109 protein-coding genes, 3 pseudogenes and 1 riboswitch (2 of these 113 running past the window's edge) are annotated in these 115,343 nt (G+C 38.9%); of the genes and pseudogenes, 67 read left to right on the top strand and 45 right to left on the bottom strand.

Going from position 1 to position 115,343, the window contains the following annotated elements; all coding sequences use genetic code 11:
• A protein-coding gene (pobR, locus tag F3J02_RS02655; RefSeq protein ID WP_167247397.1) for an IclR family transcriptional regulator PobR crosses the window boundary here: on the bottom strand, positions 1-98 show its start. It extends 718 nt beyond the left edge of the window; 98 of the gene's 816 nt are visible here — the first part of the coding sequence; it begins with the start codon at positions 96-98; the stop codon falls past the left edge of the window.
• A 139-nt stretch (positions 99-237) separates the two neighbouring features.
• Here pobR and pobA point away from each other — a divergent pair, with 139 nt between their 5' ends.
• Positions 238-1,449 (top strand): 4-hydroxybenzoate 3-monooxygenase, encoded by a 1,212-nt coding sequence (gene pobA, locus F3J02_RS02650; protein ID WP_167247854.1) that lies wholly within the window; start codon positions 238-240, stop codon positions 1,447-1,449.
• 71 nt (positions 1,450-1,520) lie between these two features.
• Here pobA and F3J02_RS02645 read toward each other — a convergent pair whose 3' ends face one another.
• Together F3J02_RS02645 and F3J02_RS02640 are read right to left on the bottom strand one after the other, a co-directional pair.
• On the bottom strand, positions 1,521-2,897 hold the full coding sequence (locus F3J02_RS02645; RefSeq protein WP_167247395.1) for an ABC1 kinase family protein: 1,377 nt from the start codon (positions 2,895-2,897) through the stop codon (positions 1,521-1,523).
• Positions 2,898-3,081: 184 nt separating this feature from the next.
• Positions 3,082-3,387, bottom strand: a complete 306-nt coding sequence (locus tag F3J02_RS02640) for a hypothetical protein (RefSeq protein ID WP_167247393.1) — start codon at positions 3,385-3,387, stop codon at positions 3,082-3,084.
• A gap of 164 nt (positions 3,388-3,551) precedes the next feature.
• Here F3J02_RS02640 and ybaK point away from each other — a divergent pair, with 164 nt between their 5' ends.
• From ybaK to F3J02_RS02555, 17 genes are all read left to right on the top strand, one after another.
• Complete coding sequence (ybaK, locus tag F3J02_RS02635; protein ID WP_167247391.1) at positions 3,552-4,016, top strand: Cys-tRNA(Pro) deacylase; 465 nt, start codon at positions 3,552-3,554, stop codon at positions 4,014-4,016.
• 337 nt (positions 4,017-4,353) lie between these two features.
• Positions 4,354-6,138, top strand: coding sequence for an IucA/IucC family protein (locus F3J02_RS02630; RefSeq protein ID WP_167247389.1), 1,785 nt, complete (start codon positions 4,354-4,356; stop codon positions 6,136-6,138).
• The gene (locus F3J02_RS02625) at positions 6,131-7,612 is read left to right on the top strand and encodes a lysine N(6)-hydroxylase/L-ornithine N(5)-oxygenase family protein (RefSeq protein WP_167247387.1); all 1,482 of its coding nucleotides are present in this window, start codon (positions 6,131-6,133) and stop codon (positions 7,610-7,612) included. The genes F3J02_RS02630 and F3J02_RS02625 overlap by 8 nt, the downstream gene beginning before the upstream one ends.
• On the top strand, positions 7,609-9,426 hold the full coding sequence (locus tag F3J02_RS02620; protein ID WP_167247385.1) for an IucA/IucC family protein: 1,818 nt from the start codon (positions 7,609-7,611) through the stop codon (positions 9,424-9,426). The genes F3J02_RS02625 and F3J02_RS02620 overlap by 4 nt, the downstream gene beginning before the upstream one ends.
• A 29-nt stretch (positions 9,427-9,455) precedes the next feature.
• A complete protein-coding gene (gene acbD / locus F3J02_RS02615) occupies positions 9,456-10,094 on the top strand; it encodes an acinetoferrin biosynthesis acetyltransferase AcbD (RefSeq protein ID WP_167247383.1) in 639 nt (212 codons plus the stop codon).
• Positions 10,091-10,462 carry a hypothetical protein gene (locus F3J02_RS02610; protein WP_167247382.1) on the top strand — a complete coding sequence of 124 codons (372 nt, stop codon included), beginning with the start codon at positions 10,091-10,093 and terminating at the stop codon, positions 10,460-10,462. The genes acbD and F3J02_RS02610 overlap by 4 nt, the downstream gene beginning before the upstream one ends.
• A complete protein-coding gene (locus F3J02_RS02605) occupies positions 10,459-11,709 on the top strand; it encodes an MFS transporter (protein WP_167247380.1) in 1,251 nt (416 codons plus the stop codon). The genes F3J02_RS02610 and F3J02_RS02605 overlap by 4 nt, the downstream gene beginning before the upstream one ends.
• A gap of 9 nt (positions 11,710-11,718) precedes the next feature.
• A complete protein-coding gene (locus F3J02_RS02600) occupies positions 11,719-14,115 on the top strand; it encodes a TonB-dependent receptor (RefSeq protein WP_167247378.1) in 2,397 nt (798 codons plus the stop codon).
• A gap of 25 nt (positions 14,116-14,140) precedes the next feature.
• Entirely contained in the window at positions 14,141-15,391 is a 1,251-nt protein-coding gene (locus tag F3J02_RS02595) for an MFS transporter (protein ID WP_167247376.1), read from the top strand.
• A gap of 280 nt (positions 15,392-15,671) precedes the next feature.
• Entirely contained in the window at positions 15,672-17,960 is a 2,289-nt protein-coding gene (locus F3J02_RS02590) for a TonB-dependent receptor (RefSeq protein ID WP_167247374.1), read from the top strand.
• Between the two features lie 391 nt (positions 17,961-18,351).
• Positions 18,352-20,475: a bifunctional mannitol-1-phosphate dehydrogenase/phosphatase gene (mtlD, locus tag F3J02_RS02585; RefSeq protein ID WP_167247373.1), complete on the top strand. Its 2,124-nt coding sequence runs from the start codon at positions 18,352-18,354 to the stop codon at positions 20,473-20,475.
• 84 nt (positions 20,476-20,559) lie between these two features.
• On the top strand, positions 20,560-21,183 hold the full coding sequence (locus F3J02_RS02580; protein ID WP_167247371.1) for a 2'-5' RNA ligase family protein: 624 nt from the start codon (positions 20,560-20,562) through the stop codon (positions 21,181-21,183).
• Between the two features lie 2 nt (positions 21,184-21,185).
• Complete coding sequence (cobU, locus tag F3J02_RS02575; RefSeq protein ID WP_167247369.1) at positions 21,186-21,704, top strand: bifunctional adenosylcobinamide kinase/adenosylcobinamide-phosphate guanylyltransferase; 519 nt, start codon at positions 21,186-21,188, stop codon at positions 21,702-21,704.
• Position 21,705: 1 nt separating this feature from the next.
• Entirely contained in the window at positions 21,706-22,776 is a 1,071-nt protein-coding gene (gene cobT / locus F3J02_RS02570) for a nicotinate-nucleotide--dimethylbenzimidazole phosphoribosyltransferase (RefSeq protein WP_167247367.1), read from the top strand.
• Entirely contained in the window at positions 22,766-23,371 is a 606-nt protein-coding gene (locus tag F3J02_RS02565) for a histidine phosphatase family protein (RefSeq protein ID WP_167247853.1), read from the top strand. Before cobT ends, F3J02_RS02565 begins: the two co-directional genes overlap by 11 nt.
• 110 nt (positions 23,372-23,481) lie before the next feature.
• Positions 23,482-25,065 carry a histidine-type phosphatase gene (locus F3J02_RS02560; protein ID WP_167247365.1) on the top strand — a complete coding sequence of 528 codons (1,584 nt, stop codon included), beginning with the start codon at positions 23,482-23,484 and terminating at the stop codon, positions 25,063-25,065.
• Positions 25,066-25,165: 100 nt separating this feature from the next.
• Positions 25,166-25,909 carry an adenosylcobinamide-GDP ribazoletransferase gene (locus tag F3J02_RS02555; RefSeq protein ID WP_167247363.1) on the top strand — a complete coding sequence of 248 codons (744 nt, stop codon included), beginning with the start codon at positions 25,166-25,168 and terminating at the stop codon, positions 25,907-25,909.
• 63 nt (positions 25,910-25,972) lie between these two features.
• On the opposite strand, the gene F3J02_RS02550 is transcribed toward F3J02_RS02555, so the two are convergent.
• From F3J02_RS02550 to F3J02_RS02540, 3 genes are all read right to left on the bottom strand, one after another.
• Entirely contained in the window at positions 25,973-27,436 is a 1,464-nt protein-coding gene (locus tag F3J02_RS02550) for a PepSY domain-containing protein (RefSeq protein ID WP_167247361.1), read from the bottom strand.
• Positions 27,437-27,439: 3 nt separating this feature from the next.
• Positions 27,440-29,551 (bottom strand): TonB-dependent receptor, encoded by a 2,112-nt coding sequence (locus tag F3J02_RS02545; RefSeq protein WP_167247359.1) that lies wholly within the window; start codon positions 29,549-29,551, stop codon positions 27,440-27,442.
• A 73-nt stretch (positions 29,552-29,624) separates the two neighbouring features.
• Positions 29,625-30,128 carry a hypothetical protein gene (locus F3J02_RS02540; RefSeq protein WP_167247357.1) on the bottom strand — a complete coding sequence of 168 codons (504 nt, stop codon included), beginning with the start codon at positions 30,126-30,128 and terminating at the stop codon, positions 29,625-29,627.
• Positions 30,129-30,327: 199 nt separating this feature from the next.
• A riboswitch (Fluoride riboswitch) is annotated at positions 30,328-30,396 on the top strand.
• A gap of 62 nt (positions 30,397-30,458) precedes the next feature.
• Here F3J02_RS02540 and F3J02_RS02535 point away from each other — a divergent pair.
• On the top strand, positions 30,459-30,791 hold the full coding sequence (locus F3J02_RS02535; protein WP_167247355.1) for a DUF190 domain-containing protein: 333 nt from the start codon (positions 30,459-30,461) through the stop codon (positions 30,789-30,791).
• On the top strand, positions 30,784-31,305 hold the full coding sequence (gene ppa / locus F3J02_RS02530) for an inorganic diphosphatase (protein WP_167247353.1): 522 nt from the start codon (positions 30,784-30,786) through the stop codon (positions 31,303-31,305). The genes F3J02_RS02535 and ppa overlap by 8 nt, the downstream gene beginning before the upstream one ends.
• Positions 31,306-31,360: 55 nt before the next feature.
• Here the strand turns inward: ppa and F3J02_RS02525 are convergent, their stop codons facing one another.
• Entirely contained in the window at positions 31,361-32,452 is a 1,092-nt protein-coding gene (locus tag F3J02_RS02525; protein ID WP_004653380.1) for a 3-deoxy-7-phosphoheptulonate synthase, read from the bottom strand.
• A gap of 118 nt (positions 32,453-32,570) precedes the next feature.
• A complete protein-coding gene (locus tag F3J02_RS02520) occupies positions 32,571-33,458 on the bottom strand; it encodes a sulfite exporter TauE/SafE family protein (RefSeq protein WP_167247351.1) in 888 nt (295 codons plus the stop codon).
• 217 nt (positions 33,459-33,675) lie between these two features.
• Between F3J02_RS02520 and F3J02_RS02515 the strand changes: the two genes are divergently transcribed.
• Together F3J02_RS02515 and F3J02_RS02510 are read left to right on the top strand one after the other, a co-directional pair.
• A complete protein-coding gene (locus F3J02_RS02515) occupies positions 33,676-34,050 on the top strand; it encodes a hypothetical protein (RefSeq protein ID WP_167247349.1) in 375 nt (124 codons plus the stop codon).
• Positions 34,051-34,086: 36 nt separating this feature from the next.
• The gene (locus F3J02_RS02510) at positions 34,087-34,278 is read left to right on the top strand and encodes a hypothetical protein (RefSeq protein WP_167247347.1); all 192 of its coding nucleotides are present in this window, start codon (positions 34,087-34,089) and stop codon (positions 34,276-34,278) included.
• A gap of 56 nt (positions 34,279-34,334) precedes the next feature.
• Here the strand turns inward: F3J02_RS02510 and F3J02_RS18545 are convergent, their stop codons facing one another.
• From F3J02_RS18545 to F3J02_RS02495, 3 genes are read right to left on the bottom strand one after another with little or no spacing between them, the layout of a single operon-like run.
• Positions 34,335-34,613: a DUF1634 domain-containing protein gene (locus tag F3J02_RS18545; RefSeq protein WP_167247345.1), complete on the bottom strand. Its 279-nt coding sequence runs from the start codon at positions 34,611-34,613 to the stop codon at positions 34,335-34,337.
• Positions 34,610-36,163 carry a PepSY-associated TM helix domain-containing protein gene (locus F3J02_RS02500; RefSeq protein WP_167247343.1) on the bottom strand — a complete coding sequence of 518 codons (1,554 nt, stop codon included), beginning with the start codon at positions 36,161-36,163 and terminating at the stop codon, positions 34,610-34,612. The genes F3J02_RS18545 and F3J02_RS02500 overlap by 4 nt, the downstream gene beginning before the upstream one ends.
• A 2-nt stretch (positions 36,164-36,165) precedes the next feature.
• Complete coding sequence (locus tag F3J02_RS02495) at positions 36,166-36,459, bottom strand: hypothetical protein (protein ID WP_167247341.1); 294 nt, start codon at positions 36,457-36,459, stop codon at positions 36,166-36,168.
• 248 nt (positions 36,460-36,707) lie between these two features.
• Here F3J02_RS02495 and lpxB point away from each other — a divergent pair, with 248 nt between their 5' ends.
• Entirely contained in the window at positions 36,708-37,886 is a 1,179-nt protein-coding gene (lpxB, locus tag F3J02_RS02490) for a lipid-A-disaccharide synthase (protein ID WP_167247340.1), read from the top strand.
• 41 nt (positions 37,887-37,927) lie between these two features.
• Here lpxB and F3J02_RS02485 read toward each other — a convergent pair whose 3' ends face one another.
• Positions 37,928-38,797, bottom strand: coding sequence for a DUF2797 domain-containing protein (locus F3J02_RS02485; protein ID WP_167247338.1), 870 nt, complete (start codon positions 38,795-38,797; stop codon positions 37,928-37,930).
• Positions 38,798-38,834: 37 nt separating this feature from the next.
• Here F3J02_RS02485 and F3J02_RS02480 point away from each other — a divergent pair, with 37 nt between their 5' ends.
• A complete protein-coding gene (locus F3J02_RS02480) occupies positions 38,835-39,296 on the top strand; it encodes a DUF6231 family protein (protein WP_016540206.1) in 462 nt (153 codons plus the stop codon).
• 146 nt (positions 39,297-39,442) lie between these two features.
• Entirely contained in the window at positions 39,443-40,057 is a 615-nt protein-coding gene (locus F3J02_RS02475) for a YidB family protein (RefSeq protein ID WP_167247336.1), read from the top strand.
• 64 nt (positions 40,058-40,121) lie between these two features.
• On the opposite strand, the gene F3J02_RS02470 is transcribed toward F3J02_RS02475, so the two are convergent.
• The 3 genes from F3J02_RS02470 to F3J02_RS02460 all read right to left on the bottom strand — a co-directional run bounded on the left by F3J02_RS02470 (position 40,122) and on the right by F3J02_RS02460 (position 42,252).
• A complete protein-coding gene (locus F3J02_RS02470; RefSeq protein ID WP_167247334.1) occupies positions 40,122-41,216 on the bottom strand; it encodes a porin in 1,095 nt (364 codons plus the stop codon).
• A 253-nt stretch (positions 41,217-41,469) separates the two neighbouring features.
• The gene (locus F3J02_RS02465) at positions 41,470-41,883 is read right to left on the bottom strand and encodes an HIT family protein (protein ID WP_167247332.1); all 414 of its coding nucleotides are present in this window, start codon (positions 41,881-41,883) and stop codon (positions 41,470-41,472) included.
• Positions 41,884-41,982: 99 nt separating this feature from the next.
• Complete coding sequence (locus F3J02_RS02460) at positions 41,983-42,252, bottom strand: YARHG domain-containing protein (RefSeq protein ID WP_167247330.1); 270 nt, start codon at positions 42,250-42,252, stop codon at positions 41,983-41,985.
• A 441-nt stretch (positions 42,253-42,693) separates the two neighbouring features.
• Here F3J02_RS02460 and F3J02_RS02455 point away from each other — a divergent pair, with 441 nt between their 5' ends.
• The 4 genes and pseudogenes from F3J02_RS02455 (at position 42,694) to F3J02_RS18790 (ending at position 45,449) form a co-directional block, all read left to right on the top strand.
• Positions 42,694-42,978, top strand: coding sequence for a hypothetical protein (locus tag F3J02_RS02455; protein WP_167247328.1), 285 nt, complete (start codon positions 42,694-42,696; stop codon positions 42,976-42,978).
• Positions 42,979-44,324: 1,346 nt separating this feature from the next.
• Complete coding sequence (locus F3J02_RS18795) at positions 44,325-44,438, top strand: hypothetical protein (protein WP_416224634.1); 114 nt, start codon at positions 44,325-44,327, stop codon at positions 44,436-44,438.
• Between the two features lie 111 nt (positions 44,439-44,549).
• Positions 44,550-45,105 (top strand): annotated as a pseudogene (locus tag F3J02_RS02450) (lysozyme).
• Between the two features lie 230 nt (positions 45,106-45,335).
• Positions 45,336-45,449 carry a hypothetical protein gene (locus F3J02_RS18790; protein ID WP_416224633.1) on the top strand — a complete coding sequence of 38 codons (114 nt, stop codon included), beginning with the start codon at positions 45,336-45,338 and terminating at the stop codon, positions 45,447-45,449.
• 124 nt (positions 45,450-45,573) lie between these two features.
• Here the strand turns inward: F3J02_RS18790 and F3J02_RS02445 are convergent, their stop codons facing one another.
• Positions 45,574-45,891, bottom strand: coding sequence for a DMT family transporter (locus F3J02_RS02445; RefSeq protein WP_167247327.1), 318 nt, complete (start codon positions 45,889-45,891; stop codon positions 45,574-45,576).
• A 201-nt stretch (positions 45,892-46,092) separates the two neighbouring features.
• Positions 46,093-46,536, bottom strand: a complete 444-nt coding sequence (locus F3J02_RS02440) for a BLUF domain-containing protein (RefSeq protein WP_167247325.1) — start codon at positions 46,534-46,536, stop codon at positions 46,093-46,095.
• 314 nt (positions 46,537-46,850) lie between these two features.
• On the opposite strand from F3J02_RS02440, the gene F3J02_RS02435 reads away from it, so the two are divergent.
• Both F3J02_RS02435 and F3J02_RS02430 read left to right on the top strand, forming a co-directional pair.
• A complete protein-coding gene (locus tag F3J02_RS02435) occupies positions 46,851-47,132 on the top strand; it encodes a hypothetical protein (RefSeq protein WP_171525986.1) in 282 nt (93 codons plus the stop codon).
• 73 nt (positions 47,133-47,205) lie between these two features.
• Entirely contained in the window at positions 47,206-47,772 is a 567-nt protein-coding gene (locus F3J02_RS02430) for an isochorismatase family protein (protein WP_167247323.1), read from the top strand.
• A gap of 110 nt (positions 47,773-47,882) precedes the next feature.
• On the opposite strand, the gene F3J02_RS02425 is transcribed toward F3J02_RS02430, so the two are convergent.
• From F3J02_RS02425 to F3J02_RS02410, 4 genes are all read right to left on the bottom strand, one after another.
• Entirely contained in the window at positions 47,883-49,583 is a 1,701-nt protein-coding gene (locus tag F3J02_RS02425) for a hypothetical protein (protein ID WP_167247321.1), read from the bottom strand.
• Positions 49,584-49,883: 300 nt separating this feature from the next.
• On the bottom strand, positions 49,884-50,951 hold the full coding sequence (locus F3J02_RS02420) for an AraC family transcriptional regulator (protein WP_167247319.1): 1,068 nt from the start codon (positions 50,949-50,951) through the stop codon (positions 49,884-49,886).
• Positions 50,952-51,173: 222 nt separating this feature from the next.
• Complete coding sequence (locus F3J02_RS02415) at positions 51,174-52,046, bottom strand: NAD(P)-dependent oxidoreductase (protein ID WP_167247317.1); 873 nt, start codon at positions 52,044-52,046, stop codon at positions 51,174-51,176.
• Between the two features lie 3 nt (positions 52,047-52,049).
• Positions 52,050-53,135 carry an alpha/beta fold hydrolase gene (locus F3J02_RS02410; RefSeq protein WP_167247315.1) on the bottom strand — a complete coding sequence of 362 codons (1,086 nt, stop codon included), beginning with the start codon at positions 53,133-53,135 and terminating at the stop codon, positions 52,050-52,052.
• A 135-nt stretch (positions 53,136-53,270) separates the two neighbouring features.
• Between F3J02_RS02410 and F3J02_RS02405 the strand changes: the two genes are divergently transcribed.
• From F3J02_RS02405 to aroC, 11 genes are all read left to right on the top strand, one after another.
• Positions 53,271-54,458 (top strand): O-succinylhomoserine sulfhydrylase, encoded by a 1,188-nt coding sequence (locus F3J02_RS02405; protein ID WP_167247313.1) that lies wholly within the window; start codon positions 53,271-53,273, stop codon positions 54,456-54,458.
• A gap of 12 nt (positions 54,459-54,470) precedes the next feature.
• Positions 54,471-54,800 carry a YbaB/EbfC family nucleoid-associated protein gene (locus F3J02_RS02400; protein ID WP_167247311.1) on the top strand — a complete coding sequence of 110 codons (330 nt, stop codon included), beginning with the start codon at positions 54,471-54,473 and terminating at the stop codon, positions 54,798-54,800.
• A gap of 83 nt (positions 54,801-54,883) precedes the next feature.
• A complete protein-coding gene (recR, locus tag F3J02_RS02395; protein ID WP_167247309.1) occupies positions 54,884-55,480 on the top strand; it encodes a recombination mediator RecR in 597 nt (198 codons plus the stop codon).
• A 287-nt stretch (positions 55,481-55,767) separates the two neighbouring features.
• Positions 55,768-56,910, top strand: coding sequence for a ribonuclease D (locus tag F3J02_RS02390; protein WP_167247307.1), 1,143 nt, complete (start codon positions 55,768-55,770; stop codon positions 56,908-56,910).
• Between the two features lie 267 nt (positions 56,911-57,177).
• Positions 57,178-57,483, top strand: a complete 306-nt coding sequence (locus F3J02_RS02385) for a YcgL domain-containing protein (protein WP_004653415.1) — start codon at positions 57,178-57,180, stop codon at positions 57,481-57,483.
• Positions 57,476-57,862 carry a hypothetical protein gene (locus tag F3J02_RS02380; protein WP_016163650.1) on the top strand — a complete coding sequence of 129 codons (387 nt, stop codon included), beginning with the start codon at positions 57,476-57,478 and terminating at the stop codon, positions 57,860-57,862. The genes F3J02_RS02385 and F3J02_RS02380 overlap by 8 nt, the downstream gene beginning before the upstream one ends.
• Positions 57,863-57,897: 35 nt before the next feature.
• Positions 57,898-58,749 carry an AAA family ATPase gene (locus F3J02_RS02375; RefSeq protein WP_005203533.1) on the top strand — a complete coding sequence of 284 codons (852 nt, stop codon included), beginning with the start codon at positions 57,898-57,900 and terminating at the stop codon, positions 58,747-58,749.
• Positions 58,750-58,761: 12 nt separating this feature from the next.
• Positions 58,762-59,949, top strand: a complete 1,188-nt coding sequence (locus F3J02_RS02370) for a vWA domain-containing protein (RefSeq protein WP_167247305.1) — start codon at positions 58,762-58,764, stop codon at positions 59,947-59,949.
• Between the two features lie 36 nt (positions 59,950-59,985).
• Positions 59,986-61,191: a tryptophan synthase subunit beta gene (gene trpB, locus F3J02_RS02365; protein ID WP_167247303.1), complete on the top strand. Its 1,206-nt coding sequence runs from the start codon at positions 59,986-59,988 to the stop codon at positions 61,189-61,191.
• A gap of 125 nt (positions 61,192-61,316) precedes the next feature.
• Positions 61,317-62,327, top strand: a complete 1,011-nt coding sequence (gene prmB / locus F3J02_RS02360; protein WP_167247301.1) for a 50S ribosomal protein L3 N(5)-glutamine methyltransferase — start codon at positions 61,317-61,319, stop codon at positions 62,325-62,327.
• Between the two features lie 11 nt (positions 62,328-62,338).
• Entirely contained in the window at positions 62,339-63,430 is a 1,092-nt protein-coding gene (gene aroC, locus F3J02_RS02355) for a chorismate synthase (protein ID WP_167247299.1), read from the top strand.
• Positions 63,431-63,539: 109 nt separating this feature from the next.
• Here the strand turns inward: aroC and F3J02_RS02350 are convergent, their stop codons facing one another.
• Complete coding sequence (locus F3J02_RS02350) at positions 63,540-64,769, bottom strand: GGDEF domain-containing protein (protein ID WP_167247297.1); 1,230 nt, start codon at positions 64,767-64,769, stop codon at positions 63,540-63,542.
• Positions 64,770-65,063: 294 nt separating this feature from the next.
• Between F3J02_RS02350 and F3J02_RS02345 the strand changes: the two genes are divergently transcribed.
• Positions 65,064-65,810 (top strand): TenA family transcriptional regulator, encoded by a 747-nt coding sequence (locus tag F3J02_RS02345; RefSeq protein WP_167247295.1) that lies wholly within the window; start codon positions 65,064-65,066, stop codon positions 65,808-65,810.
• Between the two features lie 106 nt (positions 65,811-65,916).
• Here F3J02_RS02345 and F3J02_RS02340 read toward each other — a convergent pair whose 3' ends face one another.
• Together F3J02_RS02340 and F3J02_RS02335 are read right to left on the bottom strand one after the other, a co-directional pair.
• Complete coding sequence (locus F3J02_RS02340) at positions 65,917-68,145, bottom strand: phosphocholine-specific phospholipase C (protein ID WP_167247293.1); 2,229 nt, start codon at positions 68,143-68,145, stop codon at positions 65,917-65,919.
• Between the two features lie 31 nt (positions 68,146-68,176).
• The gene (locus F3J02_RS02335; protein ID WP_167246559.1) at positions 68,177-68,401 is read right to left on the bottom strand and encodes a hypothetical protein; all 225 of its coding nucleotides are present in this window, start codon (positions 68,399-68,401) and stop codon (positions 68,177-68,179) included.
• Between the two features lie 399 nt (positions 68,402-68,800).
• On the opposite strand from F3J02_RS02335, the gene F3J02_RS02330 reads away from it, so the two are divergent.
• The 12 genes and pseudogenes from F3J02_RS02330 to F3J02_RS02270 all read left to right on the top strand — a co-directional run bounded on the left by F3J02_RS02330 (position 68,801) and on the right by F3J02_RS02270 (position 79,405).
• Positions 68,801-68,965, top strand: coding sequence for a hypothetical protein (locus F3J02_RS02330; RefSeq protein ID WP_167247291.1), 165 nt, complete (start codon positions 68,801-68,803; stop codon positions 68,963-68,965).
• A 57-nt stretch (positions 68,966-69,022) separates the two neighbouring features.
• Positions 69,023-73,624 (top strand): RHS repeat-associated core domain-containing protein, encoded by a 4,602-nt coding sequence (locus F3J02_RS02325; protein ID WP_167247289.1) that lies wholly within the window; start codon positions 69,023-69,025, stop codon positions 73,622-73,624.
• A 2-nt stretch (positions 73,625-73,626) separates the two neighbouring features.
• A complete protein-coding gene (locus tag F3J02_RS02320) occupies positions 73,627-73,920 on the top strand; it encodes a hypothetical protein (protein WP_167247287.1) in 294 nt (97 codons plus the stop codon).
• A gap of 369 nt (positions 73,921-74,289) precedes the next feature.
• Entirely contained in the window at positions 74,290-74,763 is a 474-nt protein-coding gene (locus tag F3J02_RS02315) for a hypothetical protein (protein ID WP_167247285.1), read from the top strand.
• A 183-nt stretch (positions 74,764-74,946) separates the two neighbouring features.
• Positions 74,947-75,174: pseudogene (locus F3J02_RS02310) on the top strand (RHS repeat-associated core domain-containing protein); the annotation flags it as partial.
• 109 nt (positions 75,175-75,283) lie between these two features.
• Positions 75,284-75,574 (top strand): hypothetical protein, encoded by a 291-nt coding sequence (locus F3J02_RS02305; RefSeq protein ID WP_167247281.1) that lies wholly within the window; start codon positions 75,284-75,286, stop codon positions 75,572-75,574.
• Between the two features lie 2 nt (positions 75,575-75,576).
• Positions 75,577-76,146, top strand: coding sequence for a hypothetical protein (locus tag F3J02_RS02300; RefSeq protein ID WP_167247279.1), 570 nt, complete (start codon positions 75,577-75,579; stop codon positions 76,144-76,146).
• 369 nt (positions 76,147-76,515) lie between these two features.
• Complete coding sequence (locus F3J02_RS02295) at positions 76,516-76,836, top strand: hypothetical protein (protein WP_167247277.1); 321 nt, start codon at positions 76,516-76,518, stop codon at positions 76,834-76,836.
• Positions 76,837-77,058: 222 nt separating this feature from the next.
• Positions 77,059-77,382, top strand: coding sequence for a hypothetical protein (locus tag F3J02_RS02290; RefSeq protein ID WP_167247275.1), 324 nt, complete (start codon positions 77,059-77,061; stop codon positions 77,380-77,382).
• Between the two features lie 229 nt (positions 77,383-77,611).
• Entirely contained in the window at positions 77,612-77,935 is a 324-nt protein-coding gene (locus F3J02_RS02285) for a hypothetical protein (protein WP_167247273.1), read from the top strand.
• Positions 77,936-78,016: 81 nt separating this feature from the next.
• Positions 78,017-78,368, top strand: a pseudogene (locus F3J02_RS18785) (RHS repeat-associated core domain-containing protein); the annotation flags it as partial.
• 626 nt (positions 78,369-78,994) lie between these two features.
• The gene (locus F3J02_RS02270) at positions 78,995-79,405 is read left to right on the top strand and encodes a hypothetical protein (RefSeq protein ID WP_167247271.1); all 411 of its coding nucleotides are present in this window, start codon (positions 78,995-78,997) and stop codon (positions 79,403-79,405) included.
• A 225-nt stretch (positions 79,406-79,630) separates the two neighbouring features.
• Here the strand turns inward: F3J02_RS02270 and F3J02_RS02265 are convergent, their stop codons facing one another.
• Complete coding sequence (locus F3J02_RS02265; protein ID WP_167247270.1) at positions 79,631-80,329, bottom strand: NAD(P)H-dependent oxidoreductase; 699 nt, start codon at positions 80,327-80,329, stop codon at positions 79,631-79,633.
• 130 nt (positions 80,330-80,459) lie between these two features.
• Between F3J02_RS02265 and F3J02_RS02260 the strand changes: the two genes are divergently transcribed.
• Complete coding sequence (locus tag F3J02_RS02260; RefSeq protein ID WP_167247269.1) at positions 80,460-81,485, top strand: AraC family transcriptional regulator; 1,026 nt, start codon at positions 80,460-80,462, stop codon at positions 81,483-81,485.
• 3 nt (positions 81,486-81,488) lie between these two features.
• Here F3J02_RS02260 and F3J02_RS02255 read toward each other — a convergent pair whose 3' ends face one another.
• From F3J02_RS02255 to F3J02_RS02230, 6 genes are read right to left on the bottom strand one after another with little or no spacing between them, the layout of a single operon-like run.
• On the bottom strand, positions 81,489-82,433 hold the full coding sequence (locus tag F3J02_RS02255; RefSeq protein WP_167247268.1) for a phosphatidate cytidylyltransferase: 945 nt from the start codon (positions 82,431-82,433) through the stop codon (positions 81,489-81,491).
• Entirely contained in the window at positions 82,430-83,080 is a 651-nt protein-coding gene (locus tag F3J02_RS02250) for a lysophospholipid acyltransferase family protein (RefSeq protein ID WP_167247267.1), read from the bottom strand. The genes F3J02_RS02255 and F3J02_RS02250 overlap by 4 nt, the downstream gene beginning before the upstream one ends.
• Positions 83,081-83,087: 7 nt before the next feature.
• The gene (locus F3J02_RS02245; RefSeq protein WP_167247266.1) at positions 83,088-83,510 is read right to left on the bottom strand and encodes a hypothetical protein; all 423 of its coding nucleotides are present in this window, start codon (positions 83,508-83,510) and stop codon (positions 83,088-83,090) included.
• A complete protein-coding gene (locus F3J02_RS02240; protein ID WP_167247264.1) occupies positions 83,507-84,874 on the bottom strand; it encodes a phosphatase PAP2/dual specificity phosphatase family protein in 1,368 nt (455 codons plus the stop codon). Before F3J02_RS02240 ends, F3J02_RS02245 begins: the two co-directional genes overlap by 4 nt.
• A 12-nt stretch (positions 84,875-84,886) precedes the next feature.
• A complete protein-coding gene (locus tag F3J02_RS02235) occupies positions 84,887-86,635 on the bottom strand; it encodes a bifunctional alpha/beta hydrolase/class I SAM-dependent methyltransferase (RefSeq protein WP_167247262.1) in 1,749 nt (582 codons plus the stop codon).
• A 10-nt stretch (positions 86,636-86,645) separates the two neighbouring features.
• Entirely contained in the window at positions 86,646-87,281 is a 636-nt protein-coding gene (locus tag F3J02_RS02230) for a CDP-alcohol phosphatidyltransferase family protein (RefSeq protein ID WP_167247260.1), read from the bottom strand.
• A gap of 429 nt (positions 87,282-87,710) precedes the next feature.
• On the opposite strand from F3J02_RS02230, the gene F3J02_RS02225 reads away from it, so the two are divergent.
• Positions 87,711-87,947 (top strand): VF530 family DNA-binding protein, encoded by a 237-nt coding sequence (locus tag F3J02_RS02225; protein WP_167247258.1) that lies wholly within the window; start codon positions 87,711-87,713, stop codon positions 87,945-87,947.
• 17 nt (positions 87,948-87,964) lie between these two features.
• Here the strand turns inward: F3J02_RS02225 and F3J02_RS02220 are convergent, their stop codons facing one another.
• Positions 87,965-88,306 (bottom strand): hypothetical protein, encoded by a 342-nt coding sequence (locus tag F3J02_RS02220; RefSeq protein WP_167247256.1) that lies wholly within the window; start codon positions 88,304-88,306, stop codon positions 87,965-87,967.
• A 407-nt stretch (positions 88,307-88,713) separates the two neighbouring features.
• On the opposite strand from F3J02_RS02220, the gene F3J02_RS02215 reads away from it, so the two are divergent.
• Positions 88,714-89,415, top strand: coding sequence for an SDR family oxidoreductase (locus tag F3J02_RS02215; protein WP_167247254.1), 702 nt, complete (start codon positions 88,714-88,716; stop codon positions 89,413-89,415).
• A 76-nt stretch (positions 89,416-89,491) separates the two neighbouring features.
• On the opposite strand, the gene F3J02_RS02210 is transcribed toward F3J02_RS02215, so the two are convergent.
• From F3J02_RS02210 to F3J02_RS02190, 5 genes are all read right to left on the bottom strand, one after another.
• Entirely contained in the window at positions 89,492-90,376 is an 885-nt protein-coding gene (locus tag F3J02_RS02210; protein ID WP_167247252.1) for a LysR substrate-binding domain-containing protein, read from the bottom strand.
• 143 nt (positions 90,377-90,519) lie between these two features.
• Positions 90,520-91,245, bottom strand: a complete 726-nt coding sequence (msuE, locus tag F3J02_RS02205) for an FMN reductase (RefSeq protein WP_167247250.1) — start codon at positions 91,243-91,245, stop codon at positions 90,520-90,522.
• Between the two features lie 89 nt (positions 91,246-91,334).
• Positions 91,335-92,528, bottom strand: a complete 1,194-nt coding sequence (locus tag F3J02_RS02200) for an LLM class flavin-dependent oxidoreductase (RefSeq protein WP_033133529.1) — start codon at positions 92,526-92,528, stop codon at positions 91,335-91,337.
• A gap of 19 nt (positions 92,529-92,547) precedes the next feature.
• On the bottom strand, positions 92,548-94,881 hold the full coding sequence (locus F3J02_RS02195) for a TonB-dependent receptor (protein WP_416224632.1): 2,334 nt from the start codon (positions 94,879-94,881) through the stop codon (positions 92,548-92,550).
• A 237-nt stretch (positions 94,882-95,118) separates the two neighbouring features.
• The gene (locus tag F3J02_RS02190) at positions 95,119-97,731 is read right to left on the bottom strand and encodes a TonB-dependent receptor (RefSeq protein WP_167247248.1); all 2,613 of its coding nucleotides are present in this window, start codon (positions 97,729-97,731) and stop codon (positions 95,119-95,121) included.
• 276 nt (positions 97,732-98,007) lie between these two features.
• On the opposite strand from F3J02_RS02190, the gene F3J02_RS02185 reads away from it, so the two are divergent.
• Complete coding sequence (locus F3J02_RS02185; protein WP_167247246.1) at positions 98,008-99,591, top strand: ABC transporter substrate-binding protein; 1,584 nt, start codon at positions 98,008-98,010, stop codon at positions 99,589-99,591.
• A gap of 106 nt (positions 99,592-99,697) precedes the next feature.
• Here the strand turns inward: F3J02_RS02185 and F3J02_RS02180 are convergent, their stop codons facing one another.
• From F3J02_RS02180 to F3J02_RS02165, 4 genes are all read right to left on the bottom strand, one after another.
• Positions 99,698-100,102, bottom strand: coding sequence for an ExbD/TolR family protein (locus F3J02_RS02180; protein ID WP_004655022.1), 405 nt, complete (start codon positions 100,100-100,102; stop codon positions 99,698-99,700).
• Positions 100,102-100,839, bottom strand: a complete 738-nt coding sequence (locus F3J02_RS02175; RefSeq protein WP_167247244.1) for a MotA/TolQ/ExbB proton channel family protein — start codon at positions 100,837-100,839, stop codon at positions 100,102-100,104. Before F3J02_RS02175 ends, F3J02_RS02180 begins: the two co-directional genes overlap by 1 nt.
• Before the next feature lie 31 nt (positions 100,840-100,870).
• Entirely contained in the window at positions 100,871-101,698 is an 828-nt protein-coding gene (locus F3J02_RS02170) for an energy transducer TonB (protein WP_167247242.1), read from the bottom strand.
• Between the two features lie 190 nt (positions 101,699-101,888).
• Positions 101,889-103,022 carry an LLM class flavin-dependent oxidoreductase gene (locus tag F3J02_RS02165; protein ID WP_167247240.1) on the bottom strand — a complete coding sequence of 378 codons (1,134 nt, stop codon included), beginning with the start codon at positions 103,020-103,022 and terminating at the stop codon, positions 101,889-101,891.
• 313 nt (positions 103,023-103,335) lie between these two features.
• Here F3J02_RS02165 and F3J02_RS02160 point away from each other — a divergent pair, with 313 nt between their 5' ends.
• From F3J02_RS02160 to tatC, 7 genes are all read left to right on the top strand, one after another.
• Positions 103,336-104,409 (top strand): ABC transporter substrate-binding protein, encoded by a 1,074-nt coding sequence (locus F3J02_RS02160; RefSeq protein WP_167247238.1) that lies wholly within the window; start codon positions 103,336-103,338, stop codon positions 104,407-104,409.
• 3 nt (positions 104,410-104,412) lie between these two features.
• A complete protein-coding gene (locus F3J02_RS02155) occupies positions 104,413-105,252 on the top strand; it encodes an ABC transporter permease (protein ID WP_167247236.1) in 840 nt (279 codons plus the stop codon).
• Positions 105,252-106,037, top strand: a complete 786-nt coding sequence (locus tag F3J02_RS02150) for an ABC transporter permease (RefSeq protein ID WP_167247234.1) — start codon at positions 105,252-105,254, stop codon at positions 106,035-106,037. The genes F3J02_RS02155 and F3J02_RS02150 overlap by 1 nt, the downstream gene beginning before the upstream one ends.
• 34 nt (positions 106,038-106,071) lie before the next feature.
• Positions 106,072-106,827 carry an ABC transporter ATP-binding protein gene (locus tag F3J02_RS02145; RefSeq protein WP_049175663.1) on the top strand — a complete coding sequence of 252 codons (756 nt, stop codon included), beginning with the start codon at positions 106,072-106,074 and terminating at the stop codon, positions 106,825-106,827.
• A 93-nt stretch (positions 106,828-106,920) separates the two neighbouring features.
• The gene (locus tag F3J02_RS02140) at positions 106,921-107,136 is read left to right on the top strand and encodes a Sec-independent protein translocase subunit TatA (protein ID WP_167247232.1); all 216 of its coding nucleotides are present in this window, start codon (positions 106,921-106,923) and stop codon (positions 107,134-107,136) included.
• Between the two features lie 13 nt (positions 107,137-107,149).
• Entirely contained in the window at positions 107,150-107,566 is a 417-nt protein-coding gene (gene tatB, locus F3J02_RS02135; RefSeq protein ID WP_167247230.1) for a Sec-independent protein translocase protein TatB, read from the top strand.
• Entirely contained in the window at positions 107,563-108,312 is a 750-nt protein-coding gene (tatC, locus tag F3J02_RS02130) for a twin-arginine translocase subunit TatC (protein ID WP_167247229.1), read from the top strand. The genes tatB and tatC overlap by 4 nt, the downstream gene beginning before the upstream one ends.
• 36 nt (positions 108,313-108,348) lie before the next feature.
• Here tatC and F3J02_RS02125 read toward each other — a convergent pair whose 3' ends face one another.
• A complete protein-coding gene (locus F3J02_RS02125) occupies positions 108,349-109,425 on the bottom strand; it encodes a sigma-54 interaction domain-containing protein (RefSeq protein WP_167247227.1) in 1,077 nt (358 codons plus the stop codon).
• Positions 109,426-109,737: 312 nt separating this feature from the next.
• On the opposite strand from F3J02_RS02125, the gene F3J02_RS02120 reads away from it, so the two are divergent.
• Positions 109,738-110,826: an LLM class flavin-dependent oxidoreductase gene (locus tag F3J02_RS02120; protein WP_167247225.1), complete on the top strand. Its 1,089-nt coding sequence runs from the start codon at positions 109,738-109,740 to the stop codon at positions 110,824-110,826.
• Positions 110,827-110,918: 92 nt separating this feature from the next.
• Here F3J02_RS02120 and F3J02_RS02115 read toward each other — a convergent pair whose 3' ends face one another.
• The 3 genes from F3J02_RS02115 to F3J02_RS02100 form a co-directional block, all read right to left on the bottom strand.
• Complete coding sequence (locus tag F3J02_RS02115) at positions 110,919-112,181, bottom strand: lipase family protein (RefSeq protein WP_416224631.1); 1,263 nt, start codon at positions 112,179-112,181, stop codon at positions 110,919-110,921.
• 37 nt (positions 112,182-112,218) lie between these two features.
• Positions 112,219-114,711, bottom strand: a complete 2,493-nt coding sequence (locus F3J02_RS02110) for a TonB-dependent receptor plug domain-containing protein (protein ID WP_167247223.1) — start codon at positions 114,709-114,711, stop codon at positions 112,219-112,221.
• A gap of 164 nt (positions 114,712-114,875) precedes the next feature.
• Positions 114,876-115,343 carry the 3' portion of an ABC transporter ATP-binding protein gene (locus F3J02_RS02100; RefSeq protein WP_167247220.1) on the bottom strand. The gene runs 1,365 nt beyond the window's last position, so only the last 468 of its 1,833 coding nucleotides appear in the window; its start codon lies off the right edge, out of view; the stop codon is at positions 114,876-114,878.

Below are 115,343 nucleotides of genomic sequence, written 5' to 3'. Positions count from 1 at the left end.
AGTAAAGCTAGGCCCTTTGCCAAACCCGCAATATAGTCTTCCTGACGAATCTGTTCTTGCGAATTGGGATGATCTAACACAGCTTCAACCTTAACCATGCTTCCATTCCTGTTATTGTGATGTTTTGTCCGCTATTCGGACAAATGAGATGATAAACGGTTGTTTTTAACTTGGCTATATCGTGTACAAAACTTAAAAGCAGTAAGTTAAATGACAGGAAATAACAAGGATGAAGTGATGGAAATTTTAACAACACAGGTCGCAATTATTGGTGCAGGTCCAGCTGGATTACTACTTGGGCAACTTTTATACAAAGCAGGTATTGAGCATATTATTATTGAACAACGTAGTGGAGATTATGTCGCTTCGAGGATACGAGCTGGCATCTTGGAACAAGTCTCGGTTGATTTACTTAAACAGGCTGGTGTAGATCAACATCTAAACGAGAAAGGATTGCCGCATTCAGGCATTGAGATACTTAGCAATGGTCACAAGCATCGCGTCGATTTATCTGCATTGACTGGTGGAAAGCAGGTAACGGTCTATGGTCAAACAGAAGTAACTAAAGATTTGATGATGGCACGGGAGGCCGCGCAACTTAAATCATTTTATGAAGCACGAAATGTACAGGTCAGTGATTTTTATCAAACACCTAAAGTGCAATTTGAACATCAAGGTAAAACCATCCAGATCGAATGTGATTTCATTGCAGGTTGTGACGGCTATCATGGTATTTGTCGTGCAACTATCCCAGAAGATAAGATTAAAACCTTTGAAAAAGTCTATCCATTTGGTTGGTTGGGTGTTTTAGCTGATGTACCACCTGTTGCCGATGAGTTGATTTACGTTCAGTCAGAACGCGGTTTTGCCCTATGCAGTATGCGTTCAGAAACACGTAGTCGATATTATTTACAAGTTCCTGTGACAGATCGAGTTGAAGACTGGTCTGATGAAAAGTTTTGGGAAGAGCTCAAATTGCGCTTAGACACCGAAAGCCGAGAAAAGTTGGTAACAGGTTCTTCAATCGAAAAAAGCATTGCTCCGCTACGCAGTTTTGTGACAGAACCCATGCGATTTGGAAAGCTATTCTTAGCGGGGGATGCAGCGCATATTGTTCCGCCTACAGGGGCAAAGGGTTTGAATCTTGCAGCTTCTGATATTGCATATTTATCCAGTGCATTGATTGAATATTATGTTGAAGGCTCAGATCAGGGCATTCAGGAATATTCAGAAAAATGTTTACAACGGGTCTGGAAGGCTGAACGTTTTTCTTGGTGGATGACACACTTATTGCATCGCTTTGAAACAGAAAGTGAGTTTGACCATAAAATTAAGCAGGCTGAGCTGAGTTATATTCTTGGCTCGCATGCAGGTCAGACGACCTTGGCAGAGAATTATGTAGGTTTACCTTATGAAATTAAAAACATGTCTGAAGAGGTGCATGTCTAAATTGGTTGTGTAAGGCAAATGAAAAAGGCCTGTCTAATTTCTTAGGCAAGCCTTTTTATGGTATTGCTAAGTTATTCAGTAAACTGTGGAATCATTTTCCGTACATTGGTTTTCGCTTCAATCACAGTCATAAAGGTATATGCGCCAATGAATTTACGGCTGATAAACATAAACTCTTTGGGTGGAACCGAGAAATAGCGGGAAGCCATAGATTGTCCTGCTTGTTGCATTACACGGCTATGTAATTGGCTTTTTTTCCAATCATAACGATCTTGATCATCCATAATCCCAACTGGCATATCTGGATTGTTGCTCGGACAGCTAAATGCTTCCGTCGCAATCAGGAATACATCAGCCATACCAGGTTTAATGCTTTCAGGCATACCATCAAAAAATTCATAGCCAGTCATGGCTTTAACCATTGCATTTTTGTCATGGTCATAACCTGCATGAATCAAATTACGAGCGACAGTTAGCAAATTGTTATCGAATTGGCGAATCGCACCAAAGTCGAGTAGCACAATTTTATCTTGAACATCGTCACCATTACCTAATCGAACGAGGTAATTACCAAAGTTCGGATCGGTCTGCATTTCGCCCCATTCAAACAATTCTCGCACAGCAATTTCTAAAGATGCTTCACCGAGTTGGTTTCGACGTTCTTGTGGCAGAGACAGCATCACTGGACTATTGACAGGTACGCCACGCTCAAAAGTCATGCAAAGTACTTTGTCAGCACAGAACTCATCAACAATTTGCGGTACAACATAACGAGGGTCATCTTTCAAACGTTCGGCAAAACGGCGCGTCGTCGCGGCTTCAATGCCATAATCGACTTCACGGTGCATCATTTCACGAACTTCATCAAACCACTGATCAAATTCGCGGGTTTGTGGCACCATGCGAGTTAGTTTCAGCATATTCTTGAAAAGATTCATGTCTGAATCAATTGCTTCTGCAACACCTGGATATTGGATTTTAAGTACTAACTCTAAACCATCTGATTTGCGTGTTGCACGATGTACTTGAGCAAGGGAGGCTGTTCCAATTGGCTCATGATCAATCGTGAGGTCATTTAATTTGGCACCCAGTTGCTCTTGCAAATGTATTTTGATTGCTGGCCAAGCCAATGCAACTGTTTGATTATTTAAGGTGTTTAAGGCTTGTGTGATTTCTTCAGGTAAAAAATGTTCACCGTATAAAGCCATCATTTGCCCAATCTTAACAATTGAACCTTTTAACTTACCAATTTCAGAAACTAAATAGTGTGCCTGTTCAGCCATGGCTTTTTTACGTTTTTTCTCTTTTTCTTCTTCGCTAGAGAATAGAGAAGTAGCACTTGCAGTCGCCCAACGTGTTCCAGCAAGTAAAGAAGCTTTTGCAATAGATAAGCGACGATCCACCGATGAGGTTTTTAGATTCTTAAGCTTATCGTTCTGATCTGACATGAAAGAAAAGTCCTATGCTGAAATCGGAGGGTTAAAAGCCGAGACTTGGATTGTAGCGGATATTACAGCTTTTGAACGTATTAAAATAGTTCAATCTCTTGAATTATCAGTCTAAATTTATGCAATAGGGGGGTCTTCATAAAAATAGCCTAAGTAAAATTTTAATACTTACTATACATTTGTCCTAAATTTTAAATTGAATCTTAAGCGAAGATTTCCGCATCAGTGCGGCTCGATTGCTATGTATATGTTTCATTAACATCTGTTTTACTTGGCTATGATGAAAACCAACAGCATATGCCTTAACAATAATAATACTGGGGAGTGTAAAGAAAAAATACTTGGTATCGTCTAAAGTCGCATCCTTAAAGATACCTTCTTGAACGAGCAACATCCTGAGTAATTGCTTTTCAGCCAGTACAGTTGAAGATGATTCATCATCCCAATAATTTTGGCGCATTGCCATTAAATTATTATGCTTATAACTCATAATGAAATTGAGCCTATGATCTAACCTTTAGCAAATATATGAGGTTGAGATAGCATTTATCAAGAATAGATTTATATCTAAAATAGCCTAAGTAAATTTAAACTTTTATCTAAAAATGCTACACTTATCACACGACCACCATTCAACAAAAATACTGAATTGTTATGACGCCTGCTTGTAAACTATTGGAAAAAAATAAAATACCATTCTCTATTCATGAATATGAACATGATGTTAATGCAAAAAGCTTTGGACTCGAAGCTGCAGAAAAATTGAACTTAAACGTCGAAGAGGTGTTTAAAACTTTGATGGTGACTGACGAAAAAAATTATTTCATCGCAATTTTACCTGTAAACCATCAACTTAATCTAAAAAAAGTGGCGATGGCTGTTGGATGTAAAAAACTACAAATGGCAAATCCGAAAGATGCCGAACGCTTAACTGGATATTTGGTCGGAGGAATTAGTCCATTGGGGCAGAAGAAACGTTTGAAGACAGTGATCGATTCAACGGCGACAACATTTGACAAAATTTATGTGAGTGGTGGAAAAAGGGGGTTAGATATTGGACTTAATCCACAGGAACTTGCAAAATTGCTTGGAGCGGGTTTCTTTGATGTTTTAGACTAATTAAATATATTTTAAAGACAATGTTTTTTATAAATTATTGTTATTTTTGATTTTTTAAAATCTACAAAAACAATTAGCAATTGAAAAATTATCATTTTATTTAATGAGAATTATTATTATCTTTTTGTATCTTTTTCATTCTTTTCTTCTAGTTAACATTATTTAATTCAATTGTTTAAATACTATTTTTCAAGTTCTGTAATGGAATTGAAATTATAAATGATAATAATTATCATTAATCGCATCTTAATCATAGCCTCCCTTATGCTTAAGATGTGTTTCAGGCCTAAAACATTTCGAAAAACAAATTAACTCTCTTGAAAGAGGATACCGTCAGATGCAATCACTTGCCAATCGGTTGGCGATGCAACATTTCGTCAATGCATATACGCAAGAAACTGGCAAAGGTCACTTGCTAGATAAAAGTCAGCAAAGTCCACAACAACAAGCGTTTAGCCAAGGTTTGACGCTGTTATCAATCCCTATCCATTCTATTCAAGCACAATGTAATTTTCCTTTATCTTATGTCAGTCGAGTTGGGCGACATCGTTTAGAAAATCTTCCACAAATCATTATTCAGGGTCAAATCAAGACATTCAGTCCTGTTGCAATCGTTGGGCTCTTGCTTGAAGAACTGGTTTTTGAGTCTCCTATTTCCTTAGATGCAGCTTCTTTGTTAGATAAATGGATTCAGAGTCGTGATGCACTGCAACAGTTTTTAGTACAACGTGAAGATGATTTTGATGACTTGGTCAAAGCTGGGCAAAACTTTATTGAAACAGAGCAAGCACTAATCCTCGGTCACAGTATGCATCCAGCACCGAAAAGTAGAACAGGTTTTGTACATGAAGATTGGTTAAAGTTTTCACCTGAGCATAAAGGTAAGACGCAACTTCATTATTGGTTAGTACATCAAGATTATATTTCCGAGGGCAGTGCAACAGATGAAGCTATTTCAAGTCAGCTCAAAACTGCGTTGCAATGGTATTTGTCAGAAAGCGATCTTAATTTATTAAAAACGCATGCGGAATATAAACTACTGCCTTTGCATCCATGGCAGGCACGCTATTTACAAAGCAAACCTTGGTTTGAGCGTTTAAAGCAAACAGGTCAATTGGTTGATTTAGGTTTGCGTGGCTGGCAATTTTCTCCGACGACTTCGATTCGAACACTTGCAAGTTTTAATGCACCGTGGATGGTTAAGCCGTCGCTTTCGGTGATGATTACCAATTCAATTCGTGTCAATTTAGCCAAAGAATGCCATCGTGGTGAATTAACCCATCGTTTATGGCATAGCGAATTTGGTCAGAATATTTTAAAGCAATGCCCAAGTTTAAAAGCGGTGAATGATCCAGCATGGATTGCTTTAAAAATTGATGATGAGGTGGTGAACGAAAGTATTTGTATTTTCCGAGATCAGCCATTCCATCCTCAACAACAAGTAACCTGTATTGCATCTTTATGTCAGGATCATCCGAGTAAACCACTCAATCGTTTCAATGCTTTATTCGCAAAAATTGCAAAAGCACATCACGAAAGCGATTTCTCAGAAATCGCTTTAGATTGGTTTAATCGCTTCCTTGAAGTTAGTTTGCAACCTTTGATGTATGTATATCATCGTTACGGTATGGCTTTCGAATCACATCAGCAGAATGTGTTGTTGGAACTAGAGAACCATTTCCCAAAAACCTTATGGCTACGTGACAATCAAGGTTTCTATTATATTGAAGAGTTTGCGACTGAAATTTTAAAAGCACTGCCTGAGCTGAAAGAAAAGGCATTTGCTGTAGGCCCTAAAGATTTTGTGGATGAACGTTTTAGTTATTATTTCTTTGGCAATACCTTGTTTGGCATTATCAATGCGATTGGCGCAACAGGTTATATCACTGAAGATGAATTACTGGAGCACCTAACAACTTTCTTACAAGAGCAGTTGCAGCAATATCCTGAAAGTACCTTATTACAAGGATTATTGTTTAATGCAACATTACCTTATAAAGGTAACTTGCTAACACGTTTACATGAATTAGATGAGCTCATCGCACCTGTCGAAAACCAATCTGTCTATGTAGAACTGCCAAATCCACTGCGTATTTCACAGAAGGATGTCAGTTATGCTTGATTTCATTGGTATTGGTTTAGGACCTTTTAACTTAAGTCTGGCGAGTCTTTTACAGAACAAAAGCTCACTTAACTATGCATTCTTTGAGCAAAAGGCTCAGTTTGACTGGCATGCGGGAATGCAATTACCCAATACGGTATTGCAAGTTCCATTTATGGCAGATCTGGTCTCGATGGTCGACCCAACCAGCCCATTTAGTTTCTTGAATTATCTGCGTCATCAACAACGTTTATATAAGTTTTATTTTTTAGAGCAGCCACACATTCCACGTTGCGAGTATAACCATTACTGCCAGTGGGTTGCAGAACAGCTTGATTGTATCGAATACCAATCTCGTGTCTTGAAGATTGAGCCTCAAACAGTCGGTTTCAAAGTTCTTGTGGAATCGGAGGGTGTTCAGCAAAGTTATTTATGCCGTCATCTGGTCATCGGTAGTGGGAATGTACCTTACCTGCCTGAATGTTTGAGCAAAGTTCAGCAATTGCAACCACAAAAATGTCTGCATTCAGCGCAGTATATGACACATGTCGATACAGATTTACACGGCGACGTGGTCGTACTTGGCTCAGGACAATCCGCAGCTGAAGTCTTTATTGATCTGTTTGATGAGCAGCAGGATGTGGTTAATCATCAGTTCGACCTGCACTGGTTTACGCGTTCTCAAGGGTTTTTCCCAATGGAGTATGCACCATTAGGACTGGAGCATTTTAGCCCAGACTATGCACAGCACTTTTATGATTTACCGGTCGAGAAGAAAGAACAGCAATTGCAGCAGCAGGCATTGTTGTATAAGGGAATCAGTGCAAAAACTATTCGTGAAATCTATCAGAAACTTTATCACCGTAGCATTGCAGGTCAAAGTTTGCAGACACATTTACATAGCCAATGTGATTTGAAAGATGCAGAAGTATTAGATACACAAAAAATTCGACTACATTTCCAACATCGTGCTACGACACAGGCTTTCCACTTAGATTGTGATTTCATTGTTGCCGCAACAGGTTACTTTACACCTGACTTTGGTTTTATGCAGTTACTTAAACCTTATATTGAATTTGATCATAAACAGCGCTGGCAAATCACTGAGGATTATCGAGTTGTACATCATCTGAATGGCCATATTTTTGTTCAAAATCAGGAAATGCATAGCCATGGCGTAGGCACACCAGACCTAGGGCTTGGTGCTTATCGTGCAGCCACGATTATTAACCAGTTGCTTGGCGAGTCGCTTTATGAACTTGGTCAACAAGCACAGACCTTTCAGCATTTTGGACTTACTCAAAATCCCAAAATTCAAATGGCAGATGAACAAGTACTTTCAGCAGATGGTACTTCTGAAAAAGCTGTAAGCCAAAACCACTCTATTTTAAAGAAAACAGAACAAAGCACGATTACAGCACATACAGGTAGTCGTTGTGCAAATACACGTACACAAACTGTGTCTGTACATTCAACTTATGAGAAATTGATATGAACTTTGCAACTTTAAAAATTAATCAGCAGCAATGGCGTGCCGCTGGGCAGCGTCTCATAGAGATGGCGATTGCAGAGTTTCTATATGAAGAAATTATTGAAGTTAAAGCCTTATCAGCAGGACGTTATCAGTTAGATCTAGGCAATCGTCATTATGAATTCCAAGGACACCAATATTTACTTGGTCACTGGAATATTCAGGAAGGCTCAGTACGTGATGTAAGCAATGGCCAGCAGAGTGATCAGCCTGCTTGGAATTTGCATGAGTTTATTGTTGCAATGTCTGATAGCTCCGATGTAAAGCCATTTACCAAAGCGTATTTGATTAAGGAAATGAATAATACTTGGTTGGCAGAGGCACATTTGTTTAATGAAGCACGCTTACCAAGCCGCGCAGTTTTGACTGAACCACATTATAAAGTTGAAGGTATGTTACGTGGTCATCCTTGGTTGATCATGAGTAAAGGGCGCATGGGCTTTGGTTATGATGACTATTTAAGCGCTGCACCAGAATTATCACCTGAAGTTAAAGTCTTATGGTTGGCAGTACATCGTGATTTGGCAGAGTTCCGCAGCACACAGCAGTGGGATGCATGTGGTTTATACCAACATGAGTTTGATGCAAATGAGCTGCAACAATTCATCAATATTTTGAAAGAAAAAAACCTAGATCCGCAAAATTACTTTTTGATTCCTGTACATGCTTGGCAATGGCATCAGTGGTTGGTTCCAACGTATGCCAATGAAATTGTCGATCAAAAAATTATTGAACTGAACATTAGCCAAGACAGCTATGTGCCAATGCAGTCTATTCGGACATTATGCAACACATCAAACCTACAACGTCATTACATTAAGCTGCCTGTCAGTATTTTCAATACCGCTGTTTATCGTGGACTCCCATCAAAACGTAATCTTGCAGCTCCAGCCGTAACTGGATGGTTAAAGCAAATTCATCAGCAAGATCAAGACTTACAGAATACCGGTGTGATTTTCTTAGGTGAAATTGCGACATTGACGATTCATCAACCATGTTTTGACCAAATCGAAGGCGCACCTTACCAATTTAAAGAATTGTTTGGCTGCTTATGGCGTGAAAGTGTTGATCGCTATGTTGATCAATCTCAACAAGTGCTTTCTCAGGCAGCACTTTTGCATCGAGACATTTCAGGTCAATCGATCCTAAGTGTACTGATTCAAGCATCTGGTTTAAGTCCTTTGGCTTGGTTAGCACAATTTGCACAAGTCTGTTTGAGTCCGTTATTGCTTTGTCTGTATCGCTATGGTTTAGCTTTTTCACCACATGGCGAAAACACCATGTTAGTGCATGAAAATGGTGTGCCAAAAGCATTGGTATTAAAAGACTTCATTGATGACATCAATTTGGTTGATGAGGATTTCCCAGAGTTAGCTCAATTGCCGTCTGAAGGTGATTTGTTATTACGCCATGATGCTACTGATTTAAGTCATTTCATTTTTACAGGACTGTTCATGGTGCATTACCGTTATATCTGTAATGTATTTTTACAAGACTATCCTGAATATTCAGAACTTGATTTCTGGCAGACCATTTCCAACACCATTGTTGCATTTAATCAACAACATCCAGAGCTGGCTGAACGTGCTGAAAAATTTGCCATGTTACGCCCAACGTACACCAAAATTTGTTTGAACCGTGTTCGTTTATTTACCACCAGTTATAACGATGAAGCAGAGCGTCCAGTTCCTGTTTTCCTTGATCCAATTGCAAATCCAGTCAGTCCCGAAACATTGGCGATATGGTCAGCTCAGCAAGCTGAATCTAAAGCGGGTTAAGTCTTTTACTAAATTTATAAAGGTTCGATATGAAAACAATCTCTCAGCAATTACCAGATTACTTTGAATACCACGAAGATGGCACACAATACTACTTACGCCAAGTGCAATATCCACAAGATATTCCTTTGCTACATCAGTGGATGCATGAGCCGCACGTGATTCCGCAATGGCAGCTGAATAAATCTGAGCTGGATCTGCAGGTTTATTTCGACAAGATGCTAGCAGATGACCATCAACGTCTATTGATTGTGGGGGTAGATGGTAAAGATGTGGGCTATACCGAGATCTATGAAGGTAAACGTGATCGTTTAGGTCGTTATTACGATGGTGATGACAATGATCTAGGTTGGCATTTATTGTTTGGTGATAAGTCGGTGTTTGGTAAAGGCTTTTTACGCCCAACCATTCGTTTGCTCAGCTTCTATATTTTTGAACATTCACAAGCGAAAAAAATTGTGGGTGAGCCTGACCATACTGTTAAACCTTATGCCGCTGTGGTCGCAGAACTTTGCTATGAGACTCAACGTCTCATTCCTATGCCAGAAAAAACGGCAATGTTGTATTACTGCTTTAGAGAAACTTTCTATAACAAGTTTGGTGAATATTACCAAACCTCACAACAACAGCTAGCTGATCAGCCAGCCAAAATCCTGAGTGTTACATGAGCCTATCCATCAATGAGATGCATATCTTGGACATGCGCTTTGCAGCGCATGTCTCAGTGGCAGAATTTGAGCAATGGTTAATGCATATTCAACAATATTTCGAACAAAAAAGAAATTTTGTGCTGATTATGCAAACCGAACCGAACACTGAATTTCCCGAAGAATATCGGGTCATTCAGGGGAAATGGTACAAACAATATAAACAAGATTTTTATCAATATTGTTTAGGCCTTGCCCGAATTGCCCAAGATGAGGCAGATCGTATTCGATTAGACACGCCAGCTTTGCAAAAAGCTTGGCATGTTCCTTATTTTGTCAGTGTAGAAAAAGCCGATGCCGTGCAGTGGGCGATGCAGAGGTATTCATGAATCAACAAATAATACCAGACAAGAGTTTACCTATAAAAACAGTCTCTGCACTGAGTTTATCGGTGGTGGTCGTACTGTACCTTGCACATGCATTACCGCTGTACTTTTACAATGTTGCCTTACCTGCGATTTTGCGTCATCAAGGGGTCGATCTACGCTGGATTGGCATGTTGTCGCTGCTGTATATCCCATGGGCATTTAAGTTTTTTTGGGCACCCTTAATTGATCGTTTTTATTTTAAGGCACTTGGTAAACGTAAAACTTGGCTTTTATTCACCCAAATTGCATTGGTTCTGGGTGTCGTTGCCTTAGCTTTGACACAATTCGATTATGGTTTAAGTGTATTTGTCATAGTCGGTTTGTGGATTTCAACCTTTGCCGCAACCCAAGATATTGCGATTGATGGTTATACCGTTGAAACCTTTTCTGAATCTGAATACCGATTAGGCAGTATGGCGCAAAGTATTGGCGTGGCACTGGGCAGTATGATTGGTGGTGCTGCAACTTTGTGGCTTTATCAATTGTATGGTTGGCAAACAGCGCTGATTTGTTTAGCTGCAATGACAGCACTGACCATGCTTGCAGTGTTTCAAATTAAAGAAAAAACCAATACTGAAAAAATTGCCAAGCAAGCGCCGAGTCTGATCCGAGCCTTTAAGCGTCCTGAGATGTTATGGGCTTTGGCTTTGATTGTCTGTTATCGCGTAGTTGAAGCACCCGCAATGGCCATGCTCAATCCGATGTTGATTGATCAAAAATGGTCATTGGCAGAGATTGGTGTACTGATGTCTGTGATTGGCGCGGGCATTGGTTTATTGGCGGCAGTGACAGCTGCGTTCTTACTAAAAAAAATAGCAGCAACACAATTACTGATTTGGGCTGGTTGGGCACGCAGTTTGGTGTATGCCTTACTGGGCATCGCGGTCTTACTCAGCTGGTTTAATCAGTGGCACATGTTATTGGGGCTATTTGTTGTAGTTATTTTGGCGATTCGTTATATCGCGATGACTGCTTTATATGCCCACTTCATGCATACCAGCTCTAAGGAGCAAGCTGGAACAGACTTCACTATTTTGGTCTGTTTTGAACTCCTGGTTTATTTCATTGGCGGTGCAATGTCTGGTTTCTTGGCCAAAGCATTTGGTTATGGAAATTTCTATCTCATTCTCGCAGCAGCATCTGTGTTGAGTGTCTTGCTCAGCCAAGTGTTAATCCACAAAGCAAAACAAACGGAACAACTCACCTAGGGGTAATTTATGAAAGTACGTTCACTTTCGACATCATTAACGCTGTTAAGCTTAGCAATCAGTACTCAGCTATATGCTCAAACAGTTGAAACAGATGCATCTGTTCAAACGACTGCTGCTGTAACAAGTCAGAAACCAACCCAACTTGCACCTATTGTAGTGACAGCATCGCGTTCAGCACAAAGTATTGCTGAAATTGCAGGTACGGTGTATCGCATTGAACAAGAAGATATTGCAAAACAAGCCGCTGCGGGTAAAAGTACAGCAGATATTTTAGGTTTACTCGTTCCATCGCTAACACCAAGTTCTGGTACAACCAGTAACTATGGAATGACCATGCGTGGCCGTACAGTCCAATATATGATTGATGGCGTACCACAAACGGGTTCGCGTGATAGTTCACGTCAATTAAATAGTATTAGCCCAGATATGGTTGAACGTGTTGAAGTTGTGTCTGGAGCCAGCAGTATTTATGGCTCTGGTGCAACAGGCGGGATCATCAATATCATTACTAAAAAAGGGTCGACTGAGGGTGTTCATTTTGAATCAAAACTCGGTGTAACGTCAGGCGATAACTTTAAAAATGATGCTTTGGCTTATGAAGCATATCAATCTGCTGCGTTTAAACAAGGCGATTGGAATGGTTTCTTAGGAGCAAGCTACACCAAACGCGGTGAGATTCAAGACAGCCACGGTGACCGAATTGGACCTGAAGTTGCACAAACGGATCGTCAAGATACGAAAACTATCGATGTTAATGGTCGTTTAGGTTGGCAGTTTGCTGACAAGCAAAGTATTAGCGTTGGTGCACAATATTATAATGATGAACAAGACAGCGACTATGGCGCCGATTACGGTCAAATTTCTGGTTATAATGCCGCCAATTTATTATTTCCAACGGCGGTGACACCGAGTTTAAAAGCGGTCAAAGGTTTACAATTAGACACTCAGCCTAGAACAAAACGTTATGCAATTAATACCCAATATGAAAACCAAGATATATTGGGCCAAAAGTTGAATGTTGAAGCATTTTATCGTAATGAAAAAGGGCGTTGGTTTCCAACAGTGTCTCCACTTGGACATGGCACTTTAAATGGTGGGTTAGCACAACTTTATCCAAATTATGCTAACCCACGCTCACCCGATTTCTTAAAAGCTGTCCGTTTAGGATATGCTGTTTTACAGTCAGAATCTGAAATTGATGTATGGGGTTTACGTACAGCTTTACAAAAAGATTTTGAAATTTCAAATCGTAAATTGGGCTTGGTTTATGGTGTGGATTACGAAAATGAAAAAGATAAGGCAACTGCACGTCGGTTTAACTTTGACAAGTTTTATGCAAGTAATGGTCTGAATTTTGAACCTGAAAAAACCTACCAATTTGGACCAGATACTGAAGTTAAAAAACTAGGTGCTTTCTTACAAGGGCATTATGAAGTATCAGACAAATTAAATGTTCAAGCTGGTATTCGCCATGAACGAATAGACAGTAAGGTTTCTGATTCAACGCCATATCGTGAGTCTATTCCTGCTGATATTCTAACAAACGATTTAAAATACCCATACACAGCAAAAGCATTGGCTGGTGGTAAAGTTAAACATGATGCAACCTTGTTTAATCTAGGTGCAGTTTATCATTTAAATGATGCTCAACAAGTTTTTGCTAATTTTTCACAGGGTTTTAGCATTCCCGATGTGCAGCGTATGCTTCGTGACGTTCCAGCTAATTTCGTTGTAAATAGTAATAATATTGATCCGATCAAGGTCAATAACTATGAATTAGGTTGGCGTTTACAAGGTGATAGTGGTCTTAATACAAGTGTAACTGCTTTTTATAATACTTCAGATAAAGTCGTGCGTTTTAATAGTGCCCCTGCATATAACATTGATGTTGTGGATACTGATGAACGTATTTATGGTGCTGAAGCAAATGTTAATTATCCAGTAACTGATAGTATGTCATTAGGAGGTACAGTCGCTTATACACGTGGGCAATTTAAAAATTCAGATGGAAAATGGCAAGAGTTGGATAGCACCCGTATTTCTCCTTTAAAAGGTACGCTGTATACGGATTGGCAATTTACAGATGGCTTTGGTCTCCGTGTTCAAGCACTTGCTGTAAGTGGTACTGATAAAGCCACAAAAGAAATGAAAGACTATAAAAATATAGATCCAACAGGTCGAAGAAATATCAAACTACCAAGCGAAATTAAAGGCTTTGCCGTAATGGATGTGATTGCCAATGCAAAAGCTGGCCCAGGAACGCTAGGCTTTGGTGTCTATAATGTTTGGAATACGGAATATAAAACTGTATTTAGCCAAGCTGCGGAATCTGTTTATGGGGCTATGTCGAGCTTGCCAGCACAAGGTCGTACTTATGGTTTGAGCTATACCCTCAAATACTAATCTAATCAAAAAGGCATCTGTTTAGATGCCTTTTCTTTTGATGAATTTCATGATGAACAATAATTTAAAGTTTTTAGCACTTGCTGCTTTGATCAATGGAACTTGTTTTTCCATGATTCTCCCTTTACTTGCCCCATTGACACGACAATTACATTTATCTGAATTCCAAGGTGGTGTGATTGTTTCAGCAGGGGCAATCTGTATGGCAATTGCATCGATCTGGATTGCGAAAAAGAATAATCAGCTATCTCCCAACCAACTCGTCAATTATGGTTTTTGGGGAATGACCTTTACTTGGGCTATTTTTACCTTGATTTTATATGTAGGAACACAAGCAATCTTACCAAGCCTGCTTATTTTTATTTTATTGGTTCTCAGCAGAGCATCTACGGGCATTTTTATGGCTTTGCCACAAATTGGTCTGCAAAGCTATGTAATGACACATGCGAGTGAAGCTGCTGATCGTAGCAAGCAAATGGCGATGTTTGGTGCGATGAATAGTTTTGGGATGATTGTAGGCCCGTTTGCAACCTCAGTTTTATTATTTGGTGGTTTACTTTTTCCGATGTGGATTGCAGTGGCTTTACTGGGTTTAGTGAGTATTGCACTTAGCATCCTGTTTAGTAAAATCCCAAAAATTCAAACTAATAGCTCGAAGCTGGAACAAGAAGAACAGAGTAGCATTGAACATGAGTCGATTCTCAGACAGAGTTTTATTTGGTTAGTTCTTGGTTTTGCGACATATGTTGCGATTGTGACTTTAAATATGACAGCAGGCTTTTATATTCAGGATAAGTTTTATCTTAGTAGCCAACAGAGTGCGGTTTATTTTTCTCAATGTATGTTAATTGTCGGTGTTTGTTTAGTGCTAACCCAGCTTTTAATTGTGAAAGTCTTACAGCTTAAATTAAATAGTTTGGTTATCATTGGTTTAGTCACAATGAGTTTTGGCTTATTACTTTCACTCTATGCACCTACAATTTTTGTGTTTCAGGCCAGTTATATTTTTTATGGGGTTTCAGTCGCGTGCTTATTACCAGCATTTACCACAGGCGCTGCTCAAGCTGTATCTCAGCAATCACAGGTTAAAATGGCAAGTTTTTGTACGGCGACACAGGCATTGGGCTTAATTGTTGGCCCATTACTCAGTACATTCCTATACCGTTTTAGCACTCATTTCCCATTCTATTTACTTTTATTTTTAATGCTTTCCATTGGATTGTATTTTTGCTGGTTTTTTATAAGCCAACAACAAAAGCACCTTTTAGCTGATTAAAAGAGTAAAAAATATCTATTTTCATATTGGTTGGATGAATACAGTTATTGAATGTTTTATGCATAGTTAACTGATCATTGTGATGTAAAAGGTTTGTTGTTTATCAGATCGAATGCAACCAATGAAATATATTTAGCAGGGCGGTGCCAACAACTGAATGAAATAAATATGGACAAGTTATCATTTATTAAAATAATTCTCATTATTGTTTTTATTTAGTATTATGGCCTGCATTTTGGATACTTTTTGAGTGATATTAGGGTTTTGGAGAAACGAGAAAATGAAAGTCAATAATGAGTCTAGGGCAAAACAAGTACTGTTTAAAATGACACCATGTTGTCTTGCTGTTATGACAATGCTTGCGCAACATGCGAATGCAGAAACTGCTTCTGCAAATGCTACTGTGGCAGTAGAGTCATCACAGAAAACTGTCGCACAGTTAGAAAAAATAGTTGTGACTGCAACCCGTACACCGAAGAATATTGCAGAAATTGCAGGGACGGTACAGACCATTGACCAAACACAGATTGCACAGCAAGCCATAGCTGGGCGAAAAGTTGCAGATGTCTTGGCACAACTTGTTCCATCACTTGCACCAAGTAGTGGTACGACCAGTAATTATGGTCAAACCATGCGTGGGCGCAATGTTTTGGTGATGATTGATGGTGTTTCACAAACAGGTTCAAGAGATGTTTCGCGTCAGCTAAACAGTATCAGTCCAAGTATGATTGAGCGCATTGAGATTATCTCTGGGGCAACCAGTATTTATGGCTCTGGCGCAACGGGCGGTATTATCAATATTATTACCAAACGTGCGGACACCTCAAAACCGTTGAGCTTTGAAACTAAAGTTGGGATTACTTCTTCGGATACATTCAGAGGCGATGGTTTAGCATATGAAGTGGGGCAATCAGTTTCCTTTAGCCAAGGCAATGTAGATGGCTTTTTAGGTGCAAATTTTACCAGCCGTGGTTCTCAGTTTGATGGCGATGGTAATCGAATTTCTTTAAGTCCTTGGCAAGGCAGCACCATGGACACGGATACCATCGATGTAAATGGACGTTTAAATTTCAATTTAACAGATAAACAAAGCCTAAGCTTTGGCGCACAATATTATAAAGACAAACAAGATACAGATTACGGCCCAGATTATTCATACTTACCGACAACAGGAACAAGTAATGATATGGGAACACCAAGCTATAAAGCAATTAAAGGTTTGAAGTTGAGTGATCATTTATTTACTGAACGCTATGCAATAAATTCACAGTATCAAAATCAAGATTTTTTAGGTCAAGTCCTTAATGTTGAAGCTTATTACCGTAATGAGAAAGCAAGATTTTTCCCTTATGGTTTAACAACCAAAGCTGTAACTTCGGTGAATCAGTCTCAATCGGAAATCAAGGTTGCGGGTTTACGATCAACCATGCAGTCAGACTTTAATATTGCAGATAAAGATCTAAAACTGACCTATGGTCTGGACTATGATTGGGAAAAAGACGAACAGTATATTGATATCCTTGCGACGAAATATCCTTATTTAGTTTATACACCTACAGGTGTACGTAAAGGATATGGTCCTAATACAGAAATTCAAAATATTGGTACTTTTATACAAGGTGACCTTGCCGTCAGTGATCAATTGAACATTCAAGCTGGTATTCGTTATCAGTATATTCAAGCGGAAACAGATGCCTATATTCCTAGTCGAGAGTCAGTAACAGTTCCTGCTGGTTCAACACATGACGATAAACCATTATTTAACCTAGGTGCAGTTTATAAACTCAACGATGGTCAGCAAGTGTATGCTAATTTTTCTCAGGGTTTTAGTTTCCCTGACGTGCAGCGTATGCTCCGTGATGTATCGACTTATAGCGTTTCAACCTCAAATCTTCAGCCTATTACGGTAAATAGTTATGAATTAGGCTGGCGTTTAAATCAGGATGATGGTCTCAATCTTGGTTTAACTGGTTTTTATAATACCTCTGATAAAACGGTACAATTTAATAACCGAGCAGCAAAAATTGTAGACACCGATCAACGTGTCTATGGTGCCGAAGCAACCGTCAGTTATCCATTTATGGACAGTTATAAGGTTGGTGGTACTTTAAGCTATACCCGTGGTCAATATAAAGATGCCGCAAACCAGTGGCATGAACTCAATTCATTTGCGGTTTCACCAATAAAAGGGACGCTATTTGCTGAATGGGACAATGATGAGGGCTATGGTATCCGTGTCCAAATGCAAGCCATTAAGGGAACTAACAAAGCCTATAATGACGATCGTGATTTAGTTGCGAAAGCAAATACAAGTCAGGATAAAGTTTTCCAGGCTGCTGTTAAAGCAGATGCGAATAGTGCAGCCAAAATTAAAGGCTATGCCACTATGGATGTATTAGGACATGTTCCTGCATGGAAAGGGCGTGTAGATTTTGGTGTATATAATGTTTGGGGCCTCCAATACAATACTGTATTTGCACAACAAGCGGCTGTATCGAACGGAAACCCATTATTGGCAATCCCTGCTGAAGGGCGCACGTATGGCCTAAGCTATACTTTTAACTACTAAGCAATTGATATAAGAAAAATATCCGTCATCGTTACGGATATTTTTTTGGTTAATGTTAGCCATCTCCTTTGGAGAAATGGAAATTCAAATGTTAAGAAGGCAATTAAAGTCATAGTGCCTTTATGAATTATATGACTACATATCTTGGACAGTTTTTTTTGATGCGATCTTCTCATCTGTTCCGTCAATTTTGAATATTTTGGCGATAAAACGTTCATTATTTTTCTCATAATGCAAGTATTCCGACTGTTTCAGTCACATATTGCTGTTATGAGTTGTCTTTATGTTTATTTTTTAATCAAATTTATTTCATTTATTGACGTTTTAGATTTTAAAGGGATTTTTTATGTACCCTATAAAGCGTCATAACAAAATAGATAAAGGAGTAATGATGCTTATTTTTCATGATTATCCTGTTCAAGGAGCCCTTTTTGACATGGATGGAACAATGTTTGATACTGAGCGCTTACGCTTCCAGACATTGAAACAAGCATCAAAAGAGCTGATTGGACAGGAATTTTCAGATGAATATTTGATGCAGTGTCTGGGCTTAAGTGCGAAAGCATCGGAGCAGCTAGCACAAAAGTTTTATGGTATAGACGTTCCTTATACTGCCATTCGTAAACGTGCGGATGAGGTTGAATTAGAGTCTGTGCGAAAAAATGGTGTACCGATTAAAAAAGGACTGATTCAAGTTCTGGAACGCTTAAGAAAATCAGGTTTAAAAATGGCAGTTGCGACCTCCAGTCGTCGTGCGATTGCAGAAGAATATTTAATTAATGCCAATGTTTATAAATTTTTTGATCTGTTGGTCTGTGGGGATGAAGTAGAAAAGGGTAAACCGCATCCAGAAATCTTTTTAAAAGCGGCACAGAAACTAAACCTACAACCGCAACAATGTCTAATGTTTGAAGATTCGGAAAACGGGATTTGTTCGGCCTTTGATGCTGGCGGTATCACGATTTTATTCAAAGACATTAAAGAACCCAATGATCATATGCTCTCTAAAGCAAATTTTTACTATCAGGACATGTATGACTGTCTGAATGCTTTGGATAAATATATTCCTGAAATGGGCATGCCACAATTACAAGAATTATTTCCGCAAAGTATCAATCAATTGACTGTTGGGATTCATGGTTTTGGTGCCATTGGTGGGGGCTATGTAGCACAGATCCTGTCCTATTGGGATGGTTATACACGGCCAAAACGGATTCTGGCCTCAACTCGAAATCGTCTTTATTTGGAATCCGTGAACAGTTTTGGCAGCTATAGTATTCGATATGGACAGTCTTCATATGATGAGCGTATTGATAATCTCACCGTGATTGATGCTGACAATGAACAGCAAATGTTAGAAATGTATATGCAATCCAGCCTGATTGCACTGTGTTTACCAGAACAAGCGATTGAGTCTGAGGCGAAAACGATTGCGAAGGGACTATTGACCCGTTTTATGTCAGCAGATGCAGACAATAATGAGCCCATTACCTTTTTGATTATTCTGAATAAAGTGTGCGCAAAGTATTTGGTCTTAAAACATATCCGTGAAGCCTTACTTTCCATGACGGATGAAGATATTGCAGAACATATTTTAAGTGAACATTATTTTTGCGATACCGTGGTCAATCGAATGGTGTCAAAACTGACTGATCAAGCCTTATATCGTCAGCTCAATATCAAGCACAATTTATTTAAACAATATCAAAATGATCTCAATCCAGAAACGATTGAACTTTCAGAGGAAACCGCTCTGACTGAAAAGCAAGAACAGCAGATTACCCATTGTTTAGAAGACATGCGTGGGCAGTTTCAAACAGGGCAATTCTTACAAAATATGGATTTGATCCTATTCCATAGTGAAATGGATATGCCGATTTACGTGGAAAATCGCAGTCCATTGTTGAGCAAAATGCGTCAAATGATTTTAGTTGATCAGATTTCTGAGATTCAAATTATTAAAAATCGACTATGGAATGGCTGTCATGCCATGTTGGCGTGGTATGCCAGCGCACTTGGACATGACACCATTGGTATCGCCATGGCCGATCCAAAAATCATGAAATATGCAGAACAAGTGGTCAACGAAGTTAAATTGGGTTTGGCCAATATGATTCCCAACCAAGCCAAAGAACTGGATCGTATGGCGGAAAGTTTTCTGCATTCTTGCCGAGCTGCCTATAAAGATCCATGTGAGCGTGTAGCCCGTGATCCGCTTAGAAAGCTCAATCTAAATGAGCGCGTTCTAGGCAGTTTAGAATCTCATGTGCAGCAACAACTTCCTTACCAGAAGTTAATGCAAGGTGCAATTTATGGCTATGCCTATGCTCTGAAAATGCTTGGGCTGGAAGAGATTAAGATTGTAAAACATGTCCAGACTAATATTGAGCATATGGATATTACTGAAAATCAGAAGAAAGCCCTATTAAACCAGCTCTATCAAGGGATTCAGGCTCAACTCAATGATAATACGTTCATGTCACAGTTGGAGGAGCTAAAACCTCTTTCTGCATAAGAAGCAATGATCACAGTGAAAGTGCCTTAACTTCTATCTGGGTTTATGTTTGAATAACGCAACGTTAAACAGAATGCTGAAGTTGTGTTATTACAAGCAGAGACCCAGTTGATTGCGACCGAAATGCGTGATTATCCCGAATGGCATTTGGGGCGTTCAGATTATGGGCTTTGGTATATTGAGATTGATCAACCTGAGTTGATTCACTATTTAGATGAAATCCAAGCACAATTTTCAGGTCTATTGCTTCCTGCACAGCAACGTCAATATCACATTACTTTATTTGTTTGCGGTTTCTTGCAGCCTGCTGTTAAGCAATACGATGATGATTTTCAGATTCGACAATTACAGCAGCAGATCAAGCTGATTGAAGCATTACAGCTCACATCTTTTGAGCTGGAAATCACGCAAATAGATAGTTTTAACAGTGCCTTGTTCCTGCACATTCAAGATCAGCAGGGCGTACTCACCCAAATTCGTCAGCAATTTGCCCATGTATCAGACGAGGTCGCAGCACTTGAATATTGTCCGCACATTACTTTAGGTTTGTATCGTGAAGCTTGGCCAAGTGATAGGGTATTGCAGCGGATACAACAACTTTCGTTAAAAACCATAAAGATTCAGGTCAAAAAACTGACTTTTGGCTATTATAAGGCACAGATTTTACAAGGATTACTGTATCCTTATCAGCAAATTGAACTAGGTTAGATATGTTGCAACTGATTTTAGGTGGGGCGCGCTCAGGTAAAAGTCGTTTGGCAGAACAAACCGCCAAAGATACAGGTTTATCCGTCACTTATATTGCAACGGCGCAGGCCTTAGATGCAGAAATGCAGCAGCGTATTGAGCATCATCAACAGCAACGTCCTGATCATTGGCAAGTGCTTGAAGAACCGATTTATCTGGCAGATCGACTCTTGCAATGCGATCAAACGAATCAGCTGATTTTGGTCGATTGCTTAACCTTATGGCTGACTAATTTGTTATTGGCTGAAGACCCAGCCTTGCAGCAACAACAGATGCAAAAACTATTCGAAGTCTTACCGCAACTACAGTCTCAAATTATTCTGGTCAGTAATGAAACTGGGCTTGGAGTAATACCGATGGGAGAAATCAGCCGTCGTTTTGTGGATGAAGCAGGGCGTTTGCATCAGACCTTGGGGCAACTCGCCAATAAAGTCATGTTTTGTGTAGCAGGCTTTCCAATGATTTTAAAAAATGAGAAATAACATGACTGAACAAGCACAATGGTTTTTAGCCGCCGTTCAACAACCTGATTTAGATGCAAAACAACAAGCTGAACAACGTCAACTGCAATTGACCAAACCCACAGGGGCTTTAGGGCAGTTAGAGCAGCTTGCCATTCAATTGGCGAGCTTACAGGGCACAGTACATCCTCAGATTCAACAACCTTGGATCACTATTTTTGCTGGCGATCATGGGGTGGTTGCAGAAAACATTTCAGCCTATCCGCAAGCTGTGACCCGTCAAATGCTGCAAAATTTTGCCTCAGGCGGTGCAGCTATTAGTGTGATTGCCAAACATCATCATGCACATTTACAGGTTGTTGATTGCGGCACAGTGGGTGAAGCTTATAATTATGTAGGGGTTGAGCGCCACTGCATTCGTGCAGGTACAGCCAATTTTGCTCAACAAGCTGCAATGACGGAACAAGAGTGTTTTGCAGCTTTACAACTGGGTAAAGACAGCGTTGATCGCGCCAAAGTACAAGCTGCTGATATTTTTATTGCAGGTGAAATGGGGATAGGCAATACCTGTTCAGCTTCAGCACTGGCATGTTTATTGTTGAACGAAGATGCCGCACAAATGACGGGTGTGGGTACTGGAATTAACAACCAACAGCTACAACATAAGATCTCTGTCATTGATCAAGCGGTGAAGCGACATCAAATGGATGTTGCAGACGATGCTTTAAAAATCCTGGCTGCTGTTGGCGGCTTGGAAATTGCTGCAATGACGGGTGCTTATATCCGCTGTGCGCAACTCGGTATGCCAATCGTGGTGGATGGTTTTATTAGTTCGGTTGCCGCTTTATGCGCAGTACGCATCCAACCCCAAAGTCGTGAATGGATGCTGTTTGGACATCAATCGGCTGAATATGGTCATCAGCGTGTGCTAAAAGCCTTAGAAGCTCAGCCTATTTTAAATATGAATTTGCGTCTCGGCGAAGGCAGTGGTGCAGGAGCTGCACTGTCGATGCTACAACTTGCTTGCGTGCTGCATAACCAAATGGCTACCTTTGCTGAAGCTGCTGTAACAGGTGATAAAGTTGCACCTTGATTTGCTGCGGCATGGTGAAACCACACTCAGCCATACTTTGCGTGGACATCTCGATGATGCCTTGACTGAACATGGTTGGTTGCAAATGCAATCCACCATTCAGCAACATCTCGATGCTCATGTACAGTGGGATGTGATCATCAGTTCACCCTTGCAACGCTGCCAAAACTTTGCGGCAACATTAGCCAAACAACTCGAATTGCCTTTGCTACTCAATGCTGAAATCAAGGAAATGTATTTTGGCGATTGGGAAGGTATGACGACACAAACCATTTATGAAACGGCACCTGAGCGATTGGCTAATTTCTGGCAATTTCCAACCCAATATCATGCACCGAATGGGGAGTCGTTGCATCAATTCCAGCAGCGAGTTATGCATGGTTTTACTGAAATTTATGTTCAAATGCAGCAACACAACTGGAACAAGGCATTGGTTGTGACGCATGGCGGGGTGATTAAGTTGCTGACTTGTTTGGCACGTCAGCAAAAGCTGGATGATCTATTAACCATGCCTGCAGAGTTAGGAAAGTTATATGCTTTAAATTTAACTCAAGTTGAAAATCAAATTCAATTTTCTGAAAATATCGCAACTTAGCCGAGATAAAATCTTATTCTATTTCCAAGATTTGCTTGGTTGATGTAATCGAATTGTCATTGCCACTGCCTATGATACATGGCATTTCTTGACCTATAAGCAAATCATTCATGAATATATTATTGAAAAGCAGTGTGTTATGCGCAAGTATTTTATTGGCGGCATGTAATAATGATGATCATTCAGAATCGAAAACTACACCAGAAAGTAGCATAGCATCAAAATACTATCAGACTAAAACGCCATACCAACCACAACAAGATCTCAAAAAATATGAAGCCATTCCGCAAGGATTTCAGCCTGTATTTACTGAACTGGTTGCACGTCATGGCTCTCGCGGTTTATCCAGTATTAAATATGATTTAGCGCTGTATAACCTTTGGAAACAAGCCAAAGCTGAAAATGCACTCACACCTTTAGGCGAAAAGCTGGGGGCAGATTTGGAAAGCATGATGAAGGCCAATATTCTTCTGGGTTATGGTGTGGATGGCATCCGTCAGTTTGGCTATGGCAATGAAACCATGCAAGGTATTCAGGAACATCGCGGTATTGCTGATCGTTTATTGCAACGACTTCCCAATTTATTTCAAGCCGCAGCACAGCAACCTGCATCAATTTTAGTACAGAGTTCGGGTGTAGACCGTGCGGTAGATAGTGCCAAATTTTTCACTGCTGAATTGATCCAACAGCAACCGCAATTAAAGGCACACATCACCCTAGTTTCATACACCAGTTTAGCCAGTAGCAGTGTGCCAACGATTGAAGATGGCGGGGTGGATCGTTTTAAACTTTATTTTCATAGTTTGAATAAAGAGCAAGATTTAGTACAGCCATTATCAGTACAACAACAGACGATTTACGATGCCAGTCAAGCCTATCAACATTTTGAAGAAGATGATGCAGATCTGCTCAATAAGTTAAATGAACTTACGAAAAATAGCCGTGCTGAACAGATTGCAATGAGCGTATTGAATCCACTGTTTAAAGTAGAGTTTATTAAAAAATTGGGAACCACAGGCTATGTATTTAGTAATACGGGCTCATATAGCGTTACTTCACCTAAAGGTGAAACCATCACTGAAAAAGGCAAGGGTAAAAACAGTATAGCCAGTGCTGTAGATGCTGCAGCTTATTTATATGAGTTATATTCAATTTCTGGCGGTATGAAAACTGAACTGAAAGGTGTTGATTTTGATCAATATATGCCTGTAGATGCAGCAAAATTTTATGCTGAATTTAACGATGCCAATGATTTTTATAGTAAAGGACCAAGTTTTAGCGAATCGAAGAACGTCACCAGCGCAATTGCTCAAGGTCTAAAGCAGGACTTATTTAAGCAAGTCGATGCGATTGTAGATCAGCAGCAAGCACATCGCGCGGTATTACGGTTTGCCCATGCTGAAATCATTATTCCATTGGCGACCAGTTTAGAGTTGCACAATATGATGCAGCCTTTACCATTACGTCAAACTTATAGTTACAACAGCAGCACTTGGCGAGGTGAGGTGGTATCACCAATGGCAGCGAATCTACAGTGGGATATCTATCAAGACAAGCAAGGCACAACCTTGGTGAAGATGTTCTATAACGAGAAAGAAACTTTATTTAAGTCAAGTTGTAACTATGCACGTTATCGCACTAACAGTTTTTATTATGACTATTTAAAGCTTAAACAATGTTATCAAATTCAATAATCTAAGATATTCAGCCTTTTCATTTGGGAATAACTTGCTATTCCCAATTTTATTTCTTCATAATCCATGCATGATGAACCTGATGTGATTGAGAGGTTGCATGACACCTTTTTGGATTGCCTTGCAGTTTTTGACCGTTTTACCAATTGAACTCAAAACGATGCCAAGCGCAAAGCAGAATGGTCAGGCCATGCTGTTTTATCCTTTAGTGGGCTTATTGCTTGGGTTGATTTTGTTTGCATCTGCGATGTTATTGGCAAAACTTCCGATCATCTTGAGCGCAGCACTAATCCTCGTACTCTGGATTTGGCTGACTGGTGGATTACATCTCGATGGTTTAGCGGATACAGCAGATGCATGGGTCGGTGGATTTGGTGATCCTGAACGAACCTTGAAAATCATGAAAGACCCTGCATGTGGTCCAATCGGGGTACTGAGTTTAGTCGTCGTCTGCTTGCTGAAATTGGTGGCTTTATACGTTTTGCTGGAACAACAAATGGCTGTTTTTTTAATCGTCTTGCCTATGCTTGGGCGCAGTGTGCCACTGTTTTTATTCCTTACTACGCCTTATGTACGTGCTCAAGGCTTAGGCCGTTCTATGACAGATTTTATGCCTAAAAAACAACTTTGGATGGTTTTTGTCATTACAATGGCATTGCTTTGTATGTTTAAATGGCTTGGGTTAATTGCTTTACTGGTTTTTTTAGTGATGCTTTTTTATTTGCGATCAGTATTCATTAAACGTATTGGCGGAATTACAGGTGATACTGTGGGCGCTGCAATTGAGCTGGCTGAAACTAGCGTGCTTCTCAGTGCGGTGGTTGCTTCGTTCTATATCATTTAGAAATTGATCGCTTGAGTTGGCGTGATCCTCCTGCAAACAGAAGGATCACTTTAATAATGAATGTTAACGTTTACGCAATTGAACCAAGAAACCCAGCACAGCGAGTAAGGCAACCAGTGCTGCAATTGTAGCCAGAATGATATCTCGAAGTGTTTTATCTATTGGCAACCATGTCCATTTATGCAAATAAGCAAAACTAAATCCTTCTAAGGCATCTTGTTGCGTGACCTGAGCTGCAATCACACCGCTGCTCGGTTCAATATACAGTCTGAGTTGATTCTCTAAACGAGTTTCAACCTTGATCACGGGTAAGCGTTTGTTGATAAACCCATATTCTCCTCCAAAACTTGTCACCCATGAGGCCTGTTGAACCTGTTCTGGTTGTAAAGCTAAATAGCTTGCGGCTAATTGTTTGCTTTGTTTAAGAATATCAAGCGCTTTACCATTACCAGCATCTATAAACTGAATCGTGGGAGCTATTGTTTTAGTCGTGTGATGATCATGCGCTTTGCTTGCCGCCGTCATGCTACCTTGCAAAGGGCTTTGTCCAACGGCTTGAATCATCCATGCAGCACGAGTATGTGTCTGGCTAAAGGTGGTTGGAACCAGATCCAGACGTTGAATGGGCTGCTGAGTGACCTGATCCCATGCTTCGGTACTTAGATCAGCAGTATGGAAAACAGGTTGAATGTTTTTAATATCGGGCTTTTTTTGCCAAATATGATAGAAACCACTGAGCACCCAAAGCAGAATAAAGACACTTAAACTGATGCCTAAATAGCGATGTAGAAAGCGGATCGGTTTTTGCCCTAGACGGTGATTGCGGTGATTATGAATCTTAAAGAATAAGCCAATCCCCATAAAAAGCATGCACAGTATGCCAATCAAAGCCATTTGCATGAGAATAGTTTGACCTGTCCAAGCTTGATCACCCCACGTCCAGGTATGACCTAAGCGAAAGATTTTTGCCATCCACATCTTTTGATCATTAGACAGCGTGGCCAGTCGTGCTTGTGAAGGATCCACATAGGCACGTAAACCATTTTGAAAATCAACACGCCAAACAGGCAGTAAACGATTCACGCTCGGATAATCATCACTGAATGCGGTGATGATTTGACTGGATACGATTTCCTGTTGAGAGAGACCCGTGTACCAGCGCGCTAAACGCTCAGCATCCTGTTGTTCGGCATTAATCAGCAATTGGCCTGTCTGACTATCATAGTATTCAGCAATCTTTTGTTTGGGCTGTAATATGCGATAGACAATATGCTGAGCATCTAATTCAATCACCTGTAATGCTGAAAATTGTGTTATCTGATGTAACTTTAAAACATCGGTTGCCGCTAATGCATGTGTTAGATCCAATTGTTGAGATGGAGGCATTCGTTTCACAGGCTGAGGTTGTGTTGCACTCATCATCGGATGCAACACACCTGTTAAAGACCAAAGTAAAACGAGAACGCCCAACACCATCCCAAAACTACGGTGTAAAGACAGTAGTTTTTTCAGTTGTTTGGCATTCATTGCTTATTTCCCGAAATGATAACGTAGCCCTAATAGATAGGTTCTTGGCGCAGCGGGGGTATAACTGACTTGGTTATTACTAAACGAGGTACTTTCTGCATAATGTTTATCTGTGGCATTTAGGATCTGGCCATAGATTTCATAAGCATTTTTACGGTAATTGGCACGCAGATTCAGCAAAGTATGACCATCGTACTTTTCCGTATTGGCATCATTGATCCAATAAGAACCGACATAAACCGCTTCCGCAGAAAGTAATAGCTCAGGTATTGGCTTGATCTGATATTCAAGCGTGCCAAATGTTTTAGGCGCACTTGGCATGGTGTTGCCGCTATAATCTAAAACACTCGAGGGTTGAAACTGCTTATATTCATGTTTGGCCACACTGCCTGAAAGTTTTAAGCGCTGATCATATTGATCACTGAGCTTCCAACTTCCCCCAATTTCAACTCCCTGATGTAAGGTTTTACCTGCATTGCGTGGCTCGCGTGTATTATCTGGCTTGGTATAGCTGATCACTTCATCTTCGCCTTCCAAGCGATATAAGGTGATTTCACCGTCTAAGCGATCATCGAATAATTTAAAACGCAGACCTGCATCGATGTTATTAAATGTGGCTTCTTTTAAGTCTGGTGTCACCAAATTTGCACCGTATAAACTACTTACCTCTGGCGGTACAAAGCCTTGCGACCAGTTGCTATAAAGATCAATTGCTGGCGTGATGTTCCATACAAAACCGACTTGAGGGCTGGCTTTATGAAAATCACGTTTTTCATTCGGTGCGCCTGTGGTTTTTGATGGGGTTAATTTGTTTTCATAGTCATAACGAATCCAGTCATAGCGTGCGCCACCAACGAGATTTAAAGTCGGTAACACTTGCCAATTGGCTTGTGCATAGAGGGCTTGGTTATTGACGTCTACATTAAAGTCGCGTAAGGGCTGGCGTTGTTGATAACCGGTATACACCAAGGTATTCGGGTCTCGGAACACCTGAATATCATTGGTTTTGGCTTGGTTGGGTGAATGATCAGCCATCGCCCCAACAATCAGTTTGACCTGATCAAATGCCGCTGAATGCTGAGCATTTAAGCCATAGGACTGAAAAGCGTTATAGGTAGTTTGTCCGCTATAAGTACCCGTCGGTTTGCCATTTTTAACATCAGTACGGATGTTATAACTTGGATTTTGTTCGGTAGTATTGTCACGATAATATAAGGTAACTTGGCTTTGTTGCTGATCATTCCATTGATGGCTAATTTGAGAAGAAAGCCGTGTGGCATCAACTTCACGATAGGTAAAAGTTTGGTAGCTGTATCCAGGGCGTTTGCGATAATCGTCCAGATTTAAACTACCTGTCATATCCGCTTTTAAATGGTTATAACTGACAATATTTTTGATCTGTGTGGCATCAGAAATGCGCCAGTCGTGTCTAAGCGTCACACTCTGTTTATTGCTTTCAGCATGGTCTTGCCAGCTATCACCACGATCACTGGCATAGGCTGAAAGTCTTAAACCATGCTCGCCCCATTGGCTATCAAAGCTATTCGATGCACCGACATCGACACGGCGATATCCTTCAGAACTGGCACTAATGCCAAGGTCGGCTGTGGGTGTAGCACTCGGTGCTTTGGTGAGGAAATTAATTGTTCCACCAATCGCATTGCTGCCATATAAGCTACTGGCAGGTCCACGTAAAATTTCGATGCTATCAATACCCGCCAAATTCACTTCATATAAGGCATTGTGGTTAAACACACCCACAGGACGAATCGAGATCCCATCTTCTAAATATTGATAAACGGCTGCTGTGATAATCGGTTGGCGAATCGACATCATATGCTGTTCATTACCCAAGTCATTCATTAACACGCCTGGGGTTTGATTCAGCACCTGTCCAATAAAGGTTGCATGTTTATCTTCAATGTCCTTGCTGTTAATTTTACTGATCGCAGCAGGGGTATTATTAATCGATTCACCTTCACGACTGGCAGTCACTACAATGGTGGCTAAGGTTTTGGTGGCATTAGATGGTGCGGTTTCTGCAAAAATAACACTACTATAGCCAGCAGAAAGGCACGCAGCCGCTAATACAGACAAACGGAATTGAGTATTCATTTTAAACTCTATAAAAAGCAATAAATAAGGACGCACCCCCGTTATTTACGAGGTACGAAGTAAAATTTGCGATTTATAAAGTGAGTGGTGGGGCTTGTTTGGTGGGGAAAATATAAAAGATACGGGCGATGTGCAGATCTTCTGTCCACGTATGGCACAGGCAGCGTACGCGACTGAACCAAGCCAGTAGAAATATAATGATGAATGCAATGAGTGGGACGATAGCAGCAGCATCTAGACCATGGGAACATAAAGGACAATGCTTCATGATCTGGCTCGCTAGTGCAAAAACTTGCTGTGCATATTCACTGAGCTGGGCATGTTTGGCATGCTCTAGCTGCGGTGCGTGATGCATATCGTGCATGCTATGTTGATGATGACTTGAATGTGTCTGTGACATCAACGAGACATTTTGAATTTCTGTGACTTGGCAATGGCTTGGCATTGCATAAAGTGTAGGTACGACGCCTGTATGGACCATCGTTGGTAAGAATATATGCCAGAGTAAACATAGCAAAGTAATCGCGCCGAAACTGGCACGCCACTTAAGCAATTGTTGACGAAAACTGGACTTCATATCAGCGATACGTCGTAGGAGAAATGTGGCAGCAGTATAATTAAAAAAATATTACACTTCAAAACATATTGGTTACATGTAGGCTGATATTTTTATTAACTAAATGATTTTTCACTAGGGATTCATATAAATATAGAAGTCAAATCATTGGTTCAATCCTAAATTGCAAATGCTTTAAGATCGTACTAAGATAAATAACTTAAAATAAGGAAATGGCATTCTTCCTTTAAAAAACCGCCAATCATTGGCTAATGATGCCTACGTAACCCTGAATTTATAACAATTAAATAGGGTGCGTAGGGTTACGCATTCTATTTTTTGGAGATGCGTATGAAAGGTTCTTTACGAAAGTTTTATCTTGAAGAAAATAAGCTATATAAAGGAAAGCAGCTCTATGAGTGGCTTATTGAAACAGCTAAATCGCTAGGACTCAGAGGTGTAACTGTAAATAGCGGTGTTGAAAGTTTTGATCGACAAGGCCATTTACACTCTGCTCATTTTTTTGAACTGGCTGACCGTCCGATACAGCTTGAGTTTGTCTTAGACACTGAACAAGAGATCTTATTGTTTTCATCAATTTCTCAAGAAAATATTTCACTTTTTTATACAAAAACTGCCATTGAATTTGGAAGTGTGGGAAATAAGGAGAATAATAATGTCTAATATAATTTCAGGCTTAAACATTCCTGATGATTTTTACAGCTTGATTGAAATTCCAGAAAATCATGCACCTGTCAAATACGAAATGAATAAAGAATATGATGCTTTATTTGTTGATCGTTTTTTAAGTACAGCAATGGTATATCCAGCGAATTATGGCTATATTCCGCAAACACTCAGTGAAGATGGCGATCCTTTAGATGTTTTAGTCCTTGCACCATATGCAGTGGTGGCTGGTTCAGTGATTCGGAGTCGCCCTGTTGGTGTCATGTATATGGAGGATGAACATGGTATGGACGCAAAAATTATTGCTGTCCCGCATACTAAAGTCTCTCCTCTATATGAGTCTATAAAAGATATTCAAGACATTCATCCTCTCATTCTGGAGAGGATTAAACATTTTTTTGAACACTATAAAGACTTGGAAGAGGGTAAATGGGTCAAATTTATTGGCTGGGAAAATGTGCAGAAAGCAAAAGAAGAAATTTTAAAATCTGTCCAAGCTTATCCAGTTTAAATAATAGATAAAATAAAAGCCCATGTTGTATGGGCTTTTATTTTGCAGATTAAGCTTAACGTGTTGGTAAGACGTCTTTTAATGCTTCATGCATTTCGAGTAATGCTTTTTCAGTAGTTTCCCAATCGATACAGCCATCAGTCACTGATTTACCGTATTCAAGATCACAGAGGTTTTCAGGAATATCCTGACGACCACCTTTTAAGTGACTCTCCACCATAATCCCAACAATTGATTTGTTGCCATCAAGGATTTGTTCAGTGATATTTTTCAAAACCAAAGGTTGTAAGTACGGGTCTTTGTTTGAGTTGGCATGGCTGGTATCAATCATGATCTTGTTGCTGACTTTCGCTTTTGCCAAAGCTGCTTCCGCTTCTGCAACTGAAGTCGCATCATAGTTCGGCTTGCCATTACCACCACGTAATACCACGTGTGCATAAGGGTTGCCTTTAGTATTGATAATCGCAACTTGACCATTTTCATTCAGGCCCAAGAAGCTGTGACCATGTTTAACCGATTGCATCGCATTGGTCGCAACGGTTAAACCACCATCTGTACCATTTTTAAAGCCAACAGGAGATGATAAGCCTGATGACATTTCACGATGAGTTTGGCTTTCAGTGGTACGCGCACCAATCGCAGACCATGAAATCAAATCTTGATAATATTGTGGTGAGTTTGGATCAAGTGCTTCAGTCGCACATGGCAAACCTTTTTCATTTAAATCGATCAATAATCCACGGCCGATATGCAAGCCTTTTTCAATATTGAAAGAGTCATTCATGTCAGGGTCGTTGATTAAACCTTTCCAACCAACTGTGGTACGCGGCTTTTCAAAATAAACACGCATGACTAGATATAAAGTGTCTTTTACTTTTTCACTAAGGACTTTAAGGCGATCAGCATATTCATGTGCAGCTTTAGGATCGTGAATCGAGCAAGGGCCAATCACAACAAACAAGCGTTTGTCGTTGCCATCTAAAATGTTACGTACAGTTGCACGTCCTTGTAACACAGTTTGAGAAGCAGCATCAGATAAAGGGAGGTCAGCTTTCAGTTCTGCTGGGGTAATCAAAGTTTGAATGCTTTTAATATTAACGTCGTCGATATCTGGCTGAGAAACTGGATTTGACTGTAGAGTATTCATTGCTGTCACAAATTCAATCGAAAGAAAAGGTTATTTTGTCTACGAATATAGCATGAAATGCCGATTGATTAACTAGCGAAAAGCATAATTTATGTAGAAATAATCGGCATTGTAACGCTTAAACAGTTGTTGTTACATGGTTTGTTTGCTGAACCACAACCGCTTGATGTGTTTCAACTGGCTTTGGTTTTGCCTTAATTGGGTTCACCATAAAGTTCACACCCAAAGCAAATAGGGTAATGCCTAGAATTTTACGGATCAATCGTTCTGGCATACGTGAGCTGATGAGTGTACCAACAATAATGGCTGGAATTGAACCCACCAATAACCACATCAACAGGCTAAAGTCGACATTACCTGAAGACATATGGCTTAGACCAGCAACTGCTGTCAGTAATACCGCATGTACTACGTCTGAACCAATAATACGGATCATAGGAAGGTTCGGGAACATAAGCACTAAGGCCATGATACCGAAAGCACCAGCACCCACAGAAGATAAGGTTACAAAGATACCGAGCACAACACCCATAATCACAATGTAATGACGTTTGTGTTGCAATGCATGCTGTTCACTTTCCATATCCGCTTGTTCACGGTTACGGAACTTGTCAAAGAACTTTTCTATCTGTGCACGGAAGACAATTGAGATACCAGTCAAGGTCAACATAAAGCCCAAGACCATGGTCAATACAGCTTTATAATGGGTGGATTGACTTAAATAATGTTCAAGCACCCAAGAGGTTGCGAATGAGGCAGGAATACTGCCCAAAGACAGCCAAAGTACAATTGGCCAGACAATATTCAGTTTTTTTGCATGAACGACTGAACCACAGAATTTAGAAATCGAGGCATAAAGTAGATCAGTACCAATGGCGATATGTGGTTCGATCTTAAACAGGCTAATCAGGATTGGGGTCATCAATGAACCGCCACCGACACCTGTGATACCGACACAGAAGCCAACCAATACCCCAGCCATAATAAATTCTATAGGACCAAACATCGACAATATGCCTAATTATGCAAAAATCAGCATATCTTATGCTTTTTTTAGATAACTCGTTGTGATGAATAATGATTTGCTTATGCAAAAAAAAGCTAAAGAGAGTCAAATTTACGGCTTTTAAGATCGTCTTTTATTCAGATTAGCTTGCGTTATACGCTGTGATTGGTTTATTTTGAGATTTATACATGGATTGTATGTTTGATCATTTCGCCTTATGTCTATTTTCATTCGAAGCCTCATTTCATTGCTGATAGCTATGTGTTTTATCACCAATAGCTATGCAATGGCTGTGTCTATGAATGAAGAGAGTCAATCTGCCGTAGCGCAAGTGATTTCAAATCATGCTGCAATGTCTGATTGTGGAATGCCTACGATGACGAAGCATGACTATATGGATAGTGGCAAAATGGATACATCGCATTGTCAAAAGAGTCTGTGCTGTATCGCTGCAACTTTTGAACATAGCCATCATTCCATTGAGCGAAGCATAGAATTGGTTAGAACCGAAAATTCAGCTTATGTAGATCAACTGACTTTAGGGATTTACCAGTTACCTTATCGTCCCCCAAATCATGTCCTGTTTTTATAAATTCAAATTTCTTATTTTTATTTAAAGGACATGATTATGTTTAATATTAAAACTGTATTGTTTTCAACGCTTCTATTGACCGCTACTGTACCTGCTTTTGCTGCAAGTGATTGCTGTAAGGAAAAAGAGGCCACCACAAAAAAAGAGTGCTGTGAAAAAAAGATTAAATGCTGTGATGACAAAGATAAAACGGCTTCTCAGGAAGACCATAGCCATCACGGGCATTAATTTTTAAGTAATAAAGCTATCCTTGGCAGAAGTTGAGGATAGCTGTTGTAGCAAAATCATTTTAGTTTTTTAGTTGGTTTCAGATCATTCACGGATAACACCAATAAAAAGGTCACAGGCGTAGCGAAAATCCACCAACTGATGAACCCAATGGAGCTACCATACTCTAAACAAAGCAGGCTACCAGCCAGCAACAAGCAAAGATAAGCTAAGACCCTCAGTTGTGTTTGATAGTGAATGAAAATCTGTTGTTTGGTTTTAGTGATTTGTTTGGAGCTGCATTTATACAGCAATAGCATCCCGATCAAGGTCAGTATAAGACTCAAAATAATCATGCTTGAACCTCATTTTTGGCTAATTTCGCTTTGATTTTCTGAGCAGATTTCACTTGAATCGGCTGAATATTTCTAAAAATAAACACGGCAAATAGGGCACAGACCAGTAGGAATAAATCTATCCGCAAGAATATCCAATAGCTGTGTAAATCGGTAATTAACTGATGTTGAATCAAGTACACCAAGTTATAGACAGGTAGAGCCAAAGCAATCAAGCCGAAAATACAGATCTGTGATTTCCATAAATATTGCTTTTTCGTCAATAAAGCGAGGATAAAACTCAGTCCCCATACGCAGAAAAATGTATAGATTTCATAGTTTGGGGCAGTTTCAGTCACATGGACAAATCGATTGGCAAATAGATAGCCGAGCATTGCAGTTGGAAGACCAATAAATGCAGCAACATTTAAGCGATCCACTAAATAATAGCCAAAATGAAATTGATCAGATTTGTTTTGAATCTGACGCTTTAAGCTCCAGAGCAATAGGCCAGACGCAATCATCAAACAGCCCAAAATGCCTGAGCAGAAGAAAGCGAAGCGAAGCACAGGCTGTGCGAATGTTGCCATATGTATACCATAAACACCCGAGTGTAGGGTTGCAACAGCACTATTATTACGGGTATTTCCGAGAATTTTTCCAGTACCGTCAAAGGTAATTTGTGCCTGATTTAATGTGATCGATCGATCTTCTAATTGTTTAAAGGTAATAATGGCTTGATCGGTATTGGGGTTTTTGACCTCAATTGATGCTAAGGCTTCATCTCCCCATTGTTGTTTCACTTTTTCTAATAACGTGTTGATTGGTAACATTTCAGCTTTATTAGGCGCTGTATCGGTCGTTGCTTGGTTAACTGTTCTGATTTCAGTGAAAAATTGAAAAGGATTGTCTGGATAGACTTTTTTCATTCCCCAAGGTAGATAGAGGTAAAAGAAAATCGCCAAGCCTGTAAAGGTAATGGTGAGGAAAAATGGGAGTGCCAACACAGAAGAAACATTATGAAAATCTAACCAAGACCGCTGTGATTTAAAGGTTCTAAGGGTAAAGAAATCAGTAAAGATTTTTTTATGTGTGATGATGCCTGAAACCAAGGCAACCAACATGATGAATGCTGCGAGGCAGGCAATCAATCGCCCAACCATGATGGGCACGCCATAGAGCTGGAAATGAAAATTGTAAAAGAAATCTCCACCTTGGGTTGCTGAGAGTTGAAGCTCTTGTCCTGTATTGGCATCTAAACTACGGCTTTCATAGCCACCACTGGCTTTCTCCCAATACATTTTATTGACTGGGTCTTCATGATTGGCAATATTGAGATACCATGATTTGGCATCAGTCGCATTCTTGGCTAAATAATCTGTTGCTGTACGAATAGCAATATCTTGATTAACTTGATATTGAGCCAGTTGCGGTTGCATCCAAAGATTAATCTGATGGCGATAATATGAGCTGGTACCCATTAAAAAAATGGCAAATAAAAGCCAACCAAAAATTAAGCCTGTCCAAGCATGTAACCATGCCATTGATTGGCGAACACCTTTATTTTGCATTTTTAATTTAAACCTACAGATAAGCCAAACAAAGCACCTGTCAAAATTAGGCTGATCACAGTGAGTTTGAGTAATGAGTTTGCACAAAAACTAATGATGATGAAGCCTAAATAAAAGAGTGTTGCAATAAATGCTGCCAGATAAACGGCTTCCGCTTTATCCAAGACCGCTGTTAATAACATGGTCAGGCTAATACTTAAATACATCATACAGAGATAGCCAAGCGCAAAGCTCAGCACAAAGCGATAGAAGATGCTGAGTCGATAGACAAGCGGAGTAGATGCAGATTTAGCCATAAAGGGTCTTGAAGCGAAAGAAGGGAGAAATAAATCACACATGGAAATGATTCTTGTTTATGTTAAATCTTAGCTGAATCTCAATCAATTCTTCATTTATCGTAAATCTAGATTGTATTTTAAATAATAAATGCCATCTTAGATCAGAACTGATTTTCACCAATCGTGAACAATTTGCACGGTTTAGGGTGATTCGATGTAAAATCATTCTGTTAGAATCATTTAAACATTTCTGTGGGGCTTGGGTCTTGTTAAAGCAAAAACTAAAAATTGGTATCGTGGTGGGGGAAGTTTCTGGAGATACTCTAGGGGTGAAACTCATGCGCAGTTTTCGCGAACAAGGCATCGATGCTGAATTTGAAGGGATTGGTGGCCCACAAATGATCGCAGAGGGATTTCACAGTTATTATCCGATGGAAATTCTTTCAGTGATGGGTATTGTTGAAGTCCTAAAAGACTTAAAAAAGCTGTTTGCTGTGCGTGATGGTTTAGTCGAACGCTGGACAGAGCATCCCGTTGATATCTTTATTGGTATTGATGCGCCCGATTTTAATTTACGTTTATCAAAAACGATTAAAGAAAAACAGCTACCCATAAAAACCGTGCAATATGTCAGTCCATCGGTATGGGCGTGGCGTCAGGGTCGTGTACATGGTATTAAGCGCAGTGTTGATTTAGTTTTATGCTTATTTCCTTTTGAAAAAACATTTTATGAAAATTACGAGGTTGCTGCTGCCTTCGTTGGACACCCATTGGCAAAGCAACTGCCGTTAAAAAATCCAATTATTGAAGCCAAGCATCAATTGGGCTTGTCTGCACATAAAACCCATATTGCTTTATTACCAGGAAGTCGCCGTGGAGAGATTGAACGATTGCTACCGTTGCTTACTGGTGCAGCTGAAATTCTTCATCGAAAGCATCCTGATCTGGAGTTTTTAATTCCAGCAATTAATGATGCGCGTAAGCATCAGATTGAACAGGGCATTCAAAATTTAGATTCGAGCTTGAAGTCTAAAATTCATGTACTGGAAAATAGTGATGCAGAGTCAAAAATTGGTCGTATGGTGATGAATGCCAGTGATATTGTGGCATTAGCTTCTGGTACGGCAACACTTGAAGCAATGTTATTGCATCGTCCAATGGTGACTTTCTATAAGTTAAACTGGTTGACCTATCTGATTGCGAAGTTCATGGTGAAAATTCCGTACTATTCATTGCCAAATATTATTGCGGGTAAAAAAGTAATTGAGGAACTGATTCAGGCAGATGCAACGCCGCAGCATTTAGCCACTGAAATTGAAAAATTAATGGATCATGAAACGGCGCATATCCAAATGATGCAACATTTGAGTATGCACAAACAGTTGATCTCGGGTAATACCGAAGATCCAGTACATGCAATTCTCAATTGTCTGAATGCAGGATAAATAAAAAGGTGGCAATTAAGCCACCTTTTTTCTGGAATTGATTAAGCACGAAGAATCAATTCATAACCAGTATATTTACGGATATTGATCACACCAATATCAAATAATAAGTATTGACCTTTAATTCCTTGCAACACGCCACGAATTTTAGGTGTTTTATCCAAATTCAGCGATTTAATCTTTTCAGGATAGTGCTCAACAGGATAGATAAATTCACGTGGCGTTTCATCTTCTAAGAACTCCAAGCTTTCGTTAAATTCAAGGTTCTGATTGAATTCTTCACGAATGCTTTGAATTTTCGGAGCGAATTCTTCAAGAATTTGATCACGTTGCTCAAGCAGATTTAAAGGTTCAGCTTCACCTTTGAGCAGTTTACGCCAGTCGGTTTTATCTGCGATTTGTGTACCGATTAACGTTTCCAAATGCCCAGACAAACGACGTGAACCGACTTTCATGATTGGCAATGCCTGCGTTGCGCCTTGGTCTAACCAACGTGTCGGCATATTGACGATACGGGTAATCCCGATCTTTAAGGCACTTGAGTTGGCTAAATACACAATATGTGGCTGGAAACAAACATCATGTGCGAACTGGTCTTCACGACATGTTCCCAAGTGATAATGGCAGGTTTCAGGCTTCATAATACAAAGATCACATTCAGCTTTTGTTTTAAAACATTTGAAGCAGTGACCTTGTGAATAAGACTTGGGGGTTTTTGAGCCGCAAGAGGTACAAAAAATATTGCCAGTCCATTCGATCTCAATTTCTTGACCTAAAACAAAAGGAAGGTCAGTTTCTGAACGATCTAATATAAATTTATATTCAACATTTGCCTTGCTTGTTGATTGATCAGTTACACTATGCGTTTTGAGCGCTGCATGCATTTTATGACAAATGCCTTGTAGTTCCATTAATAAACTCTCATCTTTTCAATCAAGGGTTGCAGTTATGGCTGAACAAAATGTCATCACTTCTATGCTAGACGATTTATCTCAAGAACAGCCCATTCATACTGCACTTTGTATAGGTCAGCAGATTGACCAAAATGCTTCAATTCAATGGCATTATTTTAGCGTAACTGACTTTTTAAGTCTGCCATTTACGCAGCGTTATGATTTAGGTTTTGTATTATTTGATACAGAAGAAATGCAAAACATCACTGAAACGCAGAAATCACAGCTGTTGGTGAAGTTACGTGACCTGATGGCAAAACGAATTGTGGTCGTCAGTAAATTGGGGGATGAAAAATTATTGCGTTCGCTTGGCTTTACTCAATTGATTGATAAAACCACACACGGCAGTGATTTTGCTTTATGGCAATTTAATATTTTGACTTATAAGCATGTACCTGATTGGTTTAACTCCAAGTTCTGGGCGAATCCTGAAAATTGGAATAAATTTCGATGGTAAGTCCTTAAATGTCTACACTTTAGGTAAATAAGATCAGGCGAGGGTGTGTTGCAAGTTCTTGCAAAATTTAACAATTTAACTTTGTTTTGTACTTTCAAAGCAGCGTATGCTTTTTGGATAAATAATTCCAAAGGAAAGTTTAAGTCATGACTGATTTAACCAACATTGTTGAAATTTTAGCAAAGCAAGCTTTAGGCGGTCAGCAACAATCAGGCCAAGCGGGTGGTTTAGGCGGAATTTTAGGTTCTGTTTTAGGACAACTTGGTGGGCAGCAACAAAATACACAGAGCCAGCAAGGTGGTTTGGGTGGAATCTTGGGTTCAGTATTGGGCCAATTGGGTGGTGGAAATACTTCAACCCAAAGTAATGCAGCTGGTGGTAATACCGCACAAACTTTATTGATTGCAGTTTTACCATTGGTGTTAGCTTGGATTCAAAAACAAGGTGGTTTGCAAGGTGCATTGGATAAACTGAAAAATGCAGGTTTATCTAATCAAGTGCAAAGTTGGGTAGATCCGCAACAGCAGAGTGCCGCTGATGTTCCAGAACAGAACATTCAAAGTTTATTTGATGAGCAAGATGTTGAGCAGGTTGCACAACAAACTCAAGCACCTAAGCAAGCCATTTATGGTGCAATTGCTTCTGTTTTACCACAAGTGATTGACTCTTTAACTCCACAAGGGAATAGCACCAATCCTCAAGAAGCCAATCAAGATATTCAGCAAGTGTTGAATTTGGTGAGCGGTTTCTTAAAGAAGTAAAAATAACAGCAAAAAATAAAAGGGCAAAATGCCCTTTTATTTTTTGTATGACTTGAACTTCAAATTAGAAGTTGTATTCCATACCTAAACCGATTGTAGTTTTCTTATCATCTTTTACTAACCAATCACGTTTTTGTTGACCTACAACACCGTAGAAACGCGTTTGTTTGTTGATTTGATAGTCAGCACCTACACCATAAAGATCTTGTTTACGATCTTTACGACCATTAGACTCAGTTGTTGCAGAGATATATTCTGCTTTTAACTTGATTGGTGTTGATGGAACCGTATATGCAGCTGTTACGCCATATGCATCTTCTTGTAAACCTTTATATGAAGTCACAACTGCAGGAGTGCCAGCACTTGTAGTGACAGTATCATCAGTTGGTTGAGCAGTTTGCCATAATGCACCAAACACTAAGCCATCAACACCTGCAGGAGTTAAGTCTAAAGAGCCTGTTACACGAATTGCATCTGTATAAATATCAGATAAGCTATAAGCGCTATATTTAGATGCTACACCAAAGTTACCTGCAACAGCTGCAGCTAAACCAATGTTCTTATTTTCATATGTGATAGAGGTTGATACACCATCACCGAAACCATCGCGGCTGCCTTTTTTACCTTTAGCAGCACTGTCAGCAGCTGAAGATTCTTCACCTTGTTGGAACATGATGTTAAATGCTAAGCCACCTAACAGTTTCTTATCAGTTTCAAAACCGATCACGTTCTTTAAGCGATCTTCACCAGCTAATACAGCTGTCATATCTAGCTCATTGTGATCGTTAAAAATATCTTGGTTGTTTCCTGCTGCATTTTTAAAGTAAGAATCAAACTGACCTACTTTTAAAGTACCGATACCTTCAGATTTAATACCTACATAACGGTTACGGTTGCTGAATGATTGATCGCCATCACCATCCGCATTAAATTGCCATTCAATCAAGTAAACTGCTGAAAGGTTATCAGTCAATTTTTCTTCGCCTTTTACCCCGATACGAGAAGCGTTTGAGTTTACTTTTGTTACGCTTTCGTCTTTAAAGCCATTTTTATCAATTTGGTCTAAAGTCACATTGAGCTTACCATACAATGTTGGTGCTGCTTGCGCTGCATTCATGGCTAAAGTTGCTACAGTAGCAGCAAGAAGCAATTTTTTCATTGAGATTTCTCCAAAACACTTTTTGTAAATGGCTGATGCCTTAGTTACTGTTATGAGCTTGCTTATGTACATAAAGTTACATAGCTCACTGACTTGTATGCAGTATCGGTAAACTTTGTGACAGAGAAGTGAAAGAAAAATGACAGTTTGATGACGATTCATATTTGGTAATAATTATATTTCTTATTATTTTTCATTTAATTAGAAAGCAAAAAAAGACGGAGTAAAACTCCGTCTTTTTTAAAATCAAAAACTAGAGCGCAGCTTTGATCTTTTCAGCAAGCGCAGTAATTTTTTCTTGATCACCCATTTTTGCTGCATGGCGACCAAGCTCATGCACTGAACTTGGAATCAAATGAAAGTGTACATGAGGTACAGTTTGTCCAGCAGCTGCGCCAGATAATTGCATCAAAACAATGCCTTTGGCTTCCAATGCTGTTTCCATTGCTTTAGCAATCTTTTGCACGACCTGAATGGTGTACGCTGCAGCATCAGCAGGTAAGTCCAATAAAGTAACAGCAGGAGTTTTTGGAATCACTAAAGCATGACCATCTGCTTGGGGCATGATATCCATGAACGCGAGAACTTGATCATCTTCATAGATTTTGATTGCAGGTAATTCACCACGAAGGATGCGTGCAAAAATATTTTGGTCATCGTATGCCATGATTCATCCTTTAAAGGGCGCATTTAAAATAAAAAATTGAAATTCACTCTCAGAATTTAGAGAGTGAGCTAGAGCGTTTAAAGCACTATATAGAACAGCTTATTTGCAGTTTAGCTCTTTTTGGCGAGCTTTAATTTCATCAAGACGTTGCTGCTCTTTGTCAGAGAACTTCGGCTTAGTTGTGTGGCAATTTTCATTACCGAACTTAGCTTTGGCATCAGCGTCTTTGAAACAGAATCCTTTAGATGCATAGATCAGGTTAGAGTCATCTTGTAACTTTTTACATTCTTGTTCTGGTGTCGCAGCTTGTACACTAAAACCTGTTAAGGTAACTAAACCAGCAAATACTGCAACCATCAATTTATTCATGAGGTGTTCCTCTAATCAAAAAAGTATAAATCAAAGCTGTATGGAATTTATTCATATGGCATTTGATTGCTACGTATATACCAATATAAGGTTTATTAATGAAATATCAATGAAACTGTATAGTACGAGTGTAATTTTACTCCATAATTCATCCTTATAATATAGAAAAGTTTTATATATCAATAGCTTTTCAATTTTTGTGTAAAACAACAAATTATAATAAATTGATTTTGTATTATTCTATTTGGTTGTACAGCTATATAATTTCTATGGTGCGAATATGATCGATGATTTAGCTATCAAAGCGAAAACGGTGTGTGAGAGCCTTTGGTCTTTAGGCGTTTGCTAATAACAGCCAACCGTTTTAGGGTGAATCAGAAAGCAATTCTTTAATTTTATTATTGCTCATCAATAGGTGGGTTTTTGCTCAGAATCAAAATAATGCTGAAATTTATTAAAAACAATCTACCTATTTTCACACTTATCATCATTGTGGTGGGCGGGTTCGGTTATCCATTTTTAACAGGTAAATGGATTATGGCGCCCAAATTAAGTGAAATTGATAGTCAATGTTATGGAGTAGATGTACCAAGTAATATTGAATATCAGCAAGTGCTTCACTTTTGTTCATGTATCCATACAGTTGGAATTGAAACAAAAGAAGAGAAATATAAGTATTGTATTGATAGGATGAATAAGATAACGAATAGAAATCCAATTATTTGATGCTTTAACCCTTACGACTTAAATCTGAAAGAATTATTTAGGAATTGTAAAATATAAAGATAACTTTACTTATTTGATATTGTTAAAGAAAAATTAAGATTTTCTTATAAATACAGCTGTTTTGAAACCGCAATATCCACTGAAAATAATGATACTTTTGCTTTGAATGTGCAAGAAAAGAGTACGAGCAGCAACTAAATTCATTACAGAAGGCGCGTAATAGAGATGTAATTTCAGACTGAGACTCTCGACAAAAATCCATACAGCAGAATCAAACATCTCTAGAACGGAAAGACAAAAGACAACCAGCTCAAGTTTTCAGTTCCCATTGGATAGAGACTAATGTTTCATAAAGCCATCTGAAAATGTGCTTATTTATTTATCGTGTTTACGATCAGGTAATGCGTTATTTTAATTAAATTTGTATATGAAATATTGTGCTTAGGTTCTTGTGTTTATAGCCAAATCTGTTACCACAGGAAACGCTTTGGATTGAGCTCTAATATAAATGCCAGTACATGTTTTATTGTGTAGATTAACTTTTAAATATTTATGAAATACGCATAATTTTGTTGATTTAAGTCACACTTTTATCTATATTTGCTTTGTTGTTTTATAAAAACTAAACAACAATAACCTTCATTCAGCGCAAAAAGAATTAAGGGGAAGCCCACTCTAAGAGTGGGCTTTTTAATGGTCTACGAACGTAAAATTTCTATTAACTTAATTAATGTAAAATTGTGTAACATAAAAACCATTTAAACTATAGATCTTATGCGTAAAATTCAATAATCAAACCATATTGTATAAAGTTTGTAATGTAATTATTTTATATGCACTTAAAATTATGTTTTGGGGAACATAATGAATGACAACATCGGCGTTGTTGTTTTTTATATTTTGAATTTACTTGCACTGATAGTTCTTGTACTAAGTAGTGTACTTTTAGACTTAACACTATTTTCAGTGTGTATTGGTCTTATCGCTTGTGCATTTTTAATTAAACATGAGTTTAAATTATCCGTTATTTTTTGGAAGAAAATCGAATAATTTTAGACGCTAAAAAAATTTAACAAAACCATATAGCCTAAAGGAAGCATCACTCATAGAGGAGTCTTGAGAATTTAGCAATTCTTATAAGCTTAAGCTTTAATTTTTAAAATCTAATCTTTGATGGGAGTGCTTAAAGTTCCAAGACTGGTGTGTTTCATGGTTAGCGTTAGCGTCAATATTGACTCAGATTAGACCAAGGTTTAGTCGAAATGATAATTTTTTAGCATAACTCGTCTCATAATTTATAATTGAATGTGTGATAATTAACTCGTTTTATGAAGAAACAGTGAATTATGGATATTCTAAAATTTTTGAAAAGTTTTAATACGATTGGATCCTACCTGACTATTGCGAGTCTGTTGCTAGCCACTGTTATCGTATATTTTTACTATATCAATCCGAATTAATGAATGTTGAACGAAAGTGTCAGGGTAATTTGATGCTGTGTACGTTGATCAACATTATTTCATTGGACGCCATAACTTGTAAGCGATATAGCGAGTACATAAGGATACTTGATGAAAGCGATATTTGATTGCTTGAGAAAAATAGGTATCGGCAGATTAAGCAGAGCAAAGAGACTCGCTAATAAGAAATTAAGCAATATTGCAACTGCAAGCGATGTTGTTGAAGCGGTTGGTATTGATTCTGCAATGACAATAAGTGTTGATGGTATTCGCCTAATTACAAGCCTATGATGACGGTACTGGTATATGGACCATTGGTTTTGGCACCACTGTTTATCCAAACGGTATTCGAGTTGAGAAGAGCGATTATTGTAGTTTGGATCAGGCAGAGTTCTTTTTTCAACATGACTTGAATCGATTTCAGTCTACTGTCAACCATGCAGTAACTGTTGCACTGTCTCAAAATCAATTCGATGCGCTAGTTTCTTTGACTTATAACATTGGGCAAACAGCTTTCAAAAACTCTACACTTCTGAAAAAACTAAATACAAGTGACTATGTGGGTGCAGCAGATCAATTCCATGTGTGGAATAAAGGTGGAGGGAAAATTCTAAAAGGGCTGGTTAGACGTCGTGAAGTTGAACGAAATTTATTCTTAAAGGTATAACTATTGTTTACATGATTGATTATTTTATAAAAATCATTATGAATGAAGAGATTTATAAAAGCGTATTATTGAAGTGGTAGTATTTACAAAGGGGGTAAAAAATCACCTGATACGTATTAAATTTTTGGCAAAGAATAAAACAAGTGGGTGGTTGTTTTTTGTTCGGTTGAAATTTGAATTAGCGTGAAATTATGTGATAATTCTCTTAACTTATCAATATTTTGCGAAATATGACTATTTTGAAATTCTTGAAAAGCTTCAATACTGCAGGTTTTTATTTAACAGTTGCTAGCATTCTGCTAGCTACTCTGATTGTATATTTCTATTTTATTAATCCAAATTAAGCGACTAATGCAGAATACTCAAAGCGACTTTTTATTGGTTCTTGGGGATTAGAACAATAGGGGATATCTTGCTGTTTAAAAGTATTATAAAAGCCCCCGAATGAGGGCCTTTATACGACCTAAACTAGTTAGAAGTTACTTTCATCAGTACCACACCAAATATGATGGAGGTGGCGGCTAATAGGCGTAAAAATCCCATTGGTTCATGAAGCAAGAAGATCCCAATCAGGAATGCACCAACAGCTCCGATACCTACCCAAATCGTATAGGCAGTCCCTAAAGGAAGCGTTTTCATTGCAACAGCTAATAAACCGAAGCTTAAGATCATGAATACAATCGTAATGATGCTTGGCGTAAGTTTGCTAAAACCATCAGACATTTTCATAGAATATGCCCATACGATTTCAAAAATACCAGCTAAAATTAGATAAGCCCAAGCCATTTCGACACCTCATTATTAATATTTTAGGTCGTCCTAAAGCTTGAAAAATTGAACAAAGAGGTCGTCCTCTTCATGTACTATAAAAGCACTGTTGGGTAATGACTTCAATTTATTTTTGTTAAACTTTATTCCAATTGGTAAAAGATTAGTAGAGATATCTTTTACCAATTTAGTTTTTAGTTCAGATCGAATGTTTTACATTTATGAAATATAAGTTTTTACATCATATTCAGGTTCACCAGCTAAAACAGAAACAAATTTTTCAACTGTCTCGGCTGTTAGTAGATATGGGTTAAATTCTTCTAAATGATACTTCATGAAAAAATCTGAGATATTCTGGTTAATTGGTGAAAATTTCATAGACCACTGCGAGAAGAATTGATTCTCACACTCTATGTAATAGAGGATTTCACAATTGATATGACGTTGATCTTTCACAATTTTATTATAAAACAAATCATCAATAAGGCTTTTTTGACCTTCTAAGCATTGTACAAAATATCCATGACCATAATATAAGACACCTCTAATATTATTACGATAATTGAAATCTACGGCTTCATCGAGGATTTTAATCAAATCAGTTTTTAAGTTTGAGTCAATATTCTTAATTTTACTTACGTATAAAAGTCTTACAGACTTCATTGGATATGCTCATTTTTGAAGGTTCATTTCTTGTTATATAGAAAAAACAATAATTTGTATACTTTAGTCTGTAAACTGAAACACGGATTTTGTAGATAACTCCCCTCAAGAGATAGCTATATGGAATTGAAAAGCTGAGTGCTAATAATTTTCCAATTTGCTAAATAGGTTTGATTATTTTTTGTACTTCTATCTTGTCTATAAATTTTATGAATAGGCAGGTTAAAACAGAAATCAACAGGAAAGCTTTCTTTTAATGACTTTTTTTTAACCGTTTGGTAAATTGACCATACTAAGAACAAATGGTTTATAAAATGAATTACATAATTTTTGGAATAATTTCAGTTTTAATAACAACAGCAACTTTTGCTAGAGACACAAACTCAATGCGCTCATCCTATGAACTTGTTAATTTAGGGGATAGCGAAAGTGATTTACTTAGAAAAATGGGAAAATCTTACCCAAGATATTTCATTCACAAAGAAGGTCGTCGCTCATGTGAAGCTACAGAATATGTTTATGAAATTGATATGCAGATCTATACCGTCTTGGTTTGTAATGGAAAGATTTTCAAAATTGATGTGAATACTAAATAAGACCTATAACTAAATTGATCTTGGATCAATAGAGGAGACCGCTATTTCAATTCAAGCACATATTGTTGACGCTTTGATTGTTGTAGATATGCAAAATGCTTTTGTATCAGGTGCGGAAGCTGTGCCTGCATCAAAGCAATTGATTGATTCAATCCGTATTTTACTTACTAAAGCAAGGTCTGCCCATGCGCCAGTGATTTTCCTACAAAATGATGGGGAGATTGGTACTTTAGATGAGCCGTATCAAATTGGTTGGGAGTTATTTTTTTCTCCACAGCCTAATGAAGTGATTATACGGAAAAGTGAAGATGATGGTTTTAAAGGAACATCACTTCAACAGATCTTAGATGACCATAATGTGAAGTCTTTAGCCATATGTGGTGTTTTATCAGAGATGTGCGTAGCTGCAACAGCACGTGCTGCTTTAGCGCGAGACTATGCTGTGTGGTTACCTCATGATGCCCATGCAACTTATGATGTGCCCGCTGGACCAGGTTCAGACAGTGTGCCGGCTGCTCTAGCGGCCAGAGTAGCAGAGTGGTCTCTTGGAGATGAAATTATGATTTGTGCATCGGTAGATGAGATTGTTTTTATGAAGCAGGAAAAAGACTCAAGCGAGTTGAATAATTTTATCATTTAAAAATGTATTTTCACCTAACAAGATTTTTGAAATTTAGAAGTTAAAAAACCGCTCTATTGAGTGGTTTTTTATATTTTAACGTAAGGCTATAAAAGAATCCGCCAACTCTATTATTCACTTACGGCGTTTGGGGCATCTTCTACACCATTATTTGTTGAGTGAGAACAAACTAATTTTCCAGCATCACTCGCAGCTCTCCACGCGGTATAGGGACCATCAATTTCGGTTTTGGTTCGGTTCTGTAAAGTCAGAACGGTATCGCCAATCGCAAGTAATTGATCTTTCATGAGATTGAAATCAATTGCATCTTTACCAAATGATGGTGCCCAAAGTGACCATGGGCCAGAAATCGTTGCCATGGTCGGAATTAAGTTTTTGTGTGATGCGTTCCCAATACCACCAAAATCACATTGTCTAGGGGTACGTTGAGTATTGGGCACATCTTGGCCAGTCGATATCATGACCGCTGGTAATTTACGTCTTTGTGCTGCTTCAATTGCGACTTTTTGCATTAAAGCATGGTCTTCAGGAACAAACCATGCTTGGGGTTCAGCTTTCCCTGTAAAAGCTAAAGTCCGTCCAAAACCACCGTCTTGTCTAGGCTTGGCAATGATCTCACGCGTTCCTAAATGTTCAACAGCAAAAACGAAGCTGACTTTACCTGCCTTATATTCTTGATTCAGTTGTTCCATATATCTAAAAGTTCCTTCTTTAGACATATGCAGATGGGCTGTGTTAAATGCAAACTCATAAGTTTTAGGTCGGCACTTTAATGGTAATTTTGCAAAATATTGCGCCAACGCAAGCATACCGCTTACACCATTTTCTTGTACCCAAGTATTACCATCTGTATTTGCAACAAATACGATTTTTTCACTACTTTGACCGGGTAGCGTTGCAATCAAATTTCGAGTCGTGGTTGTATCTCTCTCAGCTTGAACAGTAATCTTAGCCTGAGTGTTTGTTAAAGCTAATGCTTTTACTTCAGCAAGTTCATCCGACCCTAAGAAGACAGCAGGAAGCTTATAATGCAAACCGTTATGCGGATCGAAGTAATCTTGTATTTGTTCTCTAGGCACATCAAATCCAAGAATCATACCAGCGGCGCCAACCTTACCCGCTGTGATGAGATCTTTATTCATTAACTCACCCGCTAAAAAGGGTTTGTCATATCGTTGTACTTTGAGTTCATTCAGAGATTGGCTTAAATATTTTGCAAACTGAAATAAAAATATATAGGGCGGCGCAACCATATTGGCATATACAGGATCTTGTGATGTTGGAATTTCACGTACAATAATTTTCCCTTTATGTTCAGCTGTTATTGGTTGATTGCTTGCTAGGAAAACCAATTGACCCGTGTTGCCAGTTAATGTTGTACCGAATGAATAAGGAACAGCCCCAGCAATTGGAATCTCCTTACCATTAACAGATAACTGCCCTGAGCGAAATAAACTGCGTCCTTTACCATTCTCAGCACTGAGTAAAGGTTGCCAACGTTGAATCTCATAACTGTCTGACTGAACATGCATATTGGGTATTTTCTTCGCTTCAAGTTCAATCCAGTCCACCAGTTGTTTGTGTGCTTGGCTACCAGTCGATCGTAATTGTGCTAATTCAGGTCCAACTTGTACGAGTTTTTCTAAAGTTTTTGCATCAGTAAAAGATGCTTCATCCATTATTGTTGGACATGAACCTCCTGTTTCAGGGGAAATCTCTGCCATGTTGTTATTGTTTCCGCCACAACCTGAAATTGAGAATCCGAGCAAGATTAATCCTATCGATTGCTTGTATTTTCGATTCGCTTTCATACTAACTCCCTTTTGTCTACCCAAATCCGTGCGTACCTTTAAATCATAAAATGACTATTGGCATGTTCTTGGGTAAAAGATCCTTATAAAATTACGTTATGTCTGCTTTGTTTTTCTTAGAATTTTAAACACAACAATAAAGAGGCTATATCGTCAAATACACTTGAAACAAGTAATAAGACAACTGATGTTCTCTTATTTCATCATATTATTAATTTATGTGCGAAAAATAACGCATCTGAGCCACGTCATTTCTAAAATAGGACAAATGAGCAAGGATCAGATACTGATGAATAGACTTTAAACTGCAATCGTTTTTGCCTTCGAATTTTTACGATATTGGTTTGGCGTCAAATTTGTTTGTAATTTAAACCAAGTAATAAAGGAATGACTGGTATAAAAGCCCAATGCTTTAGCAATGAATAATATGGAATGTTGATAATTCTCTAAATAATTGACTGCAAGCTCGAATCGGACTTTATCGAGTAGATCACTATAAGAACTTTGTTCGAGTTGTAATTTTCTACTTAAGGTTCTAACCGTGATACCTAATTGTTCCGCTACATTTTCACGAGATAGGCGATCATGAGAGAGGAGTAGGTAAATTTGTGACTTAACTTGTTGAACAAACGTTTGCTCAAATTTTTGTTGCTCTAATAATTTCGAGGCGAATAATCTCACACTATCATATAGGCCTGCATTCCCAGTTTTTAAGGTCATATTTAAAGACTTAGGATGTAATAATAACGCTGTTTCCAGTTGATTAAAGTGGACAGGACATCCAAAGAATTCATCATAGTAGTTCTGCAATTCAGGTTTTAGTAAGCTATGCGTGAAATGAACCGCCTTAAGTACAGAAAAATCCTCATTTCGAACCAAATAGATTAAGCTGATCCACCACAATAAATTGTACTCATTCGCACAGCGGCTGAATATTGGATCATTTGATCTACATTTCCACTTCCAATAGACAATTTCGGGGCTAACTTGAAGGGATATATCGCCAATACACCCGATTAATGGCTGAAATTCTTTTAATGTTTCTATGGCTTTATTTAAATTAGCAGATAAGGGTACTAAGTGTCCCAATACACCATAGGCGGTGGAGTCCATCTTTTTGAAAAAAGCCAATGCAATCAATGGATCATTACAAATCGAGTATGTATAGGCTACAAGTTTTTCAAGGTAATGAAGGGCTATACATTGATTTGAATCATGCAGTTGCTGCTCTGTAAGGCCACTGTGTAATAGTAATATTTGTCGATCAATTCCAAAAAAATTAGCGTGATCTAAAAAGTGATTTATTAGGCCAACCAATACTTTTATTTCACAAGTTTCATTAAGTTTTCCATGTAATTCAATGGTCATCCTTACCATCCTAGATAACTTTGCTCTAATGACTAAAAATTTTAAATCACGATAATCAGATCGTTCAAAGGCTATATTACATCGAAAAAGAAATTTTGTTTTTGATGAGAAAAGACATTTTGGATTTGCTGACCTTAATGTGTCAAATTTAGCCCCATAAAAAACCGCTCAACAGAGCGGTTTTTTAACATTTTTAAATAGGAATTTTAGGTTAAAATTTTCTTATTTCAGCGTAATTTTACTCCAAGATTCATACAATTTAACGGCTGCCGAAAAGTCACTATCGGGTTCAGCAGTGAGGTTGGCCGCCTGAATCAAACTTTGTGTTAATGATAGAATCGGAGCAGGGAGCTTGGCATCCTTGACGAGATCAAGAGCAATCCCGGTATCTTTCGCCAGTAATGGCAGACCAAAGGTGACAGGAAATTCGCGACTCAGTACACGTTGTGGAAAAATAGTTTCTGTAACCAGACTTTTGCCACTAGAAGCATTAATACAGTTCAGAGCTGCATCAAGATTGACACCATGTGCTTTTAAGGTACTAAAACCTTCAGCAACAGACCATAAATTTACAGCGAGCAACATATTATTAATTGCTTTTACCGCAAAGCCAGCACCAGATTCACCGACATGCTGAATTAATTTACCGACTGCTGCCATTGCAGGGTAAGCACGCTCAAATGCATTGATATCACCGCCAACCATGACCGTTAAAGTTGCATTTTCAGCACCAATGGTTTGTCCACTGACAGGTGCATCCAAAAAGTCCACATTTTTAACTTTCAATTTCTCAGCCAAACGGCGTGCAGCTTCAGGCACGCCACTGGTACAGTCAATCCAGATCGAATCTGATTTAATATCAATACCTTCAATTAAGGCTTCAACGTCATCACTGGTTGGTAAGCAAGAAAAGATAATATCAGCCTGAACCGCTTGAGCGAGTTCAACTGCTTGAGTTCCATATTCTGTTGCATGTTGTTCTGCTTTACTAAAATTTCGATTCCAGACATAAACGTTTTCGAAATATTTAGGAAGATGTGCTGCCATGCGATAGCCCATAGCACCTAAACCAATGAATGCAACAGATTGAGTCATACTTTACCTTCTTATTTGCGTCGATCGTTCGGCTAACCAAGTCGCTAGCGTTGGCCAGAACTCTATTGAACTGTTTTGACTGGACATTAAACCTAAGTGCCCGCCAGGAATAAGAGTAAACGTGACATCTTGACTGCTTGTCAACTGGGTCAGTGGAAACGCAGACTCAGAAGTGACCAGTTGATCGCCTTTACCTGCACCCACAAATAGAGAGCAATTGATGTTTTTGAGTTCTATGGTTTTGTTCTTGAGCTGAATTGCGCCATTTTTTAAAGGATTCTGCAGCCAGACGTTAAACAGCATGTCTTGGTTCACACCACCTGGATAATCAATCATGTTATTTAAGAAGTGGCTAAGCGTTGCATCTTCTTGTACCAACTTTAGATTATCTAAGTTTTTCAGTAATTGGATATTGCCGTCAATCCAGCCTTTAGGGTCTAACAGTTTGAATCCAAGCGAGTTTAAAAATCCAGGTGAGTGGATCATTAATTTTGGTAAACGGTTATAGATGTAATCTTTAATGGTTGGATTACGGGTGGTCAGATAAGCCAAAGTCTTATAGAGTTTGCCAATATAACCAGAGGCATAGCTATCGATTGGACTACCTAACACCACAAGGTTTTTCACCACACTTGGCTGATGACGAGCGGTATAAAGCGTGACAAAAATGCCGGCCATACTCCAACCGTGCAGTGAAATTTTTTCAGATTTGGAATGTTGTTGAATGGCTTCAATACATTTAGGAATAAACTTATCAATAAAAGATAAGAAGTTAATTTGATAATTTTTATAAGTCAGTTTGCCCCAATCTATTAGATAAACATCAAAGCCACTTTCCTGAAAATGTTTGACCAATGAGCGGTAAGGATATAAATCATAGATGTCCATATTGATCGCTAAAGGCGCGACAAAAACCAATGGTTCTTTATAGCGTTTATTTTCTGAAGCGTAAAAACGAACACGGGTTTGTTTAAATTGCGCAATCACTTGATACGGTGTCGATTGAGACAAAACCAGTTTGTCGGCATCGAATACACGCATAGCCAGATGTTTAAAATTTATTTTTTGCTGTTCCACAAGCGATTTCATCTTAGAATGTCTCATCATGAGTCAAGATTGCACGAAGTCTAAGCGATAATTTCATCTTACGCCTTGACCTTAAATACCCTAGGCGATCAAAATATTGGCACATTTAATCATTATGATCATAAGGCATACAGAACGATGAATCCAAGCGATGATTTAGAATACCAATTAGAAACACTGGCAATTCGCACAGGGCATGATCGTACCTCTGAAGGTGAGCATAGTGAGCCAATCTTTCTGACCTCATCATTTGTGTGCGAAAGTGCGGCTGATGCTGCTGCAAAATTTTCTGGGCAAATCGCTGGTAATACCTATTCACGTTATACCAATCCAACGGTACAGGCATTTGAAAAACGTTTGGCGGTACTGGATGGTGCAGAGCGTGCAGTAGCGACCAGTTCAGGCATGGCAGCAGTCCATGCAATGTGCATGGCCTATTTAAAAGCAGGCGACCATGTCATTTGTTCTCGTGCAGTATTTGGTTCAATCATCGCGTTGTTTGAAAAATATGTGGCGAAATTTGCAGTTGATGTCACTTTCGTAGATCTAGATGATCTAGAAGGCTGGAAACAGGCGATTCGTCCAAATACTCGTATCTTATTTATTGAAACGCCGTCTAATCCTTTGGCACAAGTGGGTGATATGCAAGCGATTGCTGATATCGCACATGCCAATGGCGCGTTGTTTGCAGTGGATAATTGTTTCTGTACGCCTGTATTACAACAACCGATTAAGTTTGGTGCGGATTTAGTGCTTTATTCAGCAACAAAATATATCGATGGGCAAGGTCGTGCGCTTGGTGGTGCAGTGGTTGGTAAAAATGACTTGCTTGAAGAAGTAAATGGTGTGATTCGTACTTTGGGCAATTCGATGAGTCCATTTAATGCATGGATTTTCTTGAAAGGCTTGGAAACACTCAGCATTCGTATGAAAGCGCATTGTGAAAGTGCACAAAAATTGGCGGAATGGCTACATCAGCACGAAAAAGTTGAAAAAGTGTATTACGCTGGTTTAGCTGATCATCCTGGACATGAGTTGGCGAAAAAACAGCAAAAAGGTTTTGGCGGTGTTGTATCTTTTGTGGTGAAAGGCCAACGTGAAGGTGCTTGGACTGTGATCGATAACACCCGTTTCTTGTCGATTACCAGTAATCTAGGTGACGTTAAGTCAACAATTACGCATCCAGCAACGACCTCGCATGGTAGAATGTCAGCTGAAGCTAAACAAGCTGCAGGAATTGAAGAAGGTTTGATTCGTGTGTCTGTTGGTTTAGAAGACATTGATGATATTATTCGCGACATATCACGCGGTTTAGATTTAATTTAACGAGAGAAACTTATGAACATTAATATGCTCATGCAGCAAGCTCAGCGCATGCAAAAAGATATGGAATCAAATCTTAAAAAAGCCAAAGAAGAGCTTGCAAAAACTGAAGTTCATGCGGAAGCAGGCGGTGGTTTAGTTAAAGTAACCATGACTTGCCGTAATGTGGTTAAGCGTATCGAAATCAGTCCTGACTTGTTACAAGATGAAGCAGATATGATCGAAGACTTAATTGCTGCGGCTATGAATGATGCAGCACGTCAAGTTGAAGTGATTTCTGAAGAGAAGTTACAAGGTGCAAACTCAGGTATGGGCTTACCACCGGGTCTATCTGGTTTATTTTAAATCCCTCCCAACCTCCCTTTTTTAAAGGGAGGAGTACCCCTCTTAAATAAAGAGGGGTTTGGGGAGATTATGAGAGTTGATTTGTGTTTAGTGAACGATTTGAACAGTTAGTTCAAGCATTACGTATATTACCAAGTGTTGGTCCTAAATCCGCACAGCGTATGGCATTACATTTATTAATGAAAAATCGTGAAGGTGCATTTGCATTGTCACATGCCTTACATGAAGCTTCGAGCCATATTCATGAATGTCGTATTTGTCATTCATTAACAGAAAATGAAATCTGTGATATTTGTGCCTCAGTAGAGCGCGATGAACAATTGTTATGTGTGGTTGAATCACCGGCAGATGTGATGGCAATCGAGCAGAGCGGGAGTTTTCGTGGAAAGTACCACGTTCTCGGTGGACACCTTTCTCCATTAGACGGTATCGGCCCAGAAGAGATTGGAATTCCGTATCTGATTCAACGTCTCAGTGCTGGTGAAATTCAAGAGGTGATTTTGGCAACCAATGCAACGGTAGAAGGACAGGCTACGGCGCATTACTTGGTTGAAGCAACCAAACATTTACCGATCCATATGACCCGAATTGCACAAGGCGTACCACAAGGTGGTGAGTTGGAATATGTAGATAGCCATACCTTAAGCCAAGCTGTACATAACCGTATGCGGATGAAATAATAGCTTTCATTCGCATTTTTTTATATTTATATTAAATTCATGCTGTTAATTTAAACAAATAATTAAATTTTACATATTGTCTAACATTATCGTAGATCTATTTAGCGTAATTTGTGGCACTATGAGCGAGCGAAAAGGATTTTCGTTTTCTGATGAATGGAAGAGGAGTGATTTCATGTTGTATATATGGAATACCAACTAATTTTTTGTATTTGATTTCAGTTGAGCAATGACTGGTTTAGACAGTTCTATTGCGCATGGTTCTATATTATTTTATTTGAGCACACATGTTTCAGTTTATCCAACAGCAACAAGATTTAGCTGTTCTCCTCAATCAGATGGAACAGTGTTCTGTCTATGCACTTGATACTGAGTTTATTAAGGTTGACACCTTATATCCTAAACTTGGTGTCTGCCAAATCAATTTAAACGGTCAAATTGTATTACTTGATGGTGCAAGCTTGGATTTTACCGAGTTTTGGCCAAAAATTTTTGCAGCACAACAGAATGTTTTTCATGCCTGTAGTGAAGATATTGATCTGATCTATCATTATGCAGACCAAAAGCCACTTAATAATGTATTTGATACGCAAGTTGCACTGGCATTTCTCGGGCATGGCTTACAGGTCAGTTATCAGAACGCACTGAAGACCTGTTTGAATATTGAAATTGAAAAAGATCAAACTCGCTCGGATTGGCTGGCAAGACCATTGACGCAAGAGCAGATGTGTTATGCCGCAAATGATGTGATTTATTTAAGTAAACTTGCAGATGCACTAAAAACAGATCTAAAAGCGAAAGGTTTATATCAATACGTACTGGAAGATTGCCAGAATCTCACCAAAGAAATTGCGATGGAAACCCCACTGGCAGAATTGTATACCGATATTGGTAACTATCGACATTCACGCCGTGAGCTGATGCAGTTACAGCAATTGAGTATATGGCGAGAGCAGATTACCAAAGCATTGAATCAGCCGCGCAGTTTTATTCTTCGCAACTCGACCATGATTGATTTGGTGGAAAAAAATCCACGTAATAACTTTCAGCTTGCTCGGATTAAAGATATTCGTCCGAATATTGTGCGTGAACATGGCAAAATGATTCTTGATTTACTCAAGTTCTTACCGCCAGAGGAAGAATGGCCATTACGTATGGCTAAACCAATAAAGAGTAATTCTAAAGAAGTTGCACCTAAAATTGATGCGCTGATTGAAAGTGTAGTGCTAAAAACTGGGATACCCAAAGAAGTACTACTGCGTAAGAAGTGGATGCATGCCATCTATGAACATGTGGTATTCCATTTAGATGAACAGTCTTTGCCGAGTTATTTAATGGGCTGGCGCTATGACATTTTGACGCAACCATTGATTGCGTTGTTAAAAGAAGATATTGAATATCTTGCGATGCAAATGAAAGCCGCACGTTAAAAGAGAAAAGAGCTAAGAAATTAGCTCTTTTTTTGCTCTATTGATTAACCATCATGGCGTTTTTTCATTGCTAGCTCAATCATTTGAGTTTTTATTATTATGCTATTTCACGATATTCTGAACTAAAGATAGCATGTTAGGACAAGGTCAAAAATAGACCGTCTTATACCATGAGTTAAAAACACGACTCTAGCGTTAACAATCGTTAATGTATCCATTTTTATTTTCATGTATGCTGTCTTTGATTGTTAATAGATGTGAGTAAACATGCACTGCGATATTTATAGATCGAGCAAGAAAGATGAAATGTATATGTATATTGCTCGTCCAAATTATCCTGATGACAAGGAACAAGAAAACCCATTTGAAGGTGTTCCAGAAACCGTTTTACAAGCATTCGGCAAAGCCACTTTTGTCATGCATTTAGAACTTCATAATGAGCGTAAACTTGCACGTGCCAATGTTTTACATGTTTTAGATTCATTAAATACCAAAGGCTTTTTTATTCAAATGCCGCCAGAAGGATTGATTAATCCAAATGCGGTAGAACCAGAGGGCTTACGCGGTGCTTGAAACTTTAACAGCAATTTGGTCAAACATTCTTTCAGTACTGGATCAGTTTCCTGAAGAAAATGTTGCGATCATTGTTTATGTTACAGGAACGCTCATTGCATTGTGGTGCTGGTATCGTTTGATGTCACGGCTACCCAATCCAATTGGTGGCATCCTTTGGATTATTGCCTTTGCAATTCTTGCGACTCCAACAATTTCTGAAGGTCCAAACTCGGCCTTAGCGCCAGCAATTTTTGGTTTGCTTTTTGGTGTACTTACTAAAGAGCATGTCTTAGTCTGGTCAAACTTATCATTGATTTTATTTGTCATTGGTACGGGGTTACTGATCGGCTTCTGCTGGTCAAAATACACTGCAAATAAAACTGCACGTTCAGTTTAGATACGATGTTAAATATAGAAAAATAAGGTTTTAAAATGTCTGCTGATACACAACACTTCACTGGTACAGATCAATATATTGCGACCGATAGCCTGAAACTTGCAGTGAAAGCTGCTCGTGCCTTACAGAAACCATTATTGGTGAAAGGTGAACCAGGTACAGGTAAAACCCTACTTGCAGAGCAAGTCGCGGAAAGTTTGGGTTTGAAGCTGATTACTTGGCATATCAAATCTACAACTAAAGCGCAGCAAGGTTTGTATGAATATGATGCTGTATCACGTTTGCGTGATAGCCAGTTAGGTGATGATCGTGTCTACGATATTAAAAACTATATTAAACCCGGTAAATTGTGGGAAGCATTTACCAGCGAAGAGCGTTGTGTATTGTTGATTGATGAAATCGACAAGGCAGATATTGAATTCCCAAATGACTTATTGCATGAACTCGACAAAATGTCATTTTATGTTTATGAGACAGGCGAGACCATTACTGCGACACAACGCCCAATCGTGATTATTACCTCGAATAATGAGAAAGAGCTACCAGATGCATTTTTGCGTCGTTGCTTCTTCCATTATATCGAGTTCCCAGATGATGCAACCATGCGTGACATTATCGCAGTACATTTCCCGAATATTTCAAATACCTTAGTCAGTGAAGCATTACAGGTGTTCTTTAAATTACGTGAAGTTCCGAATTTGAAGAAACCACCTTCAACGTCTGAACTGATCGACTGGTTAAGCTTGTTGATGGCAGATGATATGCCTGAAGATGTATTGCGTAACCACGATAAATCAAAGGCGATTCCACCTTTGTATGGTGCCTTGATTAAAAATGAACAAGATGTGCAATTACTTGAACGTTTAGCCTTTATGTCACGCCGTTAAGAGTGTTTACAAATGTTTGTGCGATTGTTTTACACCTTACGCAAATATGGCGTACCTGTAACAACACGCGAGCTCATTGATCTTAATCAGGCGGTAGCGTCAGGTCTTGTGTTTGCAGATCAGGAACAGTTTTATCAGTTGGCTAAAACCGTTTTGGTCAAAGATGAGCGCTTTTTTGATAAGTTTGATCGTGCCATGAAAGATTATTTTGATGGCATCGAAACTTTTGATTTGGATGAGTTGCTGAAACAAGTTCATAAGTTACCTAAAGATTGGTTTGATCTCGAGCTGTTAGAAAAGCACCTTACACCTGAGCAGCGTGAAGAATTAAAAAAAGCAGGTTCTCTCGAAGAACTGATGAAAATGCTGGAAGAACGCTTACGTGAACAGCATAAAAAGCATCAGGGTGGCAATCGTATGATTGGCACTGGAGGAACTTCGCCTTTTGGTGCTTTTGGTGACCATCCTGAAGGTGTTCGCATCGGTGGGCCAGGGCGTAAACGTTCCGCAGTCAAAGTATGGGAACAACGTAAATACCAAAATCTTGATGATGATCAAGTTTTGGGTACGCGTCAGATGCAAATCGCTTTACGTCGTTTGCGTAAGTTTGCGCGACAAGGTGCAGCGGAAGAGCTTGATGTTGATGGCACCATTCGTGAAACAGCTAAGCAAGGGATCTTGGATGTCCAGTTGGTTCCAGAGCGTCGTAACCGTATTAAAGTGTTAATACTGTTTGATGTTGGTGGTTCAATGGATGCCTATATTGCCGAGTGTGAAAAGCTATTCAGTGCAGCCAAATCAGAGTTTAAAACCCTCGAATATTTCTACTTTCATAACTGTTTGTATGATCATGTATGGAAGGATAACCATCGTCGTAGTTCAACACGAATGAATACATGGGATCTGTTCCATACCTATGGTCGTGATTATCGGGTCATTGTAGTCGGTGATGCCAGTATGGCACCGTATGAATTAAAATCTGCGGGTGGTTCAGTTGAATATATGAATGAAGAATCGGGTGAAGTGTGGCTTAGGCGTTTACGTCAGCATTTCGACAAAACCGCTTGGTTGAATCCTGAAATGGAAGCTTATTGGCATTACACCCAGACCATTAACTGGATTAAAGAAATTTTTGAGAATCACATGTTTCCAATGACCTTGAAAGGCCTTGAGGACATGACACGCTATCTTTCACGTTAAAATTTATATTAAAACTTTATAAGAACAGGAAAAGACATGGAACATCAAATTAATGGCGTTGCTTTGCCGAATGAAGCAGGTTTCTTTGGAAACTTTGGTGGTCAGTTCATTCCACCACATTTAAAAGAAGCAATGGATGAAATTAATGCGGCTTACGAAGAGATTCGTCATACGGATGAGTTTAAAGATGAGTTAAATGACTTGTTCAAAAACTATGTAGGTCGTCCAAGTCCATTGTTCCATGCCAAGCGCCTGTCTGATCAATTGGGTGGTGCGCAGATTTATCTGAAACGCGAAGATCTTAATCATACGGGTGCTCACAAGATTAACCATTGTTTGGGCGAAGCCTTGCTTGCCAAATATATGGGCAAGAGTAAAGTCATCGCTGAAACAGGTGCTGGTCAACATGGCGTGGCTTTAGCAACGGCTTGTGCGTTGGTCGGTATCCCATGTGAAATCCACATGGGGCAGGTCGATATTGAAAAAGAACATCCGAATGTTGTGAAGATGAAAATCTTGGGTGCTAAACTGGTTTCAGTGACTCAAGGGACAGCAACCTTAAAAGATGCGGTGGATAGCGCTTTTGAAGAATATTTAAAAGATCCTAAAAACTATATCTATGCCATTGGTTCTGTGGTCGGTCCACACCCATTCCCGAAAATGGTTCGTGATTTTCAATCAATTATTGGCAATGAAATCAAAGTCCAATCCAATGAGCGTTTTGGACAAAATCCTGATTATGTGGTTGCCTGTGTTGGTGGTGGATCGAATGCGATTGGTGCATTCACGGCATTTTTAAATGTGCCAGAAGTAAAATTGGTGGGTGTAGAACCAGCGGGTCATGGTCTAGATACCGATAAGCACTCTGCAACCTTAACTTTAGGTAAACCAGGTCAAATTCATGGAATGGCCTGTTATGTACTGGAAGATGATCAAGGTGAGCCACTACCTGTTCATTCAATCGCTTCAGGCTTGGATTATCCAGGTGTTGGCCCACAACATAGTTTCCTGAAAGAGTTAGGTCGTGTGCAATATGAAACTGCAACTGATCAGGAATGCTTAGATGCTTTTATGACACTTTCTCGTGTTGAGGGCATTGTACCTGCTTTGGAAAGTTCACATGCTGTAGCTTGGGCGTTACGAGAAGCACCTAAAATGGATAAGCGTATTAAGATCGTGGTCAACCTGTCAGGTCGTGGTGATAAAGACTCTGATTATGTAGCTGAAAAGCTAGGTCTATAAGTTCTTATCCAATATCTGGTTTTAATTGACCGCTTCTTGTAGAGAGGCGGTTTTTTTATTGTTAAAACGACCTTAATCCCGTTAGAATAAAGCGTTTTGCAATTAGCACTTTTGGAGACGCCTAAGTGGAGCGACCTACAATCAGCCCTGAACATTTACAAGAAGCGGCTGAAAACCTAGTAACCATTCGAGATTTTGTTCGTTTTGGGGTAACCGCACTTCGTCAATATGACGCACACTTAGGTCAAGGTACTCAAGATTATTTTGCAGAGAGTTCTGCACTGGTACTGCAAACGCTATCACTTGAATGGAAAGCAGATGCTGAAATTTTGGATGCCAAACTTTTACCAAGCGAAAAAGCAGAATTTTTGAGCTTGTTAGAACGTCGTATCAATGATCGTATTCCTACTTCGTATTTATTGAACTTGGCTTATTTCTTCAATAAGCCGTTCTATGTAGATGAGCGTGTCTTGATTCCACGTTCACCGATTGCTGAGTTGATTGAACAACGTTTTGCACCTTATTGCCTAGATGAAAACGGGCGTATGTTGGAAGCGTTAAACAACTTGCCTGAAAACAACAATCCAAAAACACCACAACGTATTTTAGATATGTGTACAGGTTCGGGTTGTATTGCGATTGCATTGGCTTATGCATATCCAGAATCAGAAGTCGACGCGACTGATATTTCAAAAGAAGCGTTGGAAGTGGCTTCTATCAACACTGAGCATCACGATAAGCAGTACCAAGTTGCGTTGCTTGAATCCGACTTATTCTCAAAAATTCCTGCTGAAAATCAATATGACCTGATCGTCAGTAATCCACCGTATGTGGATGCAGAAGATATGGCTGATTTACCAGAAGAATTCTTGCATGAACCTGAACTTGCACTGGCTGCAGGTCAAGATGGCTTAGATCTAGTCCGCAAGATGTTAGCTCAAGCCGCTGATTATTTAACTGAAGATGGTTTGATCGTGATTGAGGTGGGGAATTCTGAGTGGGCAATGCGTCAGAACTTCAATACAGTTGACTTCCATTGGTTAACTTTCCAAAAAGGCGGTTCTGGTATTTTTGCTTTAACTGCTGAACAATGCCGTCGTTATAAAGAAGTATTTCAGCAATCAGTTCAAAACTAAGGGGTTAAAGCATGGCAGGGAATAGTATTGGGCAACTGTTTCGAGTAACGACCTGTGGTGAGTCACATGGTGCAGGCTTGATGGCGATTGTCGATGGCGTGCCGCCTGGTCTTGAGCTTTGTGAAGCCGATCTGCAAAAAGATTTAGATCGCCGTAAACCGGGAACTTCGAAGTTTGCAACGCAACGTAAAGAACCAGATCAAGTTGAGATTATCTCGGGTGTTTTCGAAGGTAAAACCACAGGAACATCGATTGGTTTATTGATCCGTAATACGGATCAGAAATCAAAAGACTACGGCAATATCGCTCAAACTTTCCGTCCAGGCCATGCGGATTACACTTACACTCAGAAATACGGTTTCCGTGACTATCGTGGTGGCGGTCGTTCGAGCGCCCGTGAAACGGCGATGCGTGTTGCGGCAGGTGCAATTGCTAAGAAATATCTTGCTGAAAAATTTGGTATTGATATTCGTGGACATGTCACACAAATTGGTAATGAAGTCGCTGAAAAACTGGATTGGGCAGAAGTACCAAACAATCCATTTTTCTGTGGTGATGTGGATGCGGTTCCTCGTTTCGAGCAACTCGTAACCGCTTTACGTGAGCAAGGAACCAGTTGTGGAGCCAAGCTTGAAATTGTTGCGGAAAAAGTGCCTGTGGGTTGGGGTGAGCCTGTATTTGATCGCTTAGATGCAGATATCGCCCATGCCATGATGAGTATCAATGCGGTTAAAGGCGTTGAGATTGGTGATGGTTTTGCTGTAGCAGGACAATTTGGCCATGAAACTCGTGATGAACTGACGACAGATGGATTCCTTGCTAATCATGCAGGTGGTATCTTAGGTGGAATCTCAAGCGGTCAAAGCATTCGTGTGGCGATTGCGTTGAAACCAACTGCAAGTATTACCACACCAGGTAAAACCATTACGATTGAGCGAGAAAATACCGATGTATTGACCAAAGGTCGTCATGATCCGTGTGTTGGGGTGCGTGCTACACCAATCGCAGAAGCGATGTTAGCGATCGTGTTAATGGATCACTTTTTAAGACATCGTGCACAGAATGCAGATGTTGTTGCTCCATTTAAACCAATCGAACCGTAATAAAAATATTAAGCCGCACATATAATTTATTATATCTGCGGCTTGCATCACATTTTAAAGTACTTTAATTAAATATTAGTTTAATATTCATTTAATAATAATGGATCAATTATAAAGCTTCAGAAATCATATTATCTGATGTTGCAATATGATATTGATTACGACCATTACTTTTTGCGATATATAATGCATGATCTGCTTGTGCAACAAACTCAGAAAGACTGTCACCTACACAGGGAACCATTGTTGCAACGCCTACACTAATGGTCACATGTTTTGAAACATTGCTACGTGGGTGCAAAATTCCAATATTACGTACTAACTCCATTAGTCTTTGTACCTGAGTGATGGCCTGATCTCGATCCGTCATCGAAAATAACAACAGGAACTCTTCTCCACCATAACGTGCGGCAAGATCACCGCTACGAGAGGCGATGGAACCCAACATGATGGCAATTCGACGTAAGCACTGATCACCTTGAATATGCCCCAAAGTGTCGTTGTAAAGCTTAAAAAAGTCGATATCGATCATCATGATGGTAATCGGCATTTCATGGCGTGTTGCTCTTTTCCACTCATTTTCCAATACCTCATCTAGGTAACGTCGATTGGCGAGACCCGTTAAAGCATCTTGTTGAGACAAAATAGAGAGTTGCTGTGCTTGTCGCATCAGTTCCAAGCGGTTAAGTTCGATCATACAGTTTTGCAGATAGTTTTCACGGTGTTGCCGATCAGTCGCATAGGCAAGTGCCATACCCAGAAAACTGCTGAACGTATATGTACGGTTCAAGAAGGTCCAGTCAATTGCACCACTAAACCATGTACTGGCAATAATACCAATGAGGCCACCAACCCACCCAGCAATGATTGCAGTATAAAAACGCATTCCAACAAAGGCATAGATGATGACCACGGCATACATCATCGCAGCATGAAACAGGACATTATTTTGTCCTTGTTCCAATACGTTAATGATGGTGAAAGAGATTGCTACAGCACCCGTTGAACCGATGCAAACATAGTAATCAAACCACTTATTCATGCTAGGCAGGAAAGAAAGCAGCCATGCCAATGTAATGATGATACCCACCCAACCGTAGGTTGCCATCCAAGTAATACGTAGGTCTGTAGGTAAAACCTGATAAATACCGAAGCTTAGAAATAGATATAAACCTAAAATAATAGGGGCGCGATAGCGGAACTCATGCGCAGCCTCATTTCTATACTGATCTCGATAGATCACTTCTAATTCTTTAGGAAACCAAACTAAATTTAGCCCGCGAGAAATTAACAAGTCGATTTGTTCTTGTCCCAAAATATTGGAAGCTTTCAACTTCATCTTATCTCTCACCACTCCCAAATGTTGTTATAAATGTCAAAATAGGGATTATTTTTTTACTACGTTACACTGATTTAAATGGAATGTGTATTAGATTATAAAAAAATATTAATTTTTATATAAGGGTCATTGCCTAATATAATGATTCAAGTTTAAATTAGATTCAAGAAATAAAAACTGTTACAAACTAAATCACAAGAGATTGTATCTTTGCGATATTAGGATACAATTTATAAAAAAGCAGCAATCATCGAAGATGATTGGATTAAGTCATACGAAATAGGATGCATCGCAATGACTGCTATGAATCAATATGGAACAAAATTAGAAATTACACCCCATTCGGGTTGGGCGCAACGATTCTGGGATGAATTATTACCCTCAAAAGAACGGGTGAGTAAACATCCGCTATTCTTAGATATGGCCAATGGCTGTTTAAGCCTTGAATGCTTTCGTTCAGCCTTATTGAATTTTTATCCTCTAGTCGCGCATTTCCCTTCCTATATGGCAGGTTCCTTAGCGAAAGCGACTGCTTTTTCACTGGATGGGGTAACGGAAACCCGGGACTGGCTGATTCAAAACATCAAGGTTGAGGAGCGACATTTGAACTGGTATCAGGACTGGGCGGGGGGCTTTGGTCTAACCGTTGAGATGTTGAATAACGTGAAACCACCTGTTGCAATGAATGCGGTGAATCACTTCTTGTGGGATGTTAATTTTCGTGGAAGTCTGGCAGAGAGTATTGCTGCAACCAATCTCGCGATAGAGTGGGCGACTGGTGATTGGACCATTCAAGTCTATAAAGGAATTCAAACCTATACCCAACACCCAGAAGTCAATATTAATAAGCGTTCTCTCGCTTGGCTAAGAGCACATGCACATTATGATGATCTTCATCCCTATGAGGCGATGGAGCTGATTAAGCGTTTATGTGATAAAGATCCTGTATTGCAAAGAAAAGCATTCTTAGCGGCAAAGGAAGGGCTTGAATATTATGAACTGGCTTTGGATGAGTGTTACAAGCTACAGCATAAAAATTAAGAGTTCGAGTATCCAGTCTGAATGAGACCTGATCGATATAGGAAATAAAAGCCCGTACAGTTTTAGGAAAACCGAACGGGCTTAAGTGATTATTCTTTTTTAAGTCCTAGACCATTGCTGGGTCACTGACAGAATCTTCACCTGTTTCAACACGACCTGCAAAGCGACGATAAAACTTAGCATCTTGAGTACATGTCACAGCAAAATCATACCATTGCCAAGCATCTTTCAATTCCCAATGCTGAATGGTGCTTTGTCCTGCTTTTACAGTTAGTTTCAGTGGTGCATCAGTACGATAAACCACAGGAGTGATCACCAACTCAATATCTTTAGTGCCCGTATTGTTTAGATCGACATAAACATTGCCGTTGGCAATATCATAGCAAACACGAATCTCAGGATTGATTTGCAGATCTTGATTACGATTCAGATCACCCTTGAAATGTCGATGAAAGCCATTTGGGCCCATTACCCAAAGATCGTATAAGCCTTGATTGTCTTTTTGCGCATTCCAGACATCATCAAGTGTTTTTCCTGCCTCTACAATGTAACGGCGTGGAACTCGACTTAAATTTAATTTGTCGTAGACATGAAACACCGCACCTTGTGTCCCTGTATTTGAAAACAGCAGTTTGACGGTTCCGTCATTCAGGCAGCGTGCACTGGTATGCAATTCATAAGGCAGAGCTTTTGAACGACGAATACCACTGGCTTGAATTGGCAATTGTAAATTGGTTGGAATTGGAACATTGGGTAACTTCTGCTGTGAGCTACGCAGTTGATCGGCTTGCTCACGGGTTTGTTTACCGTTTAGTGTTGGTAGTACATCCTCATTTGGCGTTTTAAAGTTGAATGCAGAGGTGAGATCTCCACATACCGTACGGCGATAAGGACTGATATTACTTTCTTTTACGCCAAACCGTTTTTCGAGGAACATCAATACCGAGGTATGATCAAATACTTGTGAGTTGACAATCCCCCCACGACTCCAAGGTGAAATCACAAATAAGGGAACGCGGGGGCCAGGACCATAAACAGCATTGTCCTTCTTAGGTTGGCTGGTACTGCCTAGCGGTGCATCATGCACATAATATTCATGACGCATATCTGCTTGGCTGAGGGTTGATTTGCCTGCATAAGTATTATCTGCTTGCAATGTCGGTGCTGATGGAGATGGAACATGATCAAAATAACCATCATTTTCATCAAAATTGATCAGAAATACGGTTTTGCTCCAAACTTCAGGCACGGCTGTTAAAGCATCTAAAATTTCCTGAATAAACCATGAACCTTGTACTGGGCTAGATGGACCAGGATGTTCACAATAAATTGAAGGCGCATTGATCCATGATACCTGTGGCAATTTGCCAGTTTTGATATCATTTTTAAATGCATCTAAAAACTCTTCAGGTTTATTGCCAGGTAAGGTGTTTGCAATGCCTTTATAAAGCGGATTCTTGGCATTATCCGTGGTTGCATCATAGGCTTTGTAAGGCAAGTTTTGCGCGGCTGCGTTATAAGGGCTGTTTGGTGCACCTCCACTTGAAACAGGATAACCCGAATCGATGTTGGCTTTTCTAAATGTACGGAAGGCACCTAGCATGTTATCGCCCCATTCATCTGGCATATTTTGATAACAAATCCAATTGATTCCTGCTTCTTCTAGGCGTTCAGCATAGGTTTTCCATGTATAGCCAACATCAACTGTTTTAGGATCGCCATCAATCCAGTCCCATTCATTATTCACAAAGGCAGTGCTGGTCGGTACTGCACCATTGGTGCCAGTTAAGTGGAATGAGCGATTGGCATCTGTCCCTGTATGCATTGAGCAGTGATAAGCATCACAAATGGTAAATGCATTTGCCAATGCAAATTGATAGGGAATTTCCTGTTCTTTGAAGTACCCCATGGCATAATCAGTTTTATAGGTTGGCCAGTTTGACATACGGCCATTGTCCCATGCTTTTTGGCTATCTACCCAAGTATGGTTAGTGCCTGGCGCACGTTGCGCATTGTTGCTTGAGCCATCTAAATGAAAGGGTGTTAGTAAGGCACCATTACTGCGTTGCTGTTGCCAAATAGTGCGACCATTTTGCAAAGGAATAGTCAAACGATCTGCAAAACCGCGGACGCCTTTTAATGTTCCAAAGTAATGGTCAAATGAGCGGTTTTCCTGCATCAAGATCACCACATGCTCTACATCTTGAATGGTTCCTGTTTTGTTGTTGGCAGGAATGGCTAATGCTTTTTGAATGCTAGCTGGAAAGGTGGTCAAAGCGGCAGCACCAAAACCAGTTTTAAGTGTATTTGCTAAAAATTGACGACGATTAATCACGATATTTTCCCTATCTTAGTTGTTTTTATGCCTATGGTGCACAGCGCATGACTGGTTTTTTGGTTTCATCTGGTTTCGCTGCGACCTGATCGTCGTTTGAGTCATTACACGCGGTGAGTGCCAATAGAATGGGGAAAACATAAAGACATGCCAGCCATCGTTTGGTTTTTTTCAACATCTGCTTCATCCATAACAAAGATGACAACACACTAGACAGGCCTTGTGACAGCACAGTGTCATCTTTATGACGATTCATTGACGTTTCATATGAAAATGGGCAGTAAAATGAGCTAAAAGCTTTTGGAATGGCAGTATTCGGATGAGACATAAAGCCTTAAGATCACTCAATGTAATTTTTTAAGTGATTAAAGCTGTTGCGAAGCAAGTGTGCATATTAAAGTCTTAGAAAAATTAAAGTCTCGCTGTTGTGATGTGATGGAAGGTTATCAATGTTGATTAAAGGTGGGGTGCCATAAATTATCCATTGCTATTACTTTTACCTCTAATTTATGTGACATTATTCATTATTTTCAATAAAAATATCGACGTAATTGCACTACTTTATGTCTCTATTGTTAATTTTTATACAGACCCCTCTAGTATAATCGTGTGGATTTTAAGCGATTTTAAAATCAAATAAATAAAGGAAATAAAAATGAAAAAATACACAGTACAACCATTCTTGATTTTACTGCTACTTCTACAAGTCGGCTGTAAAGACGAAAATCAATCTTTACCAGAGCAAGGGCATAGTGGTGCAACTATTGATGTGCAAAAAGATATGAGAACCTCACCTCAAGTCGTTAGCCATACGGAATAACAATACCGTATTACAAAAACTATTAATAATTGATTAAAGATTAAATTTGGACATCTAATGAAAAAAATAATTGCCTTAATGATGGGGTTATTTGTCCAGCTATGCTACACAATCGCATACGCAGCACCAACAACGAATGGTGATGCTGTATCACAAGCATATGCTGTCAGTAACTCCTTAAAGATTCAAGAAAAAGTGCCTGGAGTGAGTTTAATTGGTGGGCAAATTACGCATAGCCAAACACTGATTTCTGGAAAATTACCCTATGCTATTTCTTATGTTGGATCAGTACGTAATAGCTTATCCGCATCCAATGATTATTTTGACCAATTTCTAACAACAGGTGGTTGGACTGACAACTACCAAAACAGTGTTCGATTTTATAGTGCAGGTGATACCTCTAATCCTAAATTAGGTTATTACGCGATTCGTCTTCCAGGATCTAGACAAGATATCTGGTTGAATAATACCAATCGAACATTCTGTAATGGTGGCGTATTAAGAGCTTATTCTACTGATGTCTTAGGGAATCTTGCTTTCTCTAATGGAGCGAATTTAGTATGGTCATGTGAAACACATGGTTATCAGCTTACTGAAAATTCCAATGGTAGTTTTACAATTAATTATAGAGGGACAACATTTACAACAACATCAAGTCAAGTTACTCAATCAGGTACAGGGTACTACCGTATTGCTAGTGTACAACAACCGCAAGGCGATAAACTCACTTTCAGCTATGACAGTAATATGAATATGTTGGCTGTAGCAGATGGTCGTAATAACCAATTAACCTTCACGCGAACCTATCAAGCGGGAACAGCACAAACTATCGCTGAGAAACGGTTAGTAACTAAGGTTGAACTCACCAGTGGCATTGGTGCAAAACAAAATGCAACGTTCACTTATGCTTCCTATAATAGCCAAGATGCTAATGGCAATACAGGGAGTATTTATTATCCAATCACAGCAACTTCAACAGCAAGCGGCAAGACCACTTTTGGTTATACCGCGATAAAACAATGGGGGATTGATGGCTATTTAACCTATAAAGGTAAAACCATAAGTAATACCAATGCCGCGACCCTCACTTCTGTGAAGGATGCAAGTGATGTATTGCGTCGTGAATGGTTAGTCACCCAGAATTACCTGACCTATAATTCAAATACAAAAACCTATGCCACCGCAAAAGTAACTTTACAAGTAAGAACCCCAATTGGCAGTAGTACGATTAGTGACTACACCGTTAACTATGATGATAATGCACGTACTGCGGTATTGACGACCAAACCTAATGGGACAATTCAGGGTAGTGTCACTTATACAATGATTCCCAAGCCTAAAGTGAAAGTGAGTCAGTCTGGGCAACAATATAATGATGATGGGGAGCTTGAGATTACAGTTTCAGGGACTTTCCCTGCTTTGACTGTCGACAATCAACTTCCCAAAAGTATTACAATGCACAGTTGGTATGATTTAATGCCAAAAGCCGTGATGCAAAATGGATTAGAAATCAATCAAGATATTGACGCTTCTGCTCGGCCAATTAGTATCAGTTATGTATTTGCAGGACTTCCAACTAAAACAACCACGTATAGCTATGGAAACCTAACCAATGGTTCAGTAAATCCCTATCTGATTCCAACCACAGTTACAACACCTTATTTGACCATTACCAATCAAGTGAATGGAAATGGTCAGATTATTAAGCAAACTCAAACATCGTCACAGACGGGAAGTACGTCAAAAGTTACTGACTATACTTTCTATACAGATGTCACTAAACCTACCTATGGTTTAATTAATACGGTTGATGGACCAAGGGCAGGAACAGCTGATAAAGTTAGCTATACTTATGATAATTATGGGAACTTAGCCAGCCAATCTCAAACAGTAAAAAGTGTAGCGAGAACGACACAATTTATTGGTTACAATAACTTTGCTCAACCAGAAAGGGTCGTTAATCCAACAGGGTTGGTAGAACAGTTTATTTATAATGTAGATGGAACACTCAAAAGCCAGACAATAGGTGTAGGTGGTAGCACAGGTACGATTACAGGGCAAACCACTGCTTATGTATATGATGCGCTTAAACAAAAAATAAGTGAAAAGAACCCAGATGGCGAAACGACCTTGTTTAGTTACGACACGGTTGGACGCCTCATCCAAACAACTTTGCCCAACGGAAATCGGATTCAAAAAACCTATCACCCAATGGGGCAACTCGCAAGTGAAAAAAGCCTGACCAGTGCAGGTATAGTTGCGAGTGAAACATATCAAGATATAGATGCAAATGGACGAATTGGGAGAATACAACAAGGTGGTGATAACACAAAACAAAACACCGCATTTGTATATGATACGAATGGTAATTTAACTCAAACTATTAGCTCAGAAGGAATTATTGAAAAATGGAGTTATGATGGCTTCAACCGTTTAATAAGTCATACCGATGGAACAGGTAATATAGATACCAAGGCTTATGATTTACAAGATAATATTATAACGTCTAAAGATGCGTTAAATGCGGGTACAAATCCATTCACCTACCGTAATGGTAATATTTTAACTCAAGAAATTAATAGTGATTATGGTACTAAAAGCTATAGTTATAACGAAGCAGACCAACTCACACAAAGGTTACATGGAGCTCGAAAATGTAACTATAACAGCTTAGATGAATTAGGTCGTTATGCTGCTTTTGTATGTGCAGCCAGCAGTGGCACAACGGCAAGTGAATATCAAGTAAGTGATAATTATACCTATGATCAAAGCCGTTATGGGCGTTTAGATAAAGTGGCAGGTGTCATCAATTATGATGTTGATACAGCCTATAGTTATGATGCCTATGATCGTATTGTTCAAAAATCTACTGTTAATCAGTTGTTTAATCGATATGCCGCTAAGCCTGGACAAACCCTCAATGTCAGTTATGGTTATACCCTTGCAGGTAAACCAACGTCTATAACCTTGCCTTCGGGGAGAAATATTACCTATGGCTATTCAGCAAATGGAATGTTGAGTAGCATTAATCTGAATGGCAGTGCGATCGTTCGGAATATAAGTTATGACGGCGCAAATCGAATTGCAGCTTGGCAATGGGGAGCTTCAGGTAATGCCAATTATGCGCAAAGCTATAATAGTGATGGTTCAATCAATAGCCTTGTAAATAAAGACAATGCAAACGCTGTAAATTACTCCCTAGCATATCTTTATGATTGGGATGGAAGAATTATTCAGCTATCTCGCAATAATGGAACCAGAGACAATTATCGTTATGATAAAGCAGACCGATTACTTTACGAAGCACGAACTGCGGCATCTACAGTCTATAGCATCAATTATACGTATGATAAAAACGGCAACCGAACTGGACTGCGTGCAGATGGTCAGCATATGCAACCAGCAACAAATGCAAGTTATACCTATACGGGTAATAAACTTGCTAGTTTAACCAAGGATGGTGTTGCCCAAAGTATTAGCCATACCAGCAATGCAGAACTAAACTTTGGAACATATTTACCAACTTATGATAATGGAGGAAGACGCAAGGTCGACCGTGCTAGCACTGACTATTATTACATGAACTACAATCATAAAAATGAACGTAGTTTTAGAGATAAGGTTGTAAATGGTGCCGTCACTGCAATGACCCAGTTTATTTATGATGAACAAAGTCATTTAATTGGTGAATATGATAAAAATGGTGTATCTGTAGAATATGTTTGGCTCGGTGATAAGCCCATTGCAGCAATTTATGGCAGTGGTACAGCAACCAAAATTTATTACATTATTAGTGATGGGCAGAACACGCCAAGACGGTTAGTAGACAGTGCTAACCACGCCGTTGTCTGGGCATGGGACTCGACAGCCTTTGGTTTAGGGAATCCGACGGGTTCTATTACTTTTAATCTTCGTTTCCCTGGTCAGTACTATGATGTAGGCACAAATCAATTTTATAACCATAACCGTTTCTATAACCCAGAATTAGGGCGTTATATGGAGCCTGACCCGATAGGGCTTGAGGGTGGTTTGAATCCGTATGCTTATGCGGGTAGTGACCCAATCAATAAGATAGATTCAACTGGATTAAATGCAACAACAGCTTTAGGTGGTTTACTTTTTGAAACTTATAATTGGGCGACTGGTAATGGTTTTGATTGGCAAGGTGTAAAAGGTGCATTTTATGATGGCTACAATGGGCAAGGATCTTTCAATAATAAATATGCAAACATAGCGTGGTCAGCAACTGAAGACCTAATGAATTTTGGGACATTCGGTGGTGGTTCTGTTATTAAGAATACAGTTCAGCAGGGTGTTAAACAGATAGATAATGTCATGCAAATGACGAAGTATGTTACTCCTGAATTTAAAGCATTTACTCATGAGTTTAAATATGCAGATCGAGTCCGTGCTCGTGCAGTTGAAGATCCAGTCAGTCATAACTTTCCCTATAGTTTTGATGATGTAATATTGTCTGCAAAACCACTTCCACAGAAGAATGGATATAATATTTATCAATACCCTGGTTCAATGACAGGTAAGGTGATTACAAATCCAGTTACTGGTATTCGAACCCAAACATATAAAGATGGTGTTTTTGAAATAGGTTTGAATAAAGATGGTATTATAGATCATCGTTTCTTTAGGCCGAGGAACTAAATATGACATATTTATTGGTTGATGGGATGTATGGTGGAACAGGCATTCGCAACGTGATTGAAGGTGGATATGTAGATATTTCTGATCTGAATATATCCTTAATGTTACAAGAAGATATTTCGAATTGGCTTGAGCTATATGCAGAAGCACATTTTGATCAATATTCCAATAGAGGAGATATAGATAGGCTTGATAAACAAGGAATTGAAATTTGTAAAGAGTTAAGAAAAGAACTTCCAAATCATAAAATCGAGTATTTTTCAGATGCACTGATGAAAAAACTATATTTTAATTAAATGTTATTTTAAATTATATAATATACCAATTATTCACTTGTGAGTAATTGGTTTTTTATTTTTCTAATTAGATGAGAATGGAGGATCTACTTCTGATGGTCTAGATTTTGTTTTTCGAAAAAAATGTGCATCCTGTGGAGAACCCAAGGAAGAAGATAGTTAATAGTTATGTCTAATTTACAAAGTTTTTAAACCCATGATTCATTCGTGAGTAGTTGTTTTTATCCTTGAATTAGATAAGAAGGAAGAACCAGCTTCTGAACAAACCTTGAAATATCCTAGCGCAATTGATCATGTAAGATCAATCAAATAAGATACTGAGAAGTTATTTTAAAAACTACAAAAACCGATTCCAGAGTGATTAAAAAGATGAATAAGCAGAAGCATTTAGAAATCCCTACAATCTTAACTGATATTCTTCAAAAGTCATGCTGTAGAAAAAGAGTGGGCGAATGGAAGAGTATTAGTCTTGGATTTGGAAAAAAAGTTTTTCACACAAAAAAGACTATTGATTCATTTTATGGTGAATGGGAAGTCGGTACATATTCATCAAACTGGGAAATTTATCAAGATAATAAGTTGTTGTTTAGTAGTAAAGAAATGGAGATTACTAAAATAGAGTTAGATGTGAAAATACAGGATCTATTTGTAGGTTATATAGAGGAAATTAAAGTGATTAACGATGGCTTGGATATTAAATTGATTTTAAATAACAATATAGATATTTTGTTTTATGCAATAAAGGATGAAGAAGATACTGAGGTTGTTCATTTTTTTGCACCTAATAATATTTATATAGAATTTCACCCTAAAATTGGTTGGGTGGTAGAGAATTCAATTTAAATTAAAATTTAATATTTTCTAATTTTTTATAAGAAATCATTAAATTTTCAAAATACATTAGCCAATTACTCATTCGTGAGTAATTGGTTTTATTTGTCAGAACTAGGGAATAGTGTTAACCACGCCGTTCTTTGGTCATGGGATAAGCAATGATAAACAAAGCGATTGAAGCTTTGTCATTGCGCAACAGCCTTTGGTTTAGGCAGTCCAACAGGTTCTATTACTTTTAATCTTCGTTTCCCTGGTCAGTACTATGATGTAGGAACCAACCAGTTTTATAACCACAACCGATTCTATAACCCTGAAATAGGGCGTTATATGGAGCCTGATCCAATTGGGTTGGAAGGTGGTTTGAACCCGTATGCTTATGCCGGTAGTGACCCAATCAATAAGATTGATTCAAATGGATTAAATACAACAACAGCTTTCGGTGGTTTACTTTTTGAAACTTATAATTGGGCGACTGGTAACGGCTTTGATTGGCAAAATCGGTGTCACAGGTGCGGTAGGTGAAAATTATTTGAAAACACTAGATGGGCAATTACAAGTTTATTTCTCAACTAGTCAAGATGGGCGTTATGTTGATCAATTAGTTGGTGGTATAGCTAATGAATCGAAAGTAGGTTATACCTCTCTGACATCTGGTGTACGTAACCAGATTGCTAAGGATGCTGAGTTGATAAAGTCAAGAGATATTGATGGCGCAACATGGAACTTCTTTACTAGTCCTGTTACTGGTCGAAGCGGCCCATCTGCACAATTAAGACGAGCTCTTGAAAATGCAGGTATTAAAATCAAGGAGCATTATTAATAATGATTTATCAACTGGTACAACCGCCTTTTAGCTTAAGATTTTCAGAAATGAGTAAGAAGGAACTTAATGAATATTATCAGTGGTTTATAGGTAATATTTCTGTTCGGTTAAATGCACTACAACATGTTGTGACATTTACACAAGGTTTTGAAAACTGGCAAGGTGATTTTAGCCCTGAATCCTTAAACACCTTGGGTGAATGGTTTGCTCGGCATGTTGAAGTTAGAAAGAAAACACAGGAAGAATTAGATGAGTTGAAGACTCAGTTGACGTTTCCAATAGATATCCCTGAGGAGGAGTTAACCGAAACCACATTCTCTCTCGCGTATGATATTGGCATATATCTTAGCCAAGTCTTTTTACGGAATCATATGAGCCTTAAATGGGAGCAGTTTTTGGGGAGTAAGAGGAATGTAGATTATGGTCAGCCTATTTTAATAGGATTTGGCAAAGTACCATTTAATCCTATTCGTATCTCAATAGTATTAGCATACGGAATCAGTCGAGGGAATAGAGATAGTAAAGGTCTAAAAGAGCTATACGATATTTGGGTAAGTAAAATAGCTTAACCACAATCTGAATAAGATTATGGAAATATGATTTTGTATATACTGATTTTGAGTAGTAACTTGAAGCTAGAAATTCCAAAATTAATTTTTTAAACTCAACCAATTACTCATCCGTGAGTAATTGGTTTATTATTTTTCCAGTTAGATAAAGAGTATGCAACCAAGATACTTAATTTTTTGCAGGAGCGGTGGCGGCGGATGGACTATTCCCATTTGGTCATGCAGCTGCGCTTGTAGTAATAGGTGGAACAAATGATCTGGAATATTTAAAAATTATAGTGAGATTGATTGGAACTTGATTGCAGGATGAGTAAATATTGATGATAAATTTATTATTAGATGTATTGTCACTAAAGTGGGGTGTTAAGTATGGTAAGTATATGGCCAAGTGGCGATGAACAAACTATATTAATGGTGGAAATGGATTTAGAATTTTTTTGCCAAGAATGGAGGTTAGAGCTATTTGAAGGTTTTGAAGATGGGCTCGGAAAATTCCTTGCTTGTTATACTTATGAATTTAACGATTTTCCAATAGTATTTACTAAATATATAGAATCAATATATCCATGTATTTATGTAAATATTGATAGTTTATGTGAAAATATTGAAGAATGGGAAAGTATAATAATTGAAAAATATCTTAAAAATTATAAAATAGATTTTAGATTGTCTAACCATAAAAATTTTTAATTTATAATTTTTAAATTAGTTAAAATGGCTTCAGCCACCTTTGAAAGGAAAGGTGTTAATTTTTTATAACATCATTTGCAGTTCTAGCTTTATCAACTGAAAAATGAGTACCAAATATGTTGGCAGTTTAAGCCTTAACTTTCGCTAGCGTTTCGCTTACACATGCCTAGGACAATACAAGATCTATAACCATTCGTGATTTTGTAAAAAATGGAGTGAAAAGTGAGAAAGATTAAGAATTCCAAATATTTAGATTTATTAAATTTAAGAAAAAAATTTTTATGGATTCTCTTTGTAATACCTTCAGTTATAATATTGTGCTCCATGATTTTGGGTTTTAATGAAAAATATATTATGGTTTTTCTTCCATTAATTTTAATCCCAGTAGCATATTTTTCTATTTTTTACTTTTTATCTAAGGATATATGTCCATGGTGTGGACATAGTTTTTTTATTGGTAAAAGTGGTTTCTTTTCGAATGGTCTAGATTTTGTTGTTCGAAAAAAATGTGCATCCTGTGGAGAACCCAAGGAAGAAGATAGTTAATATTTATGTCTAATTAATAAATTTTATAAACCAATTATTAATTCGTGAGTAATTGGTTTTTAGTTACTAAATGAGATTTTTTATTTTATACACCAGCTCGACAAAAATAATGGTCTGGAGTATTTAAACCTGTTGGTGAGGTTAATTGGTATGCGCCTGGTTATGGGGTCAGACAAATTGATGATAAAGCAATAATAAAATGTGTGATAACTAAAGTAGGATGTTAAGAATGACAGAGTCGATTTGGTCTGAAAAAGGTGATCAAATAATATTGGTAGTAGACTTTAATATCTATAGATTTTATGAAAAACAGAATCTTGATCTTTCCGAGTTTTATATAGAGGGATTAGGGAAAGCAGCAGCAGCTCATACTTACGAGAAAGGAGGTTTTCCTGTAGTTTTTATGAAATATATAGATGCACCAAACTCCTATGTTAATATAAGTATTGATGCTTCTTGTCAAAATGTAAAAGAATGGGAGGATTATATAATTAATAAATATTTCAATGACTCGTATGTATATTTTAGATTGTCTGATCATAAGAAATATTGATTAAATCTAATGTTTTATCTGATTAAATTAATTGGTGGAAACCAATTATTCATTCGTGAGTAATTGGTTTTTATATTTTAAATTGCAGTAATTCATGGCGGTGGTACAACAAGCAAGATCTATTACATTATTAGTGATGGACAGAATACGCCAAGACGTTTAGTGGACAGTGCTAACCACGCCGTTGTTTGGTCGTTGCGCAAGAGCCTTTGGTCTAGGTAACCCAACAGGTTCTATTACTTTTAATCTTCGTTTCCCTGGTCAGTATTATGATGTAGGAACCAACCAGTTTTATAACCACAACCGATTCTATAACCCTGAATTAGGGCGTTATATGGAGCCTGACCCAATTGGGTTGGAGGGTGGTTTGAATCCGTATGCTTATGCGGGTAGTAATCCTGTGATGTTTAGTGATCCGAGTGGTTTGTCATTTTCAATGATGGGACTAATGAATGATTTTGCTTTGTCAAATTCATATGGTTCACCAGGTCTTGATCTATCAAATTCATCCATAAATTACGTAACAAATAGGTTCCTGAGTAACTATACTGACTATAGTAGTTATCAAGCTATGAATGTAACTTGGGCAGGTGCAGCAGCAGCGGCAAGTCGAGGTGCATCAATGGGCTCAAGAGCTGGTGCTTTTGGTGGAACAGTGATTGAACCTGGAGGTGGGACTGTTGTAGGAGGTCTTGGAGGGGCTGGAGTAGGTGCGCTTGTGGGGCTCGGTGGGTACTTATTACCGCCAGCGATAGACTGGGGTTATAATGCTATTTTTAATAAACCACCTGTGCCTGATGCGATTCCAGACCCGGATAATCCTGTTACTAATAGGGGAACAAGACAATGGCAGAAACCTGGTGATTTTAATGATGCAGTTGATGATTTTAACAATCTAAATCCATCTAATGTAAAACCAATAGGTGGAGGTGGTATGGTAGGAACACTACCAGATGGTAGGCCTGTTAATGTTAGGCCCTCAAGCTCAAATGGTTCTCCTACAATAGAAATACAACGTCCAGGTGGTAAACGTTCTGATGACAAAATTAGGTATAAATAATGAAAGAATCGTATAAAGAATGGTATCCACTGGATACGCATTTGCCTTTTCTAATATATACAGGAATGACCAGTACTTATGCGGGATCTTTGAAGTTATTTTTTAAGGTTCTCCAAAGTAGAAATACTCTTTATGAAGGAATCATTAAAGTTACAGTTGAATTTGAAACTCAGCCTGTTTCTTATAGAGTGGGAGATGAGAGTTATAGACAAAGAACAATAGCAATGCTACCTACTCTTGGTAAAAATTCATTTTGGATATCAAATCATTCATATTTTTTGAGTGATTTTTATGCAGATGCTGGTGAGTTATATCAAAACATAGAGTTTGAACATTTATTAATTGTGACTGATGATACAATTTTCGATGTTATTTTAGATGAACGACCTAAAGTATATATTTCTAATTAAAGTGTTTAACTCTATGGTAGTAGTAAAATAGTGAATAAAATTTAGAGAGTTTTAATCATTAGTAATTTAACCAATTATTCATTCGTGAGTAATTGGTTTTATTTTTGCAATTAGATAAAAATGGAGGATCAGCTACTGAGCTAAGAAAGACCTTGGCGGTAATGCTCAGAGATTTTCATGCTTTGAAAGAGTCTGATCCCATTGATTTCTTCTATATTACTGTTCTTATAACGGATTCATTCTATCGTCAAAACTTTCCAGTAATGGAAATGCTAAGGGCTGTAGATCATCTATATTTTGCAAATACTGCTCAAAATCAATCACAATCTTTTGTCTATCTTCTTGGCTGATATAAGGGACATGATAGGCAAGGAATGGAGGCAGTACATCAAAGCCGACATAGGCAAGTGTGCCACGTTGCAATGATGATAAATAATGCTCTATCGGCCCATGTACAGAACCTTCACCAAACATATGTTCACGGCCACCGAGTGTTAAACACAGCATGGCTTTTTTCCCAGTCATGCCGCCATGGTTGTAAAAACGTTTACCGCCGTAAAAGAGACCAGAGACAAATACACGATCAATCCAACCTTTTAAGATGGCAGGTACTGACGTCCAATACAAAGGAAAGCTAAAAATAACCAGATCAGCACGTTGAACTTTTTCAATTTCAGCTTGGATATCTGCTGAAAATTGCTGTTGTTTAAATGCATGGCGTTGTTCTAAAGCATAATTAAAATAATCAGGTTGATTCAGGCTGCCAAAATCATCTTTAGACGCAACAGGATTAAAGTTCATTTCATAGAGGTCAGAAACCTCAACAGTATGACCTTGCTGTTCAAAGGTTTGCTGTGCTGTATCTTTAAGCGCAGAGGTAAATGACTGCGGTTCAGGATGCGCATGGACGATCAAAATATGCATGATTTCACCAGTTTAAAATCTGAGTTTTTTAGATAGAGCTACTATGCTTAAACCGAGAAAGATGTCATAGTTCATTAACCGCCAATATTTACCATTTTACGCCAATTTTTTGCTGTTTCATGGAGACTACATGAATCCAGAATTACCCGGTACTTATGTCAACCTATTAGTGGATGTCATACAAAAATGGAATGTATCTTCAGAACAGCTTTTGTCTGGAACGGGGATTTCTGCACACACTTTAAATGCGCCGTTTTGGTATGTAGATTTCGATATTTTCAATCATTTATTGGATAAAGCAGCGTTGTTAACGCATGAACCTGCGATTAGTCTCTATCTTGCAGAGGAAATGCGAGTTTCTTGCTATGGCCATGTTGGCATTGCTGCAACTGCCTCTGACACATTAGGTGATGCAATCAAGATTCTAGAGCAATTTATTGGCTTACATTGTTCTGTGTTTAAACCTAAATTAAAGATAGAAGGTGACTTGGCTTATTTGTATTTCAACCAACCCTCACAAAAATTTAAGTTAAACCGACATGGAATGATGTTCTTGATTTTAGGCTTTTCACAAATTTTGGAAAATTTAGCCCAAAATAAACTTGGAATCCATTTTAAGTTTCAACAAGACAAACCAGATTTTTATAAAAATACTCATAAATTCAATTATTCAAATATCAGTTTCGAGTGTGAAAAAGATTGTTTAAGCTTTCATAAGGCATCGCTATCACTCCCGTTAAAGACCGCAGATGCCTTATTGGCTCGGCTAAGCAAACAACAATGTGAGCAAGATGCCGATAAGCTTGCGTTGAAAAGGGATCAAAAAAATCGCTTGGATTCACAAGTCAAAGCCTTGCTATATGATGAAGATATTGGCTTCTTATCGCTGAAACAGGTCGCTGAAAAACTCCATCTCTCAGAGCGTACCCTACAGCGACAGTTAAGCAATAAACAAACGTCTTTCCAAAGTCTTGTAGCTGAAGTACGCAGGAATCAGGCGGAGCAGTTATTAAAACAAACCAAGCTTTCGATTGAGCAAATTGCAGAGCGTTTAGGCTATGCCGATACTTCCCACTTTTCTCGCGCATTTAAAAAGTGGACCAATGTGACGCCTAAGTTTTATCGTGAAGTTAGCATTGGTCAATCTTGTTCTTAGTGATCAGCTCCACCAATATCGAAGGATATGGAAAAAAATCGGTGCAGAGAAACAGATCGAGTCGATACGATCTAACATACCGCCGTGACCTTGAATAAGTTGTCCCCAATCTTTCACGCCACGATCGCGTTTGATCGCAGACATGACTAGCCCACCAAAGAAACCAAAAATACAAACTATCAAACCAATCAGTGCCGCTTGCCAGTAATTGAATGGGGTGAGTGATGACATCAATACACCAAGTGCGGTTGCGAGAACAATGCCGCCAATTAACCCTTCTACAGTTTTTGATGGGGAAAGTGTAGGGGCAACTTTATGTTTTCCAAAAAGTTTGCCACAAATATATTGCAGTACATCTGAGGCTTGTACCACCATAATCAGCCAAATTGCCAACCAAATTTTTTCTCCTTTAAATTGGGGTAAATCCAGATTTAACAGAGCGGGGACATGTGAGATACAGAACACACTCACCATAAGCCCCCATTGGATTTTGGCACTGCGCTCCAAGAAGTGTGTAGTATCTTCCAGCTTTAAACTGGCAATTGGAATCAGTAAAAATACATAGAGCGGAATAAAAATCGAAAATAACCCATACCAATTGGTATAGACCAAATAGTATTGATAAGGAATAACAAAATAGAACGCAATCAGTAAAGGCAGATAGTCGCCACGCCGTGTGGGTAATAAACTAATAAATTCACGTAATGCAAAAAAGGAAATAAGGCCAAACAGGACAATAAACGCAGTTTTTCCTAATAGAATAGCTGCTGCCAAGACTATCAGCATGATCCACCAAGCATTGATACGCGCATTCAGGTTATCAATGACAGGAGAAGGGGCTGTACCTGCTTTTTGTTTGAGGATAAAACCGATACTAGAGGCGATAATCAAGATAACTGCAAAGATGCCAAACAATAGATAAGTTTGTTGTAAATTGTCTAAACTCATTGATTCTCAGCCTCTTTTAATTTCAATAATTGCTGCTGAGCATACTGCAAGAATTGATCTTTGCCCGTGAGTTGATCAAGTGCTAAGGGTTCACCAAAGATGACAGTAGAGAGTAGAGGCAAGGGGATAAATGCGCCTTTAGGCATGACTCGTTTTAAATTAGAAATCCAAACAGGCACAACTTCAACCTCAGGGAATTGCTGGCTGAGATGATAAAGGCCACTTTTAAACTGCAGCATCTCGACATCATCATTTAAATTACGTGTCCCTTCAGGGAAGAAAATAATGGAATAGCCTTCTGCCAAGACATCTTTTACTGGCTGTAAAGGATCTTGCTGATCACTACGATTTCGTTGAATGGTAACACCAGAAAAAGTATCTTGAATCAAAAAACGTCTAATTCCATCTTTGAGCCAATAATCTGATGCTGCGATTGGTCGTGTTTTGCGACGGATGTGGGTGGGTAATGAAGACCATAATAAAATGAAATCAATATGGCTATTATGGTTGGCATAATAGATCCGTTGCTTAAGTTCAGGTTCACAGCCGACCCATAAGCTTCGTGCACCTGTTAACAAGCGTGCACCACGTCGGGTTAAGAATGCAATAAAACGAGCAACGGATTGCGTGATTATATTTTTTTTCATTCAACCTTCATCTATGTGCTAGTTTATAAAAAAGTACAATAAATACAGCATACTGTATTAAGACAATGACGATCTGTATTTTTAAGAGACTTAAGCAGCCTTTGAAGCGTTCTGACCAATCGCGATCTGTTTTATTGGATGGAATCAATTTTAAATTTAACAGGGATTGATCCAATTGCTGAGTAAGTGTTTCCACCTCCTCAGGTTGGTCAATCATATGCTGTAATAGACCACGATCAAACTCAATCCGAACAAAGAGATAATGATGAATCGCCAATAGCAAAGTAACGAGTAACAGAGGAATTATGATCTGCATTTTCGAAAATAAAGATAAAGTAATGATCGATAAGACAAAGACCAAATATCCTGACTTTAAAATACTCTGACTTTGCTTTAGCAATTGGCTAACCACGACAAAATTCATTTTCATGGCTGTATCTCCTGAGAGATCAGTTGTTGGAAATTTTTAATTTCAGCAATATGTGTCTCACTCAAAACAATCCACGGACGCGATCGTTGTATTAAGGCAATCGCTTCTTCAACGGTAGATACGTGGCCTTGTAGCAATAACCATGCAATCAATACACTACAACTACGTGAATAGCCAAGCGCACAAAAAATCAATGCTTTTTGCGGTTCATTTTCTTGTATTAAAGGCTGGATAAAGTGATCAAACTTTTTTGATGCTTCTAGTAATTGTGAGCTTTGAATCGGAATTAAATCAAGCGTACTGTATTTCTCATAATGATGAATATTGTTTGCAGGCAATTCGGTGCAACAATCAAATACACCATGATATTGCTTACTATGTTCAGTTGTTGGGATACGGCCTAGATACAGATCAACGCTGTTGAGTTGCAGAATCAATGAGTCTTCAGGATGTCGATAGGTCCAAACACGACTATTTATCCATGCAATTAGAGAATAAGGTGCAAACAATAACCACGCAGCAACAGTCATTTGACCGTTTTCTTGTTTTTGGAAAAAATGAGGTCTAACTAAAAAGTATGCAAAAGCGACTAAGAAAAGACTGGTTGCTGGATATAACATCCATAGCCATGCACCTTTAAATAAAAATGCAGGTGCTATACAAACAACGGCTCCAATCAGATAAAAACACCCTAATTTTAAATGTTTGCCTGTAATTTGCTGTAAGCCATCTTTTTGATAAGGTGCTTTCACTGTAAGTGGAAATAGCCATAAACATAGTGCACCAACCAATAGCCCTAAAGGAATATCAATAAAGTGATGTTGCCACGTGGTTAAGACAGAAAGTCCGATCAGGAACGACCAAACATGAACCAGCCAACGATAGCTTGGCTTGATATGTCTTTGATAAAAATCCCAGAGAATGACTAATAAAACAATATGTAATGACGGTGCTTGATTAAAGGGTTTATCAAAACCCATCAGGACATCAAACCATAATCCAAAAAAACCATCTAATTCAGCACGTTCAAAGCTGAATTTTAAGGGAAAAATTAAAAAACAACTGATCGAAATAATTTGGGCAGCCAATAGCCTAAGCGAATGTTGTTTTAATTCAAATCTATTCCAACATAACAATAGTGACAAGCCATAAAAAAGGTCAATTGACCAATACGGCACAATGGTCCATGCCCAAAGCGGAATATGATGTTCCCAAGCAAACACAATACTTGGGACATAACTTAAGCTGGATGCATATTGATTTGCAAAACCATAGGTTAAAAAGAAAAAGGGTGCTAAAAAGACTAAGCAGAGTAGTCCCCATTTCCAAGTACCGGGCTGGCGATCTAAAATATTATTTTGCATAAAGGTCTTTATTTAAATTTTTTGAGCAACTGAAACTGTAAAAATCCCAAATTCATCAATACATTGATCTACTTTTTTAAAGCCAGCTTGTTCAACCAGTGCATCCATTTCGGCTTGTGAGCGTAAACGCATCACCCAAGCATCACCTTGACGATGTGAGGTAAGCGCACGTGCAATAAATTCTTGTTGTGGGTGCCAAATTTGTCCCGTGTAAATCAGGAAGCCACCTTGTAGCATGGCTTGATGAATACCTGTGAGTGATTGTCTTAATAAGTCATTATCACTAAACAACTCATAAAGCCCTGAAACAATCACCAAATTTGGCTTAGGTTTAACTTTGGCCAATGACGCCGTGTCAAAGGCATCACCGAGTTCAAATTGGGCAATATTGTCCAATTTCCGCTCTTGGATTAATGCTGTACCTGACTCAACATTTAATTCACTATAATCTCTTAATAAAACGGATTTCGGTGTTGTTGGAAGCTGACTGACTGCATCTAAAATATAGCGGCCATGACCCGCAGCAATGTCTAGGATGCGAACATCTTTACGTTGCTTGGTCAATGCTTTCGCATATTTTGCCAATAGCTGCTCAATATGCTGTTTACGCACGCGTATACCACGCCAACCAATCGCATTTAAATATTGCTTATCGATAATATTGCCAAGAATGTTTTTGCTTTCACCTTGATTTCGGTAAACAAAATCTAAAGTGCTGCCTGAGTCATAACCTGTATCTTCACCAATTTTTAAACCCTGTGAGAATTTACTACCGAGCTTTAAATTACGCTTGGTTAAATTCCAGAATAGATTTTTGATGGAAGCAGCGGGAAGTGGGCTACTGAGTTGCTCAGCTGTCGCACAACTTGTACCGATTTTATCGGCATTTAGTACATCTGGGGCCTGATAATCTTCAGTAAAGCTTTGCAAGATAAAACGACGGATTTTTTCGATTGCAATATGACGATCTTTTTCACCTAATGTATCGTGATAAAAACCATCTAGTACATGGAACTCTTTACGTGGATGAGGAAGCTTTTCATAAAATTGTTGTTGTGGCTTACGGAATACCACAAAATCTGATCCAGAGCATAAAACTTGTGTAGGAACAAAGATATTTTGTGCATCATTGACGATACGTTCTGACGCTGCATATAAGCCCAAAAGCATTCGTACAGAAATAGCTTTGGCAATTTGTGGGTCTGTTTCATAAGTTTTCGCACGATCGACATCATGCGTTAGCATATTGGCTTTTACATAGCTGGTAATAAAGAAATTACCTTTGAGTTTACTTAAAACAGTTAAACCTGCTTTTGCAAATGGTACATACAGTTTGATATCAAATGCGGGTGAAGCTAAACATAAGGCTCTGATTTTTGGTGCATAATCATGTACCCATGTGGCTGCCAAAACTGCACCGACACTTTGACCAATGATGGCGATATTGGTTGATACAATGTTATATGTCGATTCAATATGTTGTACAAAAGATTGAATATCTTTCACACATGCAGAGAAACTTGGTGCATCGCCACGTAAACCTGGTGAATCTCCATGTCCGCGAGCATCCCATGCAAAGAAATCAAATTCTGGCAAGTTAAGCTCATTGACCAAATGTGCCATACGTCCAGAGTGTTCATGGCCACGATGGAATAAGATAATTGCTTTTTTTGTCTCTTTTTCTGTAGTTGCTGGCCAGTGTTGATAGGCTAATTGGGTATCATCATGACTGATAAACACATGTTTTTGTGAGCTTTGCATCTGATTTTCCTTAAAGTTGAATACTATTTTTAATACGGTTATAAGTTGTCAAAACCAATAGCGCTGCAATAAAAATAAGCAGCCCATTACAGATATAAATTATTGAATTTATGTAATTATTTTCAATTAAATACGGGCTGAAACTGACAAGCACAGCAATTAAACTAAACCAAAATGCACGATCACTTTTACCCATAGGACCATCATAACGGCGTTCCTGACCAATTAATGGAGCCATAACGCCAGCATATTCACTCAGAATCGCTAGAAATACAACAAAACCCAATAAATAGGAATTAATGAAGGCTAAGCCCAAAAAACATAAATACAGCGCAGAATCGGAGATAACATCACAAATTTCATTTAAATATGCACCAAGTTTTGATTGTTGATTAAACTCACGTGCGAGCATGCCATCAATTGCATTAAAACCCATACGAACTAACATCCATACAGGAAAGAATAAAAACAGAATTAAAGGTTGTTGGTAAAGATGCAGGCAGTAAAGTGCAACAGCTAATACAACAGAGATTAGCATTGCTAAAAGCGTAACCTGATTCGCTGTAATCTTTTTAGAGTAAAGCCATTGTACAAATGGGCGAAGTAAATTCTGAAATGCTGGTTTTAATTGATAAATCGAAGGCATTGTTATTGATATATGCATACTTATATAGTGAATAGCATTGTGTGTAACTTTCTAATGTATGTCAACAGACATTGGGATAGCAGGAAAATGGTAATTGCAGAAGTTGCTAAGCACCATATTTAACAATTACAATATTTCGTATAATGTATATTATGTTAAATAGAATATCTAAGACTGTGGCCTACACAATACTGTTTGTTGCCACAGCTCAGTAACTTGAATCTCTACCATCATAATTCAGGTTGCTGACTTCGAGTTCTCATTCCATAAATGGCAGAAAATTTTTACAAGTCGGCTGCCTAGAATTTCCCAAGTGAATGTCTCCTGCTATTTCAGCGCACATCGTTAATTACGCTTAAATGCTAACCCTCTGATTTTTCAACTCGCTCAGGTTATAATGATGGTCTCCCAAAATATGGTTGATCTATTATGAATACCTCCAATGACCCTCTACATGGCAAAAAACTTGCTGACATTTTGGATGAATTATTGGATTACTACGGTGGTTTTGAAGGCTTAAGTCATAAAATTGAAATTAGATGTTTTTGCATAGATCCAAGTGTTAAGTCATCATTGCGATTCTTACGTACTACACCATGGGCACGTGAAAAAGTAGAAAACTTATATTTGTATGTCTTACGCCAAAAAGCCAAACAGAAATCGTAGCTATCAAAGCTATGACTTCAATGCGCTTTCATGTTTGTTTCGGTTAAATAAGCTTTCTTCGAGGTCTTGTTCCATAAACAAAGCTCTTGCCCTGTTTTGTTTTTCATATGTGCTTGAGGATATTTTCCTTCAATCAGAAGTGCCGAATATCCAACACGATCATCAAACAGCATGACATTGCTTACTGTCTTGGCATTTTTAAGTTGACTCGCTTTTATACAAGCCGCTTTTATTTCCTGATCATGTTTATTCCAGGCCTGCTCAGAACTTGCGAAAGTTATGCTGCTCATCACGGATGAACTTGCCACAAAACCTAAAATAGCAAGATATTTTAATAACATACGATGTCTTATTGCCATGATCATTGTCCTGTAAATTCGAATATCTAAACCTATACTGGAACAATCTCATGAGAGAATCTAGCAATTTACACATGTTGTAACAGCACATATTCAGGATTACACATAGTTCTCACCTACGTGGCTTGAGCTTGTTTAAATGAAATACAATCCTGTCGATTTAGTATGAAAAATAATACGTAAAAATCTTTCCGTATCTTTGATACAGCCCTTTTAATTTAGACCTGTTCCGCTTCTTTTTTGGGATGCCCTTTTTTTTAACTTGATTTGATTAAGGATCAAGCCTATAGATTTTCTACTGGCTTTAACGAAAATTTATCGTTTGCTCAGCACACTGTTGAACTTTAATATTATTTTAAAATTAGTTAACTCTTTCATATTCCGAATGACATTTAGAGGTAAAAATCATGACTGAGAAAGTCGCTATTGTTACGGCCGCTGGAAGTGGTATGGGTGCAGCTGTTGCAAAAAAACTAGCAGCGGATGGATACAAAGTTGCAATTCTATCTTCATCAGGTAAAGGTGAAATTCTTGCAGAACAACTGAATGGCTTAGGCGTTACTGGTTCTAATCAATCAATCCAAGATATTCAACGCCTTATTGATGAAACCCTTGCTCGTTGGGGACGTATAGATGTTTTAGTTAACAGTGCTGGACATGGCCCACGCAAAGGAATTTTAGAATTAACAGATCAAGATTGGCATGATGGTATAGATACTTATTTTCTCAATGTCGTACGCCCTATTCGTTTAGTGATTCCGATCATGCAACAACAGAAACACGGCGTGATTGTAAATATTTCCAGTGCATGGACTTTTGAGCCTAGTTCACTATTTCCAACGTCTGCCGTTGCCCGTTCTGGATTAGCAGCTTTTACTAAGATTTGTGCAGACACATATGCTGTTGATAATATTCGTATTAATAATGTTTTGCCTGGGTGGATTGATAGCCTACCAAAAACAGATGAACGCACTCAAAGTGTTCCAATGAAACGATATGGTTCAACAGAAGAAATTGCAGCTACAGTTGCTTTCCTTGCGTCAGATGGCGCGGCTTATATTACAGGACAAAATATCCGTGTAGATGGTGGTTTAACTCGTTCTGTATAATGACTTTTAATCAAAATTTGAAGGGATAAATTATCCCTTCATAATTAGAACTGACCGAATCATCACAAATAAGTATCTATTTTAATTTTTGCTTCGTACCTAAATATTCGATGCACCACTGCCAAATTTTATCGACTGTGCTATTCGAATGAGAGGTTTTTTTTCTGACAAGATAATAACTTGGTTCGACAGTTTTTGTTTCCAGAGTGACTTGTATGAGTTTTCCTGATTGAATATCAGCATCCACAAATGCTCGACATACTAAAGCTACTCCTTGCCCAGACAAAGCAGCATCTATTGCCAATGTTGTTTGATTAAATACAGCTCCAGCTAATTTCGAATTCGTGTTCAGAAAATTTGGCCAATGATCATGGGCATCATGTAGCAATGGCATACGAATCAACTGTTCAAGTTCAAGAGGAAGCGTTAGATCCCTAACAAAATCAGGACTCGCTACAGCAATAAGTTCTTGATGAAACAATAATTGTGCTTCTAGATTTTCTGGAAATGATTGTTGGGTAAGCCTTATCGCGATATCAACTTGATCGCGATCAAAGTCTGATATCGCTTCAGTTGCAAGTGTGCATAAATTTATTTCAGGTAGTACTGCATGAAAATCACCTAATCGAGGGATCAATATTTTGGTCGCAATCGTTGGTGTCACACTTATAGTTACACGATCTGGCTGGTCTAGCAGTGATTCTGTTGATTCAGCAATAATATCAAAAGCACGCGTTATATCGACCAGATACTTTGTTCCTTCAGGCGTCAAAGACAATCCCCGAGGAAGTCGTTGAAATAAAGTAACCTTGAGATGTTCTTCTAATGCTCGAACCTGCTGTGCGATTGCACCCTGAGTCACTCCCAATTCATCAGCAGCAGCACGAAAACTTAACTTTCTCCCGGCTGTTTCAAATGCACGTAAGGCATTTAAAGATGGAAGTTTTCTACGAGATACCATAAACACATAAGAAAGTAGTTTTTCTACACTCTAATTTTTTTGTTGATCGTATACAAGCTTTATGCATCATCCATGATTGCATAAAGCTCTTTATATTCATTTTACTCTTACAAAATTGCTGTACTTCCCCGCTATTTAAGAGGTCATAAAACACTTACAGCTCTTTTGCTATGTAATCTTGCCTCAGCAACATCTAAATCTGGCACCTCTACAGATGGCAGTATGGAATCTTGTTCAACTTGTTTATTGATACTTAAATCTTGATTGGCCTTTTCTGATTTAGCTTTAACCTTTTGCTCACGCAATCCTTTAGCTGGTGCCCATTGCAAAATTGGTAAAGCTCGAGCAACAGCAAGCAAAATACGCTCATTCAATGCTTCACTTTTGACCGTATATTCAGGTGTAAAGTCTCGATCTGTTGCATAAACGCCTATAGGCAAAGTCTGTGCCTGAAAAAAACTAAACAAAGGGCGAAGTTGATGCTCGAGTACTAAAGCATGGCGATCACTTCCACCCGATGCTGCCAATAATACTGGGACATCCACTAAAGCGGTCTGCTCAACAAAATCAAATAAATGTTTGAACAGCCCTGTAAAAGAAGCACGATAAACTGGCGTACCAACAATTAAAGCATCAGCAGCTTCAATCGCAGCCAGATCATCTTGTACTTGTTTGGGTAACTGACTTCGATAAATTGCACCACCCAACAAAGGCCCAATCTCACTGAGTTTTACAAACTTCACATTTATTTCTATTGCTTGCGCTAATTCATCCAAAATAGTTTGAATCAAGCTTTCAGTTTTTGATGGGCTGTTAAGACCACCTGAAACTGCGACGATGTTGAGAGGTTTATCATTTGAATATGACATATTTGGCCTTTAAAAAATAAAACGATGACTAATATGGAATAAACCAAGACTTCTATTTAAAGCCTTGGTTGAATAGGATCGAGTGTGATCTAGGCAATACGGTACTTTGACTCTTCTGGAATACGCTGTAACGCCTGACGTTGATTTTTAAAATGTGGTAGAACATGTTCACCCAAGCGATAAGCTTCTTCTAAATGCGGATAACCGGCTAAGAAGAATAAGTCGATTCCGATACTGTTATATTCCTTGATGCGTTCAACAATTTGTTGATAGCTACCGACCAAAGCAACACCTGGTGGGATACCAATGTAGCCAAAGCCAGACCAAACATTGGGATGAATGAAGAAATCATTCACATTTTTACTGCCATCTTTATCCGCATATTCTTTTTCAAAGCTAAGTACCCGTGCTGATCTGAGCCCTGCATGGGCTGCTGATGCATGTAAACGTTGCTTCTCTGCTGCCTCATCTAGATAACGTTGTGCCTCTGCCAAAGCTTCCTGTTCACTACGGCGAGCAATCGTATCGATAGATAAACCAAACTTAATATTGTCACGTCCATATTTTGCAGCACGTTTACGTACATCAGCGATAAGTGCTGCAATTTCACTTGGTTTTTCGGCACGCATTAAATAATAATCTGCGTGCTTTGCACCAAACTCACGTGCGGCTTCAGAAGAACCTGCCGTACAAATGATGGGTAACTCTGCTTTATTGAGTGGATATTTTAATCCTCCACCCTCAGCAGAATAATATTTACCTTGATAATGGAAGGATTCGTTATACCAATAGCCTTTTACAACATCGAGAAACTCGGTTGCGCGGATATAGCGGTCATCGTGTGGTGTAGCATCGCCAACTTGACGCTGAATCACCTCAGATCCACCATTAATAATATTCCATACGAGGCGGTTACCTGTTGCACGCTGATAGGTTGCTGCACTTTGTACTGCATTGTATGGACTAAAGTGATAAGGCTGGAATGCAGTCACAAAATTTAGTCGCTTGGTTTCTCTGGCCAATAGCGAACAAACCGTCCAAGGTTCCTCTCCTGTTGGTGCATTGACCATCAAAGCACCTGCGAAGCCATTGATTTCTGCTGCACGCGCCACCTGTGCTAAATAGTCAATATAGGTAAAGTCATCACCCACTTGATAGTTGGATGTTGCTCCAGTATTTTCCACGCCAGATACCCGCGCCCAATCACCACGATTACGAGGATCGCCTGCCAAAAACTCAGCCTCACCATGCAAAGGTAAACGAGTAAAAAATTCAATTCCCATGATGTTCTCCGTATAACAGTTAGAATTTGGCTGTGAGAGAAACACCAACTTGGCGTGGGTTTCCGTAGGTTAAAACATATTGTCCTGCTGGGCCATTTGGACGACCATGTACCTGATATTCTTCATTTAGCAAATTCTTAACATAGGTATTGACCTGATATTTATTATTTGCGCTGTGATAACCAATATTGGCATTCCACAAGGTATACGATTTTTGGCTTAGGATTGGATCAACCGAATAGTCTTGGCGATTCACCAGGAAATATTCACGGTCACGATAGCTTGCGTCAGTACCAACAACAATACGAGAACCATCATTTAAATTGAAGCTATATTCACCACCAACACCGATGGTATATTTTGGTGAACGGACTAAACTGTTGCCAGTATTGTCAGCATTGACCACATTGGTTACTGGGTTCTTGTCAATAAAGTCAGTATATTCGCTATCTAAATAAGCGCCTGCAAAACGTAAACGTAGATTTTCAGTGGCTAAATAATCAAGCTCTAACTCTGCACCTTTAACTTCTGCTTTGGGTCCATTAGCTAAAACTGAAGTAACACCGCCCCCTTGCCCCTCTGTTGCAACTAGTAAGTTGGTTTGGATATCTTTATAGTCGTAATAGAAGATATTGGCATTTGCGACTAAATCCCCATCCAATAAGCTAGACTTCAAACCGAGTTCGTAACTGTTTAAATATTCAGGGTTAACGTCCGCAAGTTGGGTTAGGCTACTGGATAAACCAGTATTAAAACCACCTGAACGGAATCCACGTGCAAATCTGAAATAAGTATTTAAATCAGGTGTAATTTCATATTCTGGTGTAATGTCATAGGTCAATTCATTCCATGTTTTCTTACGGCTTGTTGAACCATTCGCATTTGGAGTTGGGTTATAGACGGCATTGCTATACCCCTCTTTTTTCCACCAACTACCTTTTGTATAGTCACCTGTTGTAATCTGAGTCAGATCGAGATCAATATCTTTTTCTTCACTGGTCCAGCGTAGTCCACCAGTCACCTTAAATTTATCTGTAAATTTATAGGTACTATTTCCAAATATGGCAAAGCTTTGTGTGGCTTGGTTATAAGTGATGTCTCTAAATGCTGGGGTTGATGCCGTCTGTGCAGCAGTACCATTTGGCAGCGTTTTCTTGACCCGTGCACCAACACCCGTAGAATCTAAATCTTCGTTAAAATAATGTAATCCTGCAATCCAACTTAAACGTTTGTTCGCATCGGATGAAATTCGAAATTCTTGGCTATATTGACGCCATTCATTATCGCTATAACTACGTGCAACGTCATAAGGTGTGTAATCACCATCTGAAATCGACTTTTGTGTGGTCTTGTCAAAAGCAGTAATTGAGGTAAAGCTGTGACCTCCTCCCAAATCACCATTTAAAGTGAGTGAAGCACCATCATGCTGAATTTTATTACTTTCATCTAAATCTAAATTGGTGTTACGTCCCTCTGGTCTTTCATAAATTCCCCAGTACTTCCCAATACTTAAGGAACCATTATTTCCTAAACCATTGTAGGTCTGGCTATGTAAATTGACTAATGCATTCCATTGGTCATTCACTTTACCTAAAATCTGGAAACGGAAAGATTTCTTATCAACATCACCATAATCTTCGCCATTGGCTAAATTCTTTGCATAGCCATCACGATCTTCAGAATAAAAAGCTCCCCGTACCGCAATATTGTCTGAGACTTTGCCATTGGCAGCCCCCTCAAAAGTACGTAGGTTATGATCACCTACACCTATCGTTGCATAGCCATTTGGTTTTTCTGAGAAAGTTGGTTTTTTGGAAATATAATTAACCGCACCTGCTGTAGTATTTTTACCGTAAAGCGTCCCTTGTGGCCCACGTAGAACCTCGATACGCTCTAGATCAAATAAGTCTCCTGCACCTGCAACGGGAGCATTCAAATAAACACCATCTGCATAAATTCCAACTGGAAATACAGTCGATGCTGCAACATCCCCTGTACCCAAACCACGGATATACCAACGTGGTCGACTATCACCATCTGGATTTTCCGCTGCTGCATTCGGTGTATACGTTAAAACATCACCAATAAAGGTTGAGCCCTTGGCTGCCAAATCTTTACCAGAAACAGCCGTAATCGCAGTTGGAACTTTTTGAATATTTTGTGCTCGATATTGTGCTGTTACAATCACATCACTTAACTTTTTGACATCTTTTGCATTGACCACCTGTGCCTGTTGCTCAGCTGTGATGCCTGTATCGATCTCTTCATTTGCCAAAGCCAATGTCGAAACACTCGCTGTTACTCCCCACATAGCAGTTAAAATACTCTGCCTAATTTTTGTGACCTTAAACATGGTGACTCCATTTAAATAAATCTATTCTTATATTGGCAACTTCTATGCCACTTAATTTATTTTATAATTTTCAGTATCTTAAGGAATAAAAGTAAAACTTGTGATCAGATTTTGCTGATAGATAAACATTTTTCCTTATGTTGTTGTTGTTATTCCAACATTGTTTGTTTTTGAAAAATGAAAGAAAAAATAGCCATACAACTGTATGGCTATTAAGAATTCGAAATATTCATGTATTTAAAATTTATAACTAAATTGTCCCTGCACCGTCAAAGGACGCATCGGCTGCAAGAACTCACTATTTGCCCCAGCTAAACCATTCACAAAATTACGTTCATTGGTTAAATTCAGAATATTAAAGCCCACTGTCCATTGGGGTTGTCGATAATATAATCCCAAATCTAAATTATAGTTATTTGGAACTTTAACCGTCTGACTTAAATTGGTATACCAGTTACTGGTCCACCAACCTGACAGATTTACACCAAAACCTGATTGATGTTGATAATCTACATAAGCACTGGCTGAGTATTTCGGAATTCCCGCCGCATCATAACGACCTGCTTTACGCTGGTTTAACCCATTACTGTCCCCCCAGACAGTCGCATTGTCTGCATGGAAGCCAAAGGGAGAAAATCCAGCTGGAATAATTGAGCTATATTCAGCATGCAAATAGCTTAAGTTTCCACCTATCGCAATATTTTTTTGCAGCTGCCAGCGTAGTGAAGATTCAATCCCTTTCACTTCAAAGCGTGCCATATTGCCATTGGTATCAGGCGATAAGTCTCGCTTCTGCTCAAATCCGCTTAATGTGAGAAATAGTTGATCGATAATCGGCTCATATTTAAATCCTAATTCCTTTAATTCACTTTGACTGTCAAAAGCTAAAGGATTGAGCTGATTGCCTGCCCCCCAAATGAGAAATGGGCCAAAAACACCTGTGTTGAGTGCAGTACTCTTGTCATAGGTAAAATACAGGGTAGTTTTTTCTGTTGGCTTGATAAATGTACTGGCTTGATAACTGAGCAAACTATATTTATTACGATCTGAACGGACATCTGTCGGCACTAACACTAACAGGTTTTCAAGTTTGGCTTTGATTGAACTATGATTAATCCCAAGATTAATGCCAAACACATCATTAAAAGTAAAGTTTTGCTGAGTAAACACACTCCATGTATCCCAAGACCCTGTTCCTGTATAAACAGCACCACCTCCATTGGGAGGGAAACCACCTTTTTCAGCATATAAGCCATGGCCGACTGGATACATTCTTGGCAGATTTAAATAACCAAAGTATTGAGAATCTTGAGGAACACCCGCCTGTCCAATCCAGCCTCCTGTTGAACTGCTATTGTTAACCAAGCCCAGTAAATCCCCTGGATTTTTTTGAGAAGGATCATTGGTCAGATCATAAGGGTTAATATTAAAACTATTATTTGCCGCTAAAGAAGTAAATTCCTCACGGCGAAAAGCTCCTCCAGTACTGCCTTTATTATTCACCTTAAGCCCAAACAACTCGAAATCATAATCTGCGAGGAATTCTAGGCGATTATCAAATAACTCATGCTCCAGATCAGTAAAGAAACTTCCAACCGAATCACCTAAATCCTTGCTATTTTGATAAAGCATACTATTCGAAACAGACCAATGAGTATTCAAATCTTTCACTAATTTTAATTGGGTGCTGAAACGTTTGGCACTATTTTTATCTTCACTTCGACCAGAAATATTATCGTCTAGTTTGACCAATCCATTACCGGGTATAGATGCATCATAGACCCAACCTCGAATCGTTCCAGCCTGATTTGCTGTTGCATTAGGTAAAGGTGTTGTTTGAACTGGGCCTACAGCAATATATTGGTTTTTATCATTCTTTTGTCGATTCTGCCAACCAATCACTTTGGAATTTGCAGCCCCAGATTCAAATACAGGTGACCAGAAAGCTGAACCATTTTGAATAATTGGCGTCGCTCTGCCTTTGTAATACTGACGGCTATCAACAGATTGTTGTGTTGCCCTATTCCAACCATGTGTCACGTTAAAATCATAATAATCGTCATAACTGATGTTCCAGTCGACACGTAGACTGTCATCTGGACGCCAAGCCAATGCGCCATAGAATGCATTAAAATTATTTTTCACATTGTCATAATAATCATCGGTTTTTTGGGCTGTTGCGCTGACACGGAATGCAAGTTCTTTAGAGATCGGGGCGGTATGATCAATACTGACAGAAAAATTAGGTTCTGTACCTTTTCCTGCATAGATTGAACCAACCGAACCAGAAATCGTTGTTTCTGCTTTATTAAAGTTAGGTTTTTTAGTGAGATAATTAATATATCCACCTGAACCTGAAGTGGGTGCAAAAATTACTCCCGTTGGCCCTGCTACAATATCAGCCGCTTCATATGCATTTAAATTGGTCGGATGACGGGTACTATAAATTCGTTGGCTATCCTGGAAGACCTCTGAATTTTGTCCGCGTATCTGTGGTGCGAAATTGGCATTTTGTCCTCCACCTCGGGTAATACTCGGCGCATATTTAACAAGATCATCTGCACTACGGATCACATCTTCACGAAATTGTTGTTCCGATACTTGGGACACCACACGAGGTGTGTCTAATACTGAGCTATCCGTTCCATAGATTGAAGTCACTTTACGTTTAGGAACAACAGTTTGTTTTTTATTTACCCCAGTCACCACGACATCTGCCAAAGTAATCACATCACTTTCAGTATTTGCCGATGTTGGTTGGGTTTCTTCGGCAAAAACATATATGGGTAAAGATGCCCCCGAAAATGCTAAGGCAATCACTAAAGGTTTTAATTGAAAAGGCTGCTTCATATCATACTCAGTAAAGTAAATTTACAGTACGTTACGCAAGGCCTATGCCAATCATTAAACAACCTTCAAACAATACCCAAGACATTGATTTAATAGTTTTTAATTTTTATATATTTAGATATCAGCTTTATAAATGTTTATTTTTTCAACAGATTTGTTGAAATAAAGACAGTAAACAAAAACCATTTTTAATTAAGGTACTGATAAATATAAGTAAATTATTGGCATTTATTCTGCAAGTCCATAACAGATGATTATCCAATATGAGTATTTATAATGACAAGCCGATCAATTCTATTGTCACGTCGAAAGTTTTTAGCACAAAGTCTTAGCGCATTAGGTGGTGTTTCTTTAATAGGGAGCTTGTCTGGCTGCGATCAATCACCACAAACGGATACTGAAGTACAGAGCCCATCTTCACTCACTCCCAAACATGGTGGAACGATTCGATTGGGTCTAATTGGTGGACAACAGTCAGGCAGTTTAGATCCACATCTATCTACTTCAAGCGCAGGAATTACCCGAGGTTTTGCCATATATAACAAGCTATGGGAATGGGATGAAAATATGCTCCCACGTCTTGCCTTGGCTGAATTTGCTGAACCAAATCATAATGCGAGTGAGTGGACCATTCGTCTACGTAAAGGTCTAGAATTCCATCACGGTAAAACAATTACTGCTGATGATGTGATTTTCTCAGTAAAACGTTTAACTGACCCAAAGCTCGCTTCACCGTTTCGAAGTCTAGTGCAATGGATTGATCGCGATCGCATTCAAAAATTAGATGAATATACCGTTCGTATTCCTTTTATCAATTCAATTGCTGGTTTCGTTGCACTCCCCGAAACTTGGGTGAATTTTGGTGGAATCGTACCTACCGACTTTGATCCAATCCACAATCCAGTCGGTGCTGGACCTTATAAAGTCAAACAGTTTATCCCTGGTCAGCGTTCTGTCTTCACCCGTTTTGAAAACTATTTTAAAGCAGATCAACCTTATGCAGACAGTTTTGAGGTGATTGATTTTAAAGATCAGGTCTCGCGTTTAAATGCTTTATTAGCAGGACAGATTGATATCGCCAATGCCATTTCACCTGAATACATTAAAATTCTGGAACAGGCGAAACATATTCAAACCATTCGTTCTGAAACCAATACCCATAATGGTTTTGACTTTAATACACAACAAGCCCCTTTTAATGATCCTAAAGTTCGTCAGGCATTTCGTTTAATTGCCAATCGTGAAGAGCTTGTACAACGCGGGTTAAATGGTCAGGGACGTATTGCCAATGATCTTTACTCACCACAGGACCCTGCTTTTCTTAGTTTACCCCAACGTCAGCAAAATATTGAGCAAGCAAAAAAATTATTGGCACAAGCTGGTTTTAAAGATGGTTTAAGTGTTGAACTTGTTGCACCTGCTGGCAGCGCCCAGCCTGCATTGATCTTTGCAGAACAAGCAAAACTTGCCAATGTAAATATACGAGTCAAACAAGTCGATGCTGCAACTTTTAATGGACCAGATCGCAATAAATGGCAACTGTCAAGTAACGCAACCAATGTCGGCACACCCTATTTATCTACTGCTGTTGTCAACGATGCACCGATTTCAACAACCAATAAAATCAATTTTAAAGATCCTGAATATAGTGAGTTGTTTTATAAGGCGCTTGCCGAACCAGATTTAGCAAAGCGAAAAGTGTATTTGACTCAAGCACAGAAAATTCAACACGAACGTGGTGGAATGCTGATCTGGGGATTTAGCCATACCATTGATGCAGCCACAAAAAATATTGGAGGCCTAGCCCCAGAACATACTATTTTTCCAACGTGGCGTTTTGAGAAATTATGGAAGGCTTAAGCACATCCGTTTAACTTTGCTTCCCCTCTTGATGAGGGGATTTTTATTCTGCCGGTAGAATAAATTAAAAAAGCTGCCGAAGCAGCTATTTAAGATGTGGCTGGGATTATTGAGGAACAGTAATCACCGATAATTTATCTACGCCTACACGTTCAATACTTGCCAATAATTTTGCAACTGTTCCATAAGGAACAGTTTCATCCGCATTTAGGTTCAAAGCCAGCTTCGGGTTGCTATTTTTGCGTGACTGTATTTCTTGTTCAAAACTTGCAAGTGACACTTTGTCCTTATCCAAAAATATCTCACCCTGTGGATTAACACTAATCACGACAGCTTTATTCTGATCAGTTGACTGAGTCGGTGCAGCCTTAGGTAAATTTACTTTTACCGTATTGGTCAACAAAGGTGCTGTGACGATAAAGACAATGAGTAAAACTAACATCACATCCACCAACGGTGTAATGTTGATTTCACTCACCACATCATCATCTTGAGAGGTTGAAATTGCCATTATGCAAATACTCCTTTCTCTTTCACTTCTTTTGTTGAAGCATCATTCAGAATCGTATTGTCAGCCGTATTTTTGGTTTTAGCAGTCGGTAATTGAAAACCAGCCTTTTGATTTAAACTGACAAAATCTGTTGCAAAATCATCTAAGTCTGCACCAATCGCTTTAACTTTACGTACAAAGTAGTTATAAGCAAGCACCGCAGGTACAGCAACAGCGATACCAATTCCTGTTGCAATCAGTGCTTCACCAATTGGCCCAGCAACGACATCCATACTTGCATTCCCAGAATGGGCAATCGCCTGTAAAGCATGAATGATCCCGAATACTGTTCCAAACAAACCAATAAAGGGTGCATTGTTTCCAATAGACGCCAATAGCGCTGAACCTTTCTCTAATTGACGACGTTCAGTTAAAATTTGTTTGCGTAAGTGACGTTCCAGTAAGTCCTGACGGCTCCAACTGTTTTGCAAGTCATGGTGTGTTTTTTCATCTGCTTCTATCAGTGTTTTAAACCCCGCATTTGCAACACGTGCTGCTGGTCCTTGGCCCGATTCAGATTTAGTCACGGCGTCAGATAAATTTTTTGCTTTCCAAAACGCCTCTACGAAACGTTTATCTTGTTTTGATGCTCTTTGGGTCTGAACGATTTTGATTACAACCAGTGCCCAAGTCACAATTGAGAAAGCAACCAATAACCAGATGGTGCCGTCATGGATCAATGAATTAATGTCAGTCATGTAAATATCCTCTTAATCTATAAAATTAAATTTATTTCGGTAATTGATAATGAATTGGAACATCGACCCAACCCTCTACAGGTGTTTTACCTTTTAAAGCGGGTGAAAATTTCCATTGCTTTACTGTTCTTACAGCAGCGCTATCTAAAAGTTTTTTGCCACTACTTTGCTTGACACTGACCGTGTCAGGGCTACCATTTGCGAGTACTTTGACCCTTAAAATCACGGAACCTTCCCAACCCCGTTCGAGTGCCTGTTCTGGATATTCGGGTGCAGGATTACTTAGATAGCCTGCATATCCTTTCGCTTCAGTCACAGCTAAGTTGTCATCGACCGACTTCACAGGTTCAACCACTTTCTGAACAGGCGCAGGTGCCACCTCTTTGGTCACGACAGCCTCTTCAACTTTTTGTGGGGTAGGCTGAGTGACTGCTTTTGCAACGGGTTTAGGTTGCTCCACCGCTTTCTGTACAGGTTTGGGTTGTTCAACCTGTTTAACGATTGGTTTTGGCTTTTGCACAACCGGTGGAATTTTAGGTTTCTCTGTTACAGGAGGAATTTTAGGTTCAATCACTTTGGGTGGTTGTTCAGGTTTTACAATTTCAATCACCACGGGTTCTGGCTTATGAATGTCCAAAGTCGGTGTAGGCAAGTGTTTTGCGATATACCAAATTCCCAAATGTGCTGAAGCAACTGCAATAATTGCAATCAACACTTTATTCAATTGAGGTGGCGATGGTTGGATCACCTCCAAGGAATGTCGTGTCAATGGATCTGATATATTGTTTGAACCAGATGCAGGTGCATATTGTTCAAATAGCAGTGCTCGTTTATGCGAGTTAAATATTAGTTCACTCATAAGGATTTAAATGAAAAATAAAATATTGAATAAAAAATTGCACAAGTCATGCCAACAATATAAGTATTTGATTTATATTTTTTTAATTAATATTTTTTAGCTAATTGATATTCAAAATGTTGGTTTTCAGACAGTATTTTGCTGTTCAAACAACAAGATCCCTTTGATATCTCAAAGGGATCTAAATTTATTATTTTAATTTATATCCAACCAGTGGTAAGACCTCTTCTGCTACCCGATAGGCTTCTTCCAAATGGGGGTTACTGGCTAAAATGAAATGACCAACACCAATATCAATATATTCTTGCAAACGCTCTGCAACCTGTTCATAGCTACCCACTAAAATACAGTTTGGTCCACCACGTACATTGGACATCCCCGCCCAAACGTTCGGACTTACAAATAAGTCTTCGAAACGATTGCCCTGCGCCAAGGCCTGCTGACGTTTTGCTCCAACCGACTCAGTATCTTTTCGTTCAAATGCGTGACCATCAACAGCAATGGTTTCATACATCTGTTTAAGCTCCTGAAAAGCTTGCTCTTGTGTAGGCCTTGCTAGTATATCAATACGCATACCAAATTTAACTTTAGGATCAGGCGAGTTTTGTTCAAAAAATGCTTGCGCCTGTTCAATGACTTTTTTCTGCTGCTCAACAGGTTCACCCCAAGTTAAATGAATATCAGCATGGCGTCCTGCGACTTGTAGAGCGGCATCACTCGCACCAGCCAACCATAACCGAGGGACATCATATTGATTCATTGGGTATCTCAACCCGCCCTGCTCAACATGAAAAAACTTGCCATCATAGTCAAATGGAGCACGATGTGAATAACCTTTTACAAACTCCAAAAACTCGTTGGTGCGTGCATAGCGCTGGTCATGTTCAATAAAATCACCGTAAGCGCGTTGCTGCGCACCGCCTCCACCTGAAATGACATTCCACTCGACTCGCCCCTGACTTAAACGTTGTAAACTGGCAGCCATTTGGCTGGCATAGGCTGGATGAATAAACCATGGCTGAATCGCAATCAAAAGTCGAAGTCGTTTGGTTTCCCGAGCCAATGCTGAAGCCAATACCCAAGGCTCTTCAGTATGAGGAAAAGCGGGGATTAATGCGCCATGAAAGCCAACAATATCCGCTGCTTTTGCCACTTGCTGTACATAATCATAGTAGGCAAACAACGAATCTTCATGTTGCGGTGCCACGCGTTGTGGAGATTGAATTGCTGGATTTAACTGATTCCATTCACCACGGGTATGTAACTGATGTGCTCGACGACCATCCCCATGAACAGGAATTCTCCATAAAAACTCAACTGACATAATAGTTCTCAATAATTAAACATTTCACGACATCGTGTTCGTTAGCTATGTCATGAGCAGAAATCATGCCGCTTTTTATTCGCTATTTTTTTAACATATACTATTGTTTTATTTAAACTTTATAAAAACACACCAAAACGTAGTGTTGAAATTTCAACATTTTTATACATTTAAATGTCTGTTTCACAGCATACATGACTGACTCAAAAACAATAGTCAATCTAAAAAATTATAAATAATTGATTTTTATGTATTAATTATTTTGGCTTAGTTCTTGCTCTATCCCTCTATATTTTTTAATTCTTATGACGATATGCGTATTCTTTCTAGCTTATTTTTAAGTTTTAGCCTTTTAGGACTCGTTGCTTGCGATGCAAAACAAAACCAACAAGCATCTGAGAGTAAACCTACTCAGCAACAGTTGCGTATTGCTGTTGTAGCCAATGGAACATCAGGTAGTCTGGACTTTATTGGCGTACCACAACTCATCTCTCAAGACCCTATTTTTCTCAAGGCCTTAAAGCAACAACATATTGAGTTGAAATGGGAGCCAGTAACAACTGCTGCTGTAGCGACTTTAGTGAATGAAAGTTTCCTGAACAATAAAATTGATTTTGCTTTTTATGGCAACCTACCAGCTGTCGTACTGAATGCAACTGGGGTCAGAACACAAATTGTTGTGCCTGGGGGGATTGGTAATAATGTCTATCTGATTGTGCCACCTGATTCACAGGTAAAAAGTATTGAGGACTTAAAAGGTAAAAAAATTGCTTTACACCGTGGCCGTCCTTGGGAAATCAATTTTGGTCAACTGATACAAAGCAAAGGTTTAAACCTCAAAGACTTTCAAATTATTAACTTAAACCCTCAAGCAGGCGCAGCAGCTTTATCTGCCAAAAGTGTGGATGCATTTTTTACTTTAAGTGATGCACTAACTTTACAAGACCGCCATCTCGGTAAAATTATATGGTCATCTCAATCCTTGCCTGCTGACTGGAAAATGCGCGCAGAATTATGGGGACGTAAGAACTATATTGAACAAAACCCTGAGACCACTCAGTTACTTGCTGATGCAACAGTTAGAGCAATGAACTGGATATCCCAACACCAAGATGAATTTCAGCAAAGTCAAACCAAGTTTGGTCAACCTTTAAATGTGATTCAACGTGAAAGTCAAAATAGTGCAAGTACATGGCAACAGGATTGGTCACCTGAATATAAAGTTGATTTCCTTAAACAGCACTATGCCAAAGTCATTGACCATGCTGTGAAAAACCAGTTGATTCAAACGCCTTTAAAAGCAGATGAGCTGTTAAATCCAAAATTTGCCGATCAAGCAATTCAAAATTTACATGCAAACGATCAGCAGAAGAAACAGGGAGACTAAGCGATGAAAACGCTCGTGAACCCTCCCCTTGAAAAGAATATCGTTGTAGTTAGACCTCCGCTATGGAGGAGAATTTCTGCTGAGCGGTTGTATTGGCTACTCTCGATGATTTCGCCCTTATTGGCTTTACTCTCATGGCAGTTTATTTGCTCTTTACAAATTTTTCCGACTCAAATTTTGGTTCCACCCGCAACGGTTTGGAATACATTTATGAGTTTATTGCAAAGTGGTGAACTACAACTGCACTTAAAGGATAGTATTTTTCGGTTGTTTTATGGATTTTCTATTGCAGCATTCAGTGCCATTGCTTTTGGAATTGCCTATGGTTCAATCACTACATTCCGTAATTACACTTATATTCTATTCAATCTCCTATACCAGATTCCGATCTTCGTCCTCATTCCTATTTTTATTCTCATTTTTGGGATTGGCGAACTGTTTAAAATTTTACTCATTATCAAAGCCTGCTTTTTCCCGATTGCTTTGGCAACAGCAGATGCAGTGAAAAATATTCCTAAACAATATATTGAACTCGGTCAAATCTACAAACTTAAACCGCGAGCGTGGCTTAGGTACATCGTCATCCCCTCAACATTACCGCCATTAATCAGTGGACTGCGAATCGCTTTAGGCCGAGCATGGTTGATTTTAGTCGCCGTTGAATTACTTGCAGCAGGTACTGGCATTGGTCAGATGATGGAGCTAGGACGGCAAATGCTTCGTTTAGATGTAGTGATGGTCGGGGTATTTATTACAGGTGTGATTGGTTTTAGCCTCGATAAACTTTTACGTTTGGTTGAACAGCGCTTTATATCACCTGCACTCAGTTCAAGGGGGAAATAATGTCACTATCACTTAGTTTGAAAGGTGCATTACAACAGCCTGTGGTTCTATTACAAGGTCTATTACTTCCATTGATATTGCTCGCTTTATGGCAATACAACTCAGGACTAGGTTCTAGTCATGCCTATGCCTTTGTCCCTTTACAGCATATTTATTTTGCTTTTCTTCAGCTGTTGGGAACTGGTGAATTATGGCTGAATACATGGGGTAGTCTGAGAAAAGCGGGCTTGGGCTTTTTATTGGGTTCAACAGCTGGACTAATTTTAGGTGCCTTACTCGCCTATTCAAAAATTTTAAATGCACTCGTTTCTCCGCTGTTTAACAGTATTCGACAAATTCCTCTGCTCGGTTTGACTCCATTAATTGCTTTATGGTTTGGCAATGGTGAAGAAGCCAAGATCTTTATTATTGCACTGGCATCTTTTTTCCCTTTGGTCATTAATACCTTTCAAGGACTCAGTCACTACGATGAAAAATACAGTGAAGTCGCCCGCATGTATCGGTTTTCATTTTGGCACGAGTTTAAAAGAATCCGTTTACCACAAGCCCTACCACATATCTTAACGGGGCTAAACTTAGCCGTACCCTTTACTTGGATTACAACTACGGCAAGTGAGTTGTTATTCAATGCAGGCGCAGGCTTAGGCAATCTCATGATGAAAGCTGAAATTAATGCCGAAATGGACATTCTACTGGTATGCGCAATTACGGTCACGATCAGCGGTATTTTAATGACTGCCAGTATCCATCTTATTTCAAAACGTCTGCTGCAATGGCGGGCTTAGCCTTTAATTTAAAAATACATATCAGGATTTCAACATGTCTTTTCCTTTACTCTCGATTAAGAAACTCAATAAATCATTTCAACGTGATCAGAACAAATTAACGGTTTTAGATGGTATTCATCTCGACATTGAGCAAGGCGAATTTATCTCCATTGTCGGCAGCAGTGGTTGTGGAAAATCGACTCTACTGCGTCTAATTGCAGGACTAGACCCAGACTATCAAGGTGAAATTTTACTCAATCAAATTCCAATCCAAGGGACAGATTTAAAACGAGGTTTAATTTTTCAGGAGCATCGCTTGCTGCCTTGGCTGACCGTTTCCGAAAACATCCATTTGGCACTGGAAGAAACAGAGTTAAGCCGTTCAGAAAAAAATGCTCGGGTGAAAGCGCATATCGAAATTGTTGGGCTCACTGGATTCGAGAATGCCTATCCTCATGAACTGTCTGGTGGCATGGCACAGCGGGTAGCAATAGCACGTGGGCTAGTCAACAAACCCGATATTTTACTTCTAGATGAACCGTTTGGTGCATTGGATGCCATGACTCGGAGTCATTTACAGGCTGAACTGCAACGTATCTGGCAACATGAAAAAATCACCATGATTCTTGTGACGCACGATATTGAAGAAGCTGTCTATCTTGGAGATCGTGTGATTGTGATGTCAGCTCGACCAGGGAAAATCAAGGAAATTATCCCCATTCCTTTGACTCATCCAAGACATAAAGACAGTGAAAGCTTATTCAATTTCCGTAATCAAGCACTTCATCTACTGGATCATAGCGCATAATTAAATCGAATATTGATCGATATTAATATGATTTAGAAAACAGATGATATCGTGATATTAATAGTCATTATTATATATTTTAGGAGTTTTAGCATGGGTTTATCAATTTGGCACATTTTATTATTTGCTGTTATCGTTATTTTATTATTTGGTACGTCAAAGCTAAAAAATCTAGGTAAAGATTTGGGTGGTGTAATTAAGGACTTTAAAGACTCTGTTAATTCTGATGACCCAAAACTAATACAAAACCAGCAATACAAAGATATCACTTCGTTAGAATCAAATAGCGAAAAGCAGACCAAGTTATAAGTGATAGATTGTCATGTTTAATATCAGTTTTGGGGAACTATTTGCTTTTGGCATTATTGCGCTTATTATTTTAGGGCCTGAAAAGCTTCCCCAAACATTAAGAACGGTACTATTAAAATATAGGGCAATTAGAAATCACCTCAGTAAAATCCAGCATGATCTAGAAAATGAACTGGAGTTGATTGAACTAAAAAGAATCATGCAAGAAGAGCTGCAAAAAATAAAACAAAATGAAGAGCAGCTCAAACAACAACTCGCGCTCATGCAACAAGAAATTGAAAATGTACAATCAAGTGTTTTTCTGGAACAAGGGACCAAAGCAAAGTACACCCAGAATTGTGTTTATATCCACTCACATGACAAGCTAAAGACGCCATTTTTAACTCATTTTAACTCAGCAAATAAATTCAGTGAGGATCAAGCGGCATGACCGAACACATAGTCAGTGAAAACCTCACCGAAATGAGATATAGCGAGCATTTAAAAGATTTAAGAAAACGTTTGATCTATAGCATCGGTGCTGTTGTTGCCATTTTTTTACTGCTTCTACCACTTGCCCAACAAAACTACCATGTTCTTGCTCGACCTTTAATCTCATTGTTACCTGTTAACTCAACCATGATTGCAACGGACGTCATGGGTACATTTTTAGCTCCGTTCAAACTCAATATTTATCTGGCAATTCTAGTGAGTATTCCTTTTATTCTGTATCAGTTCTGGCAATTCATTGCGCCTGCACTCTACCAAAACGAGAAAAAATTTGGAGTCGCTCTAGCCCTTTCCAGTATTTCTTTATTTTATCTCGGTCTCTTGTTTGCTTATGGTCTGATCTTACCCTTAGCCTTAAAATTCTTTGTTCTGGCCTCTCCTGAAAATGTATTACCAATGACGGATATCAATAGCTATCTGGATTTCTGTTTAAAGCTTTTTCTTGCTTTTGGTCTAGCATTTCAGATTCCAGTTTTGACTTATATTCTTATTTTTATTGGTATTCTATCTATTCAGCAATTAGAAGAACATCGCAAACACATCATTGTATTCTTCTTTTTTATTGCAATGTTCATTACCCCTCCAGATGTGTTTAGTATGCTCGCCCTTGCCGTCCCCATGTGGCTATTATTTGAATTAGGTTTATGGATCACCAAATTAACAACCATAAAAAAAGAACATCCATAGCTCAAACATGGATGTTCTTAAAATAGAATATTTTTTCTATGCAATTTCATTTTCATTCTTATTGGGTAATAAATTATACCGAGATAGAAGATTACGCAGAACATTGCGGGATAGACCTAACATTTTTGCAGTCTTGACCTGATTATTCCAGCAACTGGAAAAAGCAGTATTCACAATCTTGTCTTCAATAATATGCCACGCTTCACCATCATATTCCTGAAATAAACGCTTCAGAATATCTTCAAATTCCTGAATTAAATCACTATCTGGTAATGCTGCGGATCCACCTTCTTCAGAAAATCGCAGATGTTCAATATCAATCGTTTTACCACTACTCATCAGTAATGCATAATGGATATTGTTCTCCAACTCACGAATGTTGCCTGGCCAACTATAATTTAGGAGAGCATTTCTAGCTCGGTCACTAATATTTGGCTTTGTTGTAATCAGCTTCTGAGAATACGAATTTAAGAAAAAATCGACTAAAGGTAAAATATCGCCTTTGCGTTCCCGTAATGGCAAAATATTCAGTACCACGACATTCAAACGGTAGTATAAATCGAGTCTAAACTTGTTTTCTGCCACAGCCTTACGCAAATCTACATGCGTACCAGACAAAATACGTACATCGATTGGAATCGGTTTACGCCCACCTACGCGTACCACTTCTTTTTCTTGTAATACACGTAATAGCTTCACTTGCAGAGACAGTGGCAACTCACCCACCTCGTCTAAGAACAAAGTACCACCATCGGCTGTTTCAAAAATACCAGCGCGTGTCTTATTTGCCCCTGTAAAGGCACCAGCTTCATAGCCAAATAACTCTGACTCAGCCAGTGTTTCAACGAGTGCCCCACAGTTCACGGCAAGAAAAGGTTTGTTTTTACGATCACTTTTTAAATGAATTTCGCGTGCAATCAACTCTTTACCTGTGCCCGACTCACCTTGAATGATAACGCTGGCAGAGCTTGGGGCAATGGTTTCAACTTGATTTAACAATTTACGGGAGTTTTGATCTGAAAAAATAATTGCTTTTGCTCGAATTGGTTTTACAGGTACCCCGTTATCTGGCAAAGTAATTACTTTATAATCATTATCCAAATAGGATTTCATAATTAATCCTTTAAATAGATTAGGATGATATTAAAATAGAATAGTACAATTCAATTACAAAGCTGATAAATAATAATTACAGATATTTAATCCACGATTTAAATATTCGTTACCCTAAGAATTAACCTTATAACTTTATTAAGAATATAATTCTCATTTTACGAAATGTTGATTTTAAAGCAGAATATAAATGCTTCTGATCAAATTTAGACACTTAATTAAAATGCTATTTCCTAATCGCTTATTTTATATCAGGTTAAATTTGGCACTTAATTTGCTCATTGGTTAAAAATCCACAAAATAGGTTTAATAATGAGCATAGAATTTGTTGGCATGGTTTTTCCTAACCAATGGTCAGAAACCAAAGGTACACGTATTGGTCATAAAATAGACCTCGACTATCTACGTTATCATGCACGGGCGCATGAATATGCTGGTTTTGATAAAGTTCTAATTGCTAGCGGACCAAGCAGTCCAGACAGTACACAAATCGCAGCATATATGGCACAGCATACTGAGCAACTCGGGTTCATGATTGCTCATCGTCCCGCTCTTGTCACTCCAAATCTAGCTGCACGTTCCTTTGCAACACTTGACCATACGACGGGTGGTGGAAGAATTCGATTACATGCGATCACGGGGATTACAGCAGAGCCTCAAGAAGGCGATTATATTGTTGATAAAACTCAACGTTACGAACGAACGGGTGAATATCTGGATATCATCCAGAAACTCTGGAAAAGCGATCAACCCATTAGCTATGAAGGTAAATACTTTAAGCTCGACAATGCTTTTTGCCCGTTAAAGCCAGTCAACGGAACAATCCCGATTTCATTCGGTGGCTCATCCGATATTGCTTATGAAATTGCAGTCCGCCATGCCGACTTGTATTCACTTTGGGGAGAACCACTGGCTGGTGTAAAAGATCAAATCAATAAATTAAAGCTCGCAGCAGAACAAGCCAATAAACCACAGCCTCCTGTGAGTTTATCCGTACGCCTTATTATTGGTGCAACCGAAGAACTTGCTTGGCAGCGAGCAGAACAGATTCTTGCAGATATTCAGAACAATCCAACGTTTCAAAATAACGGAACATTATCTGGGCACAAAATCAAGGGAGTCGGTTCACAACGCTTATTGGCAGCAGCCCAACAAGGTGATCGACATGATCGTGCATTATGGATGCCCACGGCAACTGCTGTAGGTGCTTATGGTGATACGACAGCCTTAGTTGGTACACCCGACACCATTATTGCAGCATTAATCGATTATGTAGATTTAGGCGTTACCACCTTTTTAAATCGAGGCTATGATCCGATCTATGATACAGTTGATTATGGCCGCTATATCATCCCTGCTGTACGTGAAGAGGCTGCAAAAAGATTAAAGCGTATCGCTTAAACATTTAAAACATCAAGCCGCTCTTCAACATCTTTGAAGAGCGGCTTTTTAAAATAAAGATTTTCTCCAGTGAGAAAGTCTTTATGTCATATTTATTGTAAATCAGGCTTACAAATAGCCTGAATATTTTCTCCTGCAATCACCTTTTTAGCAAAGGGAATTGAATCTTGTAATGAAGCATTGACGGTCTCACTATGCCCTAAGCCATGATACAAATGCCCTTCGACCACGGTACCCGCTTTACACGCATCGGCCACGAGCTTCATTTGAGATCGGGCATCAGGTGTGCGATCGTTTGCCCCTGTTCCGATAAATAATGGGTGACTGATTTTTAATGTCGGATAATAACCATAATCATTCGATTGTTTCTCTTGCAGTTTTTTATAGTTCGCAGGTGGATTAGGTTTATACGCTTGTGCTGGCGAAAGACCCGCAGTTTGAATATCCCCCATAAAGCTTGTTAAGCAGGCATTTCTTGCTTGTTCAACTAAAGGTACTGCTTCAGGTGTGAAAATATCTTCTGTTTTTATCTCTGAATATAAACTTTGCGTCACTAAAAAACTATAGATGCCATAAGCAAGCGACGGACTGACTTCATAAGGGTTTAACTTTAACTGATTCTTTTCAGGTGTCACCTCAGGATCTTGATAAATCACGCCTGTACCAATTGAACCTTTAATATTTAAGTCAGGTGCATACGTAGCCGAATAGGAAGAAGCCGAAACAGCTCCCGCGCCTCCTTGAGATTGACCAACAATCACAAACTTATTTGCAAGTGGCAACTTTGCTTTTAGAGCAGCTCTACCACTATCTAAAATACTATAGGCCAGCATGGGGTTATTAATTAATAAGTGCGGTCCTGCAACACCTAACCCTTCATAATCTGTAGCGACAACAGCGAATCCTTCTTTAAGCCAACGGTTTAAATATTGTACATCGCGGTATGATCGTCCATTCCATGATGGCGCACAAGCATCAGCCAAACCGACCGTACCATGTGCCCATAACACCACTGGCCAACCATCTTTAGGTGGTGTTCCTTTTGGTAAATGAATACTTCCTGAGACTATAATAGGTGTTTTACTATCTTTACCACTGGTAGAGCTATAAAGAATTCGAATCGCCTGACTATCATTTGCCAAGCGAATATAAGGATTATGAATAGCTTCTGTTTTTAATAATTTTCCAGCCTGTGCTGGAATAGCTGATTTCCACGTATAAAACTCAGAAACTCGGCCATCTCCATATTGATCTTGAGGTATGGGAGCAGGTTGAGCCGTGGTTAAGCAGCTCGAAGTTAACATCGTGGTGATTAAAGAATATTTGCATAACGTTGATAAAAAAGTATGTTGCATTGTCATTTACCTTAAAATTTGTTTCATCATTTTTGATTTAAAATTCGTAACTTACACGACCATATAAATACGTTCCAAATGCACCTTCAGGTGCATTAAAACTATATTTGACAATGTTGCCGACCGAAGAATCTTTGGCTTTATCAGGATGGCTATTCAATAAATTGATCGCCCCTAAATTGAACTTGAGACCTTTCACAAATACATCTGCTTTGTAGCCGATATCCAAATCTGCAATCCACTGCGGATCAAAAGTCTGGTCTAATGCCGTATTGGTATTATTTAAGGTGGTCCATTTATCATAGCGACGAATTGCAGTATTGACGCTCCACGCTTGATTTGACCAAAGCGCACCAAATGTCAGTTTTGTTTTCGGTGCAGTAGATTCAATCAGGCTTTGCGTATTTCGTCCTGCAATACTTGAAACGGGAATCCGCTCACCTTTTGTAGTGATAGAATCTCTGGTTTCAGTGATTTCATTTTTGTTATAGGCCAGACCTAGATTCAGATTTAACTTGCCATATTGTTCAAGATTTAAATCATGCTTAAGCGCGAACTCTAAACCTTGAGTACGTGTATCTAGTAAATTATTAAAAAACGCTACATTGGCAATATTTGAATACGGTGAATTGGCAAATGCATTGGTGATTACACTTCCAGTAATATTGTCTGAAAGCAAAATACGATTTTTAATATCGATTTGATAAAGGTCTAAGGTTGCTGAGATATTCGCAAACGGCTTCCACACAAAACCTAATGAGTAATTCGTGGATTTTTCTGGTTTGAGTGAGCTTCCGCCAATCAGTAAGGCAGCCTCACTGCCTGCAACTAGAGTTCTTTGTTGCACATCTTGCCAACCAGAAGGGGTTTGCACCGTTTGTACGCTATAAGCCGAATATCCTTGTTGTGCCAATGATGGCGCTCTATAGCCTGTATTGACTGAACCACGTACTGCAAACTGAGGTGATACATCGTATTTAGCGAATAATTTTCCGTTGGTGGTCGACCCAAAGTCTGAATATTTTTCACTTCGAACGGCAGCACCAACATTCAAATTTTTAACAATATCTGCTTCTAAATCTAGGTAGATACCATAAACATCACGACTAATTTTTCGTTGATCTTGGTCAGTAATTCCGGCATATATCCCAGGAACACCAACTCCCAAAGTTGTGCTTGGATTGAAATATGGACCTCGGGTATAGGCAATCGGATCACCAGCATTTTGCTTATATTGCTCCCAGCGATATAACACCCCTGTAGATAGCGTCAGCGGACTTGCTAACCCATCAATTGCAATATCACGGCTATAATCTAGCCCTGTATTTAATTGTGCAAAGATATTTTCCCCCAAGTCATAATTTGAAGGTGAGTTCGAGCCGTAACTTGGGTTAATGCCATTGCCCTGTTCTGTGCTGACTTTATTTTGTCCGTAAGTCGCATAAAGATCATATTTACCTGACTTCTGTTCCCCTTTTTTTACTCCAACTGTCGTTGCAAAATCATCTACACTGACTAAGCTCAACGGCGAACGTCCATCTGGATAACGTTCTTTAAAATAGCTGGATTGATTTAGTACTGTTTTAGTTGAAGGTGGCTCATAAAAGTTTTCACCTATCGTCTTGCGATGTCCATAACTACTAAAACCATAAATTGAAACGTCATCAGTCAAAGGTAAATCTAGATTTGCAGTCACATTGACTTGATCTTTTTGCTCTGGTGAGCCAAATTTCCATGTTCTATAGGGTGTATTTTGTTCTGTATATTGGGCCTTAGTTGAACCATCATAAAAAGTTCGTGTATCAGGTGCCGTGTTACTTGCAGCTTCACGTTTGCCTAAATCTAAGGCAACCGTCAATGCACCATCGTTAGGTAGTGAAAAACCTTTCCAAAGATTAACTTTATGTTGTTCACCATCTCCTTGAGTATAGCCACCAGTTTGATAGCTTAGCCCGCCCCCATGATCACGTGATTTCAAGATAATATTAACAACACCAGCGATTGCATCCGATCCATATTGTGCCGCAGCACCATCCCGCAAAATTTCTATGCGTTCAATTGCACTCACGGGAATTAAACTTAAATCAGTTACTGCTGCTCCCCTTCCACCAGCATATGCTTGGCGGGTGAAATACGCTGCTGTATGTCGACGTTTCCCATTAATCAAAATTAAAGTTTGATCTGCAGATAATCCTCTGAGCGCAATACTTGGTGGAACTGATGCACCAAACCCGCCTGCTGGAGAAGTTGGTAAACTCACAGAAGGAGACAGCCGTGTTAACGCTGAAGCAAGATCAGTCGCGCCAGTCTCCTGCAATTCTTTAGCAGTTAAAATATCAACAGGTGCAGGTGCATCGAGCGAGCTATGAATTGCCCGCCTAGACCCAGTGATAACGACAGATTGCAATGTGATGACATCCTCTTTCTCTGACAAATTTTTTTGATCATTTGCCATAGCAATTGAGGCAGTGAGTGTACTCAGTGCAAAAAGTGAGGAGTGAAGAATGAAATGAGAAAAATATGTACGCATATAAGCTTCCTTAACGATCTAAACCGATATAGCAAAGCCAATGCCAAGTATTTTGTTTATTATTATCAATATATTGAGAAAAAAAATAAAAGAATCATTGTTTAAATTTAAACAATGATTCAAAAAAATGTTTATAAAACTACAGTTTTAAATTTTCAAACCGCTTAAACCAGCTGATTTTGTAGATAGGACTGATACAATTGAAAGTAAGCTGCCTGTTGTTGAATTAACTGCTCATGCGAACCTTGTTCTACGACATGACCATTTTCAATTAGAACAATTTTATCAGCTTCACGAATGGTACTCAGCCGATGTGCAATCACAATACAGGTTCTATTTTGGCATAATCGTCTAAGCGCATATTGTATTTTTTGCTCTGTATAAATATCAATTGCAGAAGTCGCTTCATCTAGAATTAATATTTTAGGGTTTGCCAAATAAGCACGAACCAGACAAACAAGTTGCCTTTGTCCATGACTAAGATTTTTACCAAGTGCTCCAACTTCGGTGAAATAGCCCTGCGATAGCTGTTGCAATATCTCATCGGCCCCCAACTCTTCAATCACTTGGATAAGCTGCTGATCGGAAGCTTTAGGTTGAACTAGACGTAAGTTATCTAAAATTGTTCCACT

It is taken from the genome of Acinetobacter sp. Tr-809 (genome assembly GCF_011753255.1).
GTDB lineage: Bacteria > Pseudomonadota > Gammaproteobacteria > Pseudomonadales > Moraxellaceae > Acinetobacter.
This window is presented reverse-complemented; position numbering and strand designations above follow the sequence as displayed.

Excerpts from the sequence above, each read along its gene's own strand:
- pobA (WP_167247854.1), top strand. The coding sequence starts at position 238 with ATGGAAATTTTAACAACACAGGTCGCAATTATTGGTGCAGGTCCAGCT.
- F3J02_RS02645 (WP_167247395.1), bottom strand. The coding sequence starts at position 2,897 with ATGTCAGATCAGAACGATAAGCTTAAGAATCTAAAAACCTCATCGGTG.
- F3J02_RS02640 (WP_167247393.1), bottom strand. The coding sequence starts at position 3,387 with ATGAGTTATAAGCATAATAATTTAATGGCAATGCGCCAAAATTATTGG.
- ybaK (WP_167247391.1), top strand. The coding sequence starts at position 3,552 with ATGACGCCTGCTTGTAAACTATTGGAAAAAAATAAAATACCATTCTCT.
- F3J02_RS02630 (WP_167247389.1), top strand. The coding sequence starts at position 4,354 with ATGCAATCACTTGCCAATCGGTTGGCGATGCAACATTTCGTCAATGCA.
- F3J02_RS02625 (WP_167247387.1), top strand. The coding sequence starts at position 6,131 with ATGCTTGATTTCATTGGTATTGGTTTAGGACCTTTTAACTTAAGTCTG.
- F3J02_RS02620 (WP_167247385.1), top strand. The coding sequence starts at position 7,609 with ATGAACTTTGCAACTTTAAAAATTAATCAGCAGCAATGGCGTGCCGCT.
- acbD (WP_167247383.1), top strand. The coding sequence starts at position 9,456 with ATGAAAACAATCTCTCAGCAATTACCAGATTACTTTGAATACCACGAA.
- F3J02_RS02610 (WP_167247382.1), top strand. The coding sequence starts at position 10,091 with ATGAGCCTATCCATCAATGAGATGCATATCTTGGACATGCGCTTTGCA.
- F3J02_RS02605 (WP_167247380.1), top strand. The coding sequence starts at position 10,459 with ATGAATCAACAAATAATACCAGACAAGAGTTTACCTATAAAAACAGTC.
- F3J02_RS02600 (WP_167247378.1), top strand. The coding sequence starts at position 11,719 with ATGAAAGTACGTTCACTTTCGACATCATTAACGCTGTTAAGCTTAGCA.
- F3J02_RS02595 (WP_167247376.1), top strand. The coding sequence starts at position 14,141 with ATGCCTTTTCTTTTGATGAATTTCATGATGAACAATAATTTAAAGTTT.
- F3J02_RS02590 (WP_167247374.1), top strand. The coding sequence starts at position 15,672 with ATGAAAGTCAATAATGAGTCTAGGGCAAAACAAGTACTGTTTAAAATG.
- mtlD (WP_167247373.1), top strand. The coding sequence starts at position 18,352 with ATGCTTATTTTTCATGATTATCCTGTTCAAGGAGCCCTTTTTGACATG.
- cobU (WP_167247369.1), top strand. The coding sequence starts at position 21,186 with ATGTTGCAACTGATTTTAGGTGGGGCGCGCTCAGGTAAAAGTCGTTTG.
- cobT (WP_167247367.1), top strand. The coding sequence starts at position 21,706 with ATGACTGAACAAGCACAATGGTTTTTAGCCGCCGTTCAACAACCTGAT.
- F3J02_RS02560 (WP_167247365.1), top strand. The coding sequence starts at position 23,482 with ATGAATATATTATTGAAAAGCAGTGTGTTATGCGCAAGTATTTTATTG.
- F3J02_RS02555 (WP_167247363.1), top strand. The coding sequence starts at position 25,166 with ATGACACCTTTTTGGATTGCCTTGCAGTTTTTGACCGTTTTACCAATT.
- F3J02_RS02550 (WP_167247361.1), bottom strand. The coding sequence starts at position 27,436 with ATGAATGCCAAACAACTGAAAAAACTACTGTCTTTACACCGTAGTTTT.
- F3J02_RS02545 (WP_167247359.1), bottom strand. The coding sequence starts at position 29,551 with ATGAATACTCAATTCCGTTTGTCTGTATTAGCGGCTGCGTGCCTTTCT.
- F3J02_RS02540 (WP_167247357.1), bottom strand. The coding sequence starts at position 30,128 with ATGAAGTCCAGTTTTCGTCAACAATTGCTTAAGTGGCGTGCCAGTTTC.
- F3J02_RS02535 (WP_167247355.1), top strand. The coding sequence starts at position 30,459 with ATGAAAGGTTCTTTACGAAAGTTTTATCTTGAAGAAAATAAGCTATAT.
- ppa (WP_167247353.1), top strand. The coding sequence starts at position 30,784 with ATGTCTAATATAATTTCAGGCTTAAACATTCCTGATGATTTTTACAGC.
- F3J02_RS02525 (WP_004653380.1), bottom strand. The coding sequence starts at position 32,452 with ATGAATACTCTACAGTCAAATCCAGTTTCTCAGCCAGATATCGACGAC.
- F3J02_RS02520 (WP_167247351.1), bottom strand. The coding sequence starts at position 33,458 with ATGTTTGGTCCTATAGAATTTATTATGGCTGGGGTATTGGTTGGCTTC.
- F3J02_RS02515 (WP_167247349.1), top strand. The coding sequence starts at position 33,676 with ATGTCTATTTTCATTCGAAGCCTCATTTCATTGCTGATAGCTATGTGT.
- F3J02_RS02510 (WP_167247347.1), top strand. The coding sequence starts at position 34,087 with ATGTTTAATATTAAAACTGTATTGTTTTCAACGCTTCTATTGACCGCT.
- F3J02_RS18545 (WP_167247345.1), bottom strand. The coding sequence starts at position 34,613 with ATGATTATTTTGAGTCTTATACTGACCTTGATCGGGATGCTATTGCTG.
- F3J02_RS02500 (WP_167247343.1), bottom strand. The coding sequence starts at position 36,163 with ATGCAAAATAAAGGTGTTCGCCAATCAATGGCATGGTTACATGCTTGG.
- F3J02_RS02495 (WP_167247341.1), bottom strand. The coding sequence starts at position 36,459 with ATGGCTAAATCTGCATCTACTCCGCTTGTCTATCGACTCAGCATCTTC.
- F3J02_RS02485 (WP_167247338.1), bottom strand. The coding sequence starts at position 38,797 with ATGGAACTACAAGGCATTTGTCATAAAATGCATGCAGCGCTCAAAACG.
- F3J02_RS02480 (WP_016540206.1), top strand. The coding sequence starts at position 38,835 with ATGGCTGAACAAAATGTCATCACTTCTATGCTAGACGATTTATCTCAA.
- F3J02_RS02475 (WP_167247336.1), top strand. The coding sequence starts at position 39,443 with ATGACTGATTTAACCAACATTGTTGAAATTTTAGCAAAGCAAGCTTTA.
- F3J02_RS02470 (WP_167247334.1), bottom strand. The coding sequence starts at position 41,216 with ATGAAAAAATTGCTTCTTGCTGCTACTGTAGCAACTTTAGCCATGAAT.
- F3J02_RS02465 (WP_167247332.1), bottom strand. The coding sequence starts at position 41,883 with ATGGCATACGATGACCAAAATATTTTTGCACGCATCCTTCGTGGTGAA.
- F3J02_RS02460 (WP_167247330.1), bottom strand. The coding sequence starts at position 42,252 with ATGAATAAATTGATGGTTGCAGTATTTGCTGGTTTAGTTACCTTAACA.
- F3J02_RS02455 (WP_167247328.1), top strand. The coding sequence starts at position 42,694 with ATGCTGAAATTTATTAAAAACAATCTACCTATTTTCACACTTATCATC.
- F3J02_RS18795 (WP_416224634.1), top strand. The coding sequence starts at position 44,325 with ATGGATATTCTAAAATTTTTGAAAAGTTTTAATACGATTGGATCCTAC.
- F3J02_RS18790 (WP_416224633.1), top strand. The coding sequence starts at position 45,336 with ATGACTATTTTGAAATTCTTGAAAAGCTTCAATACTGCAGGTTTTTAT.
- F3J02_RS02445 (WP_167247327.1), bottom strand. The coding sequence starts at position 45,891 with ATGGCTTGGGCTTATCTAATTTTAGCTGGTATTTTTGAAATCGTATGG.
- F3J02_RS02440 (WP_167247325.1), bottom strand. The coding sequence starts at position 46,536 with ATGAAGTCTGTAAGACTTTTATACGTAAGTAAAATTAAGAATATTGAC.
- F3J02_RS02435 (WP_171525986.1), top strand. The coding sequence starts at position 46,851 with ATGAATTACATAATTTTTGGAATAATTTCAGTTTTAATAACAACAGCA.
- F3J02_RS02425 (WP_167247321.1), bottom strand. The coding sequence starts at position 49,583 with ATGAAAGCGAATCGAAAATACAAGCAATCGATAGGATTAATCTTGCTC.
- F3J02_RS02420 (WP_167247319.1), bottom strand. The coding sequence starts at position 50,951 with ATGACCATTGAATTACATGGAAAACTTAATGAAACTTGTGAAATAAAA.
- F3J02_RS02415 (WP_167247317.1), bottom strand. The coding sequence starts at position 52,046 with ATGACTCAATCTGTTGCATTCATTGGTTTAGGTGCTATGGGCTATCGC.
- F3J02_RS02410 (WP_167247315.1), bottom strand. The coding sequence starts at position 53,135 with ATGAAATCGCTTGTGGAACAGCAAAAAATAAATTTTAAACATCTGGCT.
- F3J02_RS02405 (WP_167247313.1), top strand. The coding sequence starts at position 53,271 with ATGAATCCAAGCGATGATTTAGAATACCAATTAGAAACACTGGCAATT.
- F3J02_RS02400 (WP_167247311.1), top strand. The coding sequence starts at position 54,471 with ATGAACATTAATATGCTCATGCAGCAAGCTCAGCGCATGCAAAAAGAT.
- F3J02_RS02390 (WP_167247307.1), top strand. The coding sequence starts at position 55,768 with ATGTTTCAGTTTATCCAACAGCAACAAGATTTAGCTGTTCTCCTCAAT.
- F3J02_RS02385 (WP_004653415.1), top strand. The coding sequence starts at position 57,178 with ATGCACTGCGATATTTATAGATCGAGCAAGAAAGATGAAATGTATATG.
- F3J02_RS02375 (WP_005203533.1), top strand. The coding sequence starts at position 57,898 with ATGTCTGCTGATACACAACACTTCACTGGTACAGATCAATATATTGCG.
- F3J02_RS02370 (WP_167247305.1), top strand. The coding sequence starts at position 58,762 with ATGTTTGTGCGATTGTTTTACACCTTACGCAAATATGGCGTACCTGTA.
- trpB (WP_167247303.1), top strand. The coding sequence starts at position 59,986 with ATGGAACATCAAATTAATGGCGTTGCTTTGCCGAATGAAGCAGGTTTC.
- aroC (WP_167247299.1), top strand. The coding sequence starts at position 62,339 with ATGGCAGGGAATAGTATTGGGCAACTGTTTCGAGTAACGACCTGTGGT.
- F3J02_RS02350 (WP_167247297.1), bottom strand. The coding sequence starts at position 64,769 with ATGAAGTTGAAAGCTTCCAATATTTTGGGACAAGAACAAATCGACTTG.
- F3J02_RS02345 (WP_167247295.1), top strand. The coding sequence starts at position 65,064 with ATGACTGCTATGAATCAATATGGAACAAAATTAGAAATTACACCCCAT.
- F3J02_RS02335 (WP_167246559.1), bottom strand. The coding sequence starts at position 68,401 with ATGAATCGTCATAAAGATGACACTGTGCTGTCACAAGGCCTGTCTAGT.
- F3J02_RS02330 (WP_167247291.1), top strand. The coding sequence starts at position 68,801 with ATGAAAAAATACACAGTACAACCATTCTTGATTTTACTGCTACTTCTA.
- F3J02_RS02325 (WP_167247289.1), top strand. The coding sequence starts at position 69,023 with ATGAAAAAAATAATTGCCTTAATGATGGGGTTATTTGTCCAGCTATGC.
- F3J02_RS02320 (WP_167247287.1), top strand. The coding sequence starts at position 73,627 with ATGACATATTTATTGGTTGATGGGATGTATGGTGGAACAGGCATTCGC.
- F3J02_RS02315 (WP_167247285.1), top strand. The coding sequence starts at position 74,290 with ATGAATAAGCAGAAGCATTTAGAAATCCCTACAATCTTAACTGATATT.
- F3J02_RS02300 (WP_167247279.1), top strand. The coding sequence starts at position 75,577 with ATGATTTATCAACTGGTACAACCGCCTTTTAGCTTAAGATTTTCAGAA.
- F3J02_RS02295 (WP_167247277.1), top strand. The coding sequence starts at position 76,516 with ATGGTAAGTATATGGCCAAGTGGCGATGAACAAACTATATTAATGGTG.
- F3J02_RS02285 (WP_167247273.1), top strand. The coding sequence starts at position 77,612 with ATGACAGAGTCGATTTGGTCTGAAAAAGGTGATCAAATAATATTGGTA.
- F3J02_RS02270 (WP_167247271.1), top strand. The coding sequence starts at position 78,995 with ATGAAAGAATCGTATAAAGAATGGTATCCACTGGATACGCATTTGCCT.
- F3J02_RS02265 (WP_167247270.1), bottom strand. The coding sequence starts at position 80,329 with ATGCATATTTTGATCGTCCATGCGCATCCTGAACCGCAGTCATTTACC.
- F3J02_RS02260 (WP_167247269.1), top strand. The coding sequence starts at position 80,460 with ATGAATCCAGAATTACCCGGTACTTATGTCAACCTATTAGTGGATGTC.
- F3J02_RS02255 (WP_167247268.1), bottom strand. The coding sequence starts at position 82,433 with ATGAGTTTAGACAATTTACAACAAACTTATCTATTGTTTGGCATCTTT.
- F3J02_RS02250 (WP_167247267.1), bottom strand. The coding sequence starts at position 83,080 with ATGAAAAAAAATATAATCACGCAATCCGTTGCTCGTTTTATTGCATTC.
- F3J02_RS02245 (WP_167247266.1), bottom strand. The coding sequence starts at position 83,510 with ATGAAAATGAATTTTGTCGTGGTTAGCCAATTGCTAAAGCAAAGTCAG.
- F3J02_RS02240 (WP_167247264.1), bottom strand. The coding sequence starts at position 84,874 with ATGCAAAATAATATTTTAGATCGCCAGCCCGGTACTTGGAAATGGGGA.
- F3J02_RS02235 (WP_167247262.1), bottom strand. The coding sequence starts at position 86,635 with ATGCAAAGCTCACAAAAACATGTGTTTATCAGTCATGATGATACCCAA.
- F3J02_RS02230 (WP_167247260.1), bottom strand. The coding sequence starts at position 87,281 with ATGCCTTCGATTTATCAATTAAAACCAGCATTTCAGAATTTACTTCGC.
- F3J02_RS02225 (WP_167247258.1), top strand. The coding sequence starts at position 87,711 with ATGAATACCTCCAATGACCCTCTACATGGCAAAAAACTTGCTGACATT.
- F3J02_RS02220 (WP_167247256.1), bottom strand. The coding sequence starts at position 88,306 with ATGGCAATAAGACATCGTATGTTATTAAAATATCTTGCTATTTTAGGT.
- F3J02_RS02215 (WP_167247254.1), top strand. The coding sequence starts at position 88,714 with ATGACTGAGAAAGTCGCTATTGTTACGGCCGCTGGAAGTGGTATGGGT.
- F3J02_RS02210 (WP_167247252.1), bottom strand. The coding sequence starts at position 90,376 with ATGGTATCTCGTAGAAAACTTCCATCTTTAAATGCCTTACGTGCATTT.
- msuE (WP_167247250.1), bottom strand. The coding sequence starts at position 91,245 with ATGTCATATTCAAATGATAAACCTCTCAACATCGTCGCAGTTTCAGGT.
- F3J02_RS02200 (WP_033133529.1), bottom strand. The coding sequence starts at position 92,528 with ATGGGAATTGAATTTTTTACTCGTTTACCTTTGCATGGTGAGGCTGAG.
- F3J02_RS02195 (WP_416224632.1), bottom strand. The coding sequence starts at position 94,881 with ATGTTTAAGGTCACAAAAATTAGGCAGAGTATTTTAACTGCTATGTGG.
- F3J02_RS02190 (WP_167247248.1), bottom strand. The coding sequence starts at position 97,731 with ATGAAGCAGCCTTTTCAATTAAAACCTTTAGTGATTGCCTTAGCATTT.
- F3J02_RS02185 (WP_167247246.1), top strand. The coding sequence starts at position 98,008 with ATGACAAGCCGATCAATTCTATTGTCACGTCGAAAGTTTTTAGCACAA.
- F3J02_RS02180 (WP_004655022.1), bottom strand. The coding sequence starts at position 100,102 with ATGGCAATTTCAACCTCTCAAGATGATGATGTGGTGAGTGAAATCAAC.
- F3J02_RS02175 (WP_167247244.1), bottom strand. The coding sequence starts at position 100,839 with ATGACTGACATTAATTCATTGATCCATGACGGCACCATCTGGTTATTG.
- F3J02_RS02170 (WP_167247242.1), bottom strand. The coding sequence starts at position 101,698 with ATGAGTGAACTAATATTTAACTCGCATAAACGAGCACTGCTATTTGAA.
- F3J02_RS02165 (WP_167247240.1), bottom strand. The coding sequence starts at position 103,022 with ATGTCAGTTGAGTTTTTATGGAGAATTCCTGTTCATGGGGATGGTCGT.
- F3J02_RS02160 (WP_167247238.1), top strand. The coding sequence starts at position 103,336 with ATGCGTATTCTTTCTAGCTTATTTTTAAGTTTTAGCCTTTTAGGACTC.
- F3J02_RS02155 (WP_167247236.1), top strand. The coding sequence starts at position 104,413 with ATGAAAACGCTCGTGAACCCTCCCCTTGAAAAGAATATCGTTGTAGTT.
- F3J02_RS02150 (WP_167247234.1), top strand. The coding sequence starts at position 105,252 with ATGTCACTATCACTTAGTTTGAAAGGTGCATTACAACAGCCTGTGGTT.
- F3J02_RS02145 (WP_049175663.1), top strand. The coding sequence starts at position 106,072 with ATGTCTTTTCCTTTACTCTCGATTAAGAAACTCAATAAATCATTTCAA.
- F3J02_RS02140 (WP_167247232.1), top strand. The coding sequence starts at position 106,921 with ATGGGTTTATCAATTTGGCACATTTTATTATTTGCTGTTATCGTTATT.
- tatB (WP_167247230.1), top strand. The coding sequence starts at position 107,150 with ATGTTTAATATCAGTTTTGGGGAACTATTTGCTTTTGGCATTATTGCG.
- tatC (WP_167247229.1), top strand. The coding sequence starts at position 107,563 with ATGACCGAACACATAGTCAGTGAAAACCTCACCGAAATGAGATATAGC.
- F3J02_RS02125 (WP_167247227.1), bottom strand. The coding sequence starts at position 109,425 with ATGAAATCCTATTTGGATAATGATTATAAAGTAATTACTTTGCCAGAT.
- F3J02_RS02120 (WP_167247225.1), top strand. The coding sequence starts at position 109,738 with ATGAGCATAGAATTTGTTGGCATGGTTTTTCCTAACCAATGGTCAGAA.
- F3J02_RS02115 (WP_416224631.1), bottom strand. The coding sequence starts at position 112,181 with ATGCAACATACTTTTTTATCAACGTTATGCAAATATTCTTTAATCACC.
- F3J02_RS02110 (WP_167247223.1), bottom strand. The coding sequence starts at position 114,711 with ATGCGTACATATTTTTCTCATTTCATTCTTCACTCCTCACTTTTTGCA.